Here is a 112,608-nt window from a genome sequence, read left to right as displayed (position 1 = left end):
CTGCGCGGAACGATCCGCTACCCGGGCAACGCTCCTGTCAAAGGGAGATCCGCGTAATGCTGCGAGCCGACGGACCACTGGTAAGCCGTGTGCGGGAAATCCGCACGCACGGTTTGAACGGGGGTGTTGGCTCTGTTAACGACCTATGGGCCCGCAACAGGGCCAACATCTACCAATGAAACCGCGTGCCTTTGTTCCCGAGAAGCTCGACCTTGCCGTCTTCGCCCGAGAGGGCGCCGCTCTGGAGGGGCAATGGCCGGCTGCGTCGCTGCAGCGACTGGCCGACTCCGGGGCGCCCGAAGCGCCCGCGGCGGCATGGCAACCGGTGCGCTGGCAGCTTCAGGGCGAGGTTCGCCAACCCAAGGGCGGTGCGGCGCAGACCTGGTTGCATGTGACGGCCTCTGCGCGCGTCGCGCTGACCTGCCAGCGTTGCCTGCAGCCCGTCGAGGAGCAGGTCGATATCGATCGCTGGATCCGCTTCGTTGACACGGAGGTCGAAGCCGCTGCGCTGGATGCGGACAGCGACGACGACGTGCTGGCGCTGCCGCGCCACCTGGATGCCCGTGAGCTCATTGAGGATGAGCTGCTGCTGACGCTGCCGTTGGTGCCTCGCCATGATGTATGCCCTGAGCCGCTGCTTGCGACGCAGGACCCCGCGGGCGTCGACGAAGAAGAGGGCGAGCGCCCGAACCCGTTCGCCAAGCTGTCGGCACTCAAGCGCGGCGGCGGCGCCTGAGCGGCATGGGCCGTGGCGCTGTTTCGCAAGCCGTCAGCCATCCGGCTTGGCGGATTTCACCCGCGGTGCTACACTCGTGGGCTTTTCTGCGGCCTGGGGCTCGAGTTCCGCGCTCGCCCCGAGGGGTCGCAACCCCAAACCCCGCACCCTGTTCCGCAGAATTCGGAGAATTTCATGGCCGTTCAGCAAAACAAGAAGTCGCCTTCCAAGCGCGGCATGCACCGTTCCCACAACGCCCTGGTCAACCCGGGCACGGCCATCGAGCCGACGACGGGCGAAGTGCACCTGCGTCACCACATCAGCCCCAACGGCTTCTACCGTGGCCGCAAGGTGCTGAAGAGCAAGGCCGACGCGGCCTGATGCTGCTGCGCGCCGCCTGGCGCGGCGCGGCACTTGTAAAGAACATGCCGACCCGGCCTGCGTACCGCGCAGCGCCGGGTTTGGTCTTTGTGGCTCACCTCAACCCCTGCAATGACCCGTAGTTCCCTGTCCGAACCCGTCCGGTTGGCCGTCGACTGTATGGGCGGCGACCACGGCCCGGGCGTCACGCTGCCGGCCTGCCGGTCGTTTCTGGACAAGCATCCCGAGGCCGAGCTGATCCTCGTCGGCCAGCCCGAGGCATTGACGGCGGCCGCGGGCTGGCCGCGCTGCCGCGTTGTCGCCGCCAGTGAGGTGGTCGCGATGGACGACCCGGTCGAGGTGGCGTTGCGCCGCAAGCGCGATTCATCCATGCGCGTGGCGCTGCAGCAGCTCAAGGCCGAAGGCGAAGGCCAGGTGCCGCCGGCGCACGCCTGCGTGTCGGCGGGCAACACCGGCGCACTGATGGCGGTGGCGCGCTACCTGCTCAAGACACTGGACGGCATCGACCGGCCCGCCATCGCGACCGTCGTGCCCAACCAGACAGGCCGCTTCACGACCGTGCTGGACCTCGGCGCCAATGTCGACTGCACGGCGGAGCATCTCCTGCAGTTTGCGCTGATGGGCAGCGCGCTGGTGGCGGCCGTCGAAGGCAACGAGAACCCGAGCGTCGGCCTGCTGAACATCGGCGAGGAAGTCATCAAGGGCAACGAAACCATCAAGCAGGCCGGCGAGCTGCTGCGCGCCGCCGGCGCTGCGGGCCGTCTGAACTTCCATGGCAATGTCGAAGGCAACGACATCTACAAGGGTACGACGGACCTCGTCGTCTGCGACGGCTTCGTGGGCAACGTCATGCTGAAGACCTCGGAGGGGCTGGCGACGATGCTGGCGGCCTTCATCAAGGAGGAATTCAGCCGCAGCCTGCTGACCAAGGCCGCCGCGCTGGTGGCGCTGCCGGTGCTCAATGCCTTCAGGCGCCGCGTGGACCATCGCCGGTTCAACGGCGCGGCTCTGCTGGGCCTGCGCGGCCTTGTCTTCAAGAGCCATGGCTCGGCGGACGCCTTCGCGTTCGAGCAGGCGCTGGCCCGCGCTTATGATGCCGCCCGCAACCGGCTGCTGGACCGGGTCCACGACCGCATCGTCGCCACGCTGCAAGCCAAGGCGGGCGACGGCGGAGACAACGCGGCGAATTCCGTCGCGCAGGCTGCATGAGCCCCACAGGAAACACCTCCCCCCGCTTTTCTCGCATCCTCGGCACTGGCAGCTTCCTGCCGGCTGACCGGGTCACCAATCAGGATCTCGCGGCCCGCCTCGCGGCTGACGGCATCGAGACCTCGGACGAGTGGATCGTCGAGCGCACAGGCATCCGCGCCCGGCATTTCGCCGCGGCCGATCAGGCGTCGAGCGATCTGGCCTTCCCGGCGGCGCAGGCCGCGCTGGAAGCTGCCGGCGTCAAGGCCGAGGAGCTGGACCTGATCATCGTCGCGACGTCCACGCCCGACATGGTCTTCCCGTCCACTGCCTGCCTGCTGCAGAAGAAGCTCGGCGCGTTCGGCTGCGCGGCCTTCGACGTGCAGGCCGTCTGCGCCGGCTTCGTCTACGCGCTGAGCGTGGCGGATTCAATGATCAAGACCGGCGCGGCGAGCAAGGCGCTGGTCGTCGGTGCCGAGACCTTCTCGCGCATCCTCGATTTCAAGGACCGCACGACCTGCGTGCTGTTCGGCGATGGCGCGGGCGCCGTCGTGCTGGGGGCCAGCGATACGCCGGGCATCCTCGCGACCCAGCTGCATGCCGACGCGCGTCATGTCGACATCCTCTGCACGCCGGGCACCGTCGCTGGTGGCCAGGTGATCGGCTCGCCGCTGCTGCGCATGGACGGCCAGGCCGTATTCAAGCTCGCTGTCGGCGTGCTGGAGAAGGTGGCCCGCTCGGTGCTCGACAAGGCCGGCATGACCGATGCCGACATCGACTGGCTGATCCCCCACCAGGCCAACATCCGCATCATGCAAGGCACGGCCAAGAAGCTGCGCATGTCGCTGGACAAGCTCATCGTCACCGTCGACGAGCATGGCAACACGTCGGCAGCGTCCGTGCCGCTGGCACTGGACGTTGCGGTGCGCAGTGGCCGCATCCAGCGCGGCGACACCGTCATGCTCGAGGGCGTGGGCGGTGGCTTCACGTGGGGCGCCGCGCTGCTCAACTACTGATCCCGATCTACCGAGTTCTTTCATGACTGCTCCCTTTGCCGTTGTCTTCCCCGGCCAGGGTTCGCAGGCCGTCGGCATGCTCGACGCCTTCAGCGACCACCCGGAAGTCCGCCGCACGCTCGACGAAGCCTCCACCGCCCTTGGCGAGGACATCGGCGCGCTGATCCACGCCGGCCCCAAGGACCAGCTGGACCTGACGACCAACACCCAGCCCGTCATGCTGACAGCTGGCATCGCCTGCTGGCGTGCCTTCGTCGCCGAGACGGGTCTCACGCCCGTGGCCGCTGCCGGTCACTCGCTGGGTGAATACACGGCGCTGGTCGCCGCCGGCGCGCTGAGCCTGGCCGACGCGCTGCCTCTGGTACGCTTCCGCGCCCAGGCCATGCAGGAGGCCGTGCCGGTCGGTGCCGGCGCGATGTACGCCATCTTGGGCCTGGACGGCGACGCCGTCCGCGAGGGCTGCGCCAAGGCGGCCGCCGAGACGGGCGAAGCCATCGAGGCCGTCAACTTCAACGACCCCAAGCAGACCGTCATCGCCGGCAGCAAGGCCGGCGCCGAGAAAGCTGCCGAGCTGCTGAAGGCCGCTGGTGCCAAGCGCGCGCTGCCGCTGCCGGTCTCCGCGCCGTTCCACTCCAGCCTGATGAAGCCGGCGGCCGAACGGCTGAAGGAGAAGCTGGCCTCGGTGCAGTTCCAGTCGGCGGCGTTCCCCGTCATCAACAACATCGACGTCGCCGTCACCGGCAGCACCGATGCGCTGCGCGACGCGCTCTACCGCCAGGCCTTCGGCCCGGTGCGCTGGGTCGAGGTCGTGCAGGCGCTGAAGGCCCGTGGCGTCGGCCACATCATCGAGGCCGGGCCCGGCAAGGTGCTGACCGGCATGGCCAAGCGCATCGACGCCGAGCTGCAGGCTGCCTGCGTCTTCGACCCCGCCTCGCTCGCCGAGGCTCGCACGCTGCTTGGAGCCTGAACCACATGACTGAATCCGCATCCTTGGGCGTTGCCCTCGTCACCGGCGCAAGCCGCGGCATCGGCCGCGCCATCGCGCAGCGCCTGGCCGAAGCCGGCTGGCGTGTCATCGGCACGGCCACGTCCGAGTCCGGTGCGGCCGGCATCACCGAGGCGCTGGCGGCCCATGGCGGCCGCGGCATCGTGCTGAACGTGACCGATGGCGCGGCGGCCCAGGCCGCCGTCGACGACATCGTCGCGAAGGAGGGCGGCCTGCACGTCCTCGTCAACAACGCCGGTATCACGCGCGACATGCTGTCCATGCGTCTGAAGGACGAGGACTGGGACGCCGTGCTGGACACCAACCTCAAGGCCGTCTTCCGCCTCGCGCGTGCGGCGACCAAGCCGATGATGAAGCAGCGCACGGGCCGCATCATCAACATCACGTCCGTCGTCGGCGCGTCCGGCAATGCCGGCCAGGCCAACTACGCTGCGGCCAAGGCCGGCGTGGCCGGGCTGACGCGCTCGCTGGCCCGCGAACTGGGCAGCCGCGGTATCACCGTCAACTGCGTGGCGCCCGGCTTCATCGCGACCGACATGACCGAGGTCCTGCCTGAAGCGCAAAAGACCGCGCTGCTCGCGCAGATCCCTCTGGGCCGCCTCGGCGCGCCGGACGAGATCGCAGCCGCAGTGGTGTTCCTCGCGTCGCCCGGTGCGGCCTACATCACCGGCACCGAGCTGCACGTCAACGGCGGCATGTACATGGCCTGAGGGCCAAGGGCAGCCACCTACCTTCCCCACCTAGGGGTGTAACTCTAGAGCCCGTAGAATGGCGGGCTGTTTTCTGCAAACCCCTCCTGGAGGAGTCATGAGCGATATCGAAGCACGAGTCAAGAAAATCATCGCCGAGCAACTCGGCGTGGCGGAAGCCGACGTCACGAACGAAAAGGCTTTCGTCGCCGACCTGGGCGCCGATTCTCTGGACACCGTGGAACTGGTGATGGCCCTCGAAGATGAGTTCGGCATCGAGATTCCCGACGAAGAGGCCGAGAAGATCACCACCGTGCAGCTGGCGATCGACTACGCCGTCAAGCACCAGAAGGCCTGAGCGCCTTTTGAGTCGCTCCCTTCTCTTGCAACTCTGATCCCTGATCCGCACCGCATGACCCGTCGCCGCGTCGTTGTCACCGGTCTTGGCTTGATCAGCCCTGTCGGCAACACCGTTGCCGAAGGCTGGGCCAATATCCTCGCCGGTCGTTCCGGCATCGCCACCGTCACCCGCTTTGACGCCAGCAATCTGGCGTGCCATTTCGCGGGTGAGGTCAAGGGCTTCAACATCGAGGATTACATCCCCGCGAAGGAAGCCCGGCACATGGATGGCTTCATCCATTACGGCCTGGCTGCGGCCATGCAGGCGGTGCGTGACTCCGGTATCCCTACCGGCGATCAACTGACCGAAGAACAGGCTGAGCGCATCGGCGTGCTCGTGGGTTCCGGCATCGGCGGCCTGCCGCTGATCGAGGACACCAAGACCGAGCTGATCAACCGCGGTCCGCGCCGCATCTCGCCGTTCTTCATCCCGGCCTCGATCATCAACATGATCTCTGGCCACGTTTCCATCCAGTTCGGCTTCCAAGGCCCGAACCTGGCGATCGTGACGGCTTGCACCACGGGCCTGCACGCCATCGGCGAAGCCGGACGCCTCATCGAGTACGGCGACGCCGACGTGATGATCGCGGGCGGTGCCGAAGGTGCGGTGTCGCCGCTGGGCATCGGCGGCTTCGCCGCGGCCCGGGCGCTGTCCACCCGCAACGACGATCCCGCCACCGCGTCCCGTCCCTGGGACAAGGACCGCGACGGCTTTGTGCTGGGCGAGGGCGCCGGCGTGCTGGTGCTCGAAGAGTACGAACACGCCAAGAAGCGCGGCGCCAAGATCTACTGCGAACTGGCAGGTTTCGGCATGGGGGCGGACGCGTACCACATGACCGCGCCCAACGTCGACGGCCCCAAGCGTTCCATGCGCGCGGCGCTGCGCAATGCGGGCATCAACCCCGACCAGGTCCAGTACATGAACGCGCACGGCACCTCTACGCCGCTGGGCGACGTGAACGAGACTAACGCGGTCAAGCTGGCCTTCGGCGACCACGCCAAGCAGATGGTCGTCAGCTCGACGAAGTCCATGACCGGCCACCTGCTGGGCGGCGCGGGCGGCATCGAGTCGGTCTTCACGGCGCTGGCCATCCGCGACCAGGTCGCGCCGCCGACCATCAACATCTTCAACCAGGATCCCGAGTGCGACCTGGACTACTGCGCCAACGAGGCGCGGCCGATGAAGATCGACGTCGCCGCGAAGAACAACTTCGGCTTCGGCGGCACCAACGGCACGCTGATCTTCAAGCGCGTCTGACCGCGCGCGTCGGCGATGCGTCGCACGCCGCCGGTCGTCGTGCACGTGCTTCCGGAGCCGGCGATGCGCACACGGATCGCGTTGATTGCTGCTTTGATTTCGGCGGGCCTGGTGGTTGCCGCCGTCAGCCACTGGCCCTACGCCTGGCCGGCGTGGCTGGCTGCCCCGCTCCTAGTCTGCTGGGCCTGGCGTACCTCCGCCATACCTCTGCGCTGCACGCGATGGGATGGCGACGCTTCGTGGCTGGCGGAAGACGGCCGGCATCATGAAACCGCCGTCCAACTCGCCGTGCTGATCGATATCGACCACCGGCCGTTGCCGCGCGCCATGCCCGGGCCGCTCTGGCTGGCGCTGTCCCGTGCCCGCCAGCCGGCTTCGTGGGGCGCATTGCGCGCCACCTTGTTCGCCGCGCCGGGCGGTGCTTTGTCGCGATGAGTGCCGACGCCGACGCGCTGTTGGTCCGCGAGGCGCAGGCCGGCAGCCGCGTGGCCTTCGACATGCTGGTGCTGAAGTACCAGCGGCGCGTCGAGCGGCTGCTGTCGCGCAGCGTGTATGACTCGGCCGACGTCGCCGACCTGTGCCAGGAGACCTTCCTGGCCGCCTACCGCGCATTGCCGGCATTCCGTGGCGACAGTGCGTTCTACACCTGGCTCTACCGCATCGCCATCAACGCGGCACAGCGCCACCGCGGCCGGCAGCGCCCTGTCGAATCGCTTGATGACGACGAGGGAACTTTTGGCAGCGAGCCGTCTCCAACCGACGATGCGACCCCCGAAGCCTTGCTCGCCAGCCGCCAGCTGGCGGTGGGCCTGAACGAGGCGGTCGACGCCCTGGCCGAGGACCAGCGCCGGGCACTGCTGTTGAGAGAGGTGGATGGCTTGAGCTACGACGAGATTGCCGACCTGATGGATTGCCCCGCGGGCACGGTGCGTTCGCGCATCTTCCGCGCCCGGGAGGCGCTGGCCACGCGGCTGCGGCCGCTGCTGAGCGGCGGAGGCTGGCGATGACGGCCGGCGACCAGGCGCTGAACGAGGCGCTGTCCGCCGTCATGGACGGCCGTGCGACGCCGGCGGAATGGTCTCTCGTGAAGGCGGCGTGGGCGCGCGACCCGGCGCTGCGCGAGCGCTGGGCGCTGTGGCACGCCGCGGGCGATGGATTGCGCTCCGCCGAATTGCCGACTCTGCACCGCGATCCGGCGGCGTTGCTCGACGCCCTGCACGCGCGGCTGCCGGCGTCCGTCATCGACCATCCGCGCCGCCGCGACTGGTTCGCGCCGTTGGCCGTGGCGGCCGGTTTCGTCGCGATGGCGGTTGGCCTCGGTGCGCTGCGCCCCTTCGCCGCACCCGAGCCGGTCACCGTGGCCACGGGCGGGGCGTCGCTGCCGCAGGGTCTTGTCGGCATGAGCTTCGCCCAGGCTGCCACGGGGCGTACGCTCACTGTCTGGGGCAACAGTCAGGAAAACATTCAGGAATATTCTTTGGCGCCGCAGGCGGGTGCGCAGATCATCGATTGGGGCGCCGCTGCCCCCGAGCCCGCGGCATCGCGGGCCCGGCCTTGAATCGAGCCTGGCTGCGTTCCCTGTATCGTCTGCCGCTGCTCCCGTCTCCACTGGAACCGTTTATGCACGCTGAGTACCGTTTCACACCCGCCCATGCACGTCATCTGCTCTCGGCCACCGCATTGGCCATGACCTTGGCGCTCGGCCAGGCGCCGGCCGTCGCCCAGCCGCGCGACCTGCCGGACTTCAGCGAGGTGGTCGAGCGCGTCGGCCCGGCCGTCGTCAACATCCGCACGGCCGAGAAGATCAAGATGAACGAAGGCCAGGCGGAGATGAACGAGCAGATGCAGGAGTTCTTCCGCCGCTTCGGCATCCCGGTGCCCAACCAGCGCCGCGGCGCGCCGCGTGGCGGCGGCACGCCCGACGACGACGGCCCGATGCGCCGTGGCGTCGGCTCCGGCTTCATCCTGACGGCCGATGGCTATGTGCTGACGAATGCCCACGTCGTGCAGGGTGCCGACGAAGTCATCGTGACGCTGACGGACAAGCGCGAGCTCAAGGCCAAGCTGATCGGTGCTGACCAGCGCTCCGACGTTGCCGTCGTGAAGGTCGAGGCCACCGGGCTGCCGGTCGTCAAGGTCGGCGACAGCAACAAGGCCAAGGTCGGCGAATGGGTCATGGCCATCGGCTCGCCGTTCGGGCTGGAGAACACGGTCACGGCCGGCATCGTCAGCGCCAAGCAGCGCGACACCGGCGACCTGTTGCCGCTGATCCAGACCGACGTGGCCATCAACCCCGGCAACTCCGGCGGCCCGCTCGTCAACCTTCGCGGCGAGGTCATCGGCATCAACTCGCAGATCTACAGCCAGAGCGGCGGCTACATGGGCATCTCGTTCGCGATCCCGATCGCCGACGCGATCCGCGTGGCCGACGAACTCCGCGCTGGCGGCCGCGTCGTGCGCGGCTACCTGGGCGTGCTGCCTGATGACATCACGAAGGAAATTGCCGAGGCCATCGGCCTGGGCAAACCGCAGGGTGCGGTCATCCGCTCCGTCGTGGCCGGCAGCCCGGCCGAGAAGGCCGGCGTCGAGGGTGGCGACGTGGTGACCAAGGTCGACGGCAAGATTGTGGAGCGTGCGGCCGACCTGCGTCGGCTCGTGGCCGCCGTGAAGCCGGGCGCCAAGACGACGCTGACGGTGTTCCGCCGTGGCGCGACCAAGGACATCGTCGTCACCATCGGCGAGGACGAGCGCAGCAAGAAGCCAGGCAGCAGTGACAGCGACGATGGCAGCAAGGATGAGGCGCCCGCCAATGCGCCCAGCGCCGCGCTGGGCCTGAAGGTGTCTGACGTGCCCGAGGCGCAGCGCAAGGACCTCAAGCTGAAGTCCGGCGTGAAGGTCGACAGCGCGACCGGGGCTGCGGCGCGAGCCGGCCTGCGCGAGGGCGACCTGATCCTGTCGGTCGACAACGTCGAGGTCGCGACCGTCAAGGCGTTCCAGGCGCAGATCGCCAAGGCCGACAAGAACAAGGCCATCAACCTGGTCGTGCGCCGGGACGACGTGACCAGCTTCGTGCTGCTGAAGCCGGCGCGTTGATGCACAAGCCTGGGCTGCCAGATCGGGCTTTCCGCGATGCGGCAAATCCGGTCGGCCGGCCAGGCCGGTTGTCCACCGTCTGCTGAAGTTGGCGCCGGCTAACTTGTGTGTGCGTCGAGCGGATTGTTCTTGCCGCGAGCTAAAATCGAGGCTTGGCAAGGGCTCGATAGCGGTCGCGAGCGCGTGAATCGGACGCTGGTTCTGTACGCTCGGTTTGATCCACAGGAGATCCACAAGCATCTGTGGATAAGCTGTGGTTAAAAATCGCTGTTGGCGGGCTGCAACGACCGGAAAACCAATGCTGGTGCGGTTTCCCGGCCGACCCTTTTGGCTACAATGAAGGCCCAACAAGCAGTTGCCATACCTTTTGTTGGAAGGCGCGTCACCTCTTCGACGTGCCTTTTTTTTAGCTTCAGCACGCCGCTTCGCGGCTTCACATCGCCAGCGATGTGAACTTGCGCTGCAAGGGCTCCCGCCCTTGTGTCCTGCTCCGGCAGCGCAGATCAAGACCTCATGAACCACATCCGCAATTTCTCCATCATTGCCCACATCGACCACGGCAAGAGCACGCTGGCCGACCGGATCATCCAGCGCTGCGGCGGGCTGAGCGATCGCGAGATGGAAGCGCAGGTGCTGGACTCGATGGACCTGGAGCGCGAGCGCGGCATCACGATCAAGGCTCAGACCGCCGCGCTGCAGTACAAGGCCAAGGATGGACAGGTCTACAACCTGAACCTCATCGACACGCCGGGGCATGTGGACTTCTCGTATGAAGTCAGCCGGTCGCTGTCGGCGTGCGAGGGTGCGCTGCTGGTGGTGGACGCGTCGCAGGGCGTCGAGGCGCAGACGGTGGCCAACTGCTACACGGCGCTGGACCTCGGCGTCGAGGTCGTGCCGGTGCTGAACAAGATGGACCTGCCGTCCGCTGACCCGGACAACGCCAAGGCCGAGATCGAGGACGTCATCGGCATCGATGCCGACAACGCCATCCCCTGCTCGGCCAAGACCGGCATGGGCATCGACGAGATCCTGGAGGCCGTCATCGCCCGCATGCCGCCCCCGCGCGGCAACCCCGACGCGCCGCCGCGCGCGATGATCATCGACGCCTGGTTCGACAACTACGTTGGCGTCGTCATGCTGGTGCGCGTGGTGGACGGCGAACTGCGCAAGGGCGAGCGCATCCGCATGATGGCGACCAACTCGGTCTACCCGATCGAGCACCTGGGCGTGTTCACACCCAAGAGCGAGAACCGCGACGGCCTGAAGGCCGGCGAGGTGGGCTTCATCATCTGCGGCATCAAGGAACTGGCCGCGGCCAAGGTCGGCGACACCGTCACGCTGGAAAAGAAGCTGCCCAACAACGCCGGCCCCGCGACCGAGGCGCTGCCGGGCTTCAAGGAGATCCAGCCGCAGGTGTTCGCGGGTTTGTACCCGACCGAGGCCAGCGAGTACGACCAGCTGCGCGACGCGCTGGAGAAGCTCAGCCTCAACGACTCGTCGCTGCGCTACGAGCCCGAGGTATCGCAGGCTCTCGGCTTCGGCTTCCGCTGCGGCTTCCTGGGCCTGCTGCACATGGAGATCGTGCAGGAGCGCCTGGAGCGTGAGTTCGACCAGGACCTCGTCACGACCGCGCCCAGCGTCATCTACGAGGTGGAGCTGAACGACGGCACGGTCATCCAGGTCGAAAACCCGTCCAAGATGCCCGACGTGGGCCGCATGCGCGAGATCCGCGAGCCCATCGTCACGGTGCACCTGTACATGCCGCAGGACTACGTCGGCGTCGTCATGACGCTGGCCAACCAGAAGCGCGGCGTGCAGCTCAACATGGCCTACCACGGCAAGCAGGTCATGCTGACCTACGAGATTCCGCTGGCCGAGATCGTGCTGGACTTCTTCGACAAGCTGAAGAGCGCGTCGCGCGGCTACGCGTCCATGGACTACGAGTTCAAGGAATACCGCGCGGCCGACGTCGTCAAGGTCGACATCATGATCAACGGCGACAAGGTCGACCCGCTGGCCATGATCGTGCACCGCAGCCAGAGCCAGTACCGCGGCCGCGGCGTGGCCGCCAAGATGCGCGAGCAGATCCCGCGGCAGATGTACGACGTGGCCATCCAGGCGGCCATCGGCGCCAACATCATCGCCCGCGAGAACATCAAGGCGCTGCGCAAAAACGTGCTGGCAAAATGCTACGGCGGCGACATCACCCGCAAGCGCAAGCTGCTGGAAAAGCAAAAGGCCGGCAAGAAGCGCATGAAGCAGATCGGCTCGGTCGAGGTGCCTCAGGAGGCCTTCCTCGCCATCCTGCAGGTCGACGACTGAACCCCTCCACCGCCTGGACTCCCCGCCCTTGAAAACCTCCCTGATGAGCGCTCTGACCGGTGTTTTGTACGCGGCCCTGGTGGCCTACCTGGGCGGCTGGTACGTCGGACGCTGGAGCGGCAACTTCGCGCTGCTGCTCTTCATCCTGACGGCCGTCACCATGCTGTACTGGCTGGCCGAGCGCTTCCACTTCGCACCGGCCCGCCGCGCGGCGGCGCAGAACCTCGTCGACAACGACGCCAAGCGCCGCGAGACGCTGGCGGCCCAGGGCATCAGCCGCGTCGACTCCGACATCGAACCCGCCCGCCAGCAGCTGCTGCAGCAGCCCTGGTGGCTGGACTGGACCGCCGGCCTGTTCCCGGTGATCCTCGTCGTCTTCCTGCTGCGCAGCTTCCTGTTCGAGCCGTTCAAGATCCCGTCGGGCTCCATGGTGCCCACGCTGCTGGTGGGTGACCTCATCTTGGTCAACAAGTTCCACTACGGCATCCGGCTGCCGGTCATCAACAAGAAGATCATCGCCAACCACGACGTGCAGCGCGGCGACGTGATGGTCTTCCGCTACCCCGAAGACCCGTCGACGGACTTCATCAAGCGCGTGGCCGCCATCCCGGGCGACGAGGTCAGCTACCGCGAGCAGAAGCTCTACATCAACGGCCAACTGGCGCCCGTGCAGTCGAAGGGCAACTTCTATGACGAGGACGCGCGCAGGTACCGCCCGCTGTTCCTGGAGAAGCTCGGCGAGAAGGAGCACCAGATCCTGGTCGACCCGAACGCACAGCATTTCTTCCGCCCGGACCGGGCCGACGGCCCGTTCCCCTTCCAGGACAACTGCCGCTACACGATCGAAGGCGTGACGTGCAAGGTGCCGGCCGGCCACTACTTCATGATGGGCGACAACCGCGACAACTCGCGCGATTCGCGCTTCTGGGGGTTCGTGCCGGACGAGAACATCGTCGGCAAGGCCTTCTTGGTGTGGATGAATTTCGGTAACCTCAAGCGCATCGGTACCTTCTTCAATTGATGCCCTCATGACCTGCAGCCGTCGATCCCTGCCGCCGCCGTCCCGCCACCGCCAGCGTGGCCTCACGCTGATCGGCCTGCTGTTCTGGGGCGCCGTCGTCGGCGTCACGGCCGTCGTGGCGATGAAGGTGTTCCCCACCGTGCTGGAGTACTACACCGTCCAGCGTGTCGTCGACCGCATCGCCGCGAGCAACCCGGCCACCGTGCCAGCGGTTCGCCAGGAGTTCGACCGCTCGGTGCAGGTGGAGTACTCCATCCAGAGCATCAAGAGCGCTGACCTGGTCGTCTCCAAGGATGGCAACGACAAGGTCGTCATCGAGTTCGGCTGGGACAAGGAAATCGACCTGTTCGGGCCGGTCTACCTGTTGATCAAGTACCGCGGCAAGTCGCATTGACGAAGGTGCTGCGACGATGAACGCTGCGCTCGACCCCCTGCAGCGCCGCCTGGGCCACCGCTTCCAGCGGCCCGAGTTGCTGACGCGGGCGCTGACCCACCGCAGCTATGGCGCTGATCACAACGAGCGCCTCGAGTTCCTCGGCGACGCCGTGCTGAGCCTTGCGGTGTCAAGCCTGCTCTACGAGCGCTATGCCGGTTCCGACGAAGGCGACCTGACGCGCGTGCGGGCCCACCTCGTTCGCGAGGACAGCCTGCATCGACTCGCCTTGGGCCTGGGCCTGCCGGACGTGATGCGCATGTCCGAGGGTGAGGCCCGCGGCGGCGGTGCACAGCGGCCGTCCATCCTGGCCGATGCCGTCGAGGCGCTGCTGGGCGCGGCCTACATCGATGCAGGCTACGACGCGGCGCTGGCCATCGTGCGCCGCCTGCTCGGCGACACCATCGCCACCGCGGCCAGCACCGGTGACTTCGCCAAGGATGCCAAGACCGCCTTGCAAGAATGGTTGCAGGCCCGGCGCATCCCCGTACCCAGCTACCGCATCGTCGCGACACGTGGCCAGGCGCATGCCCAGACCTTCGAGGTCGAATGCGCCGTGCCGGCGCTGGACGTGGCCGAACTGGGCGAAGGCCGCTCGCGCCGCACCGCCGAGCAGGAGGCCGCCCGCCGCCTGCTGGACCGACTCACCGCCGAACGAGGCAGCCGAACATGACCGAGCCCACGCCCGCCGCCCCCGACGCCACACCGCCGCAGCGTTGCGGTCTCATCGCCATCGTCGGCCGGCCCAATGTCGGCAAGTCGACGCTGCTCAATGCGCTGGTGGGCCAGAAGGTCAGCATCACGTCCGACAAGGCGCAAACGACGCGCCACCGCATCACGGGCGTGCGCACGGTGGACGAGGCGCAGTTCGTCTTCGTCGACACGCCGGGCTTCCAGACTCGCCATAACGCCGCGCTCAACCGCACGCTGAACCGCACAGTGCATGGCGTGTTGGCGGATGTGGACCTCGTGCTGTTCGTCGTCGAGGCCGGCCGCTTCGGGCTGGACGACGCCAAGGTGCTGGCGCTGCTGCCGGAGGACAAGCCGGTCGTGCTGATCGCCAACAAGCTCGATGCCGTCAACCGTCGGGCCGAGCTGGCGCCCTGGCTCAAGGGCATGGCCGAACGGCGCAACTTCACGGAGTTCGTGCCGCTGTCGGCCAAGAAGGAGGCCGACGTGCAGCGCCTTTTCAAGATCCTCAAGCCCTACCTGCCCGAGCAGGGCTGGTTCTACGAGGAAGACGCGCTGACCGACCGCAGCGAGCGCTTCCTGGCCAGCGAGATCATCCGCGAGAAGCTGTTCCGCCTGACCGGCGACGAGCTGCCCTACACGTCCACCGTCGTCATCGATAAGTGGGAAGACGAGGGCGAGCTGCGCCGCATCAGCGCCAGCATCGTCGTCGAGCGCGATGCCCACAAGGGCATGATCATCGGCCAGGGTGGCGAGCGGCTGAAGCGCATCGGTTCCGAATCCCGCCAGGAGCTGGAGCACCTGATGGACGGCCGCGTGTTCCTGGAACTGTGGGTCAAGGTGCGCTCCGGCTGGGCGGACTCCGAAGAGCATCTGCGCAGCTACGGCTACGAGTGAGGCCCCGCGTCGACGGGTGGCAGTCATGAGCCCGCGCCTGCCCTCCGCCCAACAGGCGTACGTGCTGCACCAGCACGACTGGAGCGAGTCCAGCCTCATCCTGGACTTGTTCACGCGCGACTCCGGCCGCATCGCGGTGGCCGCCAAGGGAGCCAAGCGGCCTTACTCCCAACTGCGCGCCGTGCTGCTGCCGCTGCAGCGCATCACCGTCAGCCTCAGCAAGCCGGCCAAGGCCGACGGTGGCGAGGTGCAGACGCTGCGCAGCGCCGAATGGGGCGGTGGCGCGACGCTGCCCGGCGGTGCCGCGCTGTTCTCCGGCTACTACCTCAACGAATTGCTGCTGAAGCTGCTCGCGCGGCACGACCCGCATCCGCCGCTGTTCGACGCCTATGCTGACGCACTGGCCCATCTGGGTGATGGCGATGCGGTGCTGCGCGCCTTCGAGCTGAAGCTGTTGTCCGAGCTGGGACTGCTGCCCGACCTCAGCGTCGTCGCGCCGACGCAGGCCGTGGTCGACCCCGAGCGGCGCTACCAGCTGTCGCCCGAGTCGGGCGTCATCCCGCCCGCCAGCGAGGCCAGCCTGCCGGGCAGCCTGCTGATCCAGCTGCAGGCCGCGCTGCTGCATGGCAGCCCCGCGGCGCTGCGCCAGGCCTGCGCTGTCGCGCCGCAGGCGCTGAAGACGACGCTGCGCGGGCTGCTCCACTACCATCTGGGCCACCAGCCGCTGCGCACGCGCGCGCTGATGGTCGACGTGCAACAACTGCTTGATTCGTGACCTCATGAACCCCCTTGCCCATGCCGGCAGCCGCTGCGCACTGTCCGTCAACGTCAACAAGGTCGCGTTACTGCGCAACACGCGCCACCTGGGCATCCCAAGCGTGCTGCGCGCCGCCGAGCAATGCCTGCTGGCCGGCGCGCAAGGCATCACGGTGCACCCCCGGCCCGATGCGCGCCACATCCGCCCCGGCGACGTGGATGACCTCGCCGCCTTCCTGAAGGACTGGCCGCAGGCCGAGTTCAACATCGAGGGCAACCCGACGCAGAACCTGATGGACTTCGTGCGCAAGCACCGCCCGCATCAGGTCACGTTTGTGCCGGACTCGGAAGACCAGTTCACGTCCGACCACGGCTGGACGCTGCCGCAGGACGCCGAGCGCCTGCAGCCGCTGATCCGCGAGGCGCAGGCCCTGGGCGTGCGCGTGAGCCTGTTCATGGACCCCAACCCGGCCGCGATGGCCGCGGTCGCCGCGCTGGGCGCGGACCGCATCGAGCTCTACACCGAGACCTTCGCCAGCGCCTTCGGCACCGAACGTCAGGCCGACGTGCTGGCCGGCTTCACGGCCACCGCCGGGGCGGCGTTGAAGGTGGGCCTGGGCATCAATGCCGGCCACGACCTGAGCCGCGACAACCTGAGCCTGTTCCTGCGCCATGTGCCGGGCGTGCAGGAGGTCTCCATCGGCCATGCGCTCGTCGCCGACGCGCTGGAGATGGGCTACGCGGAGACGGTGAAGGCCTACCAGCGCGTCATCGCCACGGCTTACGCGTGACGCGATGATCTACGGCATCGGCACCGACCTCTGCGACATCCGCCGCATCCGCGAGACGCTCGCGCGGCGCGGCGAACGCTTCGCCGAAAAGGTGCTCGGCCCGCACGAGCTGGCGGTCTTCCGCGAGCGCCGGGCCAAGGTCGATGCCCGCGGCGAGGCCTACCTGGCGACCCGCTTTGCGGCCAAAGAAGCCTTCTCCAAGGCCATCGGCATGGGCATGCGCATGCCCATGACGTGGCGGGCGATGGAGGTCGTCAAGGCGCCTAGCGGCAAGCCGGAGATCGCGTTGCACGGCGAGCTGGCCGACTGGTTCGCCGCCCGCCAGCTGACGGCGCACGTCACCGTCAGCGACGAACAGGACTACGCGGTCGCGTTCGTCGTGGTCGAGGTCGCGCCGCCGAGGCCCTGAGCGCCGTCAGCGCGTGGCCGAGCCGCGCTTCAGGCTTTCGCCGCGCGCCTGTATCTGCATGTCCATGTCCATCTGCATGCCCTTGCCGTTGGGCCCGGTCATCGTCATGTGGGTCTGCAGCGTCATGTCGTTCGTCAGCGCGAGCCGGTCTGCCAGGCGCACGGCGAGCTGGCCCTGGCCGTCGCCCTGCATGGACATGTTGAGCTGGCCGGCGCCGGCAGGCGCAGAAGCCGCATTGGCCGCAGACGCTGCGGAAGCCGCGGCCGGAGCGGCGGGGGCGGGCATGGACGTGTTGAGGTTCATCTTCACGCCCACGTCGAAGTAGGCGATGCCCTTGTCGATGCGGTTCAGCGTGTAGTGCACTTGGCCCTGCATCTGGCCTGCGCCCTGTCCGGGCACGGGCATCGGCAGCGCCATGTTCAGCGGCATCTCGAAGCTCTCGCCTACCTTCAGCTTCTGGCCGCGCACGGCCTGCGCCATGGCGAGGAACTGTTTCATCATCTGTGCCATCAATGGCTTCATGCCTTCCGGCATCGCCTGCTGGCCCTGCACCTCGTCCAGCTCGAACGACAGGTCCTTGGTGTTCAGGCGGGCCTTGATGTCGAGATTGCCGACGGGCGACGGTGGCACCGGCACCGCGACCCCGGTGGCCTTGGTCAGCGACATTTCCAGCTGGCGATGCGCCAGCGACAGCGGCATCCAGCCATCCGGGCGCTGGGCGCCGGTCTGCAGCGTCTGTTCCATGCGCGCCTTCATCGTCATCGGCATCGCGGCCTTCGCCTGGGCGGCCTTGGCCTTGTCCTCGTCGCTGGCGTCCGCGGGGAGCTCCATGCGCATGTCCATCTTCATCTGCATCGTCATCGTCTGCCGCTGGTGCTGGTTGGGCAGCGGTGTCATGTCGAGCAGCGACATCTCGGTGGCCGGCTTGGCAGCCAGGGCAGCCGTGGCGGTGAGGGTGAGCAGCGCGCCGACCAGGCGCGAACGGAGCGAAAGAACGGACACGGAGCGACTCCAGGAATGCCGCCGGGATGGCAGGCCTTGGCATCGTAGGCGGGTGGAATGGGGGACCCTCGTCAGGCCCGTTGGGTAATTTCACCGGGCCGGGGTCGTGCGGGACCGATCAGGTCCGGCGCACCGCTACGATCGCCGCGCAAAGCGCTCGCGGGCCGGAGGTCGCTGACGGCGCATCAAGGGATGAAGCGATGAGCGCGACGGGGCTTTCCAGGTTCTCCGATCAGTGGCCGGCGATCAGCGCGCTGCTCGACGAGGCGCTGGCGCTGCCCGTGGCCGAGCAGGGCGTGTGGCTGGACAGCCTGGTCGGTGAACGAGCCGCCCATCGCCAGGCGCTGAGCCTGCTGCTGCGGTACCGGTCCGGCATAGAGACTGGGAGCTTCCTGAACGAGTTGCCGGCACTCGACGCCGGCGCGCCGGCCCCGGCGGCCGAGGGGCTCGGGCCGGGCAGCCAGGTCGGCGCCTACCGGCTCATCAGCGAGATCGCCAGTGGCGGCATGGGCACGGTGTGGCTGGCCGAGCGCTCCGATGGGCTGATCAAGCGCCATGTGGCGCTCAAACTGCCGCGCAACGTCTGGGGCAACGTCTTCGCGGAGCGCCTGGACCGCGAGCGGGACATCCTGGCGGCACTGGAGCACGAGCACATCGCTCGGCTGTACGACGCCGGCATCGATGCCCAGGGGCGGCCCTTCCTCGCGATGGAGTACGTGGAAGGCGAATCCATCGACGTCTACTGCCGCCAGCATGGCCCGAGCTTGGGTGAACGTGTGGCACTGCTGCAGCAGGTGATGGCCGCGGTGGCCCACGCGCATGCGCGCCTCGTCGTGCATCGCGACCTGAAGCCCAGCAACATTCTCGTCACGCCGCAAGGGCAGGTGAAGTTGTTGGACTTCGGCATCGCCAAGCTGCTGGAGGGGGACCGCACCCGCGACACCGAACTGACGCAGATGCAGGGCCGGGCACTGACGCTCGACTTCGCCAGCCCGGAGCAGATCCGCGGTGAGCCCATCGGCACGGCGAGCGACGTCTACAGCTTGGCGGTGGTGGCCTACGAGGTGTTGGCCGGCGCGCGGCCTTACCGGCTCAAGCGGGCCAGCGCGGCGGAGCTGGAGGAGGCCATCGCCTCCGTCGAGCCGCCGCGGGCCAGCCAGAGCGCGCCGGACCCGCGCGTGGCGCGGCAGCTGCGCGGCGATCTCGACTCGATCCTGAACAAGGCCTTGAAGAAGGAGGCCGGCAAGCGCTACGCCACGATGGACGCTTTTGCCCAGGACCTGCAGCGCTGGCGCGAGGGCAAGCCGGTGGAGGCGCGCCCCGATGGCGTGGGATACCGGGCGGTCAAGTTCGTCGCCCGCTACCGGCTGCAGGTGGCTGCGGCCGGCGTGGTGGTCCTGGCTCTCGTGGGTGGCGCGGCGGTCGCGATCTGGCAGGCGCGACAGGCGCAGCGCGCGGCGGTCACGGCCGAGGCCGTCCAGGGCTTCATCGAATCGGTCTTCAACGCGAACACCAGCGATCAGGCCGATCCCGAGGCAGCGCAGGCCACGACGGCGCGGCAGCTGCTGGACCGCGGCGCCGAGCGCGTGGATCAGGAACTCGCCTCGGCGCCCGAGGCGCAGCTGCGGCTCTACAAGCTCATGGCGGAGATGTACGTCGGCATGGCCGTCACGGATCGGGCGCTGGAGATGGAGCAGCGCAGCCTGGCGCTGGCCACGCGCTTGTATGGCGAGCACAGCGAGACCGCCCTGAGGGCTGCGGTCGAGATCGGCCTGGACCTGGAGTCTCTGGGACGGTGGGAAGAGGCGCTGGCCGTGCTGCTGAAGGCCGATGCGGCCGCAAGCAGCCGCCACCGCGACGAGGATGAAGTCCGTATGCTGATCGACGCAGCGTTGGGGACCACGTACAAGAACGATCCCGCCAAAGCCCTCGAATGGTCGCGGCGAGCGGCGGCCATCGCCCGCGCGCATCAGTTGCGCGCGACCGGAATCGACGCGATGTACAGCCTCGGCGAGGCGGCCAGGAAGACCGGAAACCTGAAGGAAGCCAGCGAGGCGTTGCAGGAGGCCGTCCGCTGGATCGAGCTCGAAGGCAAGACCGGCGAAATGGCCATCGTGCTCAGCCAGCTGGCTGCGGTCCAGAATGACCTCGGTCAGCTCGACGCGGCCGTCACGACGCTCAAGCGGGCCATTGAGTTCGCCGATCGCAAGAACGACATCGCCGGGCATGCAGCCCGCTTCAAGCTGGCGCGCTTTTATTACGAGAACCGGTTGTTGCGGGAGGCCCTGGAGGCCGCCGAGCCGGAACTCGCCTGGGCGCGAACGACCGCCGATTCCGGCGGGGATCTGCCGTCAGCCGTGATGGGGAACTACGGGCGCGCACTGCTGGCGTACGGTGACGCCAAGCGTGGCCTGAAGGCGATTGAGGAGTCGCAGGTCCTGATGCCGCACGCTACCGAGGGGCGCATCGGCCTGCTGCTCGCCGCGCAGGCCGATGCGCTCGTGGCGCTGGGCCAGCCGCAGCAGGCTCGCAGTTACGTCGAGCGCGCCGTCGCGTCTACCGCCAATGCCGGCGACCGCACCGTGGAAATGGTGCGGGTTGTGCAACGCCGCTACTGGGTCGCGAGCGGCCAGGCCGAACAGGCACTGCAAGACTTCAGGGTCCATCCCCCAAAGCCCGGCGAGACCGACACCGCGTCATTGCGTCTGCGCCGCCAGGCCGAGGAGGCCGAACTGCTGCTGGCCTGCGGCCGTGCCAGCGAGGCCGGCACCGTGGCCGCCGAGGGCCTGGCCGCGCTGGAGCGGCTGCCCGAACGCCGCTTCGAGCGCGATGCCCAGGCCCGGCTGACGGCGGTGCGTGGCCAGGCGCTGCTGCAGCAAGGCCGCGTCGCGGACGCGCAGCCGGTGCTGGAGCAGGCGCTCGCCCTGCACGTGCGTCAGTACGACCCCGAGCGCAGCGCGGCGACGGCCAGGGTCCGTCAGGCGCTGGCCGACGCGCAGCGGCAGGCCGCGGAGTTGACCACCCACCGACAGTGACGGGTTCGCGCCGGAGCCGGCGCCGCGGATCAGGGTCGGGGCTGGAACAGCAACCGCTCGGCCAGCTCCCGCCGCGCGGGGGGCTGCGTGGCCACGCGGTCCAGCATCGCGATGACGGGCTCGCAAGTCGCGCCGCCAGCGCCGGCCGGCGCCTCGGGCGCATCGGTCCACAGCCGCGACAGCATGCCCAGCGCGGTCGGCCCGACCGAGCGGTCCAGCACCTCTGCCTCGATGGCGGTGGGCGGCCGGGGCAGCCAGCGTGGCGGGTTGGCCGTGGCGGCTTCCAGCAGCCATTGGCTTTCGCGGATCTGCAGCGCCAGCGGCAACTGCCGGCGCACGGCCAGCCGCCCTTCCAGCAGGTCGCGGCAGGGAGGCCGTGCGCCGCGCTGCGGCGGCGCCTGCAGCGCGCGCAGTTCGTCGGCCACCAGGCGCACGTAGTGGCGCCTGGCCGCGGCGTCGCCATCGGCGATCAGGCCGGGCATCTGGCGCGCCAGCGGGCCCCAGGCGGCGGCCTGTACATCCTCGTCATCGGCACCGGCGGCGCGGGCCTCCGACATGCGCTTGGCCACGGCCGCGATGGTGCCCTCGGTGTGCTTTTCGAGCGCGTCCCACACCGGGTGGATGCGCAGCGCATCGTCGAAGTCCGCGACGCCGGCCTTGGGGCCGGTCGGCAGTGCGACGGCCAGCGTCTGGGGCAGCGGCGCGATCAGCGAGTGGGCGATCAGGTCCTCGCGTGGCGCGAACCAGATGCTCTGGGACGGCGTGCGCAGCGTGCGATCGATCAGCGGCTGTGGCAGCCCGAGGTGCCGGTAGGTGGCGGCCAGCTGCTGGTTGGCCAGCTCCTCGAAGACCGGGTTGTAGGTGCCGGTCGACGCGCGGTGAAAGCCCAACTGCGCGCCAGGCGTCAGCTGGCGCGGCTGGCCGGCCAGGAAGACGACCGTGCAGGCGCTGGCGCAGGTGCCCACGGCGCGCACCGTGTGGCCGCGCGGCTTCAGCGCCTCGGCCATCAGCTCGGCTTCGTGCAGCCGGCCGCCGGGCGAGACCAGTTCGACGCGCTTGATGCCGCGGGCTGCCTCGCTGTCAAGCAGGTCGCGCAGCCGCCTGGCGTCGCCCATGCCGATGGTGCCGTCCAGTCGCAGGCTGCGCCCGTCGGCGGACACACTGAGCGTGGCATGGCCGATGGGGTCGATGCCGCGGGCCATCTGCCAGTAATCGCCGAGGCTCGGCAGCACGCCGAACAGCAGCGAGGCGGCCAGCTGCAGCGCGCCGAGCGCCAGCGTGATGCGGGCCAGCCAGCCCCACAGCGCGGAGCCGTTCTCGCGCAGGTAGTTGCCTGCCGCGCGCCAGGCGCCGACGATGCACCAGACGTCCAGCCCGAGCAGCGGCGGCAGACCCAGCAGTAGCACGATGGCGCTGATCTGCAGCGACTCGCCCTTGACGCTGATCCAGCTCATCAGGCTCGTCACGAGCAGCGCCAACGGCGTGGCGATCAACAGGTTGTTGACCCAGTAGCTGCGCACCAGGCTCTGCTCGCCATGCCAGTGGCTGGCGAAGTAGCCGTGATGCTTGCGCTCGACCACGCGCCTGCGGCGTGGTGCGGGCGCCGGCGTACGTGGCCGGTGCGAGGCCTGTTCCCAGGCGGCAGGGGCCGGCGCGGCGGTGGGCGCGGGCGGCGGGGCGTTGTGGTCGACCAGCGTGGGGTCGACGTAGGGGCGGGGCGGTCGTGCGTCGCTCATGGCGGCGCAGCTTACTGAGGAACGGCGCCGCGGCGAAGGTTGCTATTCACGCGGCGCTCGACTGCTCAGTCGCGGTAGTGGTCCTGCATCGGGTAGCGCGACGCGACCCAGCCGAACAGCGCCGCCGCGACGAGAGCGAAGCCGGCGAAGAAGAACATCAGGCAGGCGGTCTCGCTGTAGCCGGTGGCATGGATGACGTCCATCGCTGACGGGCTCTTCACACTGACGTTGGACAGCAGCACCCACAGGTTGCCAATCGTCACCGACAGGTTCCAGAAGCTCATGATGGTGCCCTTCATGGCTTGCGGCGCCTGGCTGTAGGCGAACTCCAGGCCGGTGGCCGACACCAGCACCTCGCCCATCGTCAGCAGCGCATACGGCAGCATCTGCCAGACGATGCTGACCGCCTCGCCGCCGTCCAGCCACAGCTGCAGCACGCCCGCGACGATCCACGCCGCGCCGGCCAGCGCGATGCCCATGCCCATGCGGCGCAGCGCCGTCACGCGGATGCCGGCCTTCGCGATCAGCGGGTAGAGCACCAGGTTGTTGAACGGGATGAGGATCATCACCAGCGCCGGGTTCAGCGCCTGCATCATGGAGGACTGGAACCACGCGGGCTTGCTCATCTGATCGGCCTGCAGCACCCAGGTCGAGGCCTTCTGGTCGAACAGCGACCAGAACGGCGTGACGAGCGCGAACAGCACCAGCACGCGCAGCACGGCGCGCACGCCGTCCACGGCTTCGTCCGGATGCTTGCCGCGGGCACGGTCCAGCTGCAGCCACGCGCCCACGCCGCCGAAGCCCATGACCAGCACCATTGCGAGGCAGACGGCCGCGACGAAGCCGAGGCTGCCCATCCGGCTCAGGCTGTACGCGCCGGCCAGTGCGCCCATGGCGGCGATGGCCAGGCCGAGCCCGCCCGACGAGAGCGCCGTCCCCACCACCTTCAGGAAGTTGTGCGGGTTGGCGCCGCGTGCCGGCTGGTGCACGTACTTGCGGCGGCCGCTCCACAGGATCAGCGTGGCCAGCGCCATCAGCACGCCGGGCAGGCCGAAGGCGGCGCTGGCGCCCCAGTGCTTCAGCACGAGCGGCATCAGCAGCGACGCGAAGAACGAGCCGAAGTTGATGATCCAGTAGAAGGCGTCATAGACCTTCTGTGCGAGCGACCGGTTGCGCTTGTCGAACTGGTCGCCGACGAAGGCGCTGACCAGCGGCTTGATGCCGCCCGAGCCCAGCGAGATGAGGAACAGCCCGAAGTAGAAGCCGCGGAGGTTGTCCTCGAAGATCGCCAGGCAGGCATGGCCCGCGCAGTAGACGAGGCTCAACCAGAAGATGGTGTTGTACTTGCCGAAGAAGCGGTCGGCCAGCCAGCCGCCCAGCAGCGGGAAGAAGTAGACGCCGATGACGAAGGTGTGGAACACCTCCTTAGCCTCGGCCTTGCGCAGGTCTTCCGGCACGGCCATCAGCAGGCTCGTCATCAGGAAGACCGTCAGGATGTTGCGCATCCCGTAGAAGCTGAAGCGCTCGCAGCCCTCGTTGCCGATGATGTAGGGGATCTGCGGTGGCATGCGGGCCGCGGTGGCGGCAGCGGTGGTCGTGGTCATGGCAGCCTCGGATGGAGGTTTCTCAAGAGAAAACGCCGCCCGGCTTGTGACCGGGCGGCGTCGGGCGTCAGCGGGTGCGGATCAGGACTCGAACGGCAGCTTCACCTGGCTCAGGTCCTTGCGCGTCTCGACCAGCACCAGCGGGCCTTCGTCCACGACGACGACCGGCGCGGGCTCGCGGCCCAGCGGGGCCGGTGCGGGCTCGGCGGCGATGGCGGCCTGGGCGGCGGCGATCTTGTCGGCGTCCGAGTTCACCCACGTCAGGCCGGCGTCGGCGGCGATGGCGTTGAGCTGGTCCACCGGCAGCGCGAAGGGCTGCACGACGACCGGCGCCGGAGCTGCCACCGGGGCCGGAGCGGCGACCGGTGCAACCGGAGCGGGCGCCTGCGCCATGGCTTCCTCGATCAGCGAGGTCTGCACGGGCGGTGCGGACTCGACATCGGTATCGGCCGGGGCGGCATCGACCGCAGTGGCCTCGCCATCGACGCTGCCTTCCTCGCGGCGACCACGGCCACCACGGCGGCGGCGGCGCGGCTCGCGGTCCTGGCCGTCGCCGGTCGGTTCGCCTTCGGCGGGCTGCGCTGCAGACGTGTCGGTCACGGGAGCGGCATCGGCGTCGGCACCGCCCTCGGTGGCGATGTCGGTCACGGCATCGGTCGCGCCCTCGGCGCCGTTGCCGCGCTCGTCGCGGTCACGGCCACCACGGCGACGGCGGCGGCCGCGGCCCTGGCGTTCCTCGCCGGCCGGTGCGTCACCGTTGGCGGACGGCGCGCCTTCGGGCTGCGTGTCCTCGAACGCGGGCTGCTGATCCTGCAGCGAGACGTCGACCGGCGTGCTGTTCAGCGACTGCTGGGCCTCGATGGCGTCCGGCTGGGCGGCGCGCTCCTGGCGCTCGCCACGCGGGCGGCGTTCGCCGCGTTCGGTCCGCTCGCCGCGCTCACCACGTTCACCACGCTCCGGGCGGTCCTGGCGCTCGCCGCGCTCGGCACGCGGCTGTTGCTGCTGCTCGGGCTTGTCGGCGCCTTCGCCGCGCGGCTTGCGGTCGCCACGCTCGCCACGGTCACCGCGGGCTTCCTGCGGCTTGCCGTCACGGCGGCCCTTGCCTTCGGCGCGTTCACCACGTTCGCCACGTTCACCACGCTCGCCGCGTTCACCACGGCGGCCACCGTCGCGGCGGCCGTCACGGCCCCCTTCGCGCTTGGGCTTGTCGGTCGCGGCCGGTGCGGTGGCCGGAGCTTCGACGGCCGGCGTCGGCGCCGGAGCGGGCGTGCCGCCACCGAAGAGGCTGCCCAGCAAGCGGCTGAAGAAGCCCTTGGGCGCGGGCGGCGGCGGGGCCACGACCGGCGCGGGTGCCGGCGTGGGCACCGGCGCCGCGACGGGTGCAGGTGTCGGTGCAGGCAGCGGCGCCGGCTGCTCGGGCAGGATGCCCTTGATGACCGGCTCCTGCTTGTTCTTCTTCTCGATGTCGCCGCGGCGCGTGATGCCAACCTCGTCGGTCGGCTCCTCGATCATCGTGTAGCTGGCCTGCAGGTTCTCCAGGCGCGGGTCGTCGTGGCGCAGACGCTCCAGCTTGTAGTTGGGCGTCTCCAGGTGCTTGTTGGGCACCAGCAGCACGGTCACGCGTTGCTTGAGTTCGATCTTCGTGATCTCGGTGCGCTTCTCGTTCAGCAGGAACGAGGTGACCTCCACCGGCACCTGCACGTGCACGGCGGCGGTGTTGTCCTTCATCGCCTCTTCCTGGACCATGCGCAGGATCTGCAGCGCCGAGGACTCGGTGTCGCGGATGTGACCCGTGCCGTTGCAGCGCGGGCAGGTGATGTGGTTACCTTCGCTGAGCGCCGGGCGCAGGCGCTGGCGGCTCATCTCCAGCAGGCCGAACTTGCTGATGGAGGCGAACTGCACGCGGGCGCGGTCGTTGCGCAGCGCGTCGCGCAGGCGCTGTTCCACGTCGCGGCGGTTCTTGCTCTCCTCCATGTCGATGAAGTCGACGACGATCAGGCCGCCCAGGTCGCGCAGGCGCATCTGGCGGGCGATCTCGTCGGCCGCCTCGAGGTTGGTGCGGGTGGCGGTCTCTTCGATATCGCCGCCGCGCGTGGCGCGGGCGGAGTTGACGTCGACCGAGACGAGCGCTTCGGTGTGGTCGATGACGATGGCGCCGCCCGACGGCAGGTTCACCGTGCGGCTGTGGGCCGTCTCGATCTGGTGCTCGATCTGGAAGCGGCTGAACAGCGGCGCGTCGTCACGGTAACGCTTCACGCGATGCGCCTGGTCGGGCATCACGTGGTTCATGAACTGGTGGGCCTGGTCGAACAGGTCGTCCGTGTCGATCAGGATCTCGCCGATGTCCTGCGTGAAGTAGTCGCGGATCGCGCGGATCACCAGGCTGGATTCCTGGTAGATCAGGTACGCACCCTTGCCGCCCTTGGCCGCGTCGTCGATCGCGGTCCAGAGCTTGAGCATGTAGTTCAGGTCCCACTGCAGCTCGGGCGCCGAGCGGCCGATGCCGGCCGTGCGGGCGATCAGGCTCATGCCCTTCGGGTACTCGAGCTGGTCGAGGTTCTCCTTGAGCTCCTCGCGGTCCTCGCCCTCGATGCGGCGGCTGACGCCACCGCCGCGCGGGTTGTTGGGCATCAGCACCAGGTAGCGGCCGGCCAGCGACACGAAGGTGGTCAGCGCCGCGCCCTTGTTGCCGCGCTCTTCCTTCTCGACCTGGACCAGCAGCTCCTGACCTTCCTTGATCGCGTCCTTGATGGTCGCGTTCTTGACGTCGGTGCCCTCGCGGAAAAACGAGCGCGAGATTTCCTTGAACGGCAGGAAGCCGTGGCGGTCCTCGCCGTAGTCGACGAAGCAGGCTTCGAGCGACGGCTCGACCCGCGTCACGACGGCCTTGTAGATGTTGCCCTTGCGCTGCTCGCGGCCCTCGATCTCGGTTTCAAAGTCCAGCAGCTTCTGGCCATCCACGATCGCGAGGCGCCGCTCTTCCGGCTGCGTCGCATTGATCAGCATGCGTTTCATGTCATCACTCCTGCGTCCCGTCGGGGAACGCCACGTCATGCCACCCGAAGGTGGCGTTCAAGACGCACGAGCGACAAACGTGGAACCGGGGAAGGAGTGCCCTGGACCGCTCGGACGCCTGACGCGGAGGTCAGACGCCGGGCGGCGTTGGCGCATGCGACCGGGCTGTCATGCCGCAGGGAAGTCCTGCCTCGACCTTGCCGCGTTCACAGGCACCGGGCCGGGCGACCACCGCAGCTTCTGGCTGGGGTCGCGCCGGCGGGCGCAGCGGGTGGGGGAGGGAAGGACTCATCCGCGAAGGACTGCTGGACGCTGGCGCGAGCTGTTGCGGCCTGCTCTGGAGAGATCGGACCGCGCGCTCTCGCGCCGTGAAAACCTTGTTTGGCATCCGGTTCTCTTCATGCTTCTTGGGTTTTGAAGAGAGGCCGGAGGGTTCCGGGTGTCATCGCTCTGCCACATCGAACCGCTGGCCGCTGCTTCACTTGGGGAAGCCGCCTGCCGGCTGCTGGATGCGTTGCATCGCCTGTTGTGGCCCGGGGCAAGCCGCCGGACCACCGCGCAGCCACCGCTAAAATCAAAAAGAATCAAACACTTACGGCGGCAACGTGGTGAAAAGGATTATAGGGGCAGGCCCTGCGGCCCCTGCCACGGGGTTGACAGCCGCCGTGGGTACGGACAAACCCGCAGTTCGCAGGGTTGTCATCGACGAAGGTTCGGCCGGACAGCGGCTGGACAACTTCCTGCTGCGCGAGCTGAAGGGCGTGCCCAAGACCCATGTCTATCGGCTGATCCGCTCGGGCGAAGTGCGCGTCAACAAGGGCCGGGCGCAGGCCGACTCGCGCGTCGAGATCGGCGACGAGGTGCGGATCCCGCCTGTGCGCGTCCCGGAAAAAACGGAGGGGCCGGCGGTACCGGCGCGCGAGTTCCCGGTCGTCTTCGAGGACGAGCATCTGCTGGTCATCGACAAACCGGCCGGCGTGGCGGTGCATGGCGGCTCGGGCGTCAGCTACGGGGTCATCGAGGCGCTGCGCCGCGCACGGCCGACAGCGAAGTTCCTGGAGCTGGTGCACCGCCTGGACAAGGAGACCTCCGGCCTCTTGATGATCGCCAAGAAGCGCAGCGCCCTCGTCAACCTGCAGGACCAGCTGCGTGACCGCGAAACCGGCAAGACCTATGCGGCGCTGGTCTGGGGCGACTGGCCGGCCAAGCTCAAGGTCATCGACGTGCCGCTGGTCAAGTTCGTCGGCAGCGACGGCGAGCGCTGGGTGCGGCCGGGCAAGGACGGCGAGGAAGACGCCAAGCGCTCGATCAGCCTCGTCAAGGTTGTGCAACGAACGGCGCAGTTCAGCTTGCTGGACGTGACCATCAAGACCGGCCGCACGCATCAGATCCGTGTGCACCTGCAGCAGGCCGGCCACCCCATCGTGGGCGACCCGAAGTACGGCGACTTCGAGCGCAACCGCGAGCTGGCGCGCGGCCCGGCGAAGTTCGACCGCATGTTTTTGCACGCCAGGCGTCTGCAGTTCCAGCATCCGGCAAGCGGAGAAACGGTGGCCTGCGAGGCACCGCTGCCGCCGGACTGCGCCCGGCTCGTGGATGTGCAGCCCTGAGACGGTGACGTGATGCTGATCCCCATGTTCCGCCGGGGCTTGCTGTCGCTCTTGAACCTGCTCGCCTGCGCGGCGATGGCCGCTGCAGCGCAGCGTGTCGCTGCAGCCGAGACGGGCCGAGCAGGCTTGGTGGCCTTGCGCGGCGTGAAGGTCTACGTGGCACCCGATGCGCCGCCCATCGACGATGGCGTGGTGCTGGTCAGGGACGGGCGGATCGTGGAGGTCGGTTCCGGGGCTGCGCAGCCCCAGGGGGTGCCGGCGCTGGATGCGGGCTGCGATGGCGGCGTGGTGGTCGCGGGTTTCCAGAACAGCCATGTGCACCTCAATGGCGCCGCCTTTGCGCAGGCCAAGGACGCGCCCGCCGGCAGGCTGGAGGCTGGCCTGGTGTCGCTGCTGACGCGCTACGGTTTCACGACGGCTTTTGATATCGCCTCCGACCGGGACAACACGCTGGCCCTGCGCGCACGCGTCGAACGCGGCGACGTGAAGGGGCCGCGACTGCTCACGGCCGGACTGCCGCTGTTCCCGCCCGACGGCCTGCCGGTCTATCTGGAGCACTTCGACCCCGCCTTCCTGGCCCGTCTGCCCCAGCCGGCCACGGCGGCTGAGGCGCTCGAGACGGTTCGGCAGAACCTCGACGCGGGGGCCGAGGCCACCAAGCTGTTCCTCGTCACTCCCCAGCGCAACCGTCCGCCCAAGCGCATGTCGGCGCAGATCGCCAAGGCGGTCGTCGACGAAACCCATCGTCGTGGCCGGCTGGTCTTCGCCCATCCCACCGACCTGGACGGCGTGCACGCCGCGTTGGCGGCAGGCGTGGACATCCTGGCCCATCCGCCTCTGGGCGTTCCCGGTCCCTGGCCGCCGGACATGATGGCATCCCTGCGAAACGCAGGGGTTTGGATGGTGCCCACCCTAAAACTGCTCGACTACGAACTTGTCAAGGAAAGGGTGCCGCCTGAAGTGGCGGGCCCCATCCTGCAGGACACCGTGCGCGAGTTCGGTCGCTTCGCCGCCGCGGGTGGCAAGGTGCTGTTCGGGACCGATGTCGACTACATGGAAGACAGCGACCCGACCGAGGAGTACCGCTTGCTCGCGCAGGCGGGCCTGCTGCCGATGCAGATCCTGGCCTCGTTGACGACCGCGCCGGCCGAACGCTGGCAGGAATCGGGCCGGCGCGGGCGCCTGTTGCCGGGCATGGATGCGGACATGGTGGTCCTGGAGGACGACCCGGCGCTCTCGGTGACGAACTTTGCCCGGGTGAAGTGCACGGTTCGCGGCGGCCAGGTGCTCTACAGCCACTGAGCCGAGGCCGTCGTGGGAGCACTGCGCTGCGGCGGTCTGCTGTGCCGACGACAATCTTCGCTATGACCAACCGCCCCCAACGCTTCGACCTCATCGCCTTCGACTGGGACGGCACGCTGTTCGACTCCACCGCGCTGATCGCCCGCTGCATCCAGCGAGCGGCCGTGGACATCGGCCTGCCCGAGCCCGAGTTCGAGAAGGCCAAGTTCGTCATCGGCCTGGGCCTGCGCGACGCGCTGGAGCATGTCGTGCCTGGCCTGTCGCCCGACCGCTACGGCGAGCTGGGCCTGCGCTATCGCCACCACTACCTGGCCTCCGAGCACGAGGTGTCGCTGTTCGACGGTACGTTGGAGATGCTGCAAGCGCTGAAGGACCGCCATCACTGGCTGACGGTGGCCACCGGCAAGAACCGCGTGGGCCTGGACCGGGTGCTCGCGCATGCCGAACTGACGAGGATGTTTGACGCCACGCGCACGGCCGACGAGACGCGCTCCAAGCCCCACCCGCAGATGCTTCTGGAGCTGATGCGCGAGTTCGGCGCGGATCCGGAGCGCACGCTGATGATCGGTGACACGACGCATGACCTGCAGCTCGCCGCCAACGCCGGCGTCGCGAGCGTGGGCGTCAGCTTCGGCGCGCACGACCATGAGACGTTTGCCGAGCACAACCCGTTGTTCATCGCGCATTCGACGCGTGAGCTGCATGAATGGCTCGTCGAGCATGCCTGAATCCGGCATCAAGCCGCCGCAGCGCTTGTGCTCGTCTGCCGAGCTGGAGGAACGTGGCAAGGCGGTCAGCTTCGACGTGTTGCAGTGGCGCCAGCCGGCCCGCGCCTTCGCGCTGCGCTTTGACGGCCAGGCTGTCGCCTACCTGAACCGTTGTGCGCATGTGCCAGCGGAGATGGACTGGCAGGAAGGCGAGTTTCTGGATGGCGACAAGCGCTTCATCATGTGCAGCATCCATGGCGCCGTCTACGAGCCGCTGACCGGCTTGTGCGTGATGGGCCCGTGCACACGCGGGCGGCTCACCAAGATCGAACTCACCGAGCGTGAAGGCCAGGTCTACTGGCAACCCACGCGCGACACTCAACCGGCTTTTGAAGACTGATATGAGCAGCACCCCCGACGACTCCCTGCCCCCGCCCATGCCCGAGCCCGTGGGCGTGCCACCGGCGGCGCCGTCGCTGTCGCCGCACAACGAGACGCTGCTGGCCCAACTGGTGCGTGACGTGTTGCGCGAGCGGCGACTGGAGCGGCGCTGGCGCACGACGTTCCGGCTGTTCTGGCTGCTGCTGGCGGGGCTGTTCGTCTACAGCCTGTGGCTGCAGGGGCGCCATGTCGCGCCCACGACGACACCGCACACGGCGCTCGTCGAGGTACGTGGCGAGATCGCAGCCGACACGGAAGCCAGCGCCGAGCTGCTGCTGGCCGCGCTGAAGGACGCCTTCAAGGACGATGCGGCGCAGGCCGTCGTGCTGCGCATCAACTCCCCGGGCGGGAGCCCCGTGCAGGCCGGCATCGTCTACGACGAGATCCAGCGGCTGAAGAAGCTCTACGACAAGCCGGTGTATGCCGTCGTTGAGGAAATGTGCGCATCGGGCGCCTACTACATCGCCGCAGCGGCTGATGAGATCTACGTCGACAAGGCCTCGGTCGTCGGCTCTATCGGCGTGCTGATGGATGGCTTCGGCTTTACCGGCCTGATGGACAAGCTGGGCATTGAGCGCCGGCTGCTGACCGCAGGCGAGAACAAGGGCATGCTGGACCCGTTCAGCCCGCTGGTGCCCAAACAGCGCGCCTATGCCCAGGCGATGCTGGACCAGATTCACCAGCAGTTCATCCACGTCGTGCGCGAAGGCCGCGGCAAGCGGCTGAAGGAAACGCCCGACCTGTTTTCTGGCCTGTTCTGGAACGGCGAGCAGGCCGTGCAGCTGGGCCTGGCGGACCACTACGGCAACTTGGACTACGTCGCCCGCGAGGTCGTGAAGGCCGAGGAAGTCATCGACTACACGCCGCGCGACAACGTGGCCGAGCGGCTCGCCAAGCGGTTTGGCGCGTCCGTCGGCGCGGGCGCCGTTAAGGCGCTGCGGGAGTTGTCACCGGTTCGATGAACCTGGTCCGCGGGGGCGGTGGCTTAGCCGCGGGCCGGAGGCGGATTTGCATGAGGGCATATACGTCAGCCAGTAAGCGAACATGACCATGCATGTCAGCCTCTCCGCCGAGATGGTGAACTACATCAAGGGCTAGGTCGCGACGGGCTTCTATAGCAACGCCACCGAAGTCATTCGCGACGCCATCCGCCCTACCGCGACAAGATCAATGACTCGCCGCAGTTGCTGGCTCGTCATCCTGCGCTTGCCCACACGTCGTTCGAGTTGCCCGATACGCACCTGCTCTATTTCGTGGGGTCGCATGTCATCGTCTACAGCGATCAGGAATCTGCCATCGCCGGCGTGCGAATCCTGCATCAGCGCGTGAGCGTGAACCTGCACCGGTAAGGCAGCAATAACTGGCCCTCTCGGCCCGTGCACTGCAGAAGATATGCATCAGCGGGCGCGGGCCGTCTGCCTCCTCTCTAAAGAAACAAAAAGGCCGCAGCCGGTGAGGGCTGCGGCCTGCGCGGAGCGCCTGCGGGCGCTTACTGCGTCTTGGTCTCGGTCTTGGCGTCGGTCTTCGCTTCGGCCTTGGCATGCTTCTTGGCATGCTTGTGGCCGTGCTTGGCACCGCTGGCGGCCTCGGCGGGCGCTGCAGCGTCGGCCTTGGCGGCAGGAGCCGGCGTCGTGGCGGGCGCCTTCGTGTCGGCCTGTGCGACGGTGGTGGGCGCGGTCGCCTTGGCGGGCGCGGCAGCCGGTGTGGGGTTCTGGGCGAGGGCCACGCCCGAGGCCAGGGTGATGAGGGCGGTAGCGATGGTGGTCTTCAGCGTGTTCATCTTGAGGGCTCCAGGGTTGTTTCGGTTGCGTGGGCTTCGCGAAAGCTTGTGTCCACAACGACCCCTGCCGGCACCACGTTGACGGCGTTGCAAAACCTTACACGCGCGCAGAATCGCGGGCATGAGCACCGCTTCCCGCTTCGACTGGACCGCCGGCTACGCCAGCCGGCGCAGCCCGCTGTTCGCCCGCAACATCGTCTCTACATCGCATCCGCTGGCCGCCCAGGCCGGGCTGCGCATGCTGCAGGCGGGCGGCAATGCGGTGGACGCCGCCATTGCTGCTGCGGCCTGCATGACGCTCGTCGAGCCGTGCAGCAACGGCCTCGGGTCGGACGCCTTCTGCATCCTGTGGGACGGCCGCCAGTTGCATGGGTTGAACGCCAGCGGCCCGGCACCCGCGGCATGGACGCCGTCCTTCTTCGAGGGGGCCACCATGCCTCGCCGCGGCTGGGGCTCGGTGACGGTGCCTGGCGCGGTGGGAGGCTGGGCGGCACTCAGCGAGCGCTTCGGCCTGCTGCCCTTCGGCGAGCTGATGCAGCCGGCCATCGAGATCGCCGAGCGCGGCTACGCGGTGCCGCCGATCGTGCAGGGCAAGTGGGCCATGGCCGCGGCCCTGCCCGAGCTCACGTCGCAGCCCGGCTTCGCGCAGGCCTTCCTGCCGCACGGCCGGGTGCCGGCGGTGGGCGAGCGCTTCAGCTTCGCCGACGCGGCGCGCAGCCTTCGGTTGATTGCCGAGTCGCGTGGCGAGGCCTTCTACCGTGGCGAGATCTCAGCAGCGCTGGCGCGCTTCGCCCGCGAGACCGGCGGCGCGCTGACCGAGGCGGATCTGGCCGCCTACCGGCCCGAATGGGTCACGCCGCTGGCCAAAGACTTTGCCGGCCACACGCTGCACGAGATCCCGCCCAATGGCCAGGGCATCGCGGCGCAGATGGCGCTCGGCCTGCTGCAGCATTGCGGTATCGGCCACCATACCGTCGACAGTGCCGACGCGCAGCATCTGATGATCGAGGCGATGAAGCTGGCGTTCGCCGACGTCTACCGCTTCGTCGCCGAGCCGGCGGCGATGGCGGTCAGCCCGGCGCAGTTGCTCGACGACGGCTATCTCGCCGAGCGCGCGAAGCTCATCGACCCGGCGCGCGCCCAGGTGTTCGGCGCCGGCAACCCGGTCAAGGGCGGCACCATCTACCTGACCGCGGCCGACGAGTCGGGCATGATGGTCAGCTTCATCCAGAGCAACTACATGGGCTTCGGCTCGGGCCTCGTGCTGCCGGGCTACGGCATCAGCCTGCAGAACCGCGGTCACTGTTTCACGCTCGAGCCGGGCCACCCCAACCAGGTCGCGCCGGCCAAGCGCCCGTTCCACACCATCATCCCGGCGTTCCTGACGCAGGACGGCGCCCCGGTGATGAGCTTCGGCGTCATGGGGGGCAACATGCAACCGCAGGGCCACCTGCAGACGCTGGTCCGCATGCTCTGCTACGGTCAGAATCCGCAGACGGCCTGCGACGCGCCGCGCTGGCGCTTCAACGAGGGCCTGTCCATCAACATCGAGGCGCACATGCCGGCGACCACTATCGAGGCCTTGCGCGCGCGCGGCCACCAGGTCGGCGACATCCACGACAGCTACCAGGACTTCGGCGCCGGCCAGTTCATCTGGCGGCTGGGCGACCCGGCGGTGGACGGCTACGTGGCCGCCAGCGACCCCCGACGTGACGGCGCCGCGGTGGGCTGGTGACGATGCAGGCATTGCGACTGCAGCCAGGGGACGACCTGCGCGGCGCGCTCGCCGGGCGCACGGGCTTCGTCGTGGCGGGTATCGGCAGCCTCGTGTCGGCGCAGCTGCGGTGGGCGGGCGCGGCCGGGCCGACGGGCATCGACGGGCCGCTGGAGATCCTGACGCTCAGCGGCAGCCTGACGCCCGACGGCATGCACCTGCATGCCAGCGTGTCGGATGCCATGGGACGAGTGTGGGGCGGGCATGTCTGCGCGGGCTGCGTCGTGCGGACGACGGCCGAGCTGCTCATCGCGCCGTTGCCGGCCGGCAGCCTCGCCCGGGTCTTCGATCCGGTGACGGGTTTCACCGAACTGGTCGTCCAGGAGCGCTGACGGCCGGCCGCGCTGCTAGCATGGCGGGATGACCAAGCTGCTCGACCTCGACTGACGCGCCTGAGCGCGTCGCCCGGCCCGCCCTGGGCCGCCCCTGGTCGAGTTTCTGAGCCCTTGCCGTCATGCTCTCCCGCCTCATCGCCTTCTTCACCCTTGCGCCGCAGGACCTGCTGCGCGACGCCGTCTACCGGCGGCTGTGGACCTCCATCCTGTGCTCGTCGCTGGGCGGCCAGATCACGCTGCTGGCGCTGCCGCTGACGGCGGCCGTGATGCTGCATGCCACGCCCACGCAGATGGGCCTGTTGCAGGCGCTGGAGGTGCTCCCCTTCGCGCTGTTTTCGCTGCCCGCCGGCGTGCTGCTGGACCGCGTGCGCAAGCTGCCGATCTACATCGGCGGCGAGGCGATGCTGGGCGTGGCCGTGGTGTCGGTGCCGGTTGCGGCCTGGCTGGGCGTGCTGGGCATGGGCTGGCTCTATGTCGTGGGTTTCATCATCGGCACGGTCAACACGACGGCGGGCAGCGCCGCGCAGATCGTGCTGACGCAGGTGGTGCCCCGTGAGCGCCTGGTGGAGGCCCACGCGAAGAACGCGCTGGCGTCCTCTGGCGCCGACGTCGCCGGGCCCGGGCTGGCTGGCCTGCTCATCAAGCTGCTCGGCGCACCGCTGGCGCTGGCCGTCAACGCGCTGATGTTGGCCGTTTCCACACTGATCCTGCGCGGCGTGCATGTGAAGGAGCAACTGCCCGAGCGCCAGGGCCAGGACTTCTGGGCCGAACTCAAGACCGGCCTGCGCTTCGTGCGTGAGCGGCCGCTGCTCGTCACGATGGCCATCGTCGTGGCCGCCTGGCATGTTTTCCATAACGCGGCGCTGGTGGTGCAGATCCTGTTGGCCACGCGCGAGCTGCATCTCGCGCCGCAGACGGTGGGCTGGTCCTACGTGGCGATCGGCGTCGGCACGGTGCTGGCCAGCAGCTTCGGCCACCGCATCAGTCGCCGCCTGGGGCCGGGACCCTGCCTGGTGCTGGGCTTCACGCTGTGCGGTCTGGCGTGGCTGCAGCTGGCGTTCGCACCGGCTGGCGCCTGGGGCGTGGCCAGCTTCGCACTGATGCTGTTCACCTGGGGGGCCGGCGCGGTGCTGCTGTTCATCAACTTCCTGTCGCTGCGCCAGGCTGTGACGCCCGCGCCGCTGCTGGGCCGCATGACGAGCACGATGCGCTGGCTCATCCTCGTGCCGGCCGCGCCGGGCGCGCTGCTGGGCGGCTGGCTCGGTGAGCACCTGGGTCTGCGCGCGGCGCTGGGGTTTGCCGGCATCGGCTGCGTGCTCACGGCGGTGTGGGCCTGGAACCACCCGGTGCTGCGGGGCGTGCGCGAGCTGCCCAAGCCCGTGGAGGTGGTGACAGCCTAGGGCCGCGCCACCTTGGTACGAGCCGGCCAGAGCATTTCTGCTCGGCTGGTGAACAGATTCTCGTTGCTGGTCGAACTATTGCGGGTCATCTGGCTACGATCCGACGGGTTCTTCTTGCCTGCAGGATCCATGTCCCATTCCCATCGCGGCGGCGAGGCGCGACGCCAGTACCAGGTCGTCGCGGACCGCATCCGTGCGCTCATTGATAACGAGGGGCGCCAGCCCGGATCGAGGCTGCCGCCCGAACGGGAACTGGCCGTGCAGCTGGGCGTGTCCCGGCCGTCGCTGCGCGAGGCCCTGATCGCGCTCGAGATCGACGGCCGCGTGGAGATCCGCGGCGGCTCCGGCGTCTACGTCTGTGCGGCCACCAACCCGGCGGACGGTGAGACGCCGTCGCTGGGCGACAGCCCGGCCGAGCTGATGGACGCGCGCGTCGTGCTGGAGAGCGCCATCATGACGCTGGCCGCGGCGCGGGTCACACAGCCCGGCCTGCAGCGTGTCGCCGACGCGCTGGCGGCCATGCATGCAGAGGTCGCCCAGGGGCGCAGCCCCGTCGATGCTGACCGGCGCTTCCATGCCGGCGTCGCCGAGATGACCGGCAATCCGGTGCTGGTCTCGCTGGTGACGGCCTTGTTCGACGGGCGTCACAGCCCGATCTCGTCGCGCATGCGCCAGGGTGCCGAGTCGGCAGGCGCCTGGCAGGCCGCGCTGGCGGAACACGAGGCCATCCTTATGGCCCTGGAGGCGCGCGACCCCTACGCCGCGACCGCGGCCATGTGTGCCCACCTGCAGGCGTCCTTCGGGCGCTGGATGGGCGCCCGGGCCGACGTCGCCAGCCGGCACAGCAGCGTCACCTGAACAACACGCGGCCCGGCGGCTCGCCGCGTCAGCTCGTGGCCAGCGCGGCCCGCAGCATCGGCTGGTTCAGCCGCAGTGCCAGCGCCTCGGCCAGCTCCACGACCGGCAGCAGGCGCCGCGCTTTCTTGGTGGCATGGTTCTGCGCGATGTCGGCCAGCCGGTGGGCCAGGAAGGGGTTGAGCAGGCGCTCGCGCAGCGCGACGACGTAGCGGCGTGCCTCGTCGCCTTGGTCGAGGGCGTCGAACACCGGCAGCACCTCCTGCTGCCAGGTCTGTTCCAGCGGCTCGCGCAGCGGCGGCGTCTGCATGGCCTGCAGTACCGTCATGTCCTTGGGGTGGCCGCCGCGGCGCCACAGCTCGGCCAGCACCGTATGGCCCAGGTTCAGCAGGTGGAGCTTCAGGCGCTCGTGGCGCAACAGATCGTCGGTCAGCTGGATGGCCGGGTGCCGGCAGGGCAGTTGCAGCCGCGGCTGGGCCTCGACCGCCCACAGCGCGTAGTGCTCGGCGACGGCGCCCACCGGGTCCAGTGCCTCGGAGACGATGCGGTCCACGAGCGAGTTGCCCCATACCGGCCGGGCCTGCAGCCAGTCGATGAAGGCCGGGGCGCAGCGCCACTGACGCGCCAGCGACACGACGGTGTCGCGCAGCCGGTCACCGTTGCGCGAGACCAGTTCGCAGGGCAGCAGCGTCAGTTCGGCGCCCGGGCGCGCATGCCAGCGGTCGTGCAGCAGCACCAGCAGTCGCGCCGGGAACGATGCAGGTGCCGCCGCACTGTCGGCCAGGTGGCGGGCGTCATCGCCGTCGACCAGCGTCCAGCCGCTGTCGCCGGTGTTGGACACGATCACGCGCACCGGCCCGCGCATGCGCTCGCGCACGGCAGGCCAATCGGTGGCCGCCTGCAGCGCCTCGCGGACCGCACGGCAGCGGCGGCGCGATTCGACGGGTTGCCCGTCTACGAGGCCGCGCACGACGACGTCGAAGCCCTCTGCGCGAGCCAGCGCCGCCGTGCGGCGCGTGCTGGCCGGGTTGGCAGTGCCCTGCACGACCGTGATGCCACCCAGCGCCTCCCCGCGCTCTGCCGCCTCGCTGACGAACAGGTCGACATGCGCCTGCAGGAAGCGGCTGGTACCGAACTGCAGGATCGGCTGGCCGGCTGGCTCCGCGGCGTTCAGCATTCGACGATGGCCTTGATGACGCCCTCGGTCGGGTCCAGCAGCCGCGCGAAGCCTGTCGGCACGTCGGCCAGCGCCAGGCGATGCGTGGCCAGCGCGGTGTCGGGCACCAGGCCCTGGCGCATCGCGGCCATGACGGTCTCGAAGTCCTCGGTCGTCGCATTGCGGCTGCTCAGCAGCGTGGCCTCGCGCTTGTGGAACTCGGGGTCGGAGAAGCTGATGTCGCCCTGCACGATGGACACCAGCACGTAGCGCCCGCCGTGCGCCACGAAGCGGAAACCGCGCTCCATCGCCTGGCGGTTGCCGGTGGCGTCGAAGACCACGTCGAAGAACTCGCTGTCGGTCAGCCGGGCCAACTCGGCCTCGTCGCCGTCGCCCAGCGACACGGTGTGCGTGGCGCCCGCGTGCTGCCGGGCCACGTCGAGCCGGTCCAGCCGGCCGTCCAGCGCCGTGACGGTGGCGCCGCGCAGATGGGCGAAGAGCATCGTGCCCAGCCCGATCGGCCCGGAGCCGACCACCAGCACGCGCTGGCCAGCAGTCACGTCGCCGCGGCGCACCGCATGCGCGCCGATCGCCAGGAACTCCAGCATCGCGGCCTGGTCCAGCGTGATGCCGTCGGCCTTGCCGACAAAGCGCCGGGGCACGCTGACGAACTCGGTGAAGGCGCCGTCGCGATGCACGCCCAGCACCTGGATGCGCGTGCAGCAGTTGGGCTTGCCCTGGCGGCACGCAATGCAGTCGCCACAGGACAGGTAGGGCGTCACATAGACCGGATCGCCAGGCTGCAGGCCGCTGTCTGCGTCGGCCGCCTCCACGACACCGGACAGCTCGTGCCCCATGACGCGCGGGTAGGCGAGGTAGGGCTGATTGCCGGTGAAGATGTGCAGGTCCGTCCCGCAGACGCCGACGCGCCGCACGCGAAGCAGCACGTCGCCCGGCGCCCGCTCGGGTCGCGGCCGGTCATGGGCCACGAGGGAACCCGGGGATTCGCAGGAGATGGTCAGCATGGTTCGAGGCGGTAGATGCGCGAGGCGTTGCCGCCGAAGAGCGCGTTCAGGTCGTTGGGATGGGGTGCGGGCTGGAGCTGGCGGGCCAGCAGGTGGGCGAGCCGCCACCAGTCGTCGTAGCCCGCGGCCAGGCGCAGCACCGGCCAGTCGCTGCCCCACAGCAGGCGCTCGGGGCCGAACAGCTCCCACAGCGCCTGCGCGTAGGGCTGCAGCGACGCGGCGTCGCGGCGCTCGCCGGCCTCGGTCAGCAGGCCGGAGAGCTTGCAGTGGACCTGGGGCAGGGCGGCGAGCGCGGCGAGATTGCGTCGCCACGGTTCGATGACCGCGGTGGCGATCAGGGGCTTGGCGGCATGGTCGATGACGATCGTCAGGCCGGGATGACGCGCCGCAAAGCGATGCAGGCCCGGCAACTGGCGGGGCAGCACCAGCGCATCGAACACGAGGCCATGGCGCTGCATGGCCTGCGCGGCGGGGTCGCAGGCCGGGTCGGCGATCCAGTCGTCGTCGGGCAGGTCCTGCAGCATTGGCCGCAGGCCCTTGAGCAGCGGATGGGCCGCCAGCGCGTCGATCTGCCCAGGCGCGTCCGCTGCCTTGAAATCCACCCAGCCGACGACGCCGCGCACCCAGGGCGTGGCGGCGGCCTGAGCGAGCATCCAGTGCGTGTCGGCCACGCTTGGCAGCGACTGCACGAGCACCGTCGCGTCGATGCCCGCTGCACTGAGGTGCGGGGCAAGGTCGTCCGGGCCGAAGTCCCGGTGGATGGCGGCCAGGCTGGCGGGCGGCCACTGGCCCCCGCGGTCGGCCAGGCGCCAGAAGTGCTGGTGGGCGTCGACGCGCATCAGCCTTCCTTGTGACCGCTGCTCGGCAGCGGCGCCGCAGCATCGAGCAGGCCGCGCGCCTGCAGCGCAGGCCACAGTTCGCGCGGGACGGGGCTGCGCAGCCAGGCCGCATTGGCCTTGACCTCCAGCGGTGAGCGCATGCCGGCCAGCACGGTCGCCACGGCCGGATGGGCGAGCGGGAACTGCAGCGCGGCGGCTTGCAGCGGCACGCTGAACTCCGCGCAGACGGCGCGCAGCGCGTGGACCCGCTGCATGACGTCAGCCGGCACGTCGCCGTAGTTGTAGCGGGGCTGTCCGGCCAGCAGGCCGGAGTTGAACGGCCCGCCCACCAGCACGCGCACACCGTCGGCCGCGCAGCGGTCGAGAAAGGGCAGGCTGCCCTGTTCCAGCAGCGTGTAGCGGCCAGCCAGCAGCACGACGTCCAGCGGCGCTGTGTCGAGCGCATCCTGCGCCACCTGCCATTCATTCACGCCCAGGCCGATGGCACGAACGACCCCTTGCTCGCGGAGTTCGGCGAGCGCGCGGAAGCCGCCGCCCGTCGTCAGTGCCTGCCAGTGCACCGCGTGCTGCTCGCCATGCGTGGCGCGACCGATGTCGTGCACGAGCAGCATGTCGATGCGTGCCAGGCCCAGCCGCTGCAGGCTGTCCTCGAAGGAGCGCATGACGCCGGCATGGCTGTAGTCGTACACCGGCCGAAACGGCAGCGGCTGTGCCCAGCCATCGCTGCCCGGCGCCACACTGGCGTCCGGGTGCATCAGCCGGCCCACCTTGGTCGACAGGACGAAGCTGTCGCGGGGCTTGGTCGCCAGGAACTCGCCGGTTCGGCGCTCGCTGAGCGTATAGCCGTAGAACGGTGCGGTGTCGAAGTAGCGCACGCCCTCGGCCCAGGCAGCGGCCAACGTGGCGGACGCCGTATCGGCGCTGACGTTGTCGTAGAGCCCGGCGATCGCGGCGGCACCGAAGCCCAGCGTCGTCAGGCGGAGCTGGGCCCGAGGCAGAGGGCGGCTGAAGAGGCTCGCGGGGCGGTGCATGCGCAGCAGCGAAGTTCGTCGCCGGCCCACGTCAGTACAGCACGGCCCTGGCTTCGGGCGTTTCCAGGTTCGCCTTGTCCACCCAGACGACACCGGTGTCACGGAACTTGGGCACGGGCTTCTTCTGCAGCAGGTCGTTGACGGTCTTGACGCCGAGCTCGCCCATCTGGAAGGAGCCCTGCACGGCGATGCCGGTGAGCGTGCCGTCCTGGACGAACTTCTGCAGGTCCTGGTTGCCATCGAAACCGACGGCCACCAGCTTGCCGGCCCGGCCGGCCTGCACGATGGCGCGGCCCATGCCGACGGCGGTGGGCTCGTTGGCGCCGAAGATGCCCTTGAGGTCGCGATGCGCGGCCAGCAGGTCGGTCGTCTGGTTCATGGCCGTGGCCATCTGGGACTGCGAATAGAACGGGCCGACGACCTGCAGCTTGGAGTTCGCCTTCAGGTAGTTCTTGAAGGCGCCGACGCGGTCCACCTCCGACCCGGCACCGGCGACGTAGGACATGATGGCCACCTTGCCCGTCGTGCCCACCTTCGCGATCAGCTGCTTGGCGCACAGCTCGCCGGCCGCGCGGTTGTCGGTCGTCAGGAAGGACTGGTAGTACTTCCTGCCGGCCTCAGCGACCTGCGAGTCGATCAGCACGACGGGGATGCGCGCCTCCCACGCCTTCTTCATGACCGGCACGAGCGCGTCGGGGTCGGACGGCGCCAGCACGATGCCGGCGACACGCCGGTTGACGGCGTTCTCGACGAGGTTGACCTGCTCGGCGATCGCCGATTCGCTGGCCGGGCCGGCGAAGGTCATTGTGTGGCCCGGCACGTCCTTCATCGCCGCCTCGGCGCCCTTGTTGACGTTCTGCCAGTACGTGGAGTTGGTCGTCTTGACGATGACGGCGATCTCGCCGGCGTGGCCGGTGGCGCACAGCGCTGCGAGGGCGGCGGCCAGCAGGTGGCGTAGGGGGCGCAGTGGGCGCAGGGGGGAATGCATGCGATGTCTCCTGGTGTGGTGACCGGTCTTCAGCGCCGGTTGCGGAGTTGGTCGATCCAGACGGTCAACAGGATGACCAGGCCGATGATGATCTGCTGCGAGAACGCGGACACGCCGTTCATGTTCAGGCCGTTGCGCAGGATGCCGATGACGAAGGCGCCGATGACGGTGCCGGAGATCGTGCCGACGCCGCCGGACAGCGACGTGCCGCCGATGACGGCCGCGGCGATGGCGTCGAGCTCGTACATGACGCCCTCGTTGGGCTGCGCCGTGACCAGGCGCGACATCAGCACGCAGCCCGTCAGCCCGGCGAGCGCTCCGGACGCGACGTAGGCGAACATCGCGACGCGACCGACGCTGACGCCCGACAGCCGCGCCGCCTCGCCGTTGGAGCCAACGGCGTGCAGGTGCCGGCCCAACGTCGTGCGGCGCAGCAGGATGGAGGCGGCCACGGCCAGTACCAGCATCAGCAGCACCGGGTAGGGGATGCCCGGAAACGTCACGTCCGGGAAACCCTGCTCGTCGAGGGTCTCGACGCGCCACAGCGCGCCGTTGCCCAGCGCGCCGAAGGCCTCGCCCAGCCCCGAGACGGCGCGCGCATCGGTCAGTTGCAGCGCCACGCCGCGGGCGACCAGCATCATGCCCAGCGTCGCGATGAAGGGCGGCAGGCCCAGCCGCGTGACGCACAGCCCGTTGATCGCGCCGCACACCGCGCCCACGGCCACGCCGAGCGTCATGGCCGGCGTGACCGGCATGCCGTGCTTGACTAGCAGCCCGGCCACGACGCCCGACAGCGCCAGCACGGAGCCCACGGAGAGGTCGATGCCGCCCGTCAGGATGACGAGCGTGGCGCCGATGCCCAGGTAGATGATGGTGCTGACCTGCAGCGCCACCGTCATCGCGTTGCCCAGCGTTGGGAAGGCGCTGCTCGTGAACGAGAACACCGCCATCAGCACGAGCAGCCCCGCCAGGGCGGCGAATTTCTGGATCAGGTCTTTCTGGCGGTCAGTCATGCAGGGTCGTCTCCGGTGCGGCCTCTTCGGGCTCTGGGGCGCTCCCGGTCCCACCGACCGAGGCGTGGTGGATGATGTCGTGCTGCGTGCATTCGCGGGTCTGCAGCACGCGGGCGATGCGGCCCTGGCGGAACACCGCCACGCGGTCCGTCAGGCCGAGGATTTCCGGCAGGTCCGAGCTGATGAGGATGACGCCGATGCCCTCGGCCGCAAGCCGATCCATCAGCTCGTAGATGGCGTACTTGGCGCCCACGTCGATGCCGCGCGTGGGTTCGTCGAAGATGATGATTCGGGCCTCGCGGAACAGCCACTTGGCGATGACGATCTTCTGCTGGTTGCCGCCCGACAGCAGCCGAGCCACCTGGTCGGGCGACGGCGTGCGGATGGCCAGCTGCTGGATGAAGCGCTCGGCCGTCTGCCGTTCGCCGGCAGCGTCAATGAAGCCGAGCGGCCCGGACAGCGCCCCGAGGTTGGCCAGCGTGATGTTGTGTGCCACGCTCATCTTGACCGCCAGACCGTGGGCCTTGCGGTCCTCCGACACATAGGCGATGCCGGCCGCGATCGCGTCGCGCGGCGTGCGCAGCGCCAGCCGCTGGCCGGCCAGCTGCACCTCGCCGTCGTCCAGCGGGTCGGCGCCGAAGAGGGCCCGTGCCACCTCGGTGCGGCCCGCGCCTACCAGGCCCGCGAAGCCGAGGATCTCGCCGCGGCGCAGCTCGAAGTCGACCGGCCCGAAAACGCCGTCGCGCCGCAGGCCACGCACCTGCATCAGCACCTGGTCCCCCGGCATCCGCGTGGCGGCGGGGAACTGTTGCGTCAGCTCGCGGCCGACCATCAGGCTGACGATCTCGTCGATGGACGTGTCGGCCCAGTCCCGCGTGGCGATGTACTGGCCGTCGCGCAGCACCGTCACGCGGTCTGTGATGACGCCCAGTTCGTCCAGTCGGTGCGAGATGTAGACGATGCCCACGCCGCTGCGCTTGAGCTCCAGCACCACCTGCAGCAGGCGCTCGGCGTCGGCCTCGCCCAGCGAGGACGTGGGCTCGTCCATGATCAGCAGCCGCGCGTCCATGGACAGGGCCTTGGCGATCTCCACCATCTGCTGCTGCGCGATGGACAGGGTGGACACCTGCGCGTCCGGGTCGATGGCCACGCCGAGCCGCTCGAGGCAGCGGCGTGCACCATCGCGTTGACGTTCACGGTCGATGAACAGTCCGCGGCGCGGCTCGCGGCCGAGCCAGATGTTCTCGGCCACGCTCAGATGAGGCACCAGGTTCAGCTCCTGGTGGATCATGACGATGCCCAGCGCCTGCGCATGGACGAGACCCCGGATGCGGACCGCCTCGCCATCGATGCGGACCTCGCCGTCGTTCGGCATGTAGACGCCGCTGAGGATCTTCATCAGCGTCGACTTGCCGGCGCCGTTTTCGCCGCAGACGGCGTGCACCTCGCCCCGTCGCACCTCCAGGCAGACGCCGGACAACGCGATGACGTTGTCAAAGCGTTTGGTGACGCCCTGCATGCTGAGCAGCGGGGCGGTCACGGACGGAGGGGCGGACGCGAGCATCGTGGAGCCGAGAGGCGGTTTGGTCATTCCGGACAGCTCTTGAGTGTAGTTTGGTCAGACCACATGGCGTGCGGATTCGGCGGACTTTGCATTGCGGGTTTACACCTGCGACGCGCTATCCAGCCATGGTGGCGGCGCCCGTCACGCACTTGTGGATCGCGGTGGAGGCCTCCGGCGACATCGCGCAGGCGCGGGTTTTCGCTGACTGCAACGGGCCGAAACTTCTGGTCTGGCCAATTTACACTGGCCGGACCAGTTGGAAAGAAACATGATGCACGAGACCTCAGCTTCCGGGGCGCACCTGGACGGCAAGACGGTGTTGATCACGGCGGCCGGCCAGGGGATTGGTCAGGCCGCAGCGCTGGCCTGCCTTGCTGCCGGCGCCCGGGTCATTGCTACGGACCTGCGGCCGGAGGGGTTGGCGCGTCTTGCCGGTTCGACGAGCTTGGCGGACGTCACCCGCCTGACCACGGCAGAGCTGGACGTGCGCGACACCGAGGCCATCAAGCGGCTGGCCGCCGGCACGACGCCGCTGGACGGCTTGTTCAACTGCGCTGGCTTCGTGCACCACGGCAACGTGCTGGACTGTGACGAGGCTGCGTGGGACTTCAGCATGGACCTCAACGTCAAGAGCATGTGGCGCATGATGCGTGCCTTCGTGCCCGGCATGCTGCAGCGCGCCGCCGAGCGTGGCAGCGTGTCGGTGCTGAACATGGCGTCCATGGCGTCGTCCGTGAAAGGCTTCCCGAACCGCTTTGCCTACGGCACCAGCAAGGCCGCCGTCATCGGCATGAGCAAGGCCGTCGCGGCCGACTTCGTCAAGCAGGGGCTGCGCTGCAATGCGCTGTGCCCGGGCACCGTGGACACGCCCTCGCTGCGCGAGCGCATCGCAGCCGCGCCCGATCCGGTCCAGGCCGAGAAGGATTTCATCGCCCGCCAGCCGATGGGCCGCCTGGCCGCGGTGGACGACATCGCACCGTTGGTGGTCTTCCTGCTCAGCGACGCGTCGCGCTTCATCACCGGCCAGGCCATCAACGTCGATGGCGGCGTGACGATCTGACGCGCGCCGCAGTGAGCGGCGCATGAACGGCGCATGACCGGCGCATCAAATGGCCGCTGGAGCGACGGCTGACTGAGGGACACTGTAGCCCTTTGTAAAGCGATCCCCAGCCTACCCATGCCCGAGTTCCAGCGAGAGGCCCGCCGTGACTGATAAAGCCCCGCCCGCGCGCCCGCGGCGCGCAGCGACGCTGGCCGACGTCGGCCGGGAGGCGGGCGTGTCTGCCATGGCCGCGTCGGCCGTGCTCAACAGCCCCACCACGTCAACCCGCATCTCCAAGGAAACGCAGGAGCGCGTGCTGGCGGCAGCCAAGAAGCTGCGCTACCGGCCCAACCAGACGGCGCGAGCGCTCGTCGACCGCCGCATGAACGCGCTGGGCCTGGTGGGCATGCTGGCTGGCGGCGACCCCAACCTCTACTTCCTGGAGGTGTTCGACGGTGTCGTGCAGGAGGCGACGGCGCGCGGGCAGATCGTCACCGTGTTCAACGTCGGCAGCTGGGAGGCGGCCAGCCGGCTGATCCCGCAATACTGCGACGGTCGCGTCGACGGCCTCATCCTGGTCGCGCCGATGATTGACGCGCCGGCCAGCGAGTGGTTGCCCGAGCACGCACCGGCGGTGGCCGTGCACCCCAACCACGCGGTCCCCGGCGTGGCCAACCTGCGTGCGGACGACGAAGGCGGCGCGCGCCAGGCGGTGAACCGCCTGCTGGGCCTGGGCCACCGGCGCATCCTGCATGTGGGCGGCCCGGTCGGCTACATGGGCGCCGAGCTGCGCTGCCAGGGGTTTCGCCGCGCCTGCGAGGCGGCCGGCGTCGGCGTGCCGGCCGATTACATCGTCAGGACCGACTTCACGGCCGAGGGTGGCGCGCAGGCCATGGACGCCTGGCTGCAGTCACACCAGGGCCAGCCGCTGCCGGACGCGATCTTCGCGGCCAGCGACGGCATTGCGCTGGGCTGCCTGGAGCGACTGCAGGCGCGAGGCTTGCGCGTGCCCGAGGACATCTCGGTCATCGGCTTCGACAACACGTTGTTCGCGCGCGCCGCGCGGTTGTCCACCGTGGCGCAACCGCTGCGCACGCTGGGGCGGCTGGCCGTGCAGGCCTTGCTGACGTCCATCGAAGCTCATCGCGATGGCCACGCAGCGACGGATGCGACAGAGACGGTGCTGGACACGACGCTCATCGAGCGCGCGACGCTGGCGGCGCCCCGTGCGACGCCGCTCCTCATTGCCTGAGACGGCCACGACTCGGCAGTCGTCGACGGCTGGTGCGAGGCCGGCGATCCACGGTGCGCAAGCGCGCCAGGCGCGACTGCTTCAGCGGACTGGCGAGTCAGATTGACCGCCGAATGCGGCCAAACCGTGCTCACAACTGCTCGATGGTGACCTTCGCCAGTTTGGCGACCCGCTGCGTCGTTGAGGGAGAAGTAGAAATCATCCACGAATCGCTTCTTCGCCAATCGCCTTGGCCATCCATGAGGGCAGGAAGGCACGTCCCGACGCCAGCGCCCGCCATTCCGCGGACGGCAGCGTCCGCCGCAAGGCGGTCAGGGACTCGTTCACATGCGACGGGCCCATCCAGGCCAATGCCCGGACGGCCGCGCCGACCTGGCCAGTCCACAGCGCCAGCATCCAGCGGGGGACATGTTTGACCGTCATCCCGTAGCGACCCAGTTTCAGCTTGCGGCTGCGCCCCGAGGTCAGATAGACCTCGCGAATCGGAACCTGGTGGGTCAGGCCCAGTGCGTTCGCCGTGCTGCGAGCTTGACCACGAACGGTTTGAGCGTCGCAAGCTTGAGTTCTATTCGGACGGTCGTGTAGGTGGTGCTTGCCAGGGCTGGTCCATCGGCGAAACAGAACTTGGATCTGTTGCAGTCCCAGCCCTCTCAGAAATCAACCAGATGCCCGAATTTGAAGGCGAGGTCCTCAGCAAGGCTGACTTCGAGGAGTTGTGGATCAGACATGCCAGAGGCGCAGGGAGCTAGCGCCGGCCAGGCGCTTCCGTTGACCATAGTCCCCTTGCTTTAGGCTGGCTATTGCCACTTGAACCCCGTAGTGGCCCAACACACTTCGCACCCTTTCCAGGGTCGTCCATGCCGCATGCCATCTGAAAAGCTTCGACAGTCTTTTGAAGTCTTGTGCAAAGCCTTGCCCCCGGGCATTGAGTTGGGCATGCCTTGGCCGCATGACCAAGGCTACGATGACTATGAATCGCCTTCGCTGATCTACGAAGCAGCCCAGGACATTGGCGGCCAAGCGTTCCTCACTGGTGACGCAGCTCTGGTGGAGGCGTTTCTTGAACTCTCGCGAAACATGGCAGAGCCTAGAGTCGTCGGCTTCTGGCTCCGCTACGCTAGCTTCTACTCGGATGATGATGGCGCCGGACTTCAACAATTAGTGGGTGGCTGGAGGTCTAGCACGGACCCGCTGAAGCGCTATTTGGCTGAGCATGCGAAAGACTTGGTCGAAGCAGGCCCAACCTCTTGAGATCGACTGGTTGCGGCCAGGAGGGGTCGGTCGTGACGGGCGGCTGGGACGCCGGCTGAAGCCTCGAGGTCGGTAAGGCGCTATGAACTCGAAGATTTTGTTTCTGCTAGGACTGTTGTTGTTTTGGATACTGGCCGCCGTTGGCCGGTTCATCGCGAATACTGAAGTAGCAGCGTTCGCCAAGAATTGGTTTGTCTTTGGCGCAATCGTCCAGTATTTATGCAGTCTTCCAATGCAGAAACATGCATCAAATTTGCATGGCTACTTGGCGTCCGTTGGCAAGAAGCTGCCAAAGAACCGAGATCAGGTTTTGGCGGCAGCTGCAGCTGATCCCTGGCTCATTCCAAATGATCTGCTCATGAAGTACAACGTCTGGCAGGCGATCTCTATTTTTCTGGCTGGTCCGCTGCTTTGCTCCATCGTCATCATGGCGCTTTCATTCATCAAGTTCGTCTGACGCCAGTCACGTAGGGCAGTTCGTCAGCGTTCATGTACAACGCTTCGGCGATCCATGGACAGATTCATCTTCTACTCAAAGCCGAAGCTCGTCGCCAGTCTGGCGCCGATGTTCGTCATTGCGGTCGCGTTGTTCTGGCTTGGTTTGACAAGCGGCGTTCTCATGATTCTTGCGGCCGTATGGGCGCTGGTCGTTGTTTCACTCCTGCTGAAGTTGAGTCCATTTGATCGCCCAGTGCTGGAGTTCGGTGGCTCGGAGATCGCTTTCGGCCCAGGCTTGGCGACCAAGGTCCCCATATCCCGCATCAAGTACGCAGTATCTGGCGGCAGCAGCCCTCACGCATGGCCAGGCAGTGTCATCGTTTTGCTGGAAATGGAACCAAGAGTTGCCGGGGGCCAGCGGTACCAAGACCAGAAGGTCATTCAATTGTTTTGCGTTGACGCCACGCCAGAGGACATCGCGAAACACATCAACGCCCTTGTTGGTTTCGCGGCGCGCCGCGAGCATTGACCGTTCACCCAATCGGCCCCGCATCGGTGTGCCGCCTTTGGCAGTCAGGTAGGTCGCGTCGCGACCCGCGCTACCGCTGCAACCCCATCGGGTGTCCACGACGAAGAAGCCGGCGTCGCGCAAGCGAGCGGCGGGGCGCGCCTGCGCCATCCCGCCCTACAGCGGCCTCGGCATCAAGCCGTTGAGCGACCGCTTTCCCGCCACGCGTTCGATGGACCGAAAGGCCGCTCCGGGTCGTGAGCTCCCGTTCACCAGAGCCGCGACCAGTCATTCGAGGCCAAGCTGCAACCACCGGCCGCTCAATGCCCGGTCTCGAAGGTGAAGCGGCCGTTGACGTCGGCGTGCGTCGAACGGCCGCTGACCGGTGGTGCCGACGTTGAGCTGCCGAACGGCGAATGACTCCGACCAGCCTGAAGCTGTCGCCCGATGTGCTCGCTCGGGTCTAGGTCGGCTTTGCAGCCTGTGCCGCCGGTCGCGGACGAGGCACTCACTGGCTGGAGTTGGGCAGGAGGCGTCAGTCGACTTCCTGTCCACGCTTTCATGCACTGGTGAGTGGGCACATCAGCAACCCCAGGAGGCCAGGTATGCCGTCGGCGGATTGCGCCCTGGCCGCGCCTGACTGGACAGGATCAGCGCCTCGTAGCTGCTGTTGGAACCACCAAGTTCGAAAAGAAAATCCGGCCGGCCGTCGCCGTCAAAGTCACCGATGGCCTTGATCTGCACGTCCCAGCCGTAGCCACCGAGGTCGTATTCGTAGCGCTGGCCGTCAACCTCGAGGCTGAACTGCGTGCCCTCCCCGTAGGGCCGGCCATCTGCAGTACGCAAGCCATTTTGTAGCTTGAACGCGAAGGGACGACCGTTCAGGGCAAGATCAAACCGGTGGTCGAGTGCCGGCGTCAGCCGCGGCGTCCCGTTCTTGAAACGATAGAGCGCGACAGTGCGCGCTTGCCAAGTCAAGCCGGGAATGCGGACGTACGCCGGAATGCGCTCCTGGTCTTGAATGTCCGACGTAGCCCCCGCGGATTCAGGCTCCGATGCCGTCGAACCAGCCGCCGCTTCAAGCTGGTCGACCACAGGCTTCAACCGCAATCGGGCCTCAGGGATTGACAGCGGCTGCACGGTCAGCGTGGCTTCCGCGTCGTCGATCACGAATGTGGCCCAGCCATCCATCGGCCAGGAATGTGCAGGCAATTTGTCCCAGACCTGTGGCACGCCATATGAGCCGACACCCTGTCTCCACTCGCCTTGGCGGAGCAAAGCACCTGGAGCGACGGCCGGCGCCGCCAAGATGGCATTCGCGATGGTGAGCGCCACGCTGGCGCAGGCGGTGCGCGTGAGTTTTGAGGTGACGGACGCTTTCATGGGGTCATGTCGACTTTGCCGGCTCCAAACTTCTCCGCACATGCGGGTCGGCGAATGGTCGAGATCATGCCGGGGCCATGCGCTCTGCGGTGGCAAACGGAAGAAACGTTCCGCGCGTGTGCCTGTGAGCACCTGGCCGCCCAGTCGTGGCGCGTCCAGGCGGCGGCGGGTCTGGCCCGTGCCCAGGCCGAGGTAGAGGTAGAGGTAGAGGTAGAGGTAGAGGTAGAGGTAGAGGTAGAGGTAGAGGTAGAGGTAGAGGTAGAGGTAGAGGTAGAGGTAGGGCGCCGCGGGCGTTTCGGCGGGCGCAAAGCCGGGTGACAGGGCCAGCACGGCCAGCGTGAGGGCCTGTGTTGAAACAGCGTGTCGGGCCGGGGCTTGGGTGCATGACGTGCCCTCAGGGGGGCGGGGTGGATGTCCAGACGGCCTGTCGCCGATGCCTGCGGTGGCGTCTGTGCGACTGCGTACCGGCGCCACCAGCGGGTCCAAGCGGTCCTGTGTTCCCTGCCGCACCGACAGGGCCCGGCCGATTCGGCAGGCTGGATCCCACCACCGACAAGGACTCTCCATGAAGACCGATGCCCAGCTCCAGCAGGACGTGATGACCGAACTTCAATGGGACCCGGCGCTGCACGCAGCCGAGATCGGCGTGCAAGTGCATGACGGTGCCGTCACGCTGACCGGTGAGGTCAGCAGCTTCCCGGAGAAGCTGCACGCCGAAACGGCGGCGCAGCGCGTCGCGGGCCTGCGCGCCCTGGTGCCTGAGATCACGGTCAAGCTGTCGGCGTTCGGCCGCCGCACCGATGCCGACATCGCAGCCTCGGCGGTGCACGCGCTGCACTGGACGGAAGGCCTGCCGCCCGAGGCCGTGCAGGTGCTGGTGGAGAACGGCTGGATCGTGCTGACCGGCACGGTCGCCTGGCAGTACCAGCGCGAGGCCGCAGCCGAGAGCGTGCGCCACCTGTGCGGCGTGGTGGGCCTGAGCAACCAGATCGCCATCGAGCCGGCGCATGCCGGCGGCGCCAGCATGGCTGGCATCGAGGCAGCCCTGCGGCGCCGGGCCCCAGCTCAACTGCGGCGCTTGAAGGTCGAGGTCATCGGCGGCGACGTGATCCTGTCGGGCAGCGTGCCGACCTGGGCCGACCGCGACCTGGCCACCCACGCGGCCTGGAGCAGCCCGGGCGTGCGCCGTGTCACCAACCGCATCGCCATCGCATGAGCGCGCTCGTGCCGTGGCCGTGCTGCCGGCCTGCCCGCATGTGCGCTGCCGCACCGACCCTGCACGGCAGACCGCGCAAGCTGGGCACCTCAATCCCACGAGGCTTCCCATGAAAACCGACCTTCAGCTGCAAGCGGAAGTCCTGCAGGAACTGCAATGGGACCCGGCCGTGCAGGCCACGTCGCTCGGGGTGGAGGTGAAGGACGGTGTTGTTACGCTGTCCGGCCTGCTGGACAGCGCCGCCGAGAAGTGGCACGCCTTGCACGCGGTGCAGCGGGTGGCCGGTGTGCAGGGGCTGGCCAGCGCGTTGACGGTGCGCCTGCCCGGCCTCAGCCCGCCCAGCGATGCCGACATCGCGGCCGCCGTTATCCACCGCCTGGCTTGGCATGCGGCGCTGGCCGACACGGAGCTGGGCGTGGCGGTGCAGGCCGGCCAGGTCACGCTCTCCGGCACGGTGCGCTGGCAGTACCAGCGCGAGGCGGCGCTGGCCTGCGTGCATACGCTGCGCGGCGTTCTGGGCGTTCACGACGACACCCAGCTGAGGCCAAGCACGGCCGGCGTGGTCATGTCCAGCCTGCGCGAAGCCCTGGAGCGCGCGGCCGGCGTCGATGCCGGGCAGATCCAGGCTCTCGTGCGAGGGCATGAGGTCACCCTCACCGGCACCGTGCCTCACTGGGCGGGCCGCCAATCGGCGCTGGCTGCGGCCTGGGCCCTGCCCGGTGTCCGCGCAGTGCGCGATCAGCTCACGCTGGCGGGCTGAGGGCGCCACGGCCCGCTCTAGTCACGGAGAACCCCATGAACCTCGGCATCCTGCTCTTGATCGTCGTGATCCTGCTGTTGATCGGGGCCCTCCCGGCGTGGCCGCATAGCCGCAGCTGGGGGTTCATGCCCTCGGGAGCCCTCAGCCTGCTGCTAGTGATCGTCGTCGGGCTGCTGTTGCTCGGCCGCCTGTGATGGTCTCTTCACAGTGCATCGAGGAGTCGCCATGAGCGAACGCAACAACTACATCGACAACATGAAGCTCGAGCTCGACACGCTCAACGACCAGCTGGGCTCGCTGGAGGCCCGTGTGATGCATGTCCGCCAGGAGGCTCGCCAACAGTACGAAGGTGAGCTGGCGCGGCTGCGCACCCAGTCCCGCGAGGCGCTCGCGAAGTGGGAGTCCCTGCAGGGCTCCACCGAGGCCACCTGGCACCAGGCCGTGCCGGACATGGACCGCCTGCGCAATGCCTTTTTCCACGCTTTCCACCTCCTCAAGGCACGCATGTGATCGCCCCCCGGCGCGCCACCCTTGTTTCACCCCCCCGACCTCAGCGGACACCTGGCCCGTCGAGTCGCCTTCCCAGGAGCACCACATGAAGAAATCCATGAAACCCAAGCGAGCTGCACAGCCGGCGACACACCCGCCTGTGCTGGACGCCAAGCCTGAATCACCTCGGGCGGCAGCCCCTGCGACCGCGCGCGACCGGCCGCCCAGGCACAAGGCCGTCAAGGGCTCGCGCTGAGCCCGCCGCTCGCCGCGCCGGATGCGTCCCCCCACCGGCGCGTCGCCCTACCGGAGGAGGCGCCGGAGCCCACCACGAGCCCGCCCATGGACAAACCCACGACCCTGCCACCCGCCCACCTGTTCAAGATCGCCCCGTTCACCGCTGCCTCGCGCGACCGGCCGGGCCTGTGGACGTCCCGTCCGGCCAGCCCGGTCGACCTTCCTTCAACGGACAGTCGCAACGCGTCCATGCTGTGGCAGCACGCGGTGCACGATGTGCGCGGCAAGCTGGGCGTGGTGGCCAACATCACCCTGCTGCTGCAGCGGCCCTGCACCGACGAGCGCCGCCTGGCCCTGGCGAGCATGTTGGACCGCAACGTCACCAGCCTCGGCCTGCTGCTGGACGGGATGGACGATCTCGCCCGGCACGAGGCCGTGGCGGAGGCCCCGGTGCTTAGACCGCTCAATGCCGCCGTGGTGCTGCAGGGGGTGTGCGACAGCGTCATGGCGCTGGCCGAGACGCGCGGGCTGCGTGTCGAGTACCGCGGCCCGGCCGTGCTGCCCGTCGAGACAGATGCGCGCCTGCTCGAGCGCATCGCGCAGAACCTGATGCTCAATGCCGTGCGCTACACCACCTCCCACGGCGTGGTGCTCACCTGCGGGGCCAGCGACCGCGTCGCGCCGGGGCGCTGGTTCTTCGAGGTCCGTGATGCCACCCCCGTGCAGGCGGTCGGAGCGCTGCACCTGCCACTGCAGGGCTTGCCCGTGTCGCCCGCAGCACAGCCCCTGCCGGCCGGGGAAGGCCTCGGCCTGGCGATCGTGGCCCGGCTGAGCCGCCTGCTGGGGGCCGAGGTCGAAATGGCCAGCACCGGCACGGGCCGGTGGACCCGCGTCAGCCAGCCGCGGCGTGGCGGGGCCGCGCTAGCAACACTGCCCGGCGGTGCGCCACGCGCGACCCGCGCCATGCGACCAGGCCAGGCCGCCCGGCCGTGACGGTGGCCGTGATCGCGAAGGCAGCACCGCCTTGAGGCCCACCACCCGCCATGCCGAGCGCCATCGCACCGAGCGTATCGGCTGGCTGCGTGCGGCCGTGCTCGGGGCCAACGACGGCATCGTGTCCACGGCCAGCCTGCTGGTCGGCGTTGCCGCGGCAGGCGCCAGCCCCGATAGCCTGCTGGTGACGGGCGCGGCGGGGCTGATGGCGGGGGCCATGTCGATGGCCGCGGGCGAATACGTCTCGGTGCAGGCTCAGGCCGACACAGAGAGCGCCGACATCGGCCGTGAGCGCGCCGAACTGGCCGACAGCCCGGCCGCAGAAATGCAGGAATTGACTCAGCTCTACATCCAGCGCGGGCTGGACGCCCGCCTGGCCGGTCAGGTCGCCAGCCAACTGATGTCCCGCGATGCGTTGGCGGCCCATGCGCGCGACGAACTGGGCATCGCCGACCTGCTGAAGGCCCGCCCCGTGCAGGCCGCGTTCACCTCGGCCGCCAGTTTTGCGGGCGGGGCGCTTCTGCCGCTGGTCGTGACAAGCCTGGCGGCCGGCACCGCGGTCATCCCGTTGGTGAGTGCCACGTCGCTGGTCTTCCTGGCGCTGCTGGGTGCGATGGCAGCGGGCGTCGGCGGCGCGAGCGCCTGGACGGGCGCCGGCCGCGTGCTCTTCTGGGGTGCCCTCGCCATGGGCATCACCGCGGCGGTGGGGGCGCTCTTCGGAACCACGGTGGCCTGATCCCGCCCTCTGCCTCGAGAGCCCGGTGCAGACCGTTCACCGACGGGCTGGAAGCGCGGAGTAAGGGCATGCGGGGTCCGTCGCCTCTGCCGATCCACACCGGGCGGAATGCGTCGTTGGCAGCCTCCCCGTGGTGCATGCTGATTTCTCGTGAAGGTCCACACCTGACAGGAAGCGCACGCGTTGCCGGTGCGACTATGCGCCGCTCATCGGGCGGCTGCAGCGCAGGATGCTGTCACGGACGTGGTTGACGTAGGCCGGCTGTACGTTGCGCTCGATGGGCTGGAGCGTGTCGGCTGTGCGGCCGAAGAGGCCGGGAAACTGGATAGCGCAGTAGGCCGCAACGGTGGTGACGGCTTGCATTGCGGGCTCCGGGTTGACGCTTTCGATGACCGCCAGCGTCTGGACTGGCGCCGCGCCTGGCCATCGCCCCGAGCGGTGAATCGCTGGGGAAGCCCTCCCCCAGTTGCCGGCCGGCTCAGGCTCCGACTGACTCGTTTGACGGCAAGAGCGGCCGTTCAATGCTGCTGGCTGCGGTCATGCCGCCCGTGTGACTGCTCCGGGGTTCTTCGACCGTCTCAGTTCGACCGTTGCAGTCTTCGCCTACGGCGACTTCGCAGCCCCGAAGCGGCCGTTCAACGTTCGAGCTAAGCGGACCTGGAGGCCTGCCGCTGGCGCTCCGCTTGAGGGGTTATGCGGAGCTTTGGATGAAGCCGGCGTACTTGGCGCGTTGCTGTATCCGTAAGTACAACAGCAGCCCAAGCCGATAAGGTCGAAGTACTTTGATCCCGATTCGGCGCATCGCTCCATCCAGTCTTTACAGCCAGCTGGTTGCGCGACGCCGCACTACATCAGCGCGCGGCGTCACTTCGACTCGCACTGCCACGCCAAAGAGTCACGGAGCCCTTGCAAGCGCCAGGGTCCCAGGGCTGCATAGTCGAACTTCAGCTGCGAAATCGCGCGAATCCGCAATGGAGTAGCCCGCAAATACAAGTAGTCAAAATTTTCCACCTTTTTCAGAAAGCCTGCCAGGCGATCGCTGCTGCAGGCTGCATCGAGATCGATCACCAGGTCAATAGCCAGTGGCTTACCCAGGTCAACGATGACAGTCGGATCGCGAAGCAGCTCACCTCCAACCTTGAACTTAGCGAGGCCATCAAAGCCCAATAAAGCGCGTTCAGCCTCGAAGGGGAATCCGTTTTCCGCAACCGAGTTCTCTTCGTTGAACCGATAGCGCTCCTGCGGGCCAGAGCGTATGCGGGATTTGCTGCCAAAGATCGTTGCCTCCCCAAGATCGAGGACTGGACTACCTCGGCCCATAGTCATGCCGTAAAGCCTGCAGCTCATGGTGCGATGCTCGCCTTTTGACCGTTGTAGATCGCACTTGATTGGCAGTGGCGTATAGCTCGCGTTCTCCCAAGGATCGTATTTCAGCTCTGGGTTGACGTATTCGATGAGACGGGGGGATAAGTCGAGTGCCACAGATAGCATCTTCCCGACGAATGTAGGAACCTCAAAACACAGCGGAACCCAAACGATGGCTACGGCCACCTTCACGAAGCGTCGTACGAACTTCCAAGGTACTCTAGAAAAGGTAGTGCGCCACAACGCTCGCCCAGCCAACAACGAACAGCCAATGGCTACGGGCAGATGGAAGAAAATGTAGCCAGCACGCCAGGAGTCGTAGGGCTCCCACGCTGGATTGTTGACGGCCCACTTGTTGAGCAAATCTGCAGTGATGGTTTCGAATATCAGCGCCGCAACGATGATCGAAAACCCCGTGCTAGCCACCAACAGCGCTGCGCCATCTCGATGCCGTGCTGAAAGTATTCGAGAAGCGAGCCAGCTGAGAAAGCAAAAGCAAAGTCCGAGCGCCACGATGGGCAAAAACCGATGCAGATAGCTTGTAGGGTCGGCTAGACCAGTTAGAGAGTCAAGCCAACGCGGTTGATCTTTGGAGTAGCTGAGATCAGAAGCGAATAAGGTGCTGGCTAGTGCAGAAGCCACAAGCATCAAGGTGGCCCACGGGAGAACCTTTCCCTCCGCTTCCTTCTCAACGAGGAATTCACCAGGGCGCTCCACGACAAAGGCAACCAAGCCGTATCCGAACGAACCCAGCAACCTACGGGCTGTGTCCAGCAGCCCGACGAGGAAGTTTTGCGACTTTGCAACCCAGTCGCTTACCTGCGGCGCGGATGAAGGCCCTGAAGAAGCCCCATGCTGAGAACGCCGCAATCTTCCTACAGATTGCGGCCGGATCGTGCCGCGGCGCCTGCCCGGCTCGGATTGTTGAGTTCCGCGAAGAATTTGGTCATCCAGTTGGTCACAAGAGGATGCAATTGGAATCAAAATGGCGGTATACGTCGATCCGCAAAACTGATGACCGCGTGCCGTGCGGTGCACTTTCGAGCCTTAAACGAGCCGCACCGTCGCTAGCACGGCGGCGAAGCAATTGACCGTGCATTGGAGGCTAGACCGCCCTGAAACAGCCCTTCTTCAATGGCTGCTCCTGGCCGGAAGGTGCCGGATGCGCATGGTGGATTGAACGGCCGCAACCTCTGCAGACCTGCCGGTCCACCAGCGAAGCGAAGGTCGTCACCGAGACCCAGTGCCAGCACTACAACGAGCGCATCGGTGTTTTCGACTTCGCAGAGTCATGCGTTTGAATTGCCACATGGGATCGCTAGGTTTTGCGCAGGGCGCTGTTTACGACTCTTTTTGGTCGGAACACCATATGCACCGCTTCGGTGGCGAAACGAAATCTGATGGACATACGGCCGCTTGGCCGCTAAGGACGGACTGCTGACGCCAACGGGCCACATTTCTGCTTCACAGCCAGACTTGATTCTCAGCAACGTCGTCGCCGCAATGACCGGCGGGGTGTGGCAGAGCTCTCTGGCCGCCATGCATGCAGCTGGGTGATCCACGCGGCCGCCGCTTCAGCGGCCACGTCCATCTGCACGGGCGGTGGTCGCTAGGGCTCCGCGGCCTCGGCTGACGCCTGGGTTGATCCGTCTCTACCAGCCTTCCATCCAGCTCGTGAGCTGCAGCGTCGCCTTGGCGATGTGCTTGTGGACGGTCGTGGTGCTCAGGTCATGCAGTCGCGCGAGTTCAACGATGGTCAGCCCGTCGATGCGGTGGGCCCGGAAGAGGTCCCGCGTGATATCGCTCATGCGGCTGATACCGACGCTCAATCGTTCCAGCCGCTCCTTGGCGAGCAGCGTAGCCTCTGCGGTGGGAGAGACGTCGATGAGGACGATGTCCTCGATCAGCACTTCTTCACCTCGTGCGGTCTGCGCGCGATAGGCGTCGATGGACAGGTTGAAGGCGGCGCGCATCAGGAAGGCTTCAGGCTGCTCGACGGGCTGCTCGCGCGCATAGCAGGCCAGCCGGATCCAGGCCTCCTGCACCAGGTCCTCGGCTTCGTGCGCGTTGCGCCCACGGCGTATCAGGGCGCCGCGCACCCGCGCGAGCGTCTCGCGCAAGTTCTTGATGAGGGCGGCCGTCATGGCAAGTCACGCGACGGGCTGCGAGGGCGACACCTCCGCAGCGCGAGAACGCCGCAAGGCCGTCTTGAGTCTGCGCTGGGGCAGGCCCTGGAGCCGGCGCTCGACGTTCTCGAGGGCGTGCACCAGGAAGGCCACAGCGGCTCCCTCGTCCGCGAACGGCGCCTGGCGCTTGATCGTGCGGCTCAGGCTGGTCTGCAGGCGTTCAGCCGTCGCGGCGGCCGCAAGAAGCGCAGCGCGGCGCCGAGGGCCGAAGGGGCTTAGGGCCACGGGATAGCACGCCGACCAGGCGGCGTCGGGATAGGTCGACGTGCAGTCCGCGCCGCCATCAACGGAGATCGCCTTGATGTGCTCGATGCCACGGTCGTGCAGTTCATCGAGAACGGCCGGCAAAGGCATGTGCAGAGGCCAGGCGCCCAAGGGCTCGTACCGGTCCCCTTTGAACAGACCCAGGGCCCATCGCCAGCGGGATTGCTCGACGACGTCTCCCGTGCGGACGGGCAAGGCGAGGGTCTTGAACTCTGCGAGGACGTACCTGCAGCAGAGCGGTCTGGTAAACCCCGAGGAGCGACAAGCCCTTTGATGGCGCTTGTAGGTACTGAACTCGCCCGGCTCGGCTGCAGGTGACGGATTAGTCATGACATCTCCTACTCCACGGCCGCCCAATAGGCGGCAACTCGGTGTAAATCGTTGATGTTCAAGTCAACGATTTGCATTCTGGCGCAGCGAGCCTTCCAAGGCAACCATAAGTGTTGACTGCAAACTCAACAAGAATGGTTGATAGACGGCGCAGCCGACAGCATCTCGATGAGGCAGCTCACAGCTTCTTGCCCATTCGTTTGGGCCGCAATCTGGCGACGCGGCGGAAGGCGCTCGGTCTCACCCAGGCGGCGGTAGCTGAGCGGCTCGGCGTCGACACGGAAACGCTGTCAAGGTTTGAGCGCGGCAAGCATGTCCCGTCGCTTTTGACGCTTGAGCGCTTGGCTGCCATCTTGAGTTCGACTTGTGCCGAACTGCTGGAAGAGCATGCTCCGCAGCCGGCATCGGAGGTGCTCGCGATGCAGACATGGTTGGCAGGCCTGAGTGAAAAGGACGCAGAGTTCGCCAAGCGCATGCTCAAGGCGGTTTGTGAGCACCTCGCTCAGTAGCACGCCCACCAGAGCGCCAGCTTGGCCAGCGTTGCACCGGCCTGTTTGCACATAGGTCGAACAGTCAACCTGACGGTATGTCTGCGACGCCCAAGCCACCCACCGAACTACCGTCCCCTGACGATGTTCGAGGTGTGCTTGCCTACGACGTACGTTTGCTTCGCGTTCGGCGAGATTGGTCCCAGGAGGACCTCGCCATGGATGCGATCTTGACCGCACCTACATCTCGGGGGTCGAGCGCTCACGATGGAACATTTCCTTGGCGAACATCCAGATGTTGGCCGTAGCGCTCGGCACGGAACCTTGGCATTTGCTCAGACCGCCCGATGGCGGCTCGATTCCGAAGGCGCGGTAGCGGAGCCTGCGGCGCGAGTTGCTGGATGAGGCTGCAGGTAAGACGAGAGGTGCAGGTCAGCGAGCGCAGCGCCGTGACGCCCAAAATCTGCCGTTCACCTCCGCGCGCTTCGCGAAGCGGCTGGTCAGCTCGTCTTGTTGTACTGGGTACTGGAAGGATGAGCCTGTAGCCGGCCCGGCCAGTACGAAGGGCCCCGTAGGGCCCTGGTCGATGAGAGGAGGGCGCCGCCGAAGGCGATGGCGTCAATCGGCGGCGTGAGAACGGTCCGCGGAGAGTGGAAGGTTCAGCCCGACGCCTGGTCAGCGGCGGTTGTTGTAGACGTCGATGAACACGGCGGCCAGCAGCACGCAGCCTTTGATGACCTGCTGGTAGTCGATGCCGATGCCGAGGATGGACATGCCGTTGTTCATGACGCCCATGACGAAGGCGCCGATGACCGCACCCATGACCTTGCCGACGCCGCCCGACGCCGAGGCGCCGCCGATGAAGCAGGCGGCGATGACGTCCAGCTCGAAACCGAGGCCCGCCTTCGGCGTCGCGGTGTTCAGCCGTGCCGCGAAGATGAGGCCGGCGATGGCGGCCAGCACACCCATGTTCACGAAGGTCAGGAAGGTCAGCCGCTGCGTGCGGATGCCGGACAGCTTGGCGGCCTTCTCGTTGCCGCCCAGCGCATAGATGCGCCGGCCCAGCGTCGTGCGCGACGTGATGAAGCCGTAGGCGATGGCGAGCACCGCCATGATCAGCAGCACGTTGGGCAGACCCTTGTACGAGGCCATCAGCCAGGCCAGGCCGACGAGCGCGGCGGCGAACGCCGCCTGGCGCAGCGCGAACACGATGAAGGGTTCGACGGCGATCTCGTGTCGGATGGCGTGCCGGCGGTTCATCCAGCCGGTGACGAGCAGCAGTCCGGCCGCGGCCACGCCGATCAGCAGCGAGGTCATGCGCACGTTCTCGCCGTTCAGCGGGTCGGGGATGAAACCCGAGGCCAGCAGCTGGAAGGTATCGGGGAAGGGGCCGACGGACTGGCCTTGCAGCAGCGTCAGCGCCAGGCCCTTGAACACCAGCATGCCGGCCAGCGTGACGATGAAGCTCGGCACGCGGAACCAGGCGATGAACCAGCCCTGCACGGCGCCGATGACGGCGCCAGCGACGAGGCAGGCCAGGGTGGCCGGCACGACGGACCACTCGTACTCGACGAGCAGCACGGCGGCCAGTGCGCCGACGAAGCCGCAGACGGAGCCCACCGACAGGTCGATGTGGCCGGCCACGATGACCAGCAGCATGCCCAGCGCCATCACGATGATGTAGCTGTTCTGCAGCACGAGGTTGGTGAGGTTCAGCGGCTGCAGCAGCGTGCCGTCGGTCGCGTACTGGAAGAACGCGACGATGATCACCAGCGACATCAGCATGCCGTACTCGCGCAGGTGTTGCTTGAGGAAGCGGCCGATGGACGGGGCAGGGGAGTTCATGGGAGTCACACAGGGTTGGCGCTGACGATGGCACGCATGATTCGCTCCTGCGTCGCCTCGCCGGCATTGAGTTCGGCCACGATGCGGCCTTCGTTCATCACATAGAGCCGGTCGCACATGCCCAGCAGTTCCGGCATCTCGGACGAGATCATCAGCACCGCCATGCCCTCTTGCGCGAGGCGGGCGATCAGCGAATAAATCTCGAACTTGGCGCCGACGTCGATGCCGCGGGTGGGCTCATCGAGGATGAGGACCTTGGGCTCGGTGAACAGCCACTTGGCGAGCACGACCTTCTGCTGGTTGCCGCCGGAGAGCTGGCCGACAGCCTGGTCGACACTGCTGCAGCGCGTGGCCAGGCGCTGGCGGAACTCCGTCGCGACGGCGTGCTCGCGGCCTTCATCGACGATGCCCGCGCGGGAGACGCCCGGCAGGTTGGCCAGCGACGTGTTGCGCGCGATGGCGTCGTCCAGGATGAGGCCCAGGCCCTTGCGGTCCTCGGTGACGTAGGCCAGGCCGGCGTCGATGGCGCGCGGCACGGACGACACGTCGACCGCCTGGCCGTCGATCTCGACGGCGCCCTGGATGCCCCGGCCCCACGAGCGGCCGAAGACGCTCATGGCCAGCTCGGTGCGGCCGGCACCCATCAGCCCGGCGATGCCGACGATCTCGCCGCGGCGCACGTGCAGGTTGATGTCCTTCACCGCCTTGCGGTCGCCGTGCTCGGGATGCTGTGCGGACCAGTCGCGCAGCTGGAAGCGCACTTCGCCGGCCGACGGCTGGCGCTTCGGGTAGCGGTCGGCCATCTCGCGGCCCACCATCGCGCGGATGATGACGTCCTCGTCGGCCATGCCTTCGCGGCAGTCGATCGTCGTGATGCTGCGGCCATCGCGCAGCACCGTGACGGCGTCGGCCACATAGGCCACCTCGTTGAGCTTGTGCGAGATGATGATGCAGGCGATGCCGCGCGACTGCAGCTGCAGCAGCAGCTCCAGCAGCGCCTTGCTGTCGCGCTCGTTCAGGCTCGCGGTCGGCTCGTCGAGGATGAGCAGACTCACGTCCTTGGCCAGCGCCTTGGCGATCTCGACGAGCTGCTGTTTACCTACACCCAGCTCACCCACCATCGTGCCGGGCGCCTCATCCAGCCCGACCATGGCCAGCAGTTCGCGGGCGCGTACATGCTGGGCCGAACGGTCGATGACGCCGAAGCGCGACGGTTCGTTGCCGAGGAACAGGTTCTCGGCGATGGACATGAGCGGCACGAGGGCCAGCTCCTGGTGGATGATGACGATGCCGGCGCGCTCGCTGTCGGCAATGCCGGCGAAGCGCCGCACCTGGCCGTCGAAGACGATCTCGCCCTCGTACTCCGGGTGCGGGTAGACGCCCGACAGCACCTTCATCAGCGTGGACTTGCCCGCGCCGTTCTCGCCGCAGATGGCGTGGATCTCGCCACGGCGCACCTGCAGGCGCACATCCTCCAGGGCCGTGACGCCGCCGAAGCGCTTGGTGATGCCGCGCATCTCGAGGATGGCGTCGGAAGAGACAGGTTCTTGCATGGCTGCGCTGCGCGCGTCTGCGCGTTGCTGCTCGGCGGTGCCGATCACTTGACTTGCGTGGCCTTGTAGTAGCCGCTGTCCACGAGCACCTGCCTCAGGTTCGTCGCGTCCACGGCCACCGGCTTGAGCAGGTAGCTCGGCACCACCTTGACGCCGTTGTTGTAGGTCTTCGTGTCGTTGACCTCGGGCTTCTTGCCGCTGAGCACGGCGTCCACGAGGTTGACGGTCACGCGGGCCAGTTCGCGCGTGTCCTTGAAGACGGTGGACGTCTGGTCGCCGCGCAGGATGGCCTTCACGGACGGCAGGTCGGCGTCCTGGCCGGTGATGACCGGCATGGGCAGCTGCGGCGTGCCGTAACCCAGGCCCTTGAGCGACGAGATGATGCCCAGCGACAGCACGTCGGCCGGTGCGAGCACGGCGTGCAGGCGTTCCTTCGTATAGAAGGCCGACATCAGGTTGTCCATGCGCGACTGCGCGACCGCGCCGTCCCAGCGAAGGATGCCCACCTTCATCGCACCCAGCTGCTTGCTGCGGATGACCAGCTTGCCGCTGTCGAGGTAGGGCTTGAGCACGCTCATCGCGCCTTCGTAGAAGAAGCCAGAGTTGTTGTCGTCCGGCGAGCCCGAGAAGACCTCGATGTTGAACGGGCCCTTGCCCTGCTTGAGGCCCAGCTTGTCGACGATGGAGTTGCCCTGCAGCACGCCGACCTGGAAGTTGTCGAAGGTCGTGTAGTAGTCCACGTTCTTCGTGCCCCGCAGCAGGCGGTCATAGGCGACGATCTTGACGCCCTTGTCGGCCGCCTTCTGCAGCACGCCCGACAGCGTGCTGCCGTCGATGGAGGCGACCACCAGCGCCTTGGCGCCCTTGGTGATCATGTTCTCGATCTGCGCGAGCTGGTTGGGGATGTCGTCGTCAGCGTATTGCAGGTCGGCGCGGTAGCCGTGCTCCTTGAAGACCTTGACCATGTTCTCGCCATCGGCGATCCAACGGGGCGAGGTCTTGGTGGGCATCGAAATGCCGACGAGGCCCTTGTCCTGAGCGGCTGCCAGGCCACCGGTCAACAAGCCGGCGGCGAGGAGGGCCGCGGCCCGAATGAATTGCTGACGATGCATCGTCTGAGTCTCCGAGAAAGTTGGAAGTGACCTTTGACCTTGTGCGCGCAGGCGGATCAAGGCAGGCATAGCGTCCAATTTCCCGTTAAATCAGCGCCAGCCTCGTCAGTAGACCACGATCTAAATTCGAGTATCTAAAAAATTGGTCTGACCGCCATAAGGTTGCGGGCTTTCCCTATTGGGGAATGCCATAGGTTGGCGGCCAGCGCTGTCCCAGCGCCGCCAAAGAGTGCGGCCAACCGAGCCTTCGCGTGATGTACAGGCCAAATATGCATAGCGACCCCTTGAATGACTAGAGTAATGACTGGTTTAACACCGAGGCCCATGACGGTCTGACCCTTCAACAGGGACTTCCCGGTTGGTCAAGCTGTTTGATGGGGCTGTATTCGATCGCGGCCTTCGCTGTCTTCCTCAAGAGCTGGGTTCGGGTTTGGTGCAGCGCCACGGAGAACAGACTGCACATCTACAGGCGGCCTTGTTGCATTCGGGTTTGGTGCGGGTCCGGATACCCACCGCTCAACAGGGCTGCATTCATTCGCCGCCGTCGCCACAGCTGGCGCGGCGCAAGGTCAGTCGAGCTTGCCTGCTGCCGGTCTGACGTCTGAACTGCATCTTCGAACGCACGTCTACGGGGAAGAAGTGCCTTGTCGCGGATGGGTTTCAAGCCGGCATCACAGCTGGCAGGACGGCTGGTACCGCCTGCGACTCACCAGGCTTGACCGACACGTAGTACGGGTCGAATTCGTGTGAACGGCGGTCAGGAAGCGCGCTTATTCTGCGGTGAGAGTGCGGTTTTGCCTTGAGCCCTGGGAAGGGTCAATTGCGAGTGAGGGTGGGCGCGGGGGCCGGCGTCGCCCGTGACGACGCTGGGAGTATCGCCGGCTACTACACCCTGGCCGCCGCCAGCGTGCCGCTCACCGAGCTGCCCACCACCGTCACCAAGAAGCTGCCCCGCTACCGCGCTGTGCCGACCGCGCGCATGGGTCGCCTGGCCGTGGATCTGAGCTTCAAGAGCCAGGGCCTGGAGGGCGCGCTGCTGGCCGATGCGCCGGTCCGCTTCATGCGGTCTGGAATCGCTGCCTTTGCCTTGGTCGTGGATGCCAAGGACGAACAGGCCAGCACCTTCTACCAACACCACGGCTTCGTCCCGCTGCCCGAAGCCTCTCTGACGCAGTTTCTGCCGCTGGCCGGCCTGCCGGCTCAAGCCTGAGCGCGCAGCCGCGTTACAGCCCCGCAGCGCAGCAGCCAAGAGGAACAAGCCAGCGAGCGTTCAGCCGCTGAACCAAGAGCAGCCCACCCGCTCGTGGGACTGCAGAGAAGCTGCAGTTGGTCGCAAATTGCGACCAACTCGCCACGTTGAAGCTCTCCGAGTCGATGCGGCGGAGCGCCCGCGCGGTCAGCCGCCGCGCCGCCGCTGGCCGTGGTCAGCCGGCGATGCATCAACGCTTCAGCGACGGCGACGGCTGGCGAAGCCCACGACGGACAGCCCGGCCAGCAAAAGCCCGAATGTCGCGGGCTCGGGCACCGGGGCCAGCGTGTAGTGCAGCAGGTCGACGCGCAGGTTCTTGTTGGTCAGGTCCTGATCGCTGTTGTCCGGGTCCACGATCATCTCGACGACCATTTCCGCCTGGCCGTTCGGCAGCGCCCGCAGTGCGATGCCTTCCACCTCGTGGCTGCCGGGCGTCGACGGAAGCTGGAACAGCTCCTCGACATGGCCGGTGCTGAGGCTGACCCGGTAGATCGACGCGGTGCTGTTGTCCGACGACATGTACAGCGAGCCGTTGAAGACCTTGGCACCCTGGATGCTGGACAGCGAGCGGTCCATCGTCAGCGTGTGGCTGAAGCTCCAGTCGTCGAGGTTGTAGACGTTGATCGTGTTGCCGTTCTGCCATTCCTTGCCGTAGCCCACGCCGGCGGCGCCATCCACGGCCACCCAGCTCGCCACGTCGTGGTGTGGGTTGGCGGGAGAGCCCACCAGTTCGAAGCTCTGGCCCGTGTAGCTCAGGTCCGACGCGTTGAAGACGGCGACATGGCCGTGCCCGTAGCTGTAGCCCAGCGCCGGGTCCTTGGACGTCGTGTCGAGCGACGCGTAGATCTTGCCGTTGTAGACGTCGATGTCGCCGATGTGGTCCAGCTTCTGGCTGGCGAGCGCCGCCGGGATCCCCGGGACGATGTAGCCCGGCGCTGAGATGTCGACGTTGCCGACGCGCTGCAGCGAGTTGAAGTTCAGGTCGGTGCGCTGCAAGCCGTATTGCCAGGCGCTGATCCATTCATTGGCCTGGGTGTTGAAGGCCAGGCCCTGGCTGAAATAGATGCCGTTGAACGACAGCGGCGGCGACTGCAGGTAGATGGCGTCGGTCTTGCTCAACGTCCAGGTCTCGGCGCTGGCGGTGGAGGCGGTCGCGCCGAGCATCAGTGCTGCCAGCGTGGCGGCGAGGGTGGTCCATCGGGCTTGGGAGCCTTGGCGGCTTTGCGGGGTACGTTCAGTCATGAGAGTCCTAGGTCTAAGTAGCGCGCCCGGCTGGGCGCGCCACGACAGGCGACCGACGGACCGGACAACGGGGCACCAATCTAGGGACATGGCATGACGCCGTGGTGAGCCCAGCCGTAGTCCGGACGGCTGGCTCTTGGCTCCAACCAGGGCTCAGCCGGGGCCGGACGGCAGCACTGGCGCGCCGCTCAGGAACCGACGCGAAGCGGCAGCCCTCAGAACAGCGCCACCTTCAAGCCCAGCTTGTAGGTGCGACCGTACTGCTCGTACTGGTAGTTCAGCTGCGGCACGCCCACGTAGGTGTAGTAGTGCTCGTTGTTGAGGTTCACGCCCTCGAACGTCAGCTGGACCGATGGCGTGAGCTTGTAGGCGACGGACAGGTCCACCTGGCGTTGGCTCGCGACGACCTGGTCCAGTGCCGCGTTGGTCACGTCGCTGCCGAACTGCAGCAGGTACTTGGACTTGTGGTTGACCGCCAGCCGCGTGCTCAGCGGGCCGGCCTCGTAGCCCAGCATCAGGTTGACCGTCGTGTCGGACTGGCCCGGCATGCGCGAGCTGCGCACCAACTGTGCCTTGCTGGTGGTGTCATAACGGCCGACGTCCGCGCTGGAGTGCGTGAAGGACGCATTCGCGCCGACGAGGAAGCCGCTCATCCAGCCCGGCAGCATGCGCAGCTGCTGCTGCCACGACAGCTCCACGCCGTCCACGCGGGCCTTGGACCCGTTGGCATAGCCGGTCACGCTGGTGTAGCTGGCCCAGTCGCCGGTGCCGGCGAGGTTGGTCGCGTACGTGAAGTCCTTGATGTCCTTGTGGAACACATAGGCCGACACGGCGCCGTCGCTGCCCAGCAGGCGCTCGATGCCCAGGTCGAGGTTGTGCGCGCGCATGGGGCTCAGCAGCGGATTGCCGATGCTCGCCTCGGTGGTGCTGGACAGCGTGACGGCGGGCGACAGCTGGTCGAAGTTGGGACGCACGACCGAGTTCGTCCAGGCGGCCCGCACGCTAGTTTCCTTGTCCAGCTTGTAGCGCGTGTGCAGGCCCGGCAGCCAGTTGCCGTAGTCCTTGGCGTACTGCGTCGGCGTGATGACGCCGGCCACGGAGCTGGCAAAGCCGGCGGCGTCGAACCGGGTGCGTTCATGGCGCACGCCCGCCAGCACGCTCCACGCCGGGCTCAGGTCCACCGACGCCTGCACATAGGCGGCGTCGATGTTCTCGTGCAGCTCGTAGTCGGACAAGGCCGAGGCGCCCGCCACTTTGGCGGCGTCGCGAGGCAGCGCGGCCAGGCGTGCACGGATTGCGCCCGAGTCCATGGCCGGGCCGATGTCGCCCATCGAGAAGTCCAGCGTCGATCCGGTCACGAAGGCCGACAGTGCAGTCGGGCCGGCGCCCCAGTAGTTGCCGCTGGTGGCCGAGCCGCTGCTGTAGGACCACTGGTCCGTGTCGTTCTTCTTGTCCCGGCGGCTGAGCTTGGCACCGAACTTCAGGTCCAGCTTGGTGCCGCCGTCCAGCGTGAACGCGCGCGTCAGGTCCACGCGGCCGTTGTGCTCGTTGTCGTCGCTGGCGCGCTTTTGCAGTGTGAAGGAGTTCAGCGTGTACTTGCTCGCGTCGTAGAGGGCGGCGGGGCCCGTGACGAGCGGCTTGGTCGTGTCGGTGAAGGACACGCCTGCCACGTTGTTCTGGCGGAAGCGCGCGTCGTTGAGCTGCTCGGGCGTGCGCTCGGTGCCTTGCCCCAGGCCCACGTTGGCCTGCAGTGTCCAGTCGCCCCATTCCTGCTCGGTGCCGAGTACCAGCGAACGGATCGAGCGCGTGTATTTGCGGGCGCGCAGGCGGCGCTCGGCGCGCACGGTGGCCGGGGCGCCCTCGGCGACCGAGCCGCCGGTGATGTTGCTGAGGGTCAGGCGGTCTCGTTCCTCGTCGTCGCTGAAGCGCGCGACGATGCCGCGCGCGTAGTAGCTGCTGTCGGCGCTTGGCTTGTAGTCGATGTTGGCGGCGAAGGCCGCTCGGTCGCGGTTGGGTCGGTAGTGACGCAGTTCGACACCGCTCAGCTTGCCGGCGCTCCAGGCGCCATCCGTCTCGACGTCCTCGGAGCCGAACTTGCGCTGGTCGACGTTCAGCGCTGCGGCGACGCCCAGCGTGCCGCCCAGCAGCCGCGTGGCGCCCAGCAGGCTGCCGGCCGGGCTGGTCTGGTGCGACAGCGAATCGCGGCTGCCCGACAGGCCCGCGCTCAGCAGGCTCTTGGGCAGGTCGAACGCCGACAGCGTCTTCACGTCGACGGTGCCGCCGAGCGAATTGGCGTCCATGTCGGGCGTCAGCGACTTGATGACCTCCAGCGAGCGGATCAGCCCCGACGGCAGCACGTCCATGCTGACGCCGCGCCGGCTGGCCTCGGGCGACGGCACCAGCGAGCCGTTGATGGTGATGGTGTTCATGTCGGGACCGAGGCCGCGCACGACGACGTAGCGGCCCTCGCCCTGGTCGCGTTGGACCGCCACACCCGGCAGCCGGGCCAGCGATTCGGCGGCGTTCACGTCCGGCAGCGCGCCGATGTCGTCGGCCACGACGGCGCTGACGATGTTGTCCGCGCTCTCCTGCATCTTCAATGCCTTGCGCAGGCTGGACGCCTGGCCCGTGACGACGACGGTCTCGACCTTCTCGGGCGTCGTCTGTGCCTGGGCCGTCGCGGCCAGCAGGGCGCAGGCGGCGGCGAGGACGGTCAGGGGCATCGGCGTGCTGTCACGGAACATGGCTGGGCTCTTGGCTTTCAAAAAAACCTCGCAGCCTAGAAAGCCGATGCGAATTCCTTGTGACATGAGGGCAGCGCCCGTACACCCCGAGCCGATTCGCGCCCTCCCGATGGCACCGGCCGCCGGCCAAACGGTGTGCCAGCGGTGGCGCCTCGGCGGCTGGCTGGCGGTGAGCGCCGTGAGCGCCCTGAGCCTGGCGCCGCTGGGCGCGCAGGCCGGCCAGGACCTCGGCTCCAAGACGCCATATGCACCGCGCCAGGACGCCGCCCGCTACGAGATGGCGCCGGCCGGGTATGCGCCCGTGGCCGTGCAGCTGGTGGCCGGGCATGGCAGCCGCGGATGCGCCTGGCGCTGATGGCCGCGGCTCACTTCCTTCGACGTGGTCTCGAAGCTCACTGGCCCGCAGTGAGCGGGGCAGTTAGTGGCGGGCGGGTGTCTCCTGCGAGGTGTTCAGGCGAGTCTCATCCTATGCCCTGAGGGCCTGATATGGGCCTGATATGCCAGTCGCCCCTAACACAAACAGCCCGCGTCGCGCGTGCGTGCGGCTGCAAAGCACCTCCAAGTGCTGCGGGTCGTCGCCGAACACGGCTCGCTGCGCTGCGCGGACCTTGCCGCCGCGTGCTGGCCAGGTGCGAGTTATGGCGAGCAGACGACCGGCCAGCCGTTGTTTTACATGGGCGAGACCAACCTGCAGCACCTGGCGCTGGCGATTGCCGAGGAGGAAGGCGCGCACCGTGCGGTCTACGTGCTGAGGGGCTAGCAAGAGCGAAGGCGAGCTGACCCTCGCGAGCACGGCAGGGCTCGGCCGGCCACGTGGCCGCCATCAAGGTGGCGGCCGCCCCACCTCGACGCGCTCTACCGGCTGATGCGCTGCTACGATGAGCCGTACCGCGAGGCCTGTTGATGTTGAACCGTCTCTTGTGCATTGCCCCAGCGCAACGCCACTTCCGGCAAGTCACATTTGGCCTCGTCTTCGTGGCGCTGTCCTGCCTGGCGCCTGCACTGGCGAGGGCCGAGGACTACAAACCCGTCGTTTGCACGGCGCACGCGCCTTATGCCGGTCGTCCCTTGCACTCCGCGGTAGCCGTACCGTCGCCCAAGGCGATACCGGATGCCTCACTTGATGCCGCGACGACCGCGCGGCTCGACGCAGCTCTCGCCGCGATCAAGGCCGCCACCCTTGCGCAGGCGATCACCGCGGCAGTGGGAATCGAAGGTGCCGGGTTGTGGACCGGCGACACGGTCGGACAACGCCCTCTGTTCTGGGCAAGTGCCGGCAAGACCTTCACCGCCGTCGTGGTCCTGCAACTCGTACAGGAGCACAAGCTGTCGCTCGACGACGCGGTTTCCAAGTGGATTCCGGACGTTCCGAATGGCCAGGCCATGACGGTACGTGATCTCCTCGCGCACACGGGCGGCCTATTCAGCGCCAATGAGGACCGGAAGGCCCGTGCCGCGCCACGCTATCGCGATCCCGATGAGAATTTGGCAATCGCGCGCAAGCATGGCGCGCTCTTCTGTCCGGGCGCGAATTGGCGCTATTCCAACACCGGCTATGACCTGCTCGGGGAAATCGTCCGACGGGTAGATGGCCGGTCGATCGACCTGGCGATCACCGCGCGGATCATCACGCCGCTCGGCCTGGCCTCGCTGCGTGCGCTGCAGCCCGGCGGCGGGGCGGATGGCGTGGCCCCGCTCGTCTCGGCGCAGGCCACGCCGATTGATCCGAGTTGGGCGGGCGCAGCCGGCCCGATCGTCGGAGCGGCCAGCGACATGGTTCGCTTCTGGTCCGCACTGCTCGGCGGCCGGCTGATCGAGCCGTCAACGGTGCAGGCCATGACCGAGACGCTTTATCCGATGTTCGATCCCGGCACCTTCTATGGGCTCGGCGCGATGGTGTTCGATGTCACCGATAGCGACCGGCGACTGTTATGGGTCGGACATGCCGGCGGAACACCGGGCGCCGGCGCGCTGGTCGTCTATTCGCCTGCCGACCATGCCTTTGCCGCCGTCGCCCTGACCGGTGATGGTCCGGCGGTCGCGTCGGTGAATGCGTTGCTGAAGGCGCTACGAGGGCCGATCACGCGCACGGGGGAATGACACGACGCTCACTCAGGACGCCACGCTCCGGCTGCTGCGCTGATCCGAATTTCAAAAGGGAAGGTTGAATCAAGGTGGATCGGAGGACCCTCTTGCAAGGCAGCTTGGCTGCCGCAGTGGTGGACCTGCTGCCAACGCCGGTATGGGCTGCGGGCCATTTGGATGACGCGAAGATCGATGTCTTCGTGAAGGCTTCCGGCTTCTCCGGGACGATCGTCCGTGCTCAAGACGGCAAGTTGGTCTATGCCCGGAATTTCGGCTTCGCGAACATCGGGACGAAGACGCCGGCTACCACGGACACGGTGTACGGGATCGCCTCGATCTCCAAGTTCCTGACTACGGTGACCGTGCTCAAGCTGGTCGAGGCCGGCAAGCTGGCGCTCGATGCGCCAATCGCCACGTTGCTACCGGATTACCGGGCCGACACTGGCGCGAAAGTCACGATCGCCCATCTGCTGTCGAACACCAGCGGGATTCCCAACGCGTTCACGGGCGCGGCGAAGGTCGAACCGGATCTGGTGGCCCACGACATCGGCACTGCGGAATCGGTTCGCCGTTTCGCCTCGGGCGACCTGATCTTCGAACCGGGCAGCAAGTTCGACTACGCCCTGACCAATTGGTTCATCGTTGTCGCGATCGTCGAAGCGGTGACCGCGTCGCCCTTCGAGAAGGCGATGCGCGCGATCACGCTTGATCCGCTGGGCCTTATCCATACGACCGCGACGATTGGCATCGAGAACGAACCCGGTTCCGCCCGTTCCTATCGCACCGTCGACCCACTGGTCGAATGGCCGAACCTGCGCACGCCCACCATGGTCGCTTCGGGGGGCTATTACAGCAATGCCCCCGACCTGTTGCGCCTGGCACATGCGGTGTTCGACACGGATTTCCTCGCGCCGGCATCGCTGAAGGCGCTTCGAACCGTGCGCGTTGCCGAGCAGAGTTATTCGCTCGGTGGCAGGGTACGAACGATGACGATCGCGGGCCAGCCGGTCCAGGCTGCATGGGAAACCGGGCGGCTGAACAGCTATCGCTCCTTGCTCGCCCATCGCTACGATACGCGGGAAAGTATCGTGGTGCTCAATCACACCGGTATTTCGCAAAAGGACATCGACCTGTTCGCCGAAGACCTGTTCGGAGCAACACCGCGCAGCTGAGCCTTGACTGTGTTCCCAGCGTCCGCAATGCAAGTCAGGCCACCTCGAGATGGGACGTGCGCGAAGATTCGCCCGTCAATGGTGACAGGCATTGCCTTACGACCCCCACTGACTATGAATGTCGTCTTCACACCGAGTTGGCGCGCATGGGCCGTCGAATGAACCGCCTGCCTGATGTCTGCAAGGATGACACTGTCGATGGTCACGGTGCCGGCGGCCCTGCCGTCCTCTGCGGCGGCCAGAAGCCATCGACCGCTTCAGCCAAACGGCGAATTTCGGCGATTCTGATCGGCCTGGCCGCCGCCCTGTCCCCAGCGCTTGTATTGGCCGAGGACCAACTGGTCGCCGCTTCGGCGATCAATGCGCTGTTCGACCGCTGGAAAAGTACGGACGGTCCGGGGTGCGCGGTATCGGTCACGCAGGGCCAGCGGGTGGTGTTCACCGGCGCCTATGGCAGTGCCATCGTCGAGGGGGCAGTCGCCAACACCGCCACGACCAGCTTCCATATCGCGTCCGTATCGAAGCAATTCACCGCCTTCGCTATCTACCTGCTTCGGGCGGAAGGCAGGCTGTCACTCAAAGACGACGTCCGCAAATATGTGCCCGAGCTTCACGATTTCGGGATGCCGATTACGCTCGACGATCTGCTCCATCATCGCAGCGGCCTGCGCGATCAATGGAGTCTCCTGGCGCTGGCGGGTCGTCGTCTGGAAGACACGATCCTGCAGGAGGACGTGATCCGCGTCATCTTCCGCCAGCGCGACCTCAACTTCCCACCGGGCAGCGGCTTCGCGTATTCCAACACCAATTACACGCTGCTCGCGCTCGTCGTCGAACGCGTGTCGGGACAGCCTTTCTCACAATTCCTGAAGCAACGCGTGTTCCAGCCGCTCGGCATGGTGGACAGCTGGGTTCAGGATGATTTCCGCATAGTGCGTACTGGCCATGCCCAACCCTATGCACCGGTCGGTGGCGGCTATCAGCGGCGCTCGCTGCCCTACTCGACCTATGGCGCAACCGGCGTGCAGACGAGCGTGACAGACATGGCGCGCTGGGCGATGAACTTTGACGCACCCAAGGTCGGAACACGTGCGATCTTTGACGCCATGATCACGGTGCAGCCCGATGCGACGGGCAACGTCCGGCGCTATGCCTCTGGTTTCGAAATCGGCCGATACCGTGGCACGGCGACAATCGAACATAGCGGCACCGATCCCGGCTATGTCGCCGATTTTCTGATGCTCCCCGAGCGGCATTTGGCGATCACCGTGTTGTGCAACAGCGAAGGACTTAACCCTGTTGAACTGGCACGAAGAATCGCGGATCTGTATCTGACCGACGCTCCCGAGACTGCGACGGACATCAAGCGCCAAGCCGTACCGTTGGGGGAGAAGCAACTGGCCTCCTTCGTCGGCACTTACAAGGAAGAGCCGGGCGTCCTGTTCGCTGTATCCCTGCGCAACGGCAAGCTCGTCTTGCAGGACAAGGACGAGTTGACCGCCTTCGGTCCACGCGACTTCTTCCTCAGAAATGCTCCGGTCACGTTCAGCTTTCCCGACGCTGCGACGCTCGTGATCCACGAGCCGGACCATGATCGGATTGCTCGGCGGATCGCGGCGACGGACGTCCCCGACGTGACGCAGGCACAGATGCTCGACTATGTCGGCGACTATTACAGTCCCGAACTCCGGCTGCCGTATACCGTCGCGATCCGCAACGGTGCGCTGTGGCTGAGCGATGCGTTTGGGGAGACGATGGTCCGCCAGCCGGCAAAGTTCCTCCGCGAGCCGGACGCCTTTGTCACGCAATCCGTCGCTGGAGCCCTGCAGTTCCACCGAGATGGACAGGGCAGCATCATCGGCTTTGCGCTGTCGAACGGCCGCGTGATGAATCTGAAGTTCATCAAGATCGACAAGCCGCTACCCTCCTGACCGGCGAAACTAGCGGGACACGCGCCCGAGCGGCCTGCGCAGGCAGGCGTGTCTGGAGAGCGGCGGCTCGCCGCGGCACCGGCCTGGTGGACACGCGGCTGCAAGTGACGCTTCAGCCTTTGCGGGCCTGGGCAACGGCGTTTGCCAGACCGCTAGTTTGAGGAGCCGGCCGTCGCCTGGCGACGGCACGCCGTTGCAGCCGAAATGCGCTTGTCAGTGGCGCTGCAAGGAAATAGCCAACGCTATCCAGCAAAACGCTGTGATCGTGGAGCGGGCCGTCGAAGGAGCCGGCGGCTCGCGCCGGCTGCGGTTCAACGTGTCGCGATGGCGATCAACGCGTCGATCGCGGCGCGATGCCCGGTTAAGAGCGTCTCGGGCGCGCCGGGACGGAACATTGGCAGCGACAGCTGCGGCGGGATACCGGTCACTTCGAACAGCTGCCCGCTCGGGTCGAGATCAATCTCGTTGGAGAAGCTGATGCTGAAATTCCCGGGCAGCGGCTTGTCGAGGACATCGGAGATCGAGCCTGCCGTCGCTTGACCCGCATGGACGACCTGGGGCAACTGCCGCATCATCAGTGTGAAGGTTTCTGCCGCGCTGGCGGATAGGTCGCTGGTCAGTACGTAGACGGGCTTGCGGTATTGCGTCGCGCCCTTGGGCTCGATGAACCACGACTGCGCGGGGCGTCCCTGAGGCCTGTGCTGCTTCTTGATAAACGCCAACCGGCGTTGGTCGGCAAAGCTTCCCGTGATCTCGGCGCTGACCGCGTCCAGGCCACCACCGTTTAGAGATACATCAAGGATCAGGGCACGCGTGTCGGCCAGGTCAGCGATGACACGGTCCATGGCTTCACGGGCCATGCGCGTCTCTGCGGCCGGACTCGGGTCGTCCGAGAACCCGTGCATGCTGGTGATGCTCACATAGCCGACATTGCCGGGCAGGCGTCCCCAACGCAGCGCGCCGTTGAGCAGGGGCCCACCGGTGTTCGTCAAGCGCTGGATGGCTTGCTTCTGCACCTCGTCTCGCCAGGCCTGTTGGAACTCGCGCAGGTCGTTGATCTCGGTTTGGCCCCCAAAGGCTTGCGCCAGTAGGCGCCGCGTCGGCGAGTCGGCCGCGCTGAAGACCTGGCGGCGTTCCTCACCGTGGCCGCGGGAGAGCTTGACGTGGGCATCGTTGAGACCCTGCAGCAGTGCGATGAGCACCAGCTGCAGGGCGTCATCATCTCGAGCCGCCGCTGCACGTGGGGCCAACTGGTTGCAGCGTGTGGCCCAGTCGATCTTGCGTTCGGCGAAGAAGGCATAGTCCTGCGCCATCAGATCGCAAAGGGCCCCAAGCGTTGCAGTTCCATCAGTGGCTGGCTTGGCACGGCAGGACGGCGGAATGCTCGCGATGCGCGCGAGCGTTGCCGATGAGGGGGTAGCGACGAGTTCGAAGAGATCCACGGTTTCGCCGTCGCCGTTGTCGACGAACGACATGCTGGCGAGGTCGGCAGGATCGCTGGTCGAGGCCAATTCATCTGGGTAGCAGACCGAGGTCCCTTGTTGGAACTGAGTCATGCCGTCCCGGGTGATCTCCAGCAGTGCACCCGCTCCCAGCACCCGCCAAGTGCCTATCAACCGTTCGTCGAAGTGCCCGTCCCTCGTCATGGGACGGCTTTCGGACTGCCGGTTCGTGGTGTGACCGCCGCAGCCGCCAAACCCAGAGATCACGAGCAGCAACCCCAGTCCACCGCCCATCCGCGCGCGCCAGGAGCGGGCGGCGCCGCCTACCGAATTCTTCATACCAGCCTTTCGTCAAGAATCGTCCGGGGTGCCGTGTCGGCAACCGCTGGATGCAAGTCTTGACGGACTGGGTTCAGGCCGGCTCAAGCCTGGATGAAGGTTGGCTAAAGGCGGACGGTAAAGGCGGACGGTAAAGGCGCACGCTAAAGGCGGAGGCTAAGACAGACGGCCGACACAGCGTTGGTCCGAGTCCGGCAAGCGCCGAGCGACCAGACAGTTCGCGTGATGAAGGACGGCTGCCTCGGATCTGCGCTGTGTCCAGACGGGGTCGCCTTCCTCGTCGTCGCAAGACTGCGACAACGGGCTCAGGCACGAGGTTGCCGGCTGGACAGCGCCGAAGTGCCCGCAGTGGGCGACGGCAAGGTCACGGTCACCCGCAAGCCGTGCCCGTCTTGGGCGTCAGCAAGTTCGATGTCGCCGTGATGGCGTTCAACGGCTGACTTCACGATGGCCAGGCCAAGGCCGCTGCCGGTCTGTACCTGGTCAGGCACGCGGTAGAAGCGATCGAATACCCGTTTGCGCAGCTCGGGCGGAATGCCGGGGCCCTGGTCGGACACGCTCAGCACAGTGCAACCGCCCTGACTCTTCACGTCGATGAAAACGCAGCCCCCATCGGGACTGTATTTGATGGCGTTCTCGATCAAGTTGTCGAGCATGGCCGCGACGGTCTCGTAGTCGCCGACGGCCTCGCCGTCAGCTTGCACTTGCAGATCCAGCTCGACCCCCCGCGCCGTCGCGAGGCCAGACAGCAGGGCCAGCCGGTCCTGCAGCAGGGGCACGAGAGCCAGGCGAGGCGTGGCCGGTGCTGAGGACTGGTCGGCGCGCATCAACGATAGGAGCTGGCCCACCACGCGTGAAGCGCGGTCGCCGCTGCGGACCATGCCGTCCAGAAGTTCCTGACGAGGCCCGTCCCCAGTCGTGCCTTTCAGGGCCTCAACGTTGATTCGCATCGCGGCCAGCGGTGTTCGGAGTTCGTGGGCGGCGTCAGCGATGAATTCGCGTTCACGTTTGACGCTGTCGCGCACCCGCTGTAGCAACGCGTTCAAGTTGTGGACCAAAGGCTGGAGTTCTCGGTGCTTGGGCTTGACGCCCAATGCACGCAGGTCCCGCGGCCCGCGAGCGGCGATCTCCTGCGTTACCCGGCTCAAAGGCCGCAGCGCCAGGCGCAGCGACAGCCAGGCCGGAATGGCCAGGAACGGCAGGCTGATCAGCAAGGGCAGCAGCACAAATCCCCGTGAGGTGAAGGTCAGCAGCACGTTGACCGCATTGGCCGGCTTCACCAGGGAGACGACGATGCCTGAGCGAGGCGAGGCCAGCGAGCGCACGCGCCAGAGCTCACCGCCGGCTCGCAGCTTCTCGATCACGCCGAGCCGTGAGTTGCGAATGGTCGCGGGCAAGCCGGGCGAGACGAACAGCAGCGTCTCGCCTTGGCGCACCAGCATGCTCATGCGCATCAGAGGCTCGTCTTCAAGACCTTCGGTGTCGCGCTGGAACCGGTCAATGTCGCTCAGGCTCTCGCGCTGGCGCGCGGGCTGGTCTGCCAGGCTGTCGGCCACTCGCAAGATCATGTGGTAACGCTGATCCTGGGCCAGTTCCGACTGGTCGTGCTGAGACCGATAGATCAACAGGACGATGAAGAGCAGCCAAAGCAGCAGCAGCAGCGCCATCTGGGCGAGCAGCAGCCGGCGCACCAGGGACGGCTGAAACCACGTTGCCAGCCCTGCAATCAGGCGATGTCGCTGCGCCGGGCTGGGACTCATGCGCTTCGAGCCTTGTCAGGAGCAACCGTGTCGATCACGTAGCCCACCCCGCGCACCGTGCGGATATAGCCATCGCCGATCTTGCGGCGCAGATTGGACATGTGAACGTCCAGCACGTTGCTCTCGCTGCCGACCTGACTCGGCAGTGCCTGCTCTTCGAGCACATGTCGAGTGACGATCCGACCCGCGCGCCTGAGCAGGGCGGACAGCAACTCGTACTCGCTGCGCGACAGATCCACGACGCGGTCCCGCACGCTCACCTGGCGTGTCGAGTCATTCAGCACCAAGCCTCGCACTTCGATCGCATCGACCCCGAAACCATAGCTGCGGCGCACCAGCGCTCGCACGCGTGAGAGAAGCTCTGCCAGCGCGAAGGGCTTGACCAGGTAGTCGTCCGCACCGGTGTCCAGGCCGTGCACTCGGTCTTCGAGGGCGTCGCGCGCAGTCAGGATCAAGATGGGCAGGGACTGGCGCTCGCGCCTGAGGCGGCGCAGCAGCGTCAGGCCATCGCCGTCCGGCAGACCGAGGTCCAGCAGCACCAGGTCGCATAACGTGGAGTCCAACACCTGGGCGGCGTCGACCAGGCGCCGCACCCAGACGACCTCCATGTCCTGGCTGGACAGCGCAATGCGAACGCCGTTGCCGAGATCGAGGTCGTCTTCGACGAGCAGAAGCTTCATGTGTGCATGGGTCCGGGGCGCCGGCACAGGGCACGGAACGCCTCAAGTGTGAGGCCCGCGCTTTTCAGGCCGCCGCCAACGTCATGGCGGACGAGTCCTGGGTTCTGTGACTGGCGGGCATCGACACCGAGGTCGGCCTGCATATAGCGGTGATCGGCGATATTCAGGTTGTCTGACACCGATATCTCGGCACCGCCGGCAGCGGGCAGGGGAACCTCCACGGACAACGCGCCTTGCGTGCCGCCGCTGCCCTTGCCGTTGGGGGCCTTCAAGGCGTAAGCCGTGAGAGAGGCCGCCGTCTGGCTGAAGGCGGCATGAGCGGCATGAGCGGCAAGAGCTGCAAGAGCTGCAAGAGCTGGAATTGCGCGATGTCGGGGGACGAACATGAAAGCGGAAGCTGCTGAGACCGCTTCACTGTGAACGCGCTGCCTTTAGATCCGCTGAAGGAATCGCCATCATCTGCCCTCGGCACTACTGCTTTCGGGACTGGGCAGCGGCGCGTACTCGTTCATCTAATCCCGATCAGCCTGGCTGGATGCGGCACCTGGCGAGACATCATGTTCATCGAGCGGCTGTCCTGCACAAGCAGGTACGAGAAGGTGCCGACCTCCTCGGCACCGTCATCGGCTTCAGACGATCGGGCAGCCATGGCTCGTCTTCGATCCTCAGCCAAAGGATCAAGAGGTCCGCATAATGCATTGATTCTATTGACATAGTAAGACAGGAAGGCGGATGGGAATTCCTTGTGACGTGACGGCAGCGCCCGTCCACCCCGAGCCGATTCGCGCCCGCCCGATGGCACCGGCCGTCGGCCAAACGGTGCGTCAGCAGTTGCGCTTCGGCGGCTGGCTGGCGTTGAGCGCAGTGAGCGCGCTGAGCTTGGCGTCGCTGGGCGCGCAGGCCGGCCAGAACCTCGGCTCCAAGACTCCGTATGCACCGCGCCAGGACGTCGCCCGCTATGAGGTCGCGCCGGCGGGGTATGCGCCGGTGGCCGTGGAACTGGTCGCCCGGCATGGCAGCCGTGGGCTGACCAAGCCCGGCAGCGATGAGGCCGCCCTCGGGCTGTGGCAGCAGGCCGAGGGCGCCGAAGCGCTGACGCCGCTCGGCCGTCGCTTTGGCGCGGACCTGAAGCGGTTCATCGACGCCCAGCGCCTGCTGGGCTACGGCAACCTGAGCCAGCTGGGGATCGAGGAACACGAGCAGCTGGCACGCCGCATGGTCGCGCGGATGCCGACGCTGTTCGCCGTGGGGCCTGAAGTGCAGGTGCTGAGCTCTGGTGTGGACCGCGCCGTGGACAGCTCGCGCAGCTTCGCCGCCGAACTGCAGCGCGCCGCGCCGCGGGCCCGCGTGCCGGCGGACTGGGGCAGCGACCGGTTCCTGCTGTACTTCCACAAGCTCGATGCACAGCGCGACGTGGCTGACTCGCCTGAGCGTCGTGCCACGCTGCAACGCAGCCAGGACTACCAGGCATGGCTGCGGGGCCCCGTGCTGGCCGAGCAGCAGCAGCGCATCGACGCCGACCCGCGCCTGCCAGAGGCGGCGCATGCGGTGCTGACGGCGCTCTATACAGAGGGCTTCGTGGCCGGCGTGGCGGAGCCGCTGGCCGCTGCGCGCGACGTGATGGATGTGCGCGGCGCTGCGGCCGGATTGCGCCGTGAACTGGGCGGGGAGCTTCCGGACTATGTGCCGGCGTCGGCAGCGGCCGTTTTCATCGCGGCCGATGACGCCGAGGACTTCTACCGCAAGGGCCCCGGGCTGCTGGAGGCCGGGCCTGTGACCTATGCCATCGCGACGCAGCTGCTGGATGACATGCTGGACCGGCTGGCCACGGCCGACGGCGCCGTGCTGCGCTTCGCGCACGCCGAGATCATCTCGCCGCTGGTCTCGGCGCTGGGTATCGCCGGCGTGCACCAGCCGCAGCCGCTCAGCCAGCCCTATGACTACGGCAACAACCCGTGGCGCAGCGAGACGGTGATCCCCATGGCGGCCAACGTGCAGTGGGAGGTGTGGCAGGCCAACGGCGGCGAGCGCCTGGTGCGCATGCTGTTCAACGAAGCCGAGGCCGACTTCAAGTCCGCCTGCGATGCCGCGCGGCTCAAGCCCGGCAGCCACTTCTACCGCGTGACCGCACTGGTGGCCTGTTACCGCCCGACCGCCCGCGAGCTCGACCGACCCTGACGGTGGGGTGACGCCCGAAGCCTGCTCGTTTGGACTCGACCTGGGGATTCACGCGACCGCCTGCGTCCCTAGACTCGTGGCGCAAAAGGAGTGGCGGGATGAGATGGAAGTTGTTCGTGCTCGGCGGCCTCGGCATGGTGGGCCTGTCGAACTGCGTGGCCGATGAAGGGTGTACTTTCACGCCGACGCTGGAATGCCGCGTCGGCCAGGGCTGCTCCGCCAGGCCCACCCCGGTGGCCGAGTCGCTGATCTTGCGTGACGAGGACGTGGCCAAGCCCTATCTGCTGCTGTGTTTCGCCGGCGCGCCGGCCCGGTGCATCCAGGGGCCGGCCACCGTGCGGCGCACGATCGAGCGTGAAACGCTGTCGTCGGCCGTGCTTCAGAACCCGGACGGGCTGGGCGGGCTGCCGCGCAAGGTGATGGCGACGCTGGTCTACTCGTGGACGGACACGCTGCAGGGCCGCGCGACGCTGTACCCGGTAACCGGAGCGAAGAACGCGCCGATGTACCTGTCCGCCGGCGAGTGCAGCGGCGCCGGTTGAAGCCGCGGATTAGCGCGGGTCGAACTGGTCGACGCGGTCCGTGATGATCCCGTCGATCCCCTCGGCGATCAGCTGCTCGGCCACCGGCGCGTCGTTGACGGTGTAGACCAGCGCCCGCCAGCCCTTCGCATGCAGCCGCTCGATGAGCGCGCGGTCCATAAGCCGCCAGTTCGTGATGACGGCGACGACGCCCAGCGCCTCGGCGGTTTCGGGCCAGCCGTCCCACAGCCGGTCCAGCAGCAGCGCGCGGGGCAGGGCGGGCGCGGCATCGCGGGCGCCTTCCAGCGCCTCGGGCTTGAACGAGCTCAGCAGCGGCAAGACGCTGCGTCCGGCCCACAGCTGCTCGGCCTGCAGCGCGGCGACCTCGCCCGTCACCCGCTCAAAGCCCGGGCAGGGTTTGATCTCGATGTTCAGCGCGCAGTCGTTGGCGTGGCAGAACGCGGCGATCTGCGCCAGGCGTGGCAGCGGCTCGGCCGTGAAAGGCGGGCTGTGCCAATGTCCGGCGTCCAGCCGCGCGAGGTCGGCCCAAGCCCGGTCGGACGGCGAGCCCCGGCCGTCGGTCGTGCGCTCCAGCGTGTCGTCATGCAGCAAAAAGGCTTCGCCGTCGCGACTGAGCTTCACATCGCATTCGAAGGCTCGGTAGCCGAATTGCGCGCCGAGGCGGAACGCCGCCAGCGTGTTCTCCGGGGCGAGCTTGCCGGCGCCACGATGGGCGAGCCACAACGGGTAGGGCCAGGGCGTCATCCCGTGGATTCTGAAGGGAAAACCCCCTGCGATACGATCCTCGCCCTCTATGAATGCCCCGCATCCCCTGATGCCGGCCGCCGCTGTCGCGGCCGACTCTGCGCCGCGCTTGCGCGAGATTCCCTATAACTACACGTCGTTCTCCGACCGCGAGATCGTCATCCGCCTGCTCGGCCCTCGCGCCTGGGAGCTGCTGGAGCAATTGCGGCAGGAGCGGCGGACGGGGCGATCCGCGCGCATGCTGTACGAGGTGCTGGGCGACATCTGGGTGGTGCAGCGAAACCCGTACCTGCAGGACGACCTGCTGGACAACCCCGGCCGGCGCTCGCTGCTGATCGAGGCGTTGAACCACCGGCTGGCCGAGGTGCAGAAGCGCCGCGACCCGTCCGCGGATGCCCAGCGCGATGCCGCCGTGGGCGAATTGCTGAAGGCGGCGCAGTCGGCGGTTGGCGAATTCGCGGCGATGTTCGAGCGTGTGGCTTCGCTGCGCAAGCGCGCCGCCAAGGCGCTGGCCCGCCACACCGCCAAGGACAACATCAAGTTCGACGGCCTGTCCCGCGTGTCCCATGTGACGGACGCGACGGACTGGCGCGTCGAGTACCCCTTCGTCGTGCTGACGCCGGACACCGAGGCCGAAATGGCGGGTCTCGTGGGCGCCTGCTTCGAGCTGGGCCTGACCGTCATTCCGCGTGGCGGCGGCACGGGCTACACGGGCGGCGCCGTGCCGCTGGTGTGGAACAGCGCCGTCATCAACACCGAGAAGCTTGAAGCGCTGCGCGGCGTCGAGATGCTGTCGCTGCCGGGCCTGGATCGCGAGGTGCCGACGATCTTCAGCGAGGCCGGTGTCGTCACGCAGCGGGTGGCCGACCTGGCCGAACAGCACGGCTTCGTCTTCGCCGTGGACCCGACGTCGGCGGAAGCCAGCTGCATCGGCGGCAACGTGGCGATGAATGCCGGCGGCAAGAAGGCCGTGCTGTGGGGTACGGCGCTGGACAACCTGGCGTCCTGGCGCATGGTGACGCCCGAGGCTAAATGGTTGGAGGTCGTGCGGCTGAACCACAACCTCGGCAAGATCCACGACGTGGAGGTGGCGAGCTTCGAGCTGCGCTACTTCGACGCCTCGGGCAAGACGCTGGAGAAGACCGAGCGCCTGGACATCCCCGGCCGCGTGTTCCGCAAGGAAGGCCTGGGCAAGGACGTCACGGACAAGTTCCTAGCCGGCCTGCCCGGCATCCAGAAGGAAGGCTGCGACGGCCTCATCACCAGCGCGCGCTGGATCGTGCACCGCATGCCGGCGCACACACGCACGGTCTGCCTGGAGTTCTTCGGCAACCCGAAGGACTGCGTGCCGAGCATCGTGGACATCAAGGACTACATGTTCGGGGTCGCGTCCACCGGCGTGCTGCTCGCGGGCCTGGAGCACCTGGACGACCGCTACCTGAAGGCGGTGGGCTACGCGACCAAGAGCAAGCGCGGCGGCCTGCCGAAGATGGTGCTGATCGGCGACATCGTCGGCGATGATCCGGATGCCGTCGCCCGCGCTACGAGCGAGGTTGTGCGCCTGGCCAATGGCCGCTCGGGCGAGGGTTTTGTTGCCGTCAGCGCCGATGCGCGCAAGAAGTTCTGGCTCGACCGCAAGCGCACCGCGGCGATCAGCAAGCACACGAACGCGTTCAAGGTGAACGAGGACGTCGTGATCCCGCTGCATCGCATGGGCGAGTACACGCTGGGCATCGAGCGCATCAACGTCGAGCTGTCGCTGCGCAACAAGCTGGAGTTGGTCACGGCGCTCACGGGCCTGTTCACCGCCGGCAAGCTGCCGCTGGGCAAGGGCGACGACGCGCGCGAGATTCCGAGCGCCGAGCTGCTCGAGGACCGCGTGCAGCAGGCGTTGGCGCTGCTGCGGGACGTCGGTGCGCTGTGGCAGCAGTGGCTGGACGGTCTGGACAGCGGCTTCTTCGAGCCGCTGCAGACGCACGAGCTGCGCGCGTCGTGGAAGACGCAGATCCTCAAGCCGCTGCAGACCATCTTCAGCGGCGCGGCCTTCGAGCCGCTGCTCGCCGAGTGCAAGCGCATCCACCAGGAGGTGCTGCGCGGCCGGGTGTGGGTGGCGCTGCACATGCATGCCGGCGACGGCAACGTGCACACCAACATCCCCGTCAACAGCGACAACTACGCGATGCTGCAGACGGCCCACGAGGCCGTGGCGCGCATCATGAAGCTGGCGCGGTCACTGGACGGCGTGATCTCCGGCGAACACGGCATTGGCATCACGAAGATCGAGTTCCTCAGCGATGACGAGCTCGCCAACTTCACGGACTACAAAAAACGCGTCGACCCCGAAGGCCGCTTCAACAAGGGCAAGCTGCTCAAGGATGCCGCGCTGCCGGCCGACCTGCGCAATGCCTACACGCCGTCCTTCGGACTGATGGGGCACGAGTCGCTGATCATGCAGCAGAGCGACATCGGCGCGATCAGCGACTCCATCAAGGACTGCCTGCGCTGCGGCAAGTGCAAGCCGGTCTGCGCGACGCATGTGCCGCGCGCCAACCTGCTCTACAGCCCGCGCAACAAGATCCTGGCCACCTCGCTGCTGGTGGAAGCCTTCCTGTACGAGGAGCAGACGCGCCGCGGCGTGTCCATCAAGCACTGGCAGGAGTTCGAGGACGTGGCCGACCACTGCACGGTCTGCCACAAGTGCGAGAAGCCGTGCCCCGTCAACATCGACTTCGGCGATGTGACGATGAACATGCGTAACCTGCTGCGCAAGATGGGCCAGAAGACCTGGCGGCCCGGCAACGCGGCGGCGATGTTCATGCTCAATGCCACGAGCCCCGAGACGATCAAGCTGGCCCGCTCGGCGATGGTCGGCATCGGCTTCAAGGCGCAGCGCCTGGCCGTCGACCTGTTCAAGCCTGCCGGCCGCAAGCAGACGAGCGCGCCGCCAGCCACCACGGGCCCGGCGCCGGTGAAGGAACAGGTCATCCACTTCATCAACAAGAAGCTGCCGGGTGGGCTGCCCAAGAAGACGGCCCGCGCGCTGCTGGACATCGAGAACAAGGACTACGTCCCCATCATCCGGCCGCCGGCCACGCCGAGCGAGACCGAGGCGGTGTTCTATTTCCCGGGCTGTGGCTCGGAGCGCCTCTTCAGCCAGGTGGGCCTGGCCACGCAGGCCATGCTCTGGCATGCCGGCGTGCAGACGGTCCTGCCGCCGGGGTATCTCTGCTGCGGCTACCCGCAGCGCGGCTCGGGCCAGTTCGACAAGGCCGAGAAGATGATCACCGACAACCGGGTGCTCTTCCACCGCGTCGCCAACACGCTGAACTACCTCGACATCAAGACCGTCGTCGTCAGCTGCGGCACCTGCTATGACCAGCTGCAGGGTTACAAGTTCGAGGACATCTTCCCGGGCTGCCGGATCATCGACATCCACGAGTACCTGCTGGAAAAGGGCATCACGCTCGGCGCCAAGACCAGCTACCTGTACCACGACCCCTGCCACACGCCGATGAAGCTGCAGGAGCCGATGAAGACGGTCAAGGCGCTGGTGGGCGAGAACGTCGTGAAGAGCGAGCGCTGCTGCGGTGAGAGCGGCACGCTGGGCGTGACGCGCCCCGACATCTCGACTCAGGTGCGCTTCCGCAAGGAAGAGGAGCTGCGCAAGACCGAGGCGCAATTGCGCGACAGCGGCAAGGTGGGCGCGCAAGACAACCTCAAGATCCTGACCTCCTGTCCCAGCTGCCTTCAGGGCCTGAGCCGCTACCAGGACGACCTCCAGAACGGCCTGCTCGAAGCCGACTACATCGTCGTCGAGATGGCCCGCCAGATCCTCGGCGAGAACTGGATGCCGGACTACGTGGCCAAGGCCAACAACGGCGGCATCGAAAGGGTGCTGGTGTGACGCTTTCGGGCTACCTGCGCACCGCCTGGCGGTGGCAGCGCGGGCGCCAGGGAACGGGGTACGACAAGATGCTGCTGCTGACGGCACGCTGGCCCGTGCCGTTCGACAGCTACCTGATCCGCTATCCCGAGGGCAGCGCGATTCCCCCGCACACCGACCCCGTCCAGGCGGGGCGCCATTACCGGCTCAACGTCGTCCTCAAAGCGTCGCCGCGTGGCGGCGAATTCGTCTGCGCCACGCCGTTGTGGCAGAGCCGGCGCATCAAGTTCTTCCGCCCGGACGCCTGCGAGCACAGCGTCACGCGGGTGGAGGGCGGCAGCCGCTACGTGCTGTCCGTCGGCTGGGTCCTGAAAGGCTGAACCTATGTCTTGCCCACTGTGCACCGGTGACGGTGGCCTCGTCGTCGTTCGCACGCCCAAGTTCCGCGTCGTGCGCGTCATCGACGAGCCGGCCCATCCGGCCTTCTACCGCCTGATCTGGAACGACCATGTCGCCGAGTTCAGCGACCTGCAGGCGCCAGACCGCCAGGCCTGCATGGACGCCGTCGTGGCGATCGAGCAGGCACTGCGGGCACTGCTGGCGCCGACGAAGATCAACCTGGCGTCGCTCGGCAATGTCGTGCCGCATCTGCACTGGCACGTCATCGCGCGCTTTGCTGACGACAGCCAGTTTCCGGCGCCGATCTGGGCGGTGCCGCAACGCAGCGCCGTACCTCGCGCGCTCGACCTGGCAGCGGTGGACGCACGCGTGGCGGCGTCCATCGGCCCAGCGCCTTGAAGCGCCGTTCCATACCGCGTCCTCGGCGAGCGGCTGACCAGCGGGCATTGGTTGTACGGAGCCTCTCCCCACTCATGAGAGCGCTTGGCGGGGCACGGCGCAGACCCGCACAAACACTTGGGGAGTTCGGTCGCGGCTTGCTGGTATTGGTCAGCTTTCAGCTCGACCTGGGTGGTCTTGCAAGAGGGGTGTGCGCAGCACTAACCTCTCAGGGACGTCGACTGATGAAGCTCGCATTGGGGTGCAAGGCGTAAGGCGCAAGCGTTTTGAGTGATGCTGGCATTTGCTGTGGCTTGTCACCAAGTTCTTCAGCTAAACGTTGGCGCGGCACTGGCTAGCCTAGCGGCGTCGTCCATCGCAGCCGTCGCGAGACCGGCATCAAATTACGCTGCAGCCGACCCCGCCTTCTTGTCCCACTGGGCCCACATTGCCGAAACCTCGGGTGAAGGGCAGGGCCTCTGCCGCCCCAGCTTTTTCAGCATGGCCTTCCCCCTAGGAATGTATGTCTCCAGCTATGCGGCGATGGTTGGACCGCCTTCGATAGGTCTAGACTTGATCACGGGTCACTTCTGGGGTCGCCATGCTGGAAACGGCAGCTTACGTGGCTAGGAACGTTGCGATTGTGGGTGACGTGCTCAGCAAGGTCGCGCTTTCCTGGGCGCTTGCTGCTGTTGCTTTTGAGGTTCATTCCGCCACCGTACTCAACACGTTCGCCGGTCCTGGCATGACGGCGACGGGAGCATCCTGGCGTCTTGGGAGTGATGGGGATCAGCACGCTGGGAGCACCGGTCAAGCGCTCGCTTTCGAGTTGGCGTCTGCGGCCACGATTGACTCTGTAGTTACGACGATAGAAGGTGCTGGGACTGTCAGCCTTTCTATCGTCGGTGACATGCCAGGCTTTGACCCAGACTTCGGTTTCCCGATGGGGCCTACCTACTTCACCAGGAATCTCACAGACCCGACTTCCAAGACCTCGCTGGACGGCTTGAATGTGCACCTTCCGGCGGGGCACTATTGGCTCGTCGCTCTGGAGGCGCCCGGCCTCGGCTTCATCGGCGGTTGGCAAGGGGGCGGGGCCTCGGTTTCCTCACCGTGGCGCTTTTACATGAGCCGCGCCGACTGGATGGCCGTGGCGCTCGCAGACCCTCCGGCCGCGTTGATCACGTCGACGGTGCCGGAGCCAGGGACCGGTTCCATGATCGTTGGAGGTTTAGCCGCCGTCGGCTTTGCAGTATTGGCGCGGCGAAGGGCGCCGTGCCGCTTAGGACTAGAGACTGATTTGTCGGCGAACTGAGCGTGAGCGCCGGCAGCACCGGCACCTTCTTCGGTCAGGTGTTCAAACGAACCGGCGCCGTCTTCAGCGGCGGTGGTCGCAGGCTGTACGAGGGAGGGCTGTCGTTCGGCGCGTCCCCGGGGCTCGGCGTCAACGAGGGTGACGTGGGCTTCGGCAGCAGCAATGTCTACCTCGCCGAAATCGGTGGCATCACGGCATGCACGGCGGCGTGTGCGGGTCACGAGGCGCTGAAGAACAGCAGCTTCGACAAGTACGTCGTGAAGGGCCGGCTGACGCTGCGCGGCACATTAAAGCTGGCATCCTGGAACGACTTCGTCGCGCGTCCCGGAATGCAGTTCTATCTGCTCGACTGGGGCAGTGTGGAGGGCAGCTTCGCGAGCATCGACACCAGTGGCCTGAAGCTGGCGGCAGGCTCGCAGCTGGATCTGTCCCAGCTGTACACGACGGGCGAGGTTCGCGTGTTGGCGGCCGTGCCGCAGCCGGCGAGCTGGGCGTTGATGACCGCCGGCAGTCTGGGCGTGGGTCTGATGCGCCGGGTGCGCCGTCCTTCGAACGGCCAACCGGCGTGAGCCACCAGCGCCCCTGATGACGGCCGGGGTCAGTCGTTGCTGCGGGCCACGCGCACGCCGACATGGCGGGCGGCCTGGGCGGTGCTGGCGCTGCCAGCCGTGTCGGTGAAGCCGACCGTGAAGCGGTAGATCTGCGCATCGGCCGAGGCTTGGGTGCCGCAGTCCAGATGGCGCACGGCGGAGGCGACTTGGCGGGCCAGGACGCCATAACGGCCCTGTGCCTTGACCGCTTCAACCTGGCCGTTCTGCAGTACGAACTGCACGTTCACATCGCTCGGCAGGCTCTGGCGGGCCCAGGCACTGTCGAGGGCGGCGGCCAGCTGGTCGTCGATGCGGTCGCATTGGGCGTGCACGTCGTAGCGCACCGGGGCTTCGACGATCTGGCCGCGTACCTCGACGCGTTCGAGCGTCGTCGTGTCGGCCAGTGCGGGGCCAGCGGTCAGTGCCAGCGTGATGGCGCATGCGGCGCCGGCGAACAGCGTGTTGAGGGCGGGGGTGCGTTGGGCGATCGAGTAGTGGTTCATGGTGGGCTCCTTGGGTGGTCTGCGTTGCGAGGGTGGACACTGAATTGCGTCGACTTGTTCGCAGACTAGGTGCCCGATCGAGCGGGCCCAACCGGGAAGCGATGAGTTGCGGCCCGCATGCGATGGCCGGCGAGAAACCGCGGATGAACTGCAAGGGCCGGCAGTGCTGCCGTCCCGGGGTCCCGAGTGCCGTTGGTCATGGTGGGCCGCCTCCCGGCGGCCCACCGCGCACGGTCACCAGACGGTGATCGGGTCCTTGGCCACCATCGCGCTGCCGGCCTTGCACGAGAAGGCCTGCGCGAAATATGGCGAGTTGCTCATCGGCGTCAGCACGCGGTATCGCGACGGCGAGTGCGGATCGGTGCGCAGCTGGTTGATGAGGTACTCCGTGCGCGTCTTGGAGCGCCACACCAGCGCGTTGCTCAGGAAGAAACGCTGCGCCGGCGTGTAGCCGTCGACCTTGCGGTCCGCGCCGCCGGTGCGCTTGAGCGCGCGCAGCAGGCCCTCGTATGCGATCGGCAGGCCCGACATGTCCGAGATGTTCTCGCCGAGCGTCAGCCGGCCGTTGATGTTGTAGCCCGGCAGCGGCGAGATCGCGCCATAGCGGTCGGCCACCAGGTCGGCGCGCGCCTTGTAGCCGGCCGCATCTGCCGGCGTCCACCAGTCGGTCAGCGAGCCGTTGGCGTCATAGTTGCGGCCGCTGTCATCAAAGTGGTGCGTGATCTCGTGGCCGATGACCATGCCGATGCCGCCGTAGTTCGCGGCGTCATCGGCCTTGGCGTCGAAGAACGGCGGCTGCAGGATGCCGGCCGGGAAGGTGATCTGGTTCAGCCCGCCGGCAAACGCATTGACGATGTGCGGGCTGGTGCGCCAGCGCGTGCGCTCCACGGGCGCGTCCAGGTCCTTCATCTCACGGTCGCTGTGCCACAGCGCCACCTTCAGCCAGTTGCCGGCGTAGTCGGTGTTGGTCAGCTCCAGCCCCTCGAAGCGCGGCCATTTGTCGGGTGCACCGATCAGCGGCTGCATGCGCGCCAGCTTGTCCAGCGCCTTGGCCTTGGTGGCGGGCGTCATCCATTCCAGCTTCTCGATGCGGTCATGCATCGCGCCGCGGATGTCCTCCACCAGCTGCACCGCGCGCCGCTGGGCTTCGGGCGAGAACGCCCGTGCGACGAACAGCTCGCCCAGTGCCAGGGCCAGCGGCTCCTGGCCGTAGTTGCCGCCGATCTGCTGGATGACGTCCTCGCTGCGCGGCGGCGGCGCCTGCAGGCCGGTGATGGTCTTGTCGCGGTACTCGAAGCGGGCATTGGCGAACGCCTTCGGCAGCCGCGCGGCAGTGGCGTCCAGCACACGCAGCGTCAGATAGCTGCGCCAGACTTCCAGCGGCGTCTCGGCCGCCAGCGCCGCCACGCGTGTGGCGAATTCCGGTTGCTGCACGTTCACACGCTGCGGCAGCTTCGCACCGGCGGTCAGCACGGCCACGTAGCCGCTCCAGTCCAGGCCGGGCGCGGCGGCGGCGAGGTCGGCCAGCGTCATCGGGTTGTAATTGGCGTTCGGGTCGCGCAGCTTGACGCGCTCCCGCGTGGCGTCGGCCAGCCGGGTCTCGAAGGCCATCAGCGCGTCCAGCCCGGCGTCGTCGACCGGGCGGCCGGCGGCGGCGAGCAGCGTGCGGCCGTAGGTGCGGTAGGCCGCGCTGACGGTGCGGGTGCGCTCGTCGGTGCGGAAATAGTCGTCACGGTCCGGCAGGCCGAGGCCCGACTGGCTCAGCGACAGCAGGTTGCGGCGTGTGTCCTTGCGGTCCGGCCCGACGTTCCAGCCCAGCGGTGCGGCGACGCCGCTGCGCGCCAGCAGCGCGATCAGCGTGGGCAGGTCCTCGCGGCGTTGCAGGCCGTCGATGCGGTTCAGCAGCGGGGTCAGCGAGCTGGTGCCGCGCGCCTCGATCGCCGCCTCGTCCATGCCGCTGGCGAAGTAGGCGGCGGCGAGCTTGAGGCCCGGCGTCGTCTGCAGGGTCGGCTTGTCAGCCAGCTCGGTCAGCGCTTTTTCCAGCACCGCGGCATTGTTCTGACGCAGGTCGTCGAAGCTGCCGATGCGCCCGCGGCCGGCGGGCAGCACCGTGGCGGCCTCCCAGCTGCCGTTGACGAAGGTGAAGAAGTCATCGCAGGGAGAGACGTCCTTGGACAGGCCGCTCAGGTCGAGGGCCGTGGCATGGGCGGCCAGGCCGAGCAGGGTCGCTGCCAGGGCCAGGCGGTGGCGTTGGAAACGCGGCATGAGGAACAAACGTGAAAGCCAGTGGAAAGCCGATTACAGCGCCCTTCGCAGACACCGGCCGAAAGGTACAGGGCATGATTACGGGTTTTTACCAAGTTGCCGGTCGGCCTCCCATGTCTTCGTTCGTGCGCCTGTTCCTCCTCCTCGCGTCCCTTTGCAGCCTCTCTCCCGCGGCCTTGGCCCAGGCGGTGACAGGGCAGGGGGCGACCTTCCCCTCCAAGGTCTACGGCACCTGGGCCAAGGCGTTCGAGAAGGCCGGCGGCGCCAGCGTCACCTACAAGGGAACCGGCTCGGGCGACGGCATCAAGCAGATCTCCGCCCGGCAGGTGGACTTCGGCGGGACGGACTCGCCGCTGCCCGCCGGCGAACTGGCGCGCCTGAAGCTGGTGCAGATCCCGGTGCTCGTGGGCGGCGTCGTGCCGGTCGTGAATCTGCCGGGCCAGCCGGCCGGCCTGCAGTTGGACGGCGAACTGCTGGCCGACATCTTCCTTGGCCGCGTCAAAGTCTGGAACGACATCCGCATCGCGGCCATGAACCCAGGCGTCGGCTTGCCGGCGCTGCCGATCCGTCGCATCGTCCGGGCGGAGAAGTCCGGCACGTCCGAGGGATTCAGCCGCTACCTGGCCGGCGTGTCCACGCGCTTCAAGTCTGAGGTGCCTCCGGGGCAGCTGCCGGCCTGGCCGGGCGAGCCCGTCAAGGCGGAGGGCAACGACGGCATGGTGCAGTCCGTGCGCAGCACGCCGGGCGCGATCGCCTATGTCTCCTATGACCGCGTACTGCACGACAAGCTGGCCGCCGTCAGGCTGCGCAATGCCGCCGGCCGCTTCGTCTCGCCGACCGAGGCGGGCTTCCGCGCCGCCATCCTCGACAGCGACATGTACCGCCAGGGCAACGACCTTGCCTCCCTGCTTGACCGCGCCGCGCCCGAGGCCTGGCCCATCACGCTGACGACCTTCGTCCTGCTGGACGCCGAGCCCGCCGCCGCGGCGCAGGCCGAGCCGGCGCTGAAGTTCCTGTACTGGTGCTTCATGCGTGGCGACGACCTGACGCGCGGCAGCGGCTTTGCACCGCTGCCGGTCAGCGTGCAGTCTCGGCTGGCCGCGCGCTTCACGCAGGTGCATCCAAAGGACGGCCAGGTGCCGGCCTATCAGGTGTTCTGAGGGACACTCCAGCTATGCCCTTGCCCACCGAACTCACCGTGCACCAGCAGTCCCGCGTGCTGGAGATCGCCTTCGACGATGGGGCACGCTTTCGCATCCCGTTCGAGCTGATGCGGGTCTACAGCCCCTCGGCCGAGGTCATGGGCCATGGCCCGGGCCAGGAGGTGCTGCAGACCGGCAAGCGCGACGTGCTCGTCACCGCGCTGGAGCCCGTCGGCCATTACGCCGTGCGCCCCGAGTTCTCCGACGGGCATGCCAGCGGTCTCTACACCTGGGACCACCTCTACAAGCTCGGCAGCCAGCAGGACGCGCTGTGGCGCGACCACGAGGCCCGCCTCGCAGCGGCCGGCAAGGGCCGGGACGACCCGATGCCGGTGAAAACCGGCGGCTCCTGCCACTCACACTGACTCATGACATCTATTTGTTCGACGACCGAGCGGGCCGAGCGCCGGGCCGCTCCCGAGCCGGCCGTTCGCTGGCATGACTCGTCCACTGGACGATTCATGTCCTCGCTCACCCCATGGGGGGAGCGGCCGTCGTGTCCGTCGAACGAGGGGCTCCAATGACTCAAACCCATTTCGGCTTCCAACAGGTCGACGAGCGCGAGAAGGCCCGCAAGGTCCGTGGCGTGTTCGACTCCGTCGCGTCCAAGTACGACCTGATGAACGACCTGATGTCGGCCGGCCTGCACCGGGCCTGGAAGGCCTACACCGTGCAGGTCGCTAACCTGAAGCCCGGCGAGCGCGTGTTGGACATCGCCGGCGGCACGGGCGACCTGTCGCGCGCCTTCGCCCGCAAGGTGGGCGACAGCGGCGTCGTCGTGCACACCGACATCAACGAGGCCATGCTGCGCCAGGGCCGCGACCGGCTGCTAGACGAGGGCCTGATCCTGCCCACGAGCCTGGCCGACGCCGAGAAGCTGCCGTTCAAGAGCGAGAGCTTCGACCTCGTCAGCGTCGCCTTCGGCCTGCGCAACATGACGCACAAGGATCAGGCGCTTGCCGAGATGTGCCGTGTGCTCAAGCCGGGCGGCCGTCTGCTGGTGCTGGAGTTCTCCCGTATCGCCGAGCCGCTGCGCAAGCCGTACGACTGGTACTCCTTCAACATCCTGCCCAAGCTGGGCTCGCTCTTCGCCGGCGACGCTGAAAGCTACCGCTACCTGGCCGAGTCCATCCGCATGCACCCCGACCAGGCCACGCTGAAGGCGATGATGAAGGCGGGCGGCTTCGGCCACGTCGACGTGCACAACCTCAGTGCAGGCATCGTCGCGCTGCACGCTGGCATCAAGTGCTGAACTGAAGCGGTGCCCGGCTTTCGCCGGCGCTGCATCCCCTTCCTCTCCACCCACCCCCAGGAATGCGGGGGGTGAGGGAACTTGTCGCCCGAATCGGCTCTAACCGGCGGTTCGGGCGCGCTTTTTAACGGGACAAGCTGCCCATAGAAGCGACATATCCGACCGCTACACTGGTTTGCTTCACCCTGGGGCGGAGCCCTTCTCCACGCACAACAAGGACCTCGACAAGATGGCACAGCGACTGATCAACCCCCGCATTTCGCTGCTGACCGCCGTGGTGGCTGCGGCGCTGCTGGCAGCCTGCGGTGGCGACAAGGGCGATAAGGCTTCCCAGACGGCCGCCAAGGTCAACAAGGAAGAGATCACCGTCCACCAGATCAACTTCGTGCTGCAGCGCCAGCCTGGGCTCAAGCCCGAGCAAGCCGAGGCCGCGAGCCGCCAGGTGCTGGAGCGGCTGATTGACCAGGAGCTGGCCGTCCAGAAGGCCGAGGAGCAGAAGCTCGACCGCGACCCGCGCGTCGTGCAGCAGATTGAGGCCGCCAAACGCGAGATCATCGCCCGCGCCTACATCGAGCGCGTCGGTGAGAGCGTCGCCAAGCCCAGCAACGACGAGATCGCCAAGTACTACAACGACAAGCCGGCCCTCTTCAAGGACCGCCGCATCTACAGCCTGCAGGAGCTGCAGGTCGAGGCCAAGCCCGAGCAGTTCGAGACGCTGCGCGCCAAGCTCGACGCGTCCAAGAGTCTCAACGAGTTCGTCGAGTACCTGAAGGCCAACGACTTCCGCTTCACCGGCAATCAGGCCGTGCGCCCGGCCGAGCAACTGCCGCTGGCCAGCCTGGACACGATTGCCAAGCTGAAGGACGGCGACTCCCTCGTCAGCGCCGCGCCCAACGGGGTCTCCATCCTCTACCTCGTCAACTCCCGAAGCCAGCCAGTGGATGAGGCCCGCGCCCGTCCGGCCATCGAGGCGTTCCTGCTGAACCAGCGCAAGACCGAGGCTGTGCAGAAGGACCTGAAGGCGCTGCGCGATACCTCGAAGATCGAATACGTCGGTAAGTTCGCCCAGCCCGCACCGGCCGCGGCTTCCGCGCCAGCACCTGCCGAACTGCCCGCGTCCGACGCGGCCGCGCCCGCCCCGGCCGCCAGTGGCCTGGATCCTGCTTCCATCTCCAAGGGCATGGGCTTGAAGTGATGAAGACGATGCGATTGACCTCCCTGTTCCTCGCCGCCGCCCTCGGGCTTGGTGCTCTTGGCGCCCAGGCGCAGCCTGCCGCACCCCCCGCTGCCACAGCTGCGTCTCCCGAATACCGTCTCGGTGCCGGCGACGTCGTCCGCATCGTCGTCTATCAGAACCCGGATCTCACGCTCGAGACCCGCGTCTCCGAGAGCGGCGTCGTCAGCTTCCCGCTGCTGGGCAACGTGCGCATCGGTGGTCTGGGCATCGGCGCCGCCGAGAAGCTTATCGCCGACGGCCTGAAGAACGGCAACTTCGTCAAGCAGCCCCAGGTCACGCTGACGCTGCTGCAGATTAAGGGCAACCAGGCCAACGTGCTGGGCCAGGTCAACCGCCCCGGCCGCTACCCCATCGAGACGGCCGACATGCGCCTGACCGACCTACTGGCCAATGCTGGTGGCGTGGCTGCCACCGGTGGCGACATCGTTGTGCTTACTGGCACGCGCAATGGTCAGCCGTTCCGCATGGAAGTCGACCTGCCTATGGTGTTCAGCGCGGAGCAAAACCGCACCAATGACGTGTTGATCCAGAACGGCGATGTCGTCTGGGTCGATCGCGCGCCGCTGGTCTACATCTATGGCGAAGTGCAGCGCCCTGGCCCGATGCGCCTGGAGCGCGGCATGACGGTAATGCAGGCGCTTGCCGCTGGAGGTGGCCTGACCCAGCGTGGCACAGAGCGCGGCATCCGAGTGCACCGCAAGGGGGCTGACGGCAAGGTGCAAGTCGTACAGCCGGCCATGGATGACGGCGTGAAGGACGGCGACGTCGTCTACGTCAAGGAAAGCCTGTTCTGATTTCCGCTCACTAAAGGTTCGGACATGTCGTTCTCTCAATTCCTGGCGATCTTGCGAGCCCGCAAGAAGGCAGCTTTCCTGGCTTTCGCGCTGGTTGTTCTTGCCGCTCTCGCGCTGAGCCTCCTGCTGCCCAAGAAGTACAAGGCCGAAGCTAGCGTCGTCATCGATGCCAAGCCGGATCCTGTTTCCGCGCTGGGTAGCGCAGCTACGGGTTTGCCTAACTTCATCGCGACGCAGATCGACATCATGACCAGCGACCGTGTGGCGCTGCGCGTCATCCGCGACCTGAAGCTGGCCGAAATCCCAGTGCTGCGCGAGCAGTGGCAGGAGGGCGGTGGTGACAGCACGATCGAGCAGTTCCTCATCGAGATCCTGCAGCGGGGTCTCGACATCAAGCCAAGCCGCGAGAGCAACGTCATCACCGTAACCTACAAGAGCTCGGACCCGCGGTTCTCCGCGACGTTGGCCAATGCGTTCGTTCAGGCTTACATCGCCACGACGCTGGAGCTTCGTGCCGACCCTGCGCAGAACTTCCGCCGCTTCTTCGACGTGCAGACCAAGGAGGCTCGCGAGGCGCTCGAGAAGGCCCAGGCCAAACTCTCTGCATATCAGCAGGAGAAAGGCATCATCGCCACCGACGAGCGGCTTGACGTCGAGAACGCGCGCCTGAACGAGCTCAGCAGCCAGCTCACTCAGCTGCAGGCCATCTCGGCCGAAAGCAGCAGCCGCCAGGGTCAGGCGCAGGGAGCTCGCGGCGACCAGCTCGCCGAGGTGCTGAACAACCCGCTCATTAGCGGCCTGAAGGCTGATTTGACCCGTGGTGAAGCCCGACTGAAGGAACTCACGTCGAGGTTCGGTGAAGCGCATCCGCAGGTCGTCGAGGCCAGGGCCAATGCAGCAGAGTTGCGCAGCCGCATCGAAGCCGAAACCAAGAAGGTCATGTCCGGCGTCGGCGTTAGTAACACCATCAATCAGGGGCGCGAAGCACAGGTGCGCACATCGCTGGAAGCTCAGCGCAGCAAGTTGCTGCAGCTGAAGGCCGTGCGGGATGAAGGCATGCTGCTGCAGCGCGAGGTGGATAACGCGCAGCGCACTTATGACCTGCTGACAGCTCGCCTGAATCAGACGGCGCTGGAGGCCCAGAGCAATCAGAGCTATGCCACCAGCCTGACGGTGGCCCAGCCACCTTCTGAGGCGGCATCGCCCAAGTTGCTGCGCAACATGGCGGCCGGCGTATTCCTTGGCATCGTCATCGCCATCGCCGTCGTCATGACGCTGGAGAAGTTCGACCGTCGTGCGCGCTCGTCAGAGGATTTGGCCAATGCGCTTGGCCTGCCCGTGCTCGGCGTATTGCCAGGCCCCAATGCCAAGCGCTTCACGCCGGGGCGGCTAGGACTTTCCGGGCTCCCCGTGCTGACGGCTGGCAAGTCGATGCAATCTTGACCGAACGAGACAGGACCGCTTCGTGACAACCAGTGCACCCATGCTCGGCGAACAGACCCTGGCCGATCGCTCGATTGGCGCGATCATTGCCGAAACCCGCAATCTCTCGGCCGATCAGGTTGAGCGCATTCTCAGCCACCAGCGCACGCACGGTGTGAGGTTCGGCGAGGCTGCGATAGCCTTGGGCTTCGCCAGTGCGGACGACGTTATGTTTGCGTTGGCTCAGCAGTTCCATTACCCCTATGTCTTGGGCGATGAAGGCAAGCTCAACCCAGAGCTGGTCGTGCTGAACCAGCCGTTCGGCGTTCAGGCCGAAAGCGTTCGCGCCATTCGCAGTCAGTTGATGATGCGCCTCTTCAACGACGCGCAGCCCAGGCGTGCAGTGGCGGTCATCAGCCCTGACGTCGGCGATGGCAAGACCTTCTTTGCTGCCAATCTCGCCGTTGCCTTAGCGCAGCTCGGTGGGCGTACCTTGCTCGTCGATGCGGACATGCGCAGCCCGCGGCTGCATCAGGTCTTTGGCCTCGACAACAAGGTCGGCCTCTCCGGCATCCTCAGTGGTCGCGCAGAATCCCAGGTGATCCGTCAAATCCCGAGCGTGCCGAGTCTGTTCGTGCTTCCCGTCGGTGCCACACCGCCGAACCCCGTCGAGTTGGTGGAGCGCCCCGCCTTCGGCCTGCTGATCCGCGAGCTCGTGGCCAAATTCGACCATGTCGTCGTCGATACACCGGCAGCCCAGCTCGGGAGCGACGCAGCCGTCATCGCCGCCCGCTCCGGCGCGGCGCTCGTCGTGGCTCGCCGCAATAGCTCGCGCTTGCAAGCGCTGGCGGGCATGTTGGCCGATGTCGCTGATAGTCCGGCGGTCATGGTCGGTGCCGTCATCAACGATCACCAGTGACGTCCATGCCGATCCGTGGTCGCGCTGCCGGAATGGGAGAGCTTGCCGCCGTGGCGAGAACGCTCTGGCAGCCGGTCAACAAGCCGTGGCTCCTGGTGGCCGTTGGCGTGCTGGCGATGTATGTGCCCACCGTTGTGGGCCTGTTGCGCACTGTCTGGAGCTCCGACGAGCAAGGACACGGCCCCATCGTGCTGGCCATCGCCATTTGGCTGATGTGGCGCGTCCGCGCTCAGGTCAATGACGTCGCCGTCAGTGCGCCCGCGCCGTTGTTCGCGTGGCCGCTGATCCTAGTCAGCGTGCTGGCGTACGCCATCGGCGGCGCCATGGACGTGCTCATGCTGGAGGTTGGCTCCGTCATTCCGCTGCTCGCCGGCTTGGTGCTGTTGGTGCGAGGCCCGCGGCAACTGCGGGCCATGTGGTTCCCGCTGTTGTTCATGGTGTTCTTGGTGCCGCTGCCCGGCGTTGTCGTGGACGCCCTCACGCAGCCGATGAAGCTTGGTGTGTCCATCGTGGCCGAGCACCTGCTGTACTGGCTGGGCTATCCCATCTCCCGCTCCGGCGTCATCCTGCAGATTGGCCCATACCAACTGCTGGTAGCTGACGCCTGTGCCGGCCTGCACACACTCTTCACACTTGAAGCGTTGGGGCTGCTGTACCTCAACCTGGTGCGGCACTCCTCTACGTTGCGCAATGTGACGCTGGCCATCCTCATCGTGCCCATCAGCTTCACGGCCAACGTCATCCGCGTGATCATCCTCACGCTCATCACCTATCACTTCGGTGATGCGGCTGGCCAGGGCTTCCTCCACGGCTTCGCCGGCATGGTGCTCTTCATGGCTGCACTGCTGCTCATCATCAGCATGGACAGTCTCATCCGCGTCTCGCTCGTGCGGGAGTCGTCGTCCCAACCCCGCTGAGGTGCGCCGTGGGCCAACACAACCCCAAGTCCCGTATCACGGCCGCTGCAGTGGCCATGGTGCTGATGCTCGGCGGCGCAGCCGCCTCGAAGGCGCTGGCCCCCACCGAGCGCATGGCTGCGCGGTACGCCGGCGTCTCTCTGGAGACGCTCATCCCGGTGCAGTTCGCCGGCTGGCGTGTCGATGAGGCCATCATCCCACTCACGCCCGATCCCACCACTACCGCCGCTCTCACCACGCTCTATTCGCAAACCCTTAGCCGCACCTACGTGAACGGCGCTGGCCAGCGCGTCATGCTGGCGCTGGCCTACGGTGGCGACCAAAGCCGCGAATTGCAGGTTCACCGGCCCGAGGTCTGCTATGCCGCCCAGGGCTTCCGCGTGCAGGACGCAGCCAAGGTAACGCTGCAATCGGGCTTCGGCACCGTGCCGGCGATGCACCTGGTGGCCAGCCGCTCCGGGCGGGTCGAGCCCATCACTTACTGGGTGCGCATGGGGGATGAAATCGTGCGCGGCAACGTAGAGCAGGGCATCACCCGAGTGCGCTACGGCCTCGCCGGCAGCATCCCTGACGGCTTGCTCGTTCGTGTCTCCACGTTGGGCGACGACGCGCCGGCGCAATACGCGGTCCAGCAGGACTTCGTGCAAGCCATGCTCGCAGCCCTCAGCCCTTCAGGGCGTCAATACCTGCTCGGCCGCCCGACCGGGGCTCCGGCATGATCTATTTCGGCCTCGTACTCAGCAGTCTGACCGAGCTGTTGGAGCGCCTCATCGACCTGGGCGCTTTTTATCTGTCGCCCACGCGCCTGTTCCTGCTCGTGCTTGCCTTCGTGACCTACGTGGGCTACTGCGGTGCCTCATCCCAGTCTTGGAAGATCGGTCCCAGCGCGAGGCGTTTTGCTGCCGCCGTCATGGCGCTGATCTTGCTCACTGCGTTGAGCGTGACTGCCAGCAGCGATTTCTCTTACTCAGGCAAACGAGCCCTAAATACCACCAGCATCTATCTCATGCCGCTGGTGGTTTACCTCTACCTGTGTGTCAACTCGGCCAAGTACCCGCCCGATCAGCTGCTGCGCAAGACGGGCAAATGCATCGTCTACAGCGGGCTCACCGTAGCCTTGGTCGGCTTTCTACAGGAGGCGACCGGCGTCTTTCAGCTTAGCAGCGAGGTGCGCTTCCTCGGCCCAATCCCTTACACGCGCATCAACTCGCTGTACATGGATGGCAATTTCCTGTCGTACTTCCTGCTGTTCCCATTGTGGCTGGCCATTGCGGGAGGGGAGCCCCTCACCGGTATCACCAGCCGGGGCGCGCGCTGGACTATCGCGGCGATCATCTTCTTCGCGCTGCTGTTGTCCGGCTCGCGCGGCGGCCTACTGATGCTGGCTGCGGCCTGGGGCAGCCATATGCTGTACCGGCTCGCAAACGGCCGGCGGGGGCTGGTGATGTTCGTTGAACTGCCCTGCATGGTGCTGTTGCCGCTGCTGCTGCTGGCCTATGCCTACTATGGCTTCGAAAACATCGTCGCCAATGTCAATTCGCTAGATACAGGCAACGAAAGCGGTTTCTCACGCGTGCTGGCTTGGTATTCGGGACTCAAGATCTATTTCCAGCATCCCTGGACGGGCGTCGGTCCGGGCAACTTCGTCACGATGGACAAGGGAAACCTGCTGCCGGTCAACTACGTCTACCCGTGGGTCGCGGAGCGCATTAGCACGCTGGCCGGCCACTCCAACGTGCTGGAGATTCTGGTGGAGTCCGGGCCGTTCACGCTGGCCGCCTATTTCATGGTGCAACTCAGTCTGTATCTGGCGCTGCTGAGGGCATCGGTGACGCAAGGCGACCAACGATTCGCCGTCTATCGCAGCATCGTCTTTTCGACGGTCATCGGCAACCTCCTCATCAGCTACTACTTCCTGTTCTTCATGATCCTGATTGGAGTCCTGCTGTTCGCACTTGATCGCGATGTCTTCCTGCGGGCCGCGCCGCGGCCGGGTTCTGCGGCGGCCATGCCGGCACGTGCGCCCGCCTGGATGGGAGCGCGCTGATGGCCGCGCGTTCGACGCTCGCGACGCTGCCCAGTTGCAGCATCGTCATTGCCTCCTACAACCGCGCCGACATGCTGGCGCAGACGCTGGACAGCCTGCACGCTCATCTGGCCGCGCTTGACTCGCTGCAGCAGGTGCAGGTGGTGCTGATCGACAACAACTCTCCCGACAGCACGCCGCAGGTCATGGCGGACTGGGCAGCGCGTTTTTCGCAATGCGTGCACCAGCGGGAGATGAAGCAAGGTTTGTCCCATGCGCGCAACGCGGGGCTCCAAGCAGCCACCGGCGACATCGTCGTGTTTCTGGATGATGACGTGGACCTGGATGCTGGCTGGTTGCCAGCGCTGCTGGCTCCCTTCGGCGATGTGCAGGTGGCTGCTGTGGGCGGCAAGGTGCTGGCCTATGGCGCCAGCGAGTTGCCGGACTGGCTGCCGCGCGAATACGGCTACCTCGTCAGCGTGTTCGATCCGTTCGATAGCGCGCGTGAAACCGATAAGGTGATGGGGGCCAATTTCGCGCTGCGCGCCAGCGCCGTGCGGCAAGTGGGCGCCTTTGACCCGGCGCTGGGCCGCAAGGGCAACAAGCTGCTGGGCGGCGAGGAGGTGGATCTTTTCAACCGCATCCGTGCCGCAGGCGGTCGGGTCTGGTACACGCCCGAGGCAGTGGTGTTCCACAAAATCGCCAACAAGCTCCGTAAGGAATACATCGTTGACTATGCCTATTGGCTCGGGGTATCAGAAGCTCACCTTGAGCACAGAATGCAACGAGCCAAATATTGGCTCAAACTGATTCGTGCTTGGTGCGATCCGTTTTTGCTCAAACATTTGCGTAGGACCTTTGCTTCCACACCTGTGGATGAAATGCGTTCGTTGATCAAAGAACGTTATGCAGCTGGGTACAAAAATATGGCTGCAGAAATCAAATAAGAGGTCGACTTGAAGCTATATTTTTACCGAGGCGTGAGACCAAATTTCGGCGACGAGTTGAATTGGTGGATGTGGCCAAAAATTTTTGGCAACGTGTTTGACGAGAGTCAAGAATCACTGTTCTTGGGAATAGGTTCTATTCTATTTTCAAGTCATCCCCAAGCCCCTCGAAAGATTGTATTCGGCTCCGGGTATGGTGGCTACACCGCGTTGCCCGTAATCGACGATAAGTGGGACATCAGGTTTGTGCGGGGAAGAATGACCGCTAAAGCGCTGGGAATTGATCCCAGTCGCGGCGTCGGGGATTCGGCCATTTTGCTGCGCTCTGTTGTGAATTATACGGGACAAGTAAAGAGATATAAGTTCTCTTACATGCCGCACTGGGAGAGCGCCGAGATTGGTTTATGGAAAGACGCTTGTCAAGTTGCTGGCATCAACTATATCGATCCGTGTGCCGAAGTCGACTTTGTTCTAGACGAGATCCTAGCTAGCGAAGTGGTTATCACGGAGGCTATGCATGGAGCAATCGTTTCGGACGCGCTTCGAGTGCCGTGGATCGCTGCGCAGCCAATTCATTCTCAGCATCGAGCAAAATGGGAAGACTGGGCATCGGCGCTGGATTTGAAAATTAAATGGCAGTCTATCCAGCCCTCATCGCTGCTGGAGGCAGTAATAGCTAAACTGGGGCAACGAGGGTCTTTGTCTAGCAAGCTGCAATATCACGGCAAGCCGCTGAATGCGATTCGGCATGACGCGTTCGTGATAAGGACAGCCCAGCAGCTACAAAAAGTGGCTGCTGTCGAACCGCAGCTAAGTTCTGATTCGGCCATTCGTAATTCTCACGAGACGATGCTCTTAGAGGTTGAAAAGCTGAAGGCCGATTATCCGGAACTTGTTGCTTCGGCTTGATTCACGAATGGACGGGATTAAGGCCACGGCCAAGGGGCGTTTTCTGCCTATTGCGCAATTCGGGTTTCACACCATCGCCGGGTTGATCTCGTTCCTTTTCGTCGCGCGAATCTTCGGACCGGCAGCCTGCGCTGATTGTGTCGACTCAGTGGCGATAGTTGGTCAAGCCAGTGTTTTGGCTTGGCTGTTATCCCGGAGCTGGTCGTTCAAACGGCAAATGTCGATTTGCAGTAACTGGCTTCGGTCGCAACGCGATCAGCATGTCGTGTACTTTCGTGTGCGAGCTTGACTTCGCTTTTAGAGCGGTTATTGCCCTCAAAGGAAAACCAGCACAAACTATTGTGCTGATAGATTCTCGCTCGCTGCCCGCCTATTTCTAGATGGTCTTATGGTTGTTGCATTTGCACGCAAGTGAAGATCCCTCGATCTCCCGCCTGCAAACCGTCAGCGCTATGACGGAGTCTTTCGTCGTTGATCCTATCCATCCAAGATCGTGATTCTTGGCTTGGGTTGATTGTTCTGCCTTATTTGTTGCGCCGCTGCGTTATTTATTTTCGTTGCAGCCGACTTGGTTGCGCGGGAAAAATTTGGCCAAAACGAGGTGAGTGCATTCCTGTTTGTAGAGCTTTTTTGATTTTTGGTTTCGGGCTGCAGACGTCCTTTGGGCTGCGTTGATTCAAGGCGTAGCTGATTTCTGTTTTGCATGGTTGGGCGCTCAGCGTGGCGAGCGGTATTCCATTATTGCTCGCGACTGTTGTGTCGATTTCGGTATTTCGGCGACGTTGGATCGTTGGACTGTGCATATTTTGTTAATAACCATTCGGGAAGGCTGAAATGGCGATGCGGCTTTCTGTAATCATTTGCACAAAGAATCGTAGAGATTCATTGCTGGCTGCAATTGCTTCCCTGGGCGAATGTAGATTCCGTAAGCCTTGGGAAATCATCGTTGTGGACAACGGTTCATCTGATGACACTTCCGATGCCGCGCGACGTGCGCTATCGAAGCTCCCGATCCCGAGTCGCGTAATCTATGAAGAAAAGCGAGGTAACGGGCATGGTAGGAACGCTGCTGTAGCCATTGCCGCAGGGGAGATTGCTTTTTTTACTGACGATGATTGCTTGGTCGATGTCAATGCTCTTGAGGCGCTAGATCGAGAGTTCGAAGATCAGCAGCTGGGATTTGTTGCCGGTCGGATAGATCTTTTTAATCCGCTGGATTACTTGTGCTGCTACTTCTACCGATCCACGCCGCTATATTTCCGAAAGCCTTGGTTTTTGCAGCCCGGTTTTGTGCAAGGTTCTAATATGGCTTTCAGGCTGCACCCGATTCGAGGCGGCGTTGGGCTCTTTGATCCGATATTCGGCGCAGGCGCCCGTTTTGCAGGTGAGGATCTCGAGCTTGCGATGCGGTTCCTTTTAAGTGGTTGGAATGGTAAGTATTCCCCAGAGGTGCGAGTGCGGCACAACCACGGGCGTTCGGCCGAGGATTATCGAAAGTTGGAACATTTCTACGACGAAGGTGTTGGCGCTTATATAGAGAAAACTCTTTCCAGCGCAAAATGCGGTGTAGCCACTAGAGCGTCTATAGCGCTTTTTATGATGCGACTTGCTATTCGCTCTAAGCCTACTTTTCAACGTGTTTCAGCAGGCCGCACGTCTTATCTTGAGGCGATTGCTCAGCAGTAATTGCCGGAAACGGAGGTCGGATGAAAGCCTTTTCTGCTCTCTTGCTTGCATTTATGCTCTCATGCAATGCGCACGCACAGTATCAAGTAGGGGTTTACTACTTCCCAGGCTGGCGTGATAGCCAAAACGGGGCCCCGGCCAAGGAGCCATGGCAGCGGTTGAAGGCGTTCAAGGAGCGTGAACCGATGCTGGGCTGGTATGACGACGGGGCGGTCGAGGTCATGAACCGGCAACTGGGCTGGATGCATGACTATGGTCTGAGCTACGTGGCGTTTGACTGGTATTGGGGCGGGGGCAGGCCGTTTCTGGAGCACAGCCTGCGTGCCTATTTCGCAGCCCCGAACCGTAGTCGAGTGCCCTTCGCGCTGCTGTGGGCCAACCATGACCAGGCGCCTACGTCGGCAGCGGATTTCTCTGCCATGGTGCAGTATTGGATCGATAACTATTTTCGCCGGCCGGAGACGTTCAAGGTGGACGGCCGGCCTGTCGTGTTCATCCTGGATCACCAGAACCTAAATGAGCGTGCGCGCCGTTTCGACATGGATGTGTCTAAGCTCATCGCCAAGGCGCAGGAGATGATGCGAACAGCAGGACTGCCGCCCATCTTCTTCGTGAGCGGCACGTTCACCACGCCCAGGGCGTCGACGTTCGGTTATGACGCGATGTCGGCCTATAACTATCCAGGCCTGAATCGGCCATCTCAAAGTTATGCGGAGCTGGTGGCTGACTACAGAAAGATTTGGCAATTCCAGGCCGGCCGCCACGGCATCCCTTACATCGTGCCGATGACGCAAGGTTGGGATAGGCGCCCTTGGGGTGGCAGCAAGGACCGCGGACATGACTTTTCCGGTGGTGATCCCGCAACCTTTGAAGAGCATCTGCGTGCAGCACGCGAGTTCATGGACGCGAATCCGTCGCAGACCCGCCGCCTCGGTGTCATCTGTTGCTGGAATGAGTTTGGTGAAGGTTCCTACATAGAGCCCACCAAGGCCAACGGATTCACTTACCTGGAAAAGGTCCGCACAATTTTTGGGGGCGGCGAGAAGTGAGAACTACATGAGCGAATCTGGCGGTATCTTGCGACGGAATGTGCTGTTCGTACATCAGGCAGCCGAGATGTATGGCTCTGACAAGGTGCTTTTGTATTTGGTGAAGGGACTTTTGAGCCGGGGGCGGTTTTGGCCCATCGTTGTGCTGCCCGAGCACGGGCCTTTGTTTGCCGCATTGCGCGAGGCCGGCGTGGAAGTCCATGTCGCGGCGATTGCGAAGGTCAAGCGCGCAGTGTTCACGCCGCTGGGGCTGCTCGGATTGCTGGGGCAGATGCTTGCCGCCGTGCGCGACTATGACCGCGTAGTCGCGGGGCGCGAGGTTGCCGTGGTTCACTCGAACACGCTGGCGGTGTTGGGTGGCGCCGCGTGGGCGTGGCGCCGCCGCGTGAAGCATCTATGGCACGTGCATGAAATCATCCTGTCGCCGAGGCTGGTCAGCCGTGCGTTTCCGTGGCTGGTGCGAGTCGGCTCTGACAAGGTAGTCTCGAACTCAACCCTGACCGAGCGGTGGTTGCTCTCGCATCAGCCACGCCTCAAGGATCGGTCCGTCGTGATCTTCAACGGACTGCCGTCCGAACAGGACGCCACAGCAGAGGCGGCACAGCAGTTTCGCGGCAGAACGGGCGCCAAGGCGGGGCAATTGTTGGTCGTTTTGGCCGGTCGATTGAACCATTGGAAGGGCCAGGGGCTGCTGATCGAGGCCGCTTTGCGACTAAAGGCGCGGGGGCAGCTGTCTGCACTCCATATCGCCATCGTCGGCGATACGGCGCCTGGTCAGGAGGCACTGCGCACGGTCCTGTTGGACCAGGTGGCCACTGCAGGACTCGCCGATGCAGTCACGTTTGTGCCGTTCGTTGATGACATTCGTCCGGTGTGGGGTGCTGCGGATATTGCGGTTGTGCCGTCTATTGAACCGGAGCCTTTCGGTATGGTCGCCATCGAAGCCATGGCCGGGAAGGCGCCGGTCATCGCCGCAGCGCACGGGGGCTTACTGGATATCGTCGAGCACGAGGTGAACGGCTTGTTGGTAACGCCGCGTGATGCCGATGCGCTGGCTGACGCCCTGCATCGGCTTGCACACGATGCGGCTTTGCGCGAACGACTGGCTGCGGAAGGTAAGCGCAGCCAGTTGCAGCGCTTCTCGGCGGAAAGTCAGGTCGATAGCTTCGAGCGGGTTTATGACGATCTTCGAAAGGCCGGTCGCTCCAAGTACAGCGACGGGAAATAACGTATGCAGACCAATCAACCGACCTTGCGCATCCTCGGCACCCGCGGCGTGCCGGCGGCGCACGGAGGCTTCGAAACCTTTGCCGAGTACCTGGCGTTGCACTTGGTTCGTCGGGGATGGCGGGTAATCGTTTACTGTCAGGAGGAGGGCACGGGCCCGATCTTCGAGGACCGCTGGGAGGGCGTGGAACGCGTGCGCATTCCGGTGGCTGGGGGCGGCGCGAAGAGCACGATCGTCTTCGACTGGAAGGCGACGCTGCATGCTGCGCAACACCGCGACCTTTGCATCACTCTCGGATACAACACGGCGGTGTTCTGCGCCGTGCTGCGGCTCAAGGGCGTGCCCAATGTCATCAACATGGATGGCATCGAATGGTCGCGCGCCAAGTGGGGGGCTGCAGCCAAGACTTGGTTCTGGCTGAATGACTGGGCGGGGTGTTGGCTGGGTAACCACTTGGTGGCAGACCATCCTGAGATTAAGGTGCATCTGAGCTCGCGCGTGCGTGGCGACAAGATCACCACCATCGCCTACGGTGCCGACCGCGTGAAGGCTATGCCTGAGGATGTAGTGCGAGCACTTGGGCTGGAGCCGGGGCGTTACCTAACGCTGGTGGCGCGGCCGGAGCCGGAGAACTCTATCCTGGAAGTAGTTAGTGGCTTCTCCCAACGCCAGCGCGGCATGCAATTGGCGGTGCTGGGCAATTACAACGATGCCAACGCCTATCACCGCGCAGTGAAGGCTGCGGCGGGTCCAGAGGTGCGTTTTCTTGGCGCCATCTACGACAAGCCCGTGGTGCAAGCGTTGCGCTTTCATAGCGCGGCCTATGTGCACGGCCATCAGGTGGGGGGCACCAATCCTTCATTAGTGGAGGCGCTGGGTGCAGGCAATGCGGTCATTGCGCACGACAACCGCTTCAATCGCTGGGTGGCTGGTGAGGGCGCGCGCTATTTCTCTTCAGCCGATGGGTTCTCTAATGTCCTCGGCGAAGTTCTCGGCCGGCAGGGCGTGCTGGCCGCTATGAGCGAGGCCAGCTTGCGCCGCTTCCAGGACGGCCTCACTTGGCCGCAGATATTGGATCAGTACGAGCAGTTGTTGACTCGGTGGCATCCAGCAGGTTGTATTTGAAGATATTCGCTTGTCTTTCCAAAGTCCTAGGCTTCAATATTGGCCCGGCTTTGTGAGGTGAACGTGTCTATAGTGTTTACTAAGTTCGATATTCGCTGAGGCTGGGCGTCTAAATTTAGGTCCCATTTGTCGCTTGTGAAAATATGACGGATCCTGAGAGCAATCTATCCCATCACAAGACTGGACGCGCTCGCCGAGCCTTCGCTGGAGTTCTTTGGTCAGGCTTTAACGCAGTAGTTCCGGCTGTGTCGAGCTTGATAGTATTTTCTCTGGTGTCGCGGGTGATCGGCCCAGAGGAGTTTGGCTTTGTTGCTTTTTCGGTTGCAATAGTCACCACTATTGGAGCATTTTCTCCAGCAGGTTTTGGTGATGCGCTTATACAGTGGCCTAATTTAAAGTCAGAGCACCTTGATGCCACTTTCTGGATATGCTTGCTATGGGGGGTGTTGCTTTACGCGGGTGTCGCAATATTGGCGTTCCCGCTGGCTGGGTGGTTTGGCGTGCCAATGCTGTCAAAATTATTGCCGGTGGTTGGTGTGCGGTTAATTTTTGATCTTGGTACGGTTGTACCGACTGCGTTACTTAGCCGCCAAATGCAATTTCGACAGATGGCGACGCGGACGCTAATTGCCTCTGTTATATCGATGGTGGTCTGTTTGGTCGTGCTCTACTATGGGTATGGGCTTTGGGCGCTGGTTATATCCCAACTTGTTAGCGCTGCGGTAGTCTTTGCTGTGAGTTGGACATCCGTGTCGTGGCGGCCTGCGGTACGCTTTAGTTGGCAGGCGATCAAAGAGCTAAAAAGCTTCGGAGGCTATGCTTCTTTCGGTCGACTGATCACAGCCATTAACTTTGAACAGCTATTGATTGGTGCGCTACTTAATAGTTTGGCGCTCGGGCTTTACGCTTTTTCTCGTCGAATATTCCAGATAATTAATGACGTATTGTCTGGTGCGCTTGCGGGTGTTGCGTATCCTTTGTTGTCTTCGATGCAAGATGAACCAGAAAAACTTCGAGAGGTTTTTTTGGCTACGACTTTCTTATCTTCAGTTTTCGCCTTTCCGATTTTTGTTGGGCTTGCTTTAGTCGCCCATGACGCAATTCCATTGATTTTCGGCGCGCACTGGGTTGAAGCTGTTCCCGCCCTGCAAGCATTTTGCTCAATCGGGTTGCTCACCTGCATTGGGATTATTCAGGCGGCTTTGCTCCGAGCGAAAGGTCGAGTTGGCTTTTGGACTTGGTATCAAACTGGTCAGCAAATCCTGACCATTCTAACCATTGTGTCGTTGGCGCCATTTGGGCTGACCGCCGTATTTTTGGGGATTGCGGTCAAGACTTGGCTCACACTGCCTGTTGTGGCAATTTTAGTTGGCCGCATGATTGACGTTCCTCCTGCGAAATATGCAGCCCAATTCATTTCACCTGTTTTGGGCTGTCTGGCCATGGCGGTGGTGGTCTTTGGTGTTCGCAACGGGCTAACGCTTTCACCTCTCCAAAGTGTTGCACTGGAGATGGCGTGCGGTGCAGGTGTGTATGCAACAGTTGTCGGTTGCACTTCAAGTGCGCGCCTGAAAGACATCATAAAGATAATGAAGCTGAAGCGTTAATTTGGTGATTCATTCTTCCCAGGCTTTGGAAACTATACGGTAATATGACGGCGCCACTTGTATTCATCGTTCCAGTTCGACATCAGGGCTCTGTTTCGGATTGGTCGGTATTGAAGAAATATCTTGGCCAGACCCTTGCGTCCATAGCGGCTCAGACGGTTTCTGGCTGGGAGTGCATTGTCGTCGCCAATAGAGGGGCTGATCTTCCTGATTTGCCCAAGGGATGCCGTGCAGAGTTTGTCGATTTGCCGTTGCCTGCTTTGCCTGATCGAACCACTATGCTCGATGAGTATTACGACGGTGTGCGTGCGGACAAAGGTCAAAGGATCTACGCGGGCGTGAGGGCCGTGGCGTCCGATAGTCACGTCATGGTTGTTGATTTTGATGATTTTGTAAGTTGCAGGCTGGCTGAGTTTGTGGTTCAAAATCGCACGAATGCTGGGTGGAATATCGAAGATGGCTATTTGTGGTCGGGCGGGGGCTGGTGTTATTTGCAATCACGATTTCATGAAATGTGCGGGACTTCCCATATCATTAGACGAGACCTTCTTGGCGTGTTCGAGCAAGATGGAAAGGTCGATATGGATGGAATCAAACGCCGCCTGGGTAGCCACATCTTTATTCACCGCGACCTAGCAATTGCGGGTCATCCGTTGTCTGCCCTTCCGTTTCCAGGTGCTATCTATCGTATCGGTAACGCACAGTCGACAAGTGGCAATGGAGCTCTATTCCGCGTAGCGACTCCGCCGCGCCAGTTTTTCACGCATCCGTTCCGCGCCAGTCAGTACTTACTGCGTTACCGTCGTGTTGGGGTGGACTTGCGTAACGAATTTTCTATTTTTAGTTAGTATGTTGCCTGAGGTGGCTCGTTTGGTGAGCTGCCCCCGCGATGTCGTTGATGGGTTCCCATCTCGAGACCGCCGCACATCTGCCGTCGAAACGAGTGCCGACCCGCCATCCAATCCACCGAACTTAAGTCCCATCACCCCTTATACGCATATCCGCATATCGAGAATGAGGATTGACGGGGGGCGGAGGGGGGAACGAGAGCGCCCGATTTCGTAAAAATTCGGTGAACCCGTAGCTTGCAGAGTCGCGCGGCGAATACGGCTGGCCGCGGGTGTGGAAGGAGTTGCTGGCACGCGGTATCCGCGTGGGCAAGGAACGTGTGCGCCAGCTCATGAAGCTGCACGGCATCCGGGCACGGGGCAAGCGCAAGTTCAAGGCCACGACCGACAGCAATCACGGCCTGCCGGTGGCCGAGAAGCTGCTCAACCGTGAGTTCACCCCGGCCGCACCGGATCGGGTCTGGACGAGCGACATCACTTACGTGGTCAGACCTGCAAAATCCATTTCCACGCAACTCGCTGACGGGACGGCCCCGGCGAGTAGCGTGCGGTCATGGCGCGTGGAGCAGCGGCTGACTCGATAGGTCGGCATTGGCACCCAAGACGCTGCTGACGTTCTATAACCATCAACGACTTCATTCGTCGCTGGGCTACGTCAGTCCGATGCAGTTCGAGAGGGCATGGCTTGCCGCCCAACAAAGGCAAGCCGCGTAACGGTCTCAGCTATGGGATCCGGGAAACGCGGGCAAGGCCACCCGGTCTTGGCCCGGCCAATGGGGTAGATCGCCAAGAACCACAAGCGCAACGGCGACTTGATGTGCTCCATCAGGCTGCCAGCAGTCAGCGAAGTCTGGTGACGGCAGCCCTGGCATTGGAAGAGCCGGCGTGCACCTGACCGACGATGTAGTGCTCGGCGCGATCACAGCGTGGGCAGCGAAATGCCTCGGGCCAGCGGGGGGGGGGCATTGAACGCCGTCGCGCACTGCTCCTCGCTGCCGAAGTAGGCCAGCTATTCACGCAGGGATATGCCATGCCGGAACTAGATGACGTTGAACGCTATCGTCTGTACTCCGGGGTGGTTCGGAGTTCAGATTGCGGGCCTGGTAGCTCATGGCGCGAGCCTGCTGAGGCACGTTACTAATCATGACTACTTAGTCAGACCTGCAAAATTCATTTCCACGCGACTCGCTGACGGGACGGCCCCGGCGAGCAGCGCGCGGTCATGACGTGTGGAGCAGCGGCTGACGCGATAGGTCGGCATTGGCACCCAAGACG

106 protein-coding genes and 2 pseudogenes are annotated in these 112,608 nt (G+C 66.2%); 77 read left to right on the top strand and 31 right to left on the bottom strand.

What is annotated here, in order from left to right; translation table 11 throughout:
• Window positions 1-175: 175 nt before the first annotated feature.
• The 20 genes from LXT13_RS26375 to acpS all read left to right on the top strand — a co-directional run bounded on the left by LXT13_RS26375 (window position 176) and on the right by acpS (window position 17,064).
• Window positions 176-736 carry a YceD family protein gene (locus LXT13_RS26375; RefSeq protein ID WP_233375310.1) on the top strand — a complete coding sequence of 187 codons (561 nt, stop codon included), beginning with the start codon at window positions 176-178 and terminating at the stop codon, window positions 734-736.
• Between the two features lie 174 nt (window positions 737-910).
• A complete protein-coding gene (gene rpmF / locus LXT13_RS26370) occupies window positions 911-1,096 on the top strand; it encodes a 50S ribosomal protein L32 (RefSeq protein ID WP_233375308.1) in 186 nt (61 codons plus the stop codon).
• Between the two features lie 111 nt (window positions 1,097-1,207).
• Window positions 1,208-2,305 carry a phosphate acyltransferase PlsX gene (plsX, locus tag LXT13_RS26365; RefSeq protein WP_233375307.1) on the top strand — a complete coding sequence of 366 codons (1,098 nt, stop codon included), beginning with the start codon at window positions 1,208-1,210 and terminating at the stop codon, window positions 2,303-2,305.
• Window positions 2,302-3,300: a beta-ketoacyl-ACP synthase III gene (locus LXT13_RS26360; RefSeq protein ID WP_233375306.1), complete on the top strand. Its 999-nt coding sequence runs from the start codon at window positions 2,302-2,304 to the stop codon at window positions 3,298-3,300. The genes plsX and LXT13_RS26360 overlap by 4 nt, the downstream gene beginning before the upstream one ends.
• Before the next feature lie 22 nt (window positions 3,301-3,322).
• Window positions 3,323-4,267, top strand: a complete 945-nt coding sequence (gene fabD / locus LXT13_RS26355) for an ACP S-malonyltransferase (RefSeq protein ID WP_233375305.1) — start codon at window positions 3,323-3,325, stop codon at window positions 4,265-4,267.
• 5 nt (window positions 4,268-4,272) lie between these two features.
• Window positions 4,273-5,016: a 3-oxoacyl-ACP reductase FabG gene (gene fabG, locus LXT13_RS26350; protein WP_233375304.1), complete on the top strand. Its 744-nt coding sequence runs from the start codon at window positions 4,273-4,275 to the stop codon at window positions 5,014-5,016.
• Between the two features lie 97 nt (window positions 5,017-5,113).
• Entirely contained in the window at window positions 5,114-5,353 is a 240-nt protein-coding gene (gene acpP, locus LXT13_RS26345; protein WP_056204266.1) for an acyl carrier protein, read from the top strand.
• A 54-nt stretch (window positions 5,354-5,407) separates the two neighbouring features.
• Window positions 5,408-6,652, top strand: a complete 1,245-nt coding sequence (gene fabF / locus LXT13_RS26340; protein ID WP_233375303.1) for a beta-ketoacyl-ACP synthase II — start codon at window positions 5,408-5,410, stop codon at window positions 6,650-6,652.
• A gap of 63 nt (window positions 6,653-6,715) precedes the next feature.
• Window positions 6,716-7,087 (top strand): hypothetical protein, encoded by a 372-nt coding sequence (locus LXT13_RS26335; RefSeq protein WP_233375302.1) that lies wholly within the window; start codon window positions 6,716-6,718, stop codon window positions 7,085-7,087.
• The gene (locus tag LXT13_RS26330; protein ID WP_233375301.1) at window positions 7,084-7,659 is read left to right on the top strand and encodes a sigma-70 family RNA polymerase sigma factor; all 576 of its coding nucleotides are present in this window, start codon (window positions 7,084-7,086) and stop codon (window positions 7,657-7,659) included. Before LXT13_RS26335 ends, LXT13_RS26330 begins: the two co-directional genes overlap by 4 nt.
• Entirely contained in the window at window positions 7,656-8,210 is a 555-nt protein-coding gene (locus tag LXT13_RS26325; RefSeq protein WP_233375300.1) for a sigma-E factor negative regulatory protein, read from the top strand. The genes LXT13_RS26330 and LXT13_RS26325 overlap by 4 nt, the downstream gene beginning before the upstream one ends.
• Window positions 8,211-8,272: 62 nt before the next feature.
• Entirely contained in the window at window positions 8,273-9,745 is a 1,473-nt protein-coding gene (locus LXT13_RS26320) for a DegQ family serine endoprotease (RefSeq protein ID WP_419964716.1), read from the top strand.
• Between the two features lie 513 nt (window positions 9,746-10,258).
• A complete protein-coding gene (lepA, locus tag LXT13_RS26315; protein ID WP_233375297.1) occupies window positions 10,259-12,067 on the top strand; it encodes a translation elongation factor 4 in 1,809 nt (602 codons plus the stop codon).
• A gap of 43 nt (window positions 12,068-12,110) precedes the next feature.
• Complete coding sequence (lepB, locus tag LXT13_RS26310; RefSeq protein ID WP_233375296.1) at window positions 12,111-13,088, top strand: signal peptidase I; 978 nt, start codon at window positions 12,111-12,113, stop codon at window positions 13,086-13,088.
• Window positions 13,089-13,095: 7 nt separating this feature from the next.
• Window positions 13,096-13,482, top strand: coding sequence for a DUF4845 domain-containing protein (locus LXT13_RS26305; protein ID WP_233375295.1), 387 nt, complete (start codon window positions 13,096-13,098; stop codon window positions 13,480-13,482).
• 16 nt (window positions 13,483-13,498) lie between these two features.
• Window positions 13,499-14,194: a ribonuclease III gene (gene rnc / locus LXT13_RS26300; RefSeq protein WP_233375294.1), complete on the top strand. Its 696-nt coding sequence runs from the start codon at window positions 13,499-13,501 to the stop codon at window positions 14,192-14,194.
• On the top strand, window positions 14,191-15,108 hold the full coding sequence (gene era / locus LXT13_RS26295; RefSeq protein WP_233375293.1) for a GTPase Era: 918 nt from the start codon (window positions 14,191-14,193) through the stop codon (window positions 15,106-15,108). The genes rnc and era overlap by 4 nt, the downstream gene beginning before the upstream one ends.
• 25 nt (window positions 15,109-15,133) lie before the next feature.
• Window positions 15,134-15,883: a DNA repair protein RecO gene (gene recO / locus LXT13_RS26290; RefSeq protein WP_233375292.1), complete on the top strand. Its 750-nt coding sequence runs from the start codon at window positions 15,134-15,136 to the stop codon at window positions 15,881-15,883.
• Window positions 15,884-15,887: 4 nt separating this feature from the next.
• A complete protein-coding gene (locus LXT13_RS26285) occupies window positions 15,888-16,655 on the top strand; it encodes a pyridoxine 5'-phosphate synthase (protein ID WP_233375290.1) in 768 nt (255 codons plus the stop codon).
• A 4-nt stretch (window positions 16,656-16,659) separates the two neighbouring features.
• Entirely contained in the window at window positions 16,660-17,064 is a 405-nt protein-coding gene (gene acpS / locus LXT13_RS26280; RefSeq protein ID WP_233375289.1) for a holo-ACP synthase, read from the top strand.
• Between the two features lie 6 nt (window positions 17,065-17,070).
• Here the strand turns inward: acpS and LXT13_RS26275 are convergent, their stop codons facing one another.
• Window positions 17,071-18,066, bottom strand: coding sequence for a hypothetical protein (locus LXT13_RS26275; protein WP_233375288.1), 996 nt, complete (start codon window positions 18,064-18,066; stop codon window positions 17,071-17,073).
• A gap of 200 nt (window positions 18,067-18,266) precedes the next feature.
• Here LXT13_RS26275 and LXT13_RS26270 point away from each other — a divergent pair, with 200 nt between their 5' ends.
• Window positions 18,267-21,101, top strand: a complete 2,835-nt coding sequence (locus tag LXT13_RS26270; RefSeq protein WP_233375287.1) for a protein kinase domain-containing protein — start codon at window positions 18,267-18,269, stop codon at window positions 21,099-21,101.
• A 29-nt stretch (window positions 21,102-21,130) separates the two neighbouring features.
• Here LXT13_RS26270 and LXT13_RS26265 read toward each other — a convergent pair whose 3' ends face one another.
• From LXT13_RS26265 to LXT13_RS26255, 3 genes are all read right to left on the bottom strand, one after another.
• Entirely contained in the window at window positions 21,131-22,837 is a 1,707-nt protein-coding gene (locus tag LXT13_RS26265) for a COG3904 family protein (protein WP_233375286.1), read from the bottom strand.
• Window positions 22,838-22,902: 65 nt separating this feature from the next.
• Window positions 22,903-24,441 (bottom strand): POT-type proton-dependent oligopeptide transporter, encoded by a 1,539-nt coding sequence (locus LXT13_RS26260; protein ID WP_233375285.1) that lies wholly within the window; start codon window positions 24,439-24,441, stop codon window positions 22,903-22,905.
• Between the two features lie 81 nt (window positions 24,442-24,522).
• Entirely contained in the window at window positions 24,523-27,456 is a 2,934-nt protein-coding gene (locus LXT13_RS26255; RefSeq protein WP_233375284.1) for an Rne/Rng family ribonuclease, read from the bottom strand.
• A gap of 665 nt (window positions 27,457-28,121) precedes the next feature.
• Between LXT13_RS26255 and LXT13_RS26250 the strand changes: the two genes are divergently transcribed.
• From LXT13_RS26250 to LXT13_RS29055, 6 genes are all read left to right on the top strand, one after another.
• A complete protein-coding gene (locus tag LXT13_RS26250) occupies window positions 28,122-29,066 on the top strand; it encodes an RluA family pseudouridine synthase (protein WP_349254869.1) in 945 nt (314 codons plus the stop codon).
• A 144-nt stretch (window positions 29,067-29,210) separates the two neighbouring features.
• Window positions 29,211-30,368 carry an amidohydrolase family protein gene (locus tag LXT13_RS26245; RefSeq protein ID WP_233375313.1) on the top strand — a complete coding sequence of 386 codons (1,158 nt, stop codon included), beginning with the start codon at window positions 29,211-29,213 and terminating at the stop codon, window positions 30,366-30,368.
• Between the two features lie 62 nt (window positions 30,369-30,430).
• Window positions 30,431-31,096, top strand: coding sequence for an HAD family hydrolase (locus tag LXT13_RS26240; RefSeq protein WP_233375282.1), 666 nt, complete (start codon window positions 30,431-30,433; stop codon window positions 31,094-31,096).
• The gene (locus LXT13_RS26235; RefSeq protein WP_233375281.1) at window positions 31,089-31,475 is read left to right on the top strand and encodes a Rieske (2Fe-2S) protein; all 387 of its coding nucleotides are present in this window, start codon (window positions 31,089-31,091) and stop codon (window positions 31,473-31,475) included. The genes LXT13_RS26240 and LXT13_RS26235 overlap by 8 nt, the downstream gene beginning before the upstream one ends.
• Window position 31,476: 1 nt before the next feature.
• On the top strand, window positions 31,477-32,478 hold the full coding sequence (gene sppA, locus LXT13_RS26230) for a signal peptide peptidase SppA (RefSeq protein WP_233375280.1): 1,002 nt from the start codon (window positions 31,477-31,479) through the stop codon (window positions 32,476-32,478).
• A 204-nt stretch (window positions 32,479-32,682) separates the two neighbouring features.
• Entirely contained in the window at window positions 32,683-32,865 is a 183-nt protein-coding gene (locus tag LXT13_RS29055; RefSeq protein WP_419964717.1) for a hypothetical protein, read from the top strand.
• A gap of 140 nt (window positions 32,866-33,005) precedes the next feature.
• On the opposite strand, the gene LXT13_RS26225 is transcribed toward LXT13_RS29055, so the two are convergent.
• Window positions 33,006-33,296, bottom strand: coding sequence for a hypothetical protein (locus LXT13_RS26225; RefSeq protein WP_233375279.1), 291 nt, complete (start codon window positions 33,294-33,296; stop codon window positions 33,006-33,008).
• Between the two features lie 121 nt (window positions 33,297-33,417).
• On the opposite strand from LXT13_RS26225, the gene LXT13_RS26220 reads away from it, so the two are divergent.
• From LXT13_RS26220 to LXT13_RS26205, 4 genes are all read left to right on the top strand, one after another.
• Window positions 33,418-35,031 carry a gamma-glutamyltransferase family protein gene (locus LXT13_RS26220; protein ID WP_233375278.1) on the top strand — a complete coding sequence of 538 codons (1,614 nt, stop codon included), beginning with the start codon at window positions 33,418-33,420 and terminating at the stop codon, window positions 35,029-35,031.
• Between the two features lie 2 nt (window positions 35,032-35,033).
• Window positions 35,034-35,402 (top strand): PPC domain-containing DNA-binding protein, encoded by a 369-nt coding sequence (locus LXT13_RS26215; RefSeq protein ID WP_233375276.1) that lies wholly within the window; start codon window positions 35,034-35,036, stop codon window positions 35,400-35,402.
• Between the two features lie 122 nt (window positions 35,403-35,524).
• The gene (locus LXT13_RS26210; RefSeq protein WP_233375275.1) at window positions 35,525-36,805 is read left to right on the top strand and encodes an MFS transporter; all 1,281 of its coding nucleotides are present in this window, start codon (window positions 35,525-35,527) and stop codon (window positions 36,803-36,805) included.
• A 129-nt stretch (window positions 36,806-36,934) separates the two neighbouring features.
• Window positions 36,935-37,663: a FadR/GntR family transcriptional regulator gene (locus LXT13_RS26205; RefSeq protein ID WP_233375274.1), complete on the top strand. Its 729-nt coding sequence runs from the start codon at window positions 36,935-36,937 to the stop codon at window positions 37,661-37,663.
• A 28-nt stretch (window positions 37,664-37,691) separates the two neighbouring features.
• Here LXT13_RS26205 and LXT13_RS26200 read toward each other — a convergent pair whose 3' ends face one another.
• From LXT13_RS26200 to LXT13_RS26170, 7 genes are read right to left on the bottom strand one after another with little or no spacing between them, the layout of a single operon-like run.
• The gene (locus tag LXT13_RS26200) at window positions 37,692-38,837 is read right to left on the bottom strand and encodes a mannitol dehydrogenase family protein (protein WP_233375273.1); all 1,146 of its coding nucleotides are present in this window, start codon (window positions 38,835-38,837) and stop codon (window positions 37,692-37,694) included.
• Window positions 38,831-39,841: a zinc-binding alcohol dehydrogenase family protein gene (locus LXT13_RS26195; protein WP_233375272.1), complete on the bottom strand. Its 1,011-nt coding sequence runs from the start codon at window positions 39,839-39,841 to the stop codon at window positions 38,831-38,833. Before LXT13_RS26195 ends, LXT13_RS26200 begins: the two co-directional genes overlap by 7 nt.
• Window positions 39,835-40,680, bottom strand: coding sequence for an amidohydrolase family protein (locus tag LXT13_RS26190; protein WP_233375271.1), 846 nt, complete (start codon window positions 40,678-40,680; stop codon window positions 39,835-39,837). The genes LXT13_RS26195 and LXT13_RS26190 overlap by 7 nt, the downstream gene beginning before the upstream one ends.
• Window positions 40,680-41,711 (bottom strand): aldo/keto reductase, encoded by a 1,032-nt coding sequence (locus tag LXT13_RS26185; RefSeq protein WP_233375269.1) that lies wholly within the window; start codon window positions 41,709-41,711, stop codon window positions 40,680-40,682. Before LXT13_RS26185 ends, LXT13_RS26190 begins: the two co-directional genes overlap by 1 nt.
• Before the next feature lie 31 nt (window positions 41,712-41,742).
• The gene (locus LXT13_RS26180; RefSeq protein WP_233375268.1) at window positions 41,743-42,699 is read right to left on the bottom strand and encodes an ABC transporter substrate-binding protein; all 957 of its coding nucleotides are present in this window, start codon (window positions 42,697-42,699) and stop codon (window positions 41,743-41,745) included.
• A gap of 29 nt (window positions 42,700-42,728) precedes the next feature.
• The gene (locus LXT13_RS26175) at window positions 42,729-43,712 is read right to left on the bottom strand and encodes an ABC transporter permease (RefSeq protein WP_233375267.1); all 984 of its coding nucleotides are present in this window, start codon (window positions 43,710-43,712) and stop codon (window positions 42,729-42,731) included.
• Window positions 43,705-45,303, bottom strand: a complete 1,599-nt coding sequence (locus tag LXT13_RS26170) for a sugar ABC transporter ATP-binding protein (protein WP_419964715.1) — start codon at window positions 45,301-45,303, stop codon at window positions 43,705-43,707. The genes LXT13_RS26175 and LXT13_RS26170 overlap by 8 nt, the downstream gene beginning before the upstream one ends.
• Before the next feature lie 244 nt (window positions 45,304-45,547).
• On the opposite strand from LXT13_RS26170, the gene LXT13_RS26165 reads away from it, so the two are divergent.
• Entirely contained in the window at window positions 45,548-46,336 is a 789-nt protein-coding gene (locus LXT13_RS26165; protein ID WP_233375266.1) for an SDR family oxidoreductase, read from the top strand.
• 145 nt (window positions 46,337-46,481) lie between these two features.
• A complete protein-coding gene (locus LXT13_RS26160) occupies window positions 46,482-47,570 on the top strand; it encodes a LacI family DNA-binding transcriptional regulator (RefSeq protein ID WP_233375265.1) in 1,089 nt (362 codons plus the stop codon).
• A gap of 198 nt (window positions 47,571-47,768) precedes the next feature.
• On the opposite strand, the gene LXT13_RS26155 is transcribed toward LXT13_RS26160, so the two are convergent.
• Window positions 47,769-48,077, bottom strand: coding sequence for a DUF6088 family protein (locus tag LXT13_RS26155; RefSeq protein ID WP_255719752.1), 309 nt, complete (start codon window positions 48,075-48,077; stop codon window positions 47,769-47,771).
• Here LXT13_RS26155 and LXT13_RS29050 point away from each other — a divergent pair.
• The 4 genes from LXT13_RS29050 to LXT13_RS26140 all read left to right on the top strand — a co-directional run bounded on the left by LXT13_RS29050 (window position 48,077) and on the right by LXT13_RS26140 (window position 49,788).
• Window positions 48,077-48,319: a DUF6881 domain-containing protein gene (locus LXT13_RS29050; RefSeq protein ID WP_419964714.1), complete on the top strand. Its 243-nt coding sequence runs from the start codon at window positions 48,077-48,079 to the stop codon at window positions 48,317-48,319. The two genes, LXT13_RS26155 and LXT13_RS29050, sit on opposite strands and share 1 nt — an antisense overlap.
• A 115-nt stretch (window positions 48,320-48,434) precedes the next feature.
• Window positions 48,435-48,821 carry a hypothetical protein gene (locus LXT13_RS26150; RefSeq protein ID WP_233375264.1) on the top strand — a complete coding sequence of 129 codons (387 nt, stop codon included), beginning with the start codon at window positions 48,435-48,437 and terminating at the stop codon, window positions 48,819-48,821.
• A gap of 82 nt (window positions 48,822-48,903) precedes the next feature.
• Entirely contained in the window at window positions 48,904-49,278 is a 375-nt protein-coding gene (locus tag LXT13_RS26145) for a hypothetical protein (RefSeq protein WP_233375263.1), read from the top strand.
• A gap of 54 nt (window positions 49,279-49,332) precedes the next feature.
• Complete coding sequence (locus tag LXT13_RS26140) at window positions 49,333-49,788, top strand: hypothetical protein (RefSeq protein ID WP_233375262.1); 456 nt, start codon at window positions 49,333-49,335, stop codon at window positions 49,786-49,788.
• 561 nt (window positions 49,789-50,349) lie between these two features.
• Here LXT13_RS26140 and LXT13_RS26135 read toward each other — a convergent pair.
• Window positions 50,350-51,480 (bottom strand): hypothetical protein, encoded by a 1,131-nt coding sequence (locus LXT13_RS26135; RefSeq protein WP_233375261.1) that lies wholly within the window; start codon window positions 51,478-51,480, stop codon window positions 50,350-50,352.
• A gap of 235 nt (window positions 51,481-51,715) precedes the next feature.
• On the opposite strand from LXT13_RS26135, the gene LXT13_RS26130 reads away from it, so the two are divergent.
• From LXT13_RS26130 to LXT13_RS26100, 7 genes are all read left to right on the top strand, one after another.
• Window positions 51,716-52,366 carry a BON domain-containing protein gene (locus tag LXT13_RS26130; RefSeq protein ID WP_233375260.1) on the top strand — a complete coding sequence of 217 codons (651 nt, stop codon included), beginning with the start codon at window positions 51,716-51,718 and terminating at the stop codon, window positions 52,364-52,366.
• A gap of 109 nt (window positions 52,367-52,475) precedes the next feature.
• A complete protein-coding gene (locus LXT13_RS26125) occupies window positions 52,476-53,126 on the top strand; it encodes a BON domain-containing protein (RefSeq protein ID WP_233375259.1) in 651 nt (216 codons plus the stop codon).
• 35 nt (window positions 53,127-53,161) lie between these two features.
• Complete coding sequence (locus tag LXT13_RS26120) at window positions 53,162-53,320, top strand: DUF3309 family protein (protein WP_233375258.1); 159 nt, start codon at window positions 53,162-53,164, stop codon at window positions 53,318-53,320.
• Between the two features lie 31 nt (window positions 53,321-53,351).
• Window positions 53,352-53,636 carry a sll1863 family stress response protein gene (locus tag LXT13_RS26115; protein ID WP_233375257.1) on the top strand — a complete coding sequence of 95 codons (285 nt, stop codon included), beginning with the start codon at window positions 53,352-53,354 and terminating at the stop codon, window positions 53,634-53,636.
• A gap of 85 nt (window positions 53,637-53,721) precedes the next feature.
• Window positions 53,722-53,871, top strand: coding sequence for a hypothetical protein (locus tag LXT13_RS26110; protein WP_233375256.1), 150 nt, complete (start codon window positions 53,722-53,724; stop codon window positions 53,869-53,871).
• Window positions 53,872-53,957: 86 nt separating this feature from the next.
• Window positions 53,958-54,845: a sensor histidine kinase gene (locus LXT13_RS26105; RefSeq protein ID WP_233375255.1), complete on the top strand. Its 888-nt coding sequence runs from the start codon at window positions 53,958-53,960 to the stop codon at window positions 54,843-54,845.
• A 31-nt stretch (window positions 54,846-54,876) separates the two neighbouring features.
• Window positions 54,877-55,581 carry a VIT1/CCC1 transporter family protein gene (locus tag LXT13_RS26100; protein WP_233375254.1) on the top strand — a complete coding sequence of 235 codons (705 nt, stop codon included), beginning with the start codon at window positions 54,877-54,879 and terminating at the stop codon, window positions 55,579-55,581.
• A 195-nt stretch (window positions 55,582-55,776) separates the two neighbouring features.
• Here LXT13_RS26100 and LXT13_RS26095 read toward each other — a convergent pair whose 3' ends face one another.
• The 4 genes from LXT13_RS26095 to LXT13_RS26080 all read right to left on the bottom strand — a co-directional run bounded on the left by LXT13_RS26095 (window position 55,777) and on the right by LXT13_RS26080 (window position 59,591).
• Window positions 55,777-55,944: a hypothetical protein gene (locus LXT13_RS26095; protein WP_233375253.1), complete on the bottom strand. Its 168-nt coding sequence runs from the start codon at window positions 55,942-55,944 to the stop codon at window positions 55,777-55,779.
• 501 nt (window positions 55,945-56,445) lie between these two features.
• Entirely contained in the window at window positions 56,446-57,984 is a 1,539-nt protein-coding gene (locus tag LXT13_RS26090; RefSeq protein WP_233375252.1) for a hypothetical protein, read from the bottom strand.
• Between the two features lie 614 nt (window positions 57,985-58,598).
• On the bottom strand, window positions 58,599-59,090 hold the full coding sequence (locus LXT13_RS26085; RefSeq protein ID WP_233375251.1) for an RNA polymerase sigma factor: 492 nt from the start codon (window positions 59,088-59,090) through the stop codon (window positions 58,599-58,601).
• Between the two features lie 6 nt (window positions 59,091-59,096).
• The gene (locus LXT13_RS26080; protein ID WP_233375250.1) at window positions 59,097-59,591 is read right to left on the bottom strand and encodes a hypothetical protein; all 495 of its coding nucleotides are present in this window, start codon (window positions 59,589-59,591) and stop codon (window positions 59,097-59,099) included.
• Window positions 59,592-59,836: 245 nt separating this feature from the next.
• Here LXT13_RS26080 and LXT13_RS26075 point away from each other — a divergent pair, with 245 nt between their 5' ends.
• Window positions 59,837-60,235 (top strand): helix-turn-helix domain-containing protein, encoded by a 399-nt coding sequence (locus LXT13_RS26075; RefSeq protein WP_233375249.1) that lies wholly within the window; start codon window positions 59,837-59,839, stop codon window positions 60,233-60,235.
• Window positions 60,236-60,889: 654 nt separating this feature from the next.
• Here LXT13_RS26075 and mmsB read toward each other — a convergent pair.
• Genes mmsB through chvE form a run of 3 tightly spaced genes read right to left on the bottom strand, consistent with a single transcriptional unit; the run spans window position 60,890 to window position 64,724 of the window.
• Window positions 60,890-62,059, bottom strand: a complete 1,170-nt coding sequence (mmsB, locus tag LXT13_RS26065) for a multiple monosaccharide ABC transporter permease (RefSeq protein ID WP_233375248.1) — start codon at window positions 62,057-62,059, stop codon at window positions 60,890-60,892.
• 5 nt (window positions 62,060-62,064) lie between these two features.
• Window positions 62,065-63,612 (bottom strand): multiple monosaccharide ABC transporter ATP-binding protein, encoded by a 1,548-nt coding sequence (gene mmsA / locus LXT13_RS26060; protein ID WP_233375247.1) that lies wholly within the window; start codon window positions 63,610-63,612, stop codon window positions 62,065-62,067.
• 44 nt (window positions 63,613-63,656) lie between these two features.
• Window positions 63,657-64,724: a multiple monosaccharide ABC transporter substrate-binding protein gene (gene chvE, locus LXT13_RS26055; RefSeq protein WP_233375246.1), complete on the bottom strand. Its 1,068-nt coding sequence runs from the start codon at window positions 64,722-64,724 to the stop codon at window positions 63,657-63,659.
• A gap of 799 nt (window positions 64,725-65,523) precedes the next feature.
• Between chvE and LXT13_RS26050 the strand changes: the two genes are divergently transcribed.
• A complete protein-coding gene (locus LXT13_RS26050) occupies window positions 65,524-65,934 on the top strand; it encodes a GNAT family N-acetyltransferase (protein ID WP_233375245.1) in 411 nt (136 codons plus the stop codon).
• A gap of 237 nt (window positions 65,935-66,171) precedes the next feature.
• Here LXT13_RS26050 and LXT13_RS26045 read toward each other — a convergent pair whose 3' ends face one another.
• Window positions 66,172-67,215: a PEP-CTERM sorting domain-containing protein gene (locus LXT13_RS26045; protein ID WP_233375244.1), complete on the bottom strand. Its 1,044-nt coding sequence runs from the start codon at window positions 67,213-67,215 to the stop codon at window positions 66,172-66,174.
• Window positions 67,216-67,430: 215 nt separating this feature from the next.
• Complete coding sequence (locus LXT13_RS26040; protein ID WP_233375243.1) at window positions 67,431-69,959, bottom strand: TonB-dependent receptor; 2,529 nt, start codon at window positions 69,957-69,959, stop codon at window positions 67,431-67,433.
• Between the two features lie 178 nt (window positions 69,960-70,137).
• Here LXT13_RS26040 and LXT13_RS26035 point away from each other — a divergent pair, with 178 nt between their 5' ends.
• The 5 genes from LXT13_RS26035 (at window position 70,138) to LXT13_RS26015 (ending at window position 75,147) form a co-directional block, all read left to right on the top strand.
• On the top strand, window positions 70,138-70,314 hold the full coding sequence (locus LXT13_RS26035) for a hypothetical protein (protein ID WP_233375242.1): 177 nt from the start codon (window positions 70,138-70,140) through the stop codon (window positions 70,312-70,314).
• A gap of 207 nt (window positions 70,315-70,521) precedes the next feature.
• A complete protein-coding gene (locus LXT13_RS26030) occupies window positions 70,522-70,719 on the top strand; it encodes a hypothetical protein (protein WP_233375241.1) in 198 nt (65 codons plus the stop codon).
• 143 nt (window positions 70,720-70,862) lie between these two features.
• The gene (locus LXT13_RS26025; RefSeq protein WP_233375240.1) at window positions 70,863-72,059 is read left to right on the top strand and encodes a serine hydrolase domain-containing protein; all 1,197 of its coding nucleotides are present in this window, start codon (window positions 70,863-70,865) and stop codon (window positions 72,057-72,059) included.
• Between the two features lie 92 nt (window positions 72,060-72,151).
• Window positions 72,152-73,216 carry a serine hydrolase domain-containing protein gene (locus LXT13_RS26020; RefSeq protein WP_233375239.1) on the top strand — a complete coding sequence of 355 codons (1,065 nt, stop codon included), beginning with the start codon at window positions 72,152-72,154 and terminating at the stop codon, window positions 73,214-73,216.
• A gap of 158 nt (window positions 73,217-73,374) precedes the next feature.
• A complete protein-coding gene (locus LXT13_RS26015; protein WP_233375238.1) occupies window positions 73,375-75,147 on the top strand; it encodes a serine hydrolase domain-containing protein in 1,773 nt (590 codons plus the stop codon).
• 311 nt (window positions 75,148-75,458) lie between these two features.
• Here LXT13_RS26015 and LXT13_RS26010 read toward each other — a convergent pair whose 3' ends face one another.
• The 4 genes from LXT13_RS26010 to LXT13_RS25995 form a co-directional block, all read right to left on the bottom strand.
• Window positions 75,459-76,928 (bottom strand): S41 family peptidase, encoded by a 1,470-nt coding sequence (locus LXT13_RS26010; protein ID WP_233375237.1) that lies wholly within the window; start codon window positions 76,926-76,928, stop codon window positions 75,459-75,461.
• Between the two features lie 305 nt (window positions 76,929-77,233).
• Complete coding sequence (locus tag LXT13_RS26005; RefSeq protein WP_233375236.1) at window positions 77,234-78,688, bottom strand: sensor histidine kinase; 1,455 nt, start codon at window positions 78,686-78,688, stop codon at window positions 77,234-77,236.
• A complete protein-coding gene (locus LXT13_RS26000; protein WP_233375235.1) occupies window positions 78,685-79,368 on the bottom strand; it encodes a response regulator in 684 nt (227 codons plus the stop codon). The genes LXT13_RS26005 and LXT13_RS26000 overlap by 4 nt, the downstream gene beginning before the upstream one ends.
• Entirely contained in the window at window positions 79,365-79,754 is a 390-nt protein-coding gene (locus tag LXT13_RS25995; RefSeq protein ID WP_349254868.1) for a MipA/OmpV family protein, read from the bottom strand. Before LXT13_RS25995 ends, LXT13_RS26000 begins: the two co-directional genes overlap by 4 nt.
• Before the next feature lie 409 nt (window positions 79,755-80,163).
• Here LXT13_RS25995 and LXT13_RS25990 point away from each other — a divergent pair, with 409 nt between their 5' ends.
• Both LXT13_RS25990 and LXT13_RS25985 read left to right on the top strand, forming a co-directional pair.
• Window positions 80,164-81,546, top strand: coding sequence for a histidine-type phosphatase (locus tag LXT13_RS25990; protein WP_233375233.1), 1,383 nt, complete (start codon window positions 80,164-80,166; stop codon window positions 81,544-81,546).
• Window positions 81,547-81,644: 98 nt separating this feature from the next.
• The gene (locus tag LXT13_RS25985) at window positions 81,645-82,088 is read left to right on the top strand and encodes a hypothetical protein (protein WP_233375232.1); all 444 of its coding nucleotides are present in this window, start codon (window positions 81,645-81,647) and stop codon (window positions 82,086-82,088) included.
• Between the two features lie 9 nt (window positions 82,089-82,097).
• On the opposite strand, the gene ugpQ is transcribed toward LXT13_RS25985, so the two are convergent.
• A complete protein-coding gene (gene ugpQ, locus LXT13_RS25980) occupies window positions 82,098-82,832 on the bottom strand; it encodes a glycerophosphodiester phosphodiesterase (RefSeq protein WP_233375231.1) in 735 nt (244 codons plus the stop codon).
• A 49-nt stretch (window positions 82,833-82,881) separates the two neighbouring features.
• Here ugpQ and LXT13_RS25975 point away from each other — a divergent pair, with 49 nt between their 5' ends.
• The 5 genes from LXT13_RS25975 (at window position 82,882) to LXT13_RS25955 (ending at window position 89,376) form a co-directional block, all read left to right on the top strand.
• Window positions 82,882-86,736: a DUF3683 domain-containing protein gene (locus tag LXT13_RS25975; RefSeq protein ID WP_233375230.1), complete on the top strand. Its 3,855-nt coding sequence runs from the start codon at window positions 82,882-82,884 to the stop codon at window positions 86,734-86,736.
• Entirely contained in the window at window positions 86,733-87,095 is a 363-nt protein-coding gene (locus tag LXT13_RS25970; protein WP_233375229.1) for a 2OG-Fe(II) oxygenase, read from the top strand. The genes LXT13_RS25975 and LXT13_RS25970 overlap by 4 nt, the downstream gene beginning before the upstream one ends.
• Window positions 87,096-87,099: 4 nt before the next feature.
• Window positions 87,100-87,513, top strand: coding sequence for an HIT family protein (locus LXT13_RS25965; RefSeq protein WP_233375228.1), 414 nt, complete (start codon window positions 87,100-87,102; stop codon window positions 87,511-87,513).
• Between the two features lie 580 nt (window positions 87,514-88,093).
• The gene (locus LXT13_RS25960) at window positions 88,094-88,807 is read left to right on the top strand and encodes a PEP-CTERM sorting domain-containing protein (RefSeq protein ID WP_233375227.1); all 714 of its coding nucleotides are present in this window, start codon (window positions 88,094-88,096) and stop codon (window positions 88,805-88,807) included.
• Between the two features lie 2 nt (window positions 88,808-88,809).
• Window positions 88,810-89,376, top strand: coding sequence for a hypothetical protein (locus LXT13_RS25955; protein WP_233375226.1), 567 nt, complete (start codon window positions 88,810-88,812; stop codon window positions 89,374-89,376).
• A gap of 29 nt (window positions 89,377-89,405) precedes the next feature.
• On the opposite strand, the gene LXT13_RS25950 is transcribed toward LXT13_RS25955, so the two are convergent.
• The gene (locus tag LXT13_RS25950; RefSeq protein ID WP_233375225.1) at window positions 89,406-89,900 is read right to left on the bottom strand and encodes a hypothetical protein; all 495 of its coding nucleotides are present in this window, start codon (window positions 89,898-89,900) and stop codon (window positions 89,406-89,408) included.
• A gap of 234 nt (window positions 89,901-90,134) precedes the next feature.
• Window positions 90,135-92,165, bottom strand: a complete 2,031-nt coding sequence (locus LXT13_RS25945; protein WP_233375224.1) for a M13 family metallopeptidase — start codon at window positions 92,163-92,165, stop codon at window positions 90,135-90,137.
• Between the two features lie 113 nt (window positions 92,166-92,278).
• On the opposite strand from LXT13_RS25945, the gene pstS reads away from it, so the two are divergent.
• The 19 genes and pseudogenes from pstS to LXT13_RS29045 form a co-directional block, all read left to right on the top strand.
• Window positions 92,279-93,325 (top strand): phosphate ABC transporter substrate-binding protein PstS, encoded by a 1,047-nt coding sequence (pstS, locus tag LXT13_RS25940; RefSeq protein ID WP_233375223.1) that lies wholly within the window; start codon window positions 92,279-92,281, stop codon window positions 93,323-93,325.
• Window positions 93,326-93,339: 14 nt separating this feature from the next.
• Complete coding sequence (locus LXT13_RS25935) at window positions 93,340-93,732, top strand: gamma-butyrobetaine hydroxylase family protein (protein WP_233375222.1); 393 nt, start codon at window positions 93,340-93,342, stop codon at window positions 93,730-93,732.
• 155 nt (window positions 93,733-93,887) lie between these two features.
• A complete protein-coding gene (gene ubiE, locus LXT13_RS25930) occupies window positions 93,888-94,619 on the top strand; it encodes a bifunctional demethylmenaquinone methyltransferase/2-methoxy-6-polyprenyl-1,4-benzoquinol methylase UbiE (RefSeq protein ID WP_233375221.1) in 732 nt (243 codons plus the stop codon).
• Between the two features lie 229 nt (window positions 94,620-94,848).
• Window positions 94,849-95,814, top strand: coding sequence for an EpsD family peptidyl-prolyl cis-trans isomerase (locus LXT13_RS25925; RefSeq protein WP_233375220.1), 966 nt, complete (start codon window positions 94,849-94,851; stop codon window positions 95,812-95,814).
• Between the two features lie 8 nt (window positions 95,815-95,822).
• On the top strand, window positions 95,823-96,650 hold the full coding sequence (epsE, locus tag LXT13_RS25920; protein ID WP_349254867.1) for a polysaccharide export protein EpsE: 828 nt from the start codon (window positions 95,823-95,825) through the stop codon (window positions 96,648-96,650).
• A gap of 24 nt (window positions 96,651-96,674) precedes the next feature.
• On the top strand, window positions 96,675-98,093 hold the full coding sequence (gene epsF, locus LXT13_RS25915; RefSeq protein ID WP_233375218.1) for a chain length determinant protein EpsF: 1,419 nt from the start codon (window positions 96,675-96,677) through the stop codon (window positions 98,091-98,093).
• A 40-nt stretch (window positions 98,094-98,133) separates the two neighbouring features.
• Complete coding sequence (locus LXT13_RS25910; protein WP_233375217.1) at window positions 98,134-98,991, top strand: polysaccharide biosynthesis tyrosine autokinase; 858 nt, start codon at window positions 98,134-98,136, stop codon at window positions 98,989-98,991.
• A 50-nt stretch (window positions 98,992-99,041) separates the two neighbouring features.
• Window positions 99,042-99,908 carry an exosortase B gene (xrtB, locus tag LXT13_RS25905; protein ID WP_233375216.1) on the top strand — a complete coding sequence of 289 codons (867 nt, stop codon included), beginning with the start codon at window positions 99,042-99,044 and terminating at the stop codon, window positions 99,906-99,908.
• Window positions 99,909-99,964: 56 nt separating this feature from the next.
• Window positions 99,965-100,627: an exosortase-associated protein EpsI, B-type gene (gene epsI, locus LXT13_RS25900; RefSeq protein ID WP_233375215.1), complete on the top strand. Its 663-nt coding sequence runs from the start codon at window positions 99,965-99,967 to the stop codon at window positions 100,625-100,627.
• Window positions 100,624-101,955 (top strand): O-antigen ligase family protein, encoded by a 1,332-nt coding sequence (locus LXT13_RS25895; protein WP_233375214.1) that lies wholly within the window; start codon window positions 100,624-100,626, stop codon window positions 101,953-101,955. Before epsI ends, LXT13_RS25895 begins: the two co-directional genes overlap by 4 nt.
• The gene (locus tag LXT13_RS25890) at window positions 101,955-102,881 is read left to right on the top strand and encodes a glycosyltransferase family 2 protein (protein WP_233375213.1); all 927 of its coding nucleotides are present in this window, start codon (window positions 101,955-101,957) and stop codon (window positions 102,879-102,881) included. Before LXT13_RS25895 ends, LXT13_RS25890 begins: the two co-directional genes overlap by 1 nt.
• Before the next feature lie 9 nt (window positions 102,882-102,890).
• Entirely contained in the window at window positions 102,891-103,790 is a 900-nt protein-coding gene (locus LXT13_RS25885; RefSeq protein WP_233375212.1) for a polysaccharide pyruvyl transferase family protein, read from the top strand.
• Window positions 103,791-104,624: 834 nt separating this feature from the next.
• Window positions 104,625-105,476, top strand: coding sequence for a glycosyltransferase family 2 protein (locus LXT13_RS25880; RefSeq protein ID WP_233375211.1), 852 nt, complete (start codon window positions 104,625-104,627; stop codon window positions 105,474-105,476).
• A 20-nt stretch (window positions 105,477-105,496) separates the two neighbouring features.
• Window positions 105,497-106,525, top strand: coding sequence for a glycoside hydrolase family 99-like domain-containing protein (locus LXT13_RS25875; protein ID WP_233375210.1), 1,029 nt, complete (start codon window positions 105,497-105,499; stop codon window positions 106,523-106,525).
• 7 nt (window positions 106,526-106,532) lie between these two features.
• Window positions 106,533-107,753: a glycosyltransferase family 4 protein gene (locus LXT13_RS25870; RefSeq protein WP_233375209.1), complete on the top strand. Its 1,221-nt coding sequence runs from the start codon at window positions 106,533-106,535 to the stop codon at window positions 107,751-107,753.
• Window positions 107,754-107,756: 3 nt separating this feature from the next.
• Window positions 107,757-108,878: a DUF1972 domain-containing protein gene (locus LXT13_RS25865; RefSeq protein WP_233375208.1), complete on the top strand. Its 1,122-nt coding sequence runs from the start codon at window positions 107,757-107,759 to the stop codon at window positions 108,876-108,878.
• 143 nt (window positions 108,879-109,021) lie between these two features.
• A complete protein-coding gene (locus tag LXT13_RS25860) occupies window positions 109,022-110,485 on the top strand; it encodes a lipopolysaccharide biosynthesis protein (RefSeq protein ID WP_233375207.1) in 1,464 nt (487 codons plus the stop codon).
• A 110-nt stretch (window positions 110,486-110,595) separates the two neighbouring features.
• Window positions 110,596-111,333 carry a YbhB/YbcL family Raf kinase inhibitor-like protein gene (locus LXT13_RS25855; protein WP_233375206.1) on the top strand — a complete coding sequence of 246 codons (738 nt, stop codon included), beginning with the start codon at window positions 110,596-110,598 and terminating at the stop codon, window positions 111,331-111,333.
• Between the two features lie 239 nt (window positions 111,334-111,572).
• Window positions 111,573-112,047, top strand: a pseudogene (locus LXT13_RS29045) (IS3 family transposase); the annotation flags it as partial.
• 40 nt (window positions 112,048-112,087) lie between these two features.
• Here LXT13_RS29045 and LXT13_RS29040 read toward each other — a convergent pair.
• Window positions 112,088-112,287: pseudogene (locus LXT13_RS29040) on the bottom strand (transposase); the annotation flags it as partial.
• Between the last annotated feature and the right edge of the window lie 321 nt (window positions 112,288-112,608).

It is taken from the genome of Pelomonas cellulosilytica, from assembly GCF_021353265.1.
GTDB classification, from domain to species: Bacteria; Pseudomonadota; Gammaproteobacteria; order Burkholderiales; family Burkholderiaceae_C; genus Pelomonas; species Pelomonas cellulosilytica.
The sequence above is the reverse complement of the archived record's forward strand: the minus strand, read 5'-3'. Positions and strand labels throughout refer to the sequence as shown.

What these genes read in the sequence shown, in the direction of transcription:
- LXT13_RS26375 (WP_233375310.1), top strand. Translation starts at nt 176, where the DNA reads ATGAAACCGCGTGCCTTTGTTCCCGAGAAGCTCGACCTTGCCGTCTTC.
- rpmF (WP_233375308.1), top strand. Translation starts at nt 911, where the DNA reads ATGGCCGTTCAGCAAAACAAGAAGTCGCCTTCCAAGCGCGGCATGCAC.
- plsX (WP_233375307.1), top strand. Translation starts at nt 1,208, where the DNA reads ATGACCCGTAGTTCCCTGTCCGAACCCGTCCGGTTGGCCGTCGACTGT.
- LXT13_RS26360 (WP_233375306.1), top strand. Translation starts at nt 2,302, where the DNA reads ATGAGCCCCACAGGAAACACCTCCCCCCGCTTTTCTCGCATCCTCGGC.
- fabD (WP_233375305.1), top strand. Translation starts at nt 3,323, where the DNA reads ATGACTGCTCCCTTTGCCGTTGTCTTCCCCGGCCAGGGTTCGCAGGCC.
- fabG (WP_233375304.1), top strand. Translation starts at nt 4,273, where the DNA reads ATGACTGAATCCGCATCCTTGGGCGTTGCCCTCGTCACCGGCGCAAGC.
- acpP (WP_056204266.1), top strand. Translation starts at nt 5,114, where the DNA reads ATGAGCGATATCGAAGCACGAGTCAAGAAAATCATCGCCGAGCAACTC.
- fabF (WP_233375303.1), top strand. Translation starts at nt 5,408, where the DNA reads ATGACCCGTCGCCGCGTCGTTGTCACCGGTCTTGGCTTGATCAGCCCT.
- LXT13_RS26335 (WP_233375302.1), top strand. Translation starts at nt 6,716, where the DNA reads ATGCGCACACGGATCGCGTTGATTGCTGCTTTGATTTCGGCGGGCCTG.
- LXT13_RS26330 (WP_233375301.1), top strand. Translation starts at nt 7,084, where the DNA reads ATGAGTGCCGACGCCGACGCGCTGTTGGTCCGCGAGGCGCAGGCCGGC.
- LXT13_RS26325 (WP_233375300.1), top strand. Translation starts at nt 7,656, where the DNA reads ATGACGGCCGGCGACCAGGCGCTGAACGAGGCGCTGTCCGCCGTCATG.
- LXT13_RS26320 (WP_419964716.1), top strand. Translation starts at nt 8,273, where the DNA reads ATGCACGCTGAGTACCGTTTCACACCCGCCCATGCACGTCATCTGCTC.
- lepA (WP_233375297.1), top strand. Translation starts at nt 10,259, where the DNA reads ATGAACCACATCCGCAATTTCTCCATCATTGCCCACATCGACCACGGC.
- lepB (WP_233375296.1), top strand. Translation starts at nt 12,111, where the DNA reads ATGAGCGCTCTGACCGGTGTTTTGTACGCGGCCCTGGTGGCCTACCTG.
- LXT13_RS26305 (WP_233375295.1), top strand. Translation starts at nt 13,096, where the DNA reads ATGACCTGCAGCCGTCGATCCCTGCCGCCGCCGTCCCGCCACCGCCAG.
- rnc (WP_233375294.1), top strand. Translation starts at nt 13,499, where the DNA reads ATGAACGCTGCGCTCGACCCCCTGCAGCGCCGCCTGGGCCACCGCTTC.
- era (WP_233375293.1), top strand. Translation starts at nt 14,191, where the DNA reads ATGACCGAGCCCACGCCCGCCGCCCCCGACGCCACACCGCCGCAGCGT.
- recO (WP_233375292.1), top strand. Translation starts at nt 15,134, where the DNA reads ATGAGCCCGCGCCTGCCCTCCGCCCAACAGGCGTACGTGCTGCACCAG.
- LXT13_RS26285 (WP_233375290.1), top strand. Translation starts at nt 15,888, where the DNA reads ATGAACCCCCTTGCCCATGCCGGCAGCCGCTGCGCACTGTCCGTCAAC.
- acpS (WP_233375289.1), top strand. Translation starts at nt 16,660, where the DNA reads ATGATCTACGGCATCGGCACCGACCTCTGCGACATCCGCCGCATCCGC.
- LXT13_RS26270 (WP_233375287.1), top strand. Translation starts at nt 18,267, where the DNA reads ATGAGCGCGACGGGGCTTTCCAGGTTCTCCGATCAGTGGCCGGCGATC.
- LXT13_RS26265 (WP_233375286.1), bottom strand. Translation starts at nt 22,837, where the DNA reads ATGAGCGACGCACGACCGCCCCGCCCCTACGTCGACCCCACGCTGGTC.
- LXT13_RS26260 (WP_233375285.1), bottom strand. Translation starts at nt 24,441, where the DNA reads ATGACCACGACCACCGCTGCCGCCACCGCGGCCCGCATGCCACCGCAG.
- LXT13_RS26255 (WP_233375284.1), bottom strand. Translation starts at nt 27,456, where the DNA reads ATGAAACGCATGCTGATCAATGCGACGCAGCCGGAAGAGCGGCGCCTC.
- LXT13_RS26240 (WP_233375282.1), top strand. Translation starts at nt 30,431, where the DNA reads ATGACCAACCGCCCCCAACGCTTCGACCTCATCGCCTTCGACTGGGAC.
- LXT13_RS26235 (WP_233375281.1), top strand. Translation starts at nt 31,089, where the DNA reads ATGCCTGAATCCGGCATCAAGCCGCCGCAGCGCTTGTGCTCGTCTGCC.
- sppA (WP_233375280.1), top strand. Translation starts at nt 31,477, where the DNA reads ATGAGCAGCACCCCCGACGACTCCCTGCCCCCGCCCATGCCCGAGCCC.
- LXT13_RS26225 (WP_233375279.1), bottom strand. Translation starts at nt 33,296, where the DNA reads ATGAACACGCTGAAGACCACCATCGCTACCGCCCTCATCACCCTGGCC.
- LXT13_RS26220 (WP_233375278.1), top strand. Translation starts at nt 33,418, where the DNA reads ATGAGCACCGCTTCCCGCTTCGACTGGACCGCCGGCTACGCCAGCCGG.
- LXT13_RS26215 (WP_233375276.1), top strand. Translation starts at nt 35,034, where the DNA reads ATGCAGGCATTGCGACTGCAGCCAGGGGACGACCTGCGCGGCGCGCTC.
- LXT13_RS26210 (WP_233375275.1), top strand. Translation starts at nt 35,525, where the DNA reads ATGCTCTCCCGCCTCATCGCCTTCTTCACCCTTGCGCCGCAGGACCTG.
- LXT13_RS26205 (WP_233375274.1), top strand. Translation starts at nt 36,935, where the DNA reads ATGTCCCATTCCCATCGCGGCGGCGAGGCGCGACGCCAGTACCAGGTC.
- LXT13_RS26200 (WP_233375273.1), bottom strand. Translation starts at nt 38,837, where the DNA reads ATGCTGAACGCCGCGGAGCCAGCCGGCCAGCCGATCCTGCAGTTCGGT.
- LXT13_RS26195 (WP_233375272.1), bottom strand. Translation starts at nt 39,841, where the DNA reads ATGCTGACCATCTCCTGCGAATCCCCGGGTTCCCTCGTGGCCCATGAC.
- LXT13_RS26190 (WP_233375271.1), bottom strand. Translation starts at nt 40,680, where the DNA reads ATGCGCGTCGACGCCCACCAGCACTTCTGGCGCCTGGCCGACCGCGGG.
- LXT13_RS26185 (WP_233375269.1), bottom strand. Translation starts at nt 41,711, where the DNA reads ATGCACCGCCCCGCGAGCCTCTTCAGCCGCCCTCTGCCTCGGGCCCAG.
- LXT13_RS26180 (WP_233375268.1), bottom strand. Translation starts at nt 42,699, where the DNA reads ATGCATTCCCCCCTGCGCCCACTGCGCCCCCTACGCCACCTGCTGGCC.
- LXT13_RS26175 (WP_233375267.1), bottom strand. Translation starts at nt 43,712, where the DNA reads ATGACTGACCGCCAGAAAGACCTGATCCAGAAATTCGCCGCCCTGGCG.
- LXT13_RS26170 (WP_419964715.1), bottom strand. Translation starts at nt 45,303, where the DNA reads ATGACCAAACCGCCTCTCGGCTCCACGATGCTCGCGTCCGCCCCTCCG.
- LXT13_RS26165 (WP_233375266.1), top strand. Translation starts at nt 45,548, where the DNA reads ATGCACGAGACCTCAGCTTCCGGGGCGCACCTGGACGGCAAGACGGTG.
- LXT13_RS26150 (WP_233375264.1), top strand. Translation starts at nt 48,435, where the DNA reads ATGCCATCTGAAAAGCTTCGACAGTCTTTTGAAGTCTTGTGCAAAGCC.
- LXT13_RS26145 (WP_233375263.1), top strand. Translation starts at nt 48,904, where the DNA reads ATGAACTCGAAGATTTTGTTTCTGCTAGGACTGTTGTTGTTTTGGATA.
- LXT13_RS26140 (WP_233375262.1), top strand. Translation starts at nt 49,333, where the DNA reads ATGGACAGATTCATCTTCTACTCAAAGCCGAAGCTCGTCGCCAGTCTG.
- LXT13_RS26130 (WP_233375260.1), top strand. Translation starts at nt 51,716, where the DNA reads ATGAAGACCGATGCCCAGCTCCAGCAGGACGTGATGACCGAACTTCAA.
- LXT13_RS26125 (WP_233375259.1), top strand. Translation starts at nt 52,476, where the DNA reads ATGAAAACCGACCTTCAGCTGCAAGCGGAAGTCCTGCAGGAACTGCAA.
- LXT13_RS26120 (WP_233375258.1), top strand. Translation starts at nt 53,162, where the DNA reads ATGAACCTCGGCATCCTGCTCTTGATCGTCGTGATCCTGCTGTTGATC.
- LXT13_RS26115 (WP_233375257.1), top strand. Translation starts at nt 53,352, where the DNA reads ATGAGCGAACGCAACAACTACATCGACAACATGAAGCTCGAGCTCGAC.
- LXT13_RS26110 (WP_233375256.1), top strand. Translation starts at nt 53,722, where the DNA reads ATGAAGAAATCCATGAAACCCAAGCGAGCTGCACAGCCGGCGACACAC.
- LXT13_RS26105 (WP_233375255.1), top strand. Translation starts at nt 53,958, where the DNA reads ATGGACAAACCCACGACCCTGCCACCCGCCCACCTGTTCAAGATCGCC.
- LXT13_RS26095 (WP_233375253.1), bottom strand. Translation starts at nt 55,944, where the DNA reads ATGCAAGCCGTCACCACCGTTGCGGCCTACTGCGCTATCCAGTTTCCC.
- LXT13_RS26085 (WP_233375251.1), bottom strand. Translation starts at nt 59,090, where the DNA reads ATGACGGCCGCCCTCATCAAGAACTTGCGCGAGACGCTCGCGCGGGTG.
- mmsB (WP_233375248.1), bottom strand. Translation starts at nt 62,059, where the DNA reads ATGAACTCCCCTGCCCCGTCCATCGGCCGCTTCCTCAAGCAACACCTG.
- mmsA (WP_233375247.1), bottom strand. Translation starts at nt 63,612, where the DNA reads ATGCAAGAACCTGTCTCTTCCGACGCCATCCTCGAGATGCGCGGCATC.
- chvE (WP_233375246.1), bottom strand. Translation starts at nt 64,724, where the DNA reads ATGCATCGTCAGCAATTCATTCGGGCCGCGGCCCTCCTCGCCGCCGGC.
- LXT13_RS26045 (WP_233375244.1), bottom strand. Translation starts at nt 67,215, where the DNA reads ATGACTGAACGTACCCCGCAAAGCCGCCAAGGCTCCCAAGCCCGATGG.
- LXT13_RS26040 (WP_233375243.1), bottom strand. Translation starts at nt 69,959, where the DNA reads ATGTTCCGTGACAGCACGCCGATGCCCCTGACCGTCCTCGCCGCCGCC.
- LXT13_RS26025 (WP_233375240.1), top strand. Translation starts at nt 70,863, where the DNA reads ATGTTGAACCGTCTCTTGTGCATTGCCCCAGCGCAACGCCACTTCCGG.
- LXT13_RS26015 (WP_233375238.1), top strand. Translation starts at nt 73,375, where the DNA reads ATGAACCGCCTGCCTGATGTCTGCAAGGATGACACTGTCGATGGTCAC.
- LXT13_RS26010 (WP_233375237.1), bottom strand. Translation starts at nt 76,928, where the DNA reads ATGAAGAATTCGGTAGGCGGCGCCGCCCGCTCCTGGCGCGCGCGGATG.
- LXT13_RS26005 (WP_233375236.1), bottom strand. Translation starts at nt 78,688, where the DNA reads ATGAGTCCCAGCCCGGCGCAGCGACATCGCCTGATTGCAGGGCTGGCA.
- LXT13_RS26000 (WP_233375235.1), bottom strand. Translation starts at nt 79,368, where the DNA reads ATGAAGCTTCTGCTCGTCGAAGACGACCTCGATCTCGGCAACGGCGTT.
- LXT13_RS25995 (WP_349254868.1), bottom strand. Translation starts at nt 79,754, where the DNA reads ATGTTCGTCCCCCGACATCGCGCAATTCCAGCTCTTGCAGCTCTTGCA.
- LXT13_RS25990 (WP_233375233.1), top strand. Translation starts at nt 80,164, where the DNA reads ATGGCACCGGCCGTCGGCCAAACGGTGCGTCAGCAGTTGCGCTTCGGC.
- LXT13_RS25985 (WP_233375232.1), top strand. Translation starts at nt 81,645, where the DNA reads ATGAGATGGAAGTTGTTCGTGCTCGGCGGCCTCGGCATGGTGGGCCTG.
- ugpQ (WP_233375231.1), bottom strand. Translation starts at nt 82,832, where the DNA reads ATGACGCCCTGGCCCTACCCGTTGTGGCTCGCCCATCGTGGCGCCGGC.
- LXT13_RS25975 (WP_233375230.1), top strand. Translation starts at nt 82,882, where the DNA reads ATGAATGCCCCGCATCCCCTGATGCCGGCCGCCGCTGTCGCGGCCGAC.
- LXT13_RS25965 (WP_233375228.1), top strand. Translation starts at nt 87,100, where the DNA reads ATGTCTTGCCCACTGTGCACCGGTGACGGTGGCCTCGTCGTCGTTCGC.
- LXT13_RS25960 (WP_233375227.1), top strand. Translation starts at nt 88,094, where the DNA reads ATGCTGGAAACGGCAGCTTACGTGGCTAGGAACGTTGCGATTGTGGGT.
- LXT13_RS25950 (WP_233375225.1), bottom strand. Translation starts at nt 89,900, where the DNA reads ATGAACCACTACTCGATCGCCCAACGCACCCCCGCCCTCAACACGCTG.
- LXT13_RS25945 (WP_233375224.1), bottom strand. Translation starts at nt 92,165, where the DNA reads ATGCCGCGTTTCCAACGCCACCGCCTGGCCCTGGCAGCGACCCTGCTC.
- pstS (WP_233375223.1), top strand. Translation starts at nt 92,279, where the DNA reads ATGTCTTCGTTCGTGCGCCTGTTCCTCCTCCTCGCGTCCCTTTGCAGC.
- LXT13_RS25935 (WP_233375222.1), top strand. Translation starts at nt 93,340, where the DNA reads ATGCCCTTGCCCACCGAACTCACCGTGCACCAGCAGTCCCGCGTGCTG.
- ubiE (WP_233375221.1), top strand. Translation starts at nt 93,888, where the DNA reads ATGACTCAAACCCATTTCGGCTTCCAACAGGTCGACGAGCGCGAGAAG.
- LXT13_RS25925 (WP_233375220.1), top strand. Translation starts at nt 94,849, where the DNA reads ATGGCACAGCGACTGATCAACCCCCGCATTTCGCTGCTGACCGCCGTG.
- epsE (WP_349254867.1), top strand. Translation starts at nt 95,823, where the DNA reads ATGCGATTGACCTCCCTGTTCCTCGCCGCCGCCCTCGGGCTTGGTGCT.
- epsF (WP_233375218.1), top strand. Translation starts at nt 96,675, where the DNA reads ATGTCGTTCTCTCAATTCCTGGCGATCTTGCGAGCCCGCAAGAAGGCA.
- LXT13_RS25910 (WP_233375217.1), top strand. Translation starts at nt 98,134, where the DNA reads ATGCTCGGCGAACAGACCCTGGCCGATCGCTCGATTGGCGCGATCATT.
- epsI (WP_233375215.1), top strand. Translation starts at nt 99,965, where the DNA reads ATGGTGCTGATGCTCGGCGGCGCAGCCGCCTCGAAGGCGCTGGCCCCC.
- LXT13_RS25895 (WP_233375214.1), top strand. Translation starts at nt 100,624, where the DNA reads ATGATCTATTTCGGCCTCGTACTCAGCAGTCTGACCGAGCTGTTGGAG.
- LXT13_RS25890 (WP_233375213.1), top strand. Translation starts at nt 101,955, where the DNA reads ATGGCCGCGCGTTCGACGCTCGCGACGCTGCCCAGTTGCAGCATCGTC.
- LXT13_RS25880 (WP_233375211.1), top strand. Translation starts at nt 104,625, where the DNA reads ATGGCGATGCGGCTTTCTGTAATCATTTGCACAAAGAATCGTAGAGAT.
- LXT13_RS25875 (WP_233375210.1), top strand. Translation starts at nt 105,497, where the DNA reads ATGAAAGCCTTTTCTGCTCTCTTGCTTGCATTTATGCTCTCATGCAAT.
- LXT13_RS25870 (WP_233375209.1), top strand. Translation starts at nt 106,533, where the DNA reads ATGAGCGAATCTGGCGGTATCTTGCGACGGAATGTGCTGTTCGTACAT.
- LXT13_RS25865 (WP_233375208.1), top strand. Translation starts at nt 107,757, where the DNA reads ATGCAGACCAATCAACCGACCTTGCGCATCCTCGGCACCCGCGGCGTG.
- LXT13_RS25860 (WP_233375207.1), top strand. Translation starts at nt 109,022, where the DNA reads ATGACGGATCCTGAGAGCAATCTATCCCATCACAAGACTGGACGCGCT.